111 protein-coding genes and 1 tRNA gene (2 of these 112 running past the window's edge) are annotated in these 109,152 nt (G+C 64.7%); 58 read left to right on the forward strand and 54 right to left on the reverse strand.

Annotation, left to right across the window (positions count from 1 at the left end):
- Both GGD66_RS04405 and GGD66_RS04410 read left to right on the forward strand, forming a co-directional pair.
- Window positions 1-175: the 3' end of a membrane protein gene (locus GGD66_RS04405; protein ID WP_026201946.1), read on the forward strand. 467 nt of this gene lie to the left of the window's left edge; 175 of the gene's 642 nt are visible here — the last part of the coding sequence; its start codon lies off the left edge, out of view; the stop codon is at window positions 173-175.
- Between the two features lie 269 nt (window positions 176-444).
- On the forward strand, window positions 445-1,635 hold the full coding sequence (locus tag GGD66_RS04410) for an acetylornithine transaminase (protein ID WP_183256962.1): 1,191 nt from the start codon (window positions 445-447) through the stop codon (window positions 1,633-1,635).
- Between the two features lie 166 nt (window positions 1,636-1,801).
- Here the strand turns inward: GGD66_RS04410 and GGD66_RS04415 are convergent, their stop codons facing one another.
- The 3 genes from GGD66_RS04415 to pcsA all read right to left on the reverse strand — a co-directional run bounded on the left by GGD66_RS04415 (window position 1,802) and on the right by pcsA (window position 4,349).
- On the reverse strand, window positions 1,802-2,776 hold the full coding sequence (locus GGD66_RS04415; RefSeq protein ID WP_018317978.1) for a quinone oxidoreductase: 975 nt from the start codon (window positions 2,774-2,776) through the stop codon (window positions 1,802-1,804).
- Window positions 2,777-2,850: 74 nt separating this feature from the next.
- Window positions 2,851-3,585, reverse strand: a complete 735-nt coding sequence (locus tag GGD66_RS04420) for a TerC family protein (RefSeq protein WP_018317977.1) — start codon at window positions 3,583-3,585, stop codon at window positions 2,851-2,853.
- Entirely contained in the window at window positions 3,582-4,349 is a 768-nt protein-coding gene (gene pcsA, locus GGD66_RS04425) for a phosphatidylcholine synthase (protein ID WP_026201945.1), read from the reverse strand. The genes GGD66_RS04420 and pcsA overlap by 4 nt, the downstream gene beginning before the upstream one ends.
- Before the next feature lie 86 nt (window positions 4,350-4,435).
- On the opposite strand from pcsA, the gene GGD66_RS04430 reads away from it, so the two are divergent.
- Window positions 4,436-5,620: a UbiH/UbiF family hydroxylase gene (locus GGD66_RS04430; protein WP_183256963.1), complete on the forward strand. Its 1,185-nt coding sequence runs from the start codon at window positions 4,436-4,438 to the stop codon at window positions 5,618-5,620.
- Window positions 5,621-5,857: 237 nt separating this feature from the next.
- Here the strand turns inward: GGD66_RS04430 and GGD66_RS04435 are convergent, their stop codons facing one another.
- Window positions 5,858-6,811: an AEC family transporter gene (locus GGD66_RS04435; protein WP_183256964.1), complete on the reverse strand. Its 954-nt coding sequence runs from the start codon at window positions 6,809-6,811 to the stop codon at window positions 5,858-5,860.
- Window positions 6,812-6,917: 106 nt separating this feature from the next.
- Here GGD66_RS04435 and hspQ point away from each other — a divergent pair, with 106 nt between their 5' ends.
- Complete coding sequence (gene hspQ, locus GGD66_RS04440; RefSeq protein ID WP_018317973.1) at window positions 6,918-7,250, forward strand: heat shock protein HspQ; 333 nt, start codon at window positions 6,918-6,920, stop codon at window positions 7,248-7,250.
- Window positions 7,251-7,324: 74 nt separating this feature from the next.
- Here the strand turns inward: hspQ and GGD66_RS04445 are convergent, their stop codons facing one another.
- Window positions 7,325-8,143 (reverse strand): invasion associated locus B family protein, encoded by an 819-nt coding sequence (locus tag GGD66_RS04445; protein ID WP_018317972.1) that lies wholly within the window; start codon window positions 8,141-8,143, stop codon window positions 7,325-7,327.
- A gap of 261 nt (window positions 8,144-8,404) precedes the next feature.
- Here GGD66_RS04445 and GGD66_RS04450 point away from each other — a divergent pair, with 261 nt between their 5' ends.
- The 3 genes from GGD66_RS04450 to GGD66_RS04460 all read left to right on the forward strand — a co-directional run bounded on the left by GGD66_RS04450 (window position 8,405) and on the right by GGD66_RS04460 (window position 13,065).
- On the forward strand, window positions 8,405-10,249 hold the full coding sequence (locus GGD66_RS04450; RefSeq protein WP_183257150.1) for an extracellular solute-binding protein: 1,845 nt from the start codon (window positions 8,405-8,407) through the stop codon (window positions 10,247-10,249).
- A 4-nt stretch (window positions 10,250-10,253) separates the two neighbouring features.
- Window positions 10,254-11,756, forward strand: coding sequence for a class I adenylate-forming enzyme family protein (locus GGD66_RS04455; protein ID WP_183256965.1), 1,503 nt, complete (start codon window positions 10,254-10,256; stop codon window positions 11,754-11,756).
- Between the two features lie 85 nt (window positions 11,757-11,841).
- Window positions 11,842-13,065, forward strand: coding sequence for a GGDEF domain-containing protein (locus GGD66_RS04460; RefSeq protein ID WP_179736666.1), 1,224 nt, complete (start codon window positions 11,842-11,844; stop codon window positions 13,063-13,065).
- Window positions 13,066-13,178: 113 nt separating this feature from the next.
- Here the strand turns inward: GGD66_RS04460 and mfd are convergent, their stop codons facing one another.
- Together mfd and GGD66_RS04470 are read right to left on the reverse strand one after the other, a co-directional pair.
- Entirely contained in the window at window positions 13,179-16,697 is a 3,519-nt protein-coding gene (gene mfd, locus GGD66_RS04465; protein ID WP_183256966.1) for a transcription-repair coupling factor, read from the reverse strand.
- Window positions 16,694-16,984 carry a succinate dehydrogenase assembly factor 2 gene (locus GGD66_RS04470; protein WP_092257992.1) on the reverse strand — a complete coding sequence of 97 codons (291 nt, stop codon included), beginning with the start codon at window positions 16,982-16,984 and terminating at the stop codon, window positions 16,694-16,696. The genes mfd and GGD66_RS04470 overlap by 4 nt, the downstream gene beginning before the upstream one ends.
- A 185-nt stretch (window positions 16,985-17,169) precedes the next feature.
- On the opposite strand from GGD66_RS04470, the gene recG reads away from it, so the two are divergent.
- Window positions 17,170-19,278 (forward strand): ATP-dependent DNA helicase RecG, encoded by a 2,109-nt coding sequence (gene recG, locus GGD66_RS04475; protein ID WP_183256967.1) that lies wholly within the window; start codon window positions 17,170-17,172, stop codon window positions 19,276-19,278.
- Window positions 19,279-19,390: 112 nt separating this feature from the next.
- On the opposite strand, the gene GGD66_RS04480 is transcribed toward recG, so the two are convergent.
- From GGD66_RS04480 to glmS, 3 genes are all read right to left on the reverse strand, one after another.
- The gene (locus GGD66_RS04480; protein ID WP_183256968.1) at window positions 19,391-20,248 is read right to left on the reverse strand and encodes an NAD(P)-dependent oxidoreductase; all 858 of its coding nucleotides are present in this window, start codon (window positions 20,246-20,248) and stop codon (window positions 19,391-19,393) included.
- Window positions 20,249-20,353: 105 nt separating this feature from the next.
- Complete coding sequence (locus GGD66_RS04485; RefSeq protein WP_018317964.1) at window positions 20,354-21,124, reverse strand: DUF502 domain-containing protein; 771 nt, start codon at window positions 21,122-21,124, stop codon at window positions 20,354-20,356.
- 84 nt (window positions 21,125-21,208) lie between these two features.
- The gene (gene glmS / locus GGD66_RS04490; RefSeq protein ID WP_183256969.1) at window positions 21,209-23,035 is read right to left on the reverse strand and encodes a glutamine--fructose-6-phosphate transaminase (isomerizing); all 1,827 of its coding nucleotides are present in this window, start codon (window positions 23,033-23,035) and stop codon (window positions 21,209-21,211) included.
- A 221-nt stretch (window positions 23,036-23,256) separates the two neighbouring features.
- Here glmS and GGD66_RS04495 point away from each other — a divergent pair, with 221 nt between their 5' ends.
- Window positions 23,257-23,475 (forward strand): hypothetical protein, encoded by a 219-nt coding sequence (locus tag GGD66_RS04495; protein WP_018317962.1) that lies wholly within the window; start codon window positions 23,257-23,259, stop codon window positions 23,473-23,475.
- Window positions 23,476-23,620: 145 nt separating this feature from the next.
- On the opposite strand, the gene glmU is transcribed toward GGD66_RS04495, so the two are convergent.
- Complete coding sequence (glmU, locus tag GGD66_RS04500) at window positions 23,621-24,976, reverse strand: bifunctional UDP-N-acetylglucosamine diphosphorylase/glucosamine-1-phosphate N-acetyltransferase GlmU (protein WP_183256970.1); 1,356 nt, start codon at window positions 24,974-24,976, stop codon at window positions 23,621-23,623.
- 175 nt (window positions 24,977-25,151) lie between these two features.
- Between glmU and GGD66_RS04505 the strand changes: the two genes are divergently transcribed.
- The 5 genes from GGD66_RS04505 to GGD66_RS04525 all read left to right on the forward strand — a co-directional run bounded on the left by GGD66_RS04505 (window position 25,152) and on the right by GGD66_RS04525 (window position 28,346).
- Window positions 25,152-26,537: a hypothetical protein gene (locus GGD66_RS04505; RefSeq protein ID WP_183256971.1), complete on the forward strand. Its 1,386-nt coding sequence runs from the start codon at window positions 25,152-25,154 to the stop codon at window positions 26,535-26,537.
- A 175-nt stretch (window positions 26,538-26,712) separates the two neighbouring features.
- Complete coding sequence (locus tag GGD66_RS04510; protein WP_018317959.1) at window positions 26,713-26,970, forward strand: hypothetical protein; 258 nt, start codon at window positions 26,713-26,715, stop codon at window positions 26,968-26,970.
- Window positions 26,971-27,201: 231 nt separating this feature from the next.
- On the forward strand, window positions 27,202-27,642 hold the full coding sequence (locus GGD66_RS04515) for an MgtC/SapB family protein (RefSeq protein WP_018317958.1): 441 nt from the start codon (window positions 27,202-27,204) through the stop codon (window positions 27,640-27,642).
- A gap of 74 nt (window positions 27,643-27,716) precedes the next feature.
- On the forward strand, window positions 27,717-27,872 hold the full coding sequence (locus GGD66_RS04520; RefSeq protein WP_183256972.1) for a hypothetical protein: 156 nt from the start codon (window positions 27,717-27,719) through the stop codon (window positions 27,870-27,872).
- A gap of 93 nt (window positions 27,873-27,965) precedes the next feature.
- Window positions 27,966-28,346 carry a hypothetical protein gene (locus GGD66_RS04525; protein ID WP_018317956.1) on the forward strand — a complete coding sequence of 127 codons (381 nt, stop codon included), beginning with the start codon at window positions 27,966-27,968 and terminating at the stop codon, window positions 28,344-28,346.
- Here GGD66_RS04525 and GGD66_RS04530 read toward each other — a convergent pair.
- Window positions 28,306-29,865: a beta-(1-6) glucans synthase gene (locus GGD66_RS04530; RefSeq protein WP_312014050.1), complete on the reverse strand. Its 1,560-nt coding sequence runs from the start codon at window positions 29,863-29,865 to the stop codon at window positions 28,306-28,308. The genes GGD66_RS04525 and GGD66_RS04530 overlap by 41 nt on opposite strands.
- A gap of 368 nt (window positions 29,866-30,233) precedes the next feature.
- Here GGD66_RS04530 and GGD66_RS04535 point away from each other — a divergent pair, with 368 nt between their 5' ends.
- The 4 genes from GGD66_RS04535 (at window position 30,234) to GGD66_RS04550 (ending at window position 34,330) form a co-directional block, all read left to right on the forward strand.
- Window positions 30,234-30,824, forward strand: coding sequence for a hypothetical protein (locus GGD66_RS04535; RefSeq protein ID WP_018317955.1), 591 nt, complete (start codon window positions 30,234-30,236; stop codon window positions 30,822-30,824).
- A gap of 234 nt (window positions 30,825-31,058) precedes the next feature.
- A complete protein-coding gene (locus tag GGD66_RS04540; RefSeq protein WP_183256973.1) occupies window positions 31,059-33,728 on the forward strand; it encodes a glycosyltransferase in 2,670 nt (889 codons plus the stop codon).
- Window positions 33,729-34,072: 344 nt separating this feature from the next.
- Window positions 34,073-34,148: transfer RNA gene (locus GGD66_RS04545), tRNA-Lys, on the forward strand.
- Between the two features lie 17 nt (window positions 34,149-34,165).
- On the forward strand, window positions 34,166-34,330 hold the full coding sequence (locus tag GGD66_RS04550; protein WP_183256974.1) for a hypothetical protein: 165 nt from the start codon (window positions 34,166-34,168) through the stop codon (window positions 34,328-34,330).
- Window positions 34,331-34,364: 34 nt separating this feature from the next.
- On the opposite strand, the gene GGD66_RS04555 is transcribed toward GGD66_RS04550, so the two are convergent.
- Both GGD66_RS04555 and GGD66_RS04560 read right to left on the reverse strand, forming a co-directional pair.
- Entirely contained in the window at window positions 34,365-34,649 is a 285-nt protein-coding gene (locus tag GGD66_RS04555; protein WP_183256975.1) for a hypothetical protein, read from the reverse strand.
- A 1,435-nt stretch (window positions 34,650-36,084) separates the two neighbouring features.
- On the reverse strand, window positions 36,085-36,324 hold the full coding sequence (locus GGD66_RS04560) for a hypothetical protein (RefSeq protein WP_129590934.1): 240 nt from the start codon (window positions 36,322-36,324) through the stop codon (window positions 36,085-36,087).
- A 381-nt stretch (window positions 36,325-36,705) separates the two neighbouring features.
- On the opposite strand from GGD66_RS04560, the gene GGD66_RS04565 reads away from it, so the two are divergent.
- Together GGD66_RS04565 and GGD66_RS04570 are read left to right on the forward strand one after the other, a co-directional pair.
- Complete coding sequence (locus GGD66_RS04565; protein ID WP_018317951.1) at window positions 36,706-36,900, forward strand: hypothetical protein; 195 nt, start codon at window positions 36,706-36,708, stop codon at window positions 36,898-36,900.
- A gap of 154 nt (window positions 36,901-37,054) precedes the next feature.
- Window positions 37,055-37,225, forward strand: coding sequence for a hypothetical protein (locus GGD66_RS04570; RefSeq protein WP_018317950.1), 171 nt, complete (start codon window positions 37,055-37,057; stop codon window positions 37,223-37,225).
- A gap of 52 nt (window positions 37,226-37,277) precedes the next feature.
- Here GGD66_RS04570 and GGD66_RS04575 read toward each other — a convergent pair whose 3' ends face one another.
- Window positions 37,278-37,490 (reverse strand): hypothetical protein, encoded by a 213-nt coding sequence (locus GGD66_RS04575; protein WP_092257967.1) that lies wholly within the window; start codon window positions 37,488-37,490, stop codon window positions 37,278-37,280.
- Between the two features lie 211 nt (window positions 37,491-37,701).
- Here GGD66_RS04575 and GGD66_RS04580 point away from each other — a divergent pair, with 211 nt between their 5' ends.
- Window positions 37,702-37,944: a hypothetical protein gene (locus GGD66_RS04580; RefSeq protein WP_026201940.1), complete on the forward strand. Its 243-nt coding sequence runs from the start codon at window positions 37,702-37,704 to the stop codon at window positions 37,942-37,944.
- A gap of 60 nt (window positions 37,945-38,004) precedes the next feature.
- Here GGD66_RS04580 and GGD66_RS04585 read toward each other — a convergent pair whose 3' ends face one another.
- On the reverse strand, window positions 38,005-38,673 hold the full coding sequence (locus tag GGD66_RS04585; protein WP_183256976.1) for a hypothetical protein: 669 nt from the start codon (window positions 38,671-38,673) through the stop codon (window positions 38,005-38,007).
- A gap of 1,159 nt (window positions 38,674-39,832) precedes the next feature.
- Window positions 39,833-43,162, reverse strand: a complete 3,330-nt coding sequence (locus GGD66_RS04590; RefSeq protein ID WP_246788762.1) for a DEAD/DEAH box helicase — start codon at window positions 43,160-43,162, stop codon at window positions 39,833-39,835.
- Window positions 43,163-43,723: 561 nt separating this feature from the next.
- On the opposite strand from GGD66_RS04590, the gene GGD66_RS04595 reads away from it, so the two are divergent.
- Window positions 43,724-43,963, forward strand: a complete 240-nt coding sequence (locus GGD66_RS04595; RefSeq protein ID WP_018317945.1) for a hypothetical protein — start codon at window positions 43,724-43,726, stop codon at window positions 43,961-43,963.
- Between the two features lie 165 nt (window positions 43,964-44,128).
- Window positions 44,129-44,413 (forward strand): hypothetical protein, encoded by a 285-nt coding sequence (locus GGD66_RS04600; protein WP_092257955.1) that lies wholly within the window; start codon window positions 44,129-44,131, stop codon window positions 44,411-44,413.
- Window positions 44,414-44,419: 6 nt separating this feature from the next.
- On the opposite strand, the gene GGD66_RS04605 is transcribed toward GGD66_RS04600, so the two are convergent.
- Together GGD66_RS04605 and GGD66_RS04610 are read right to left on the reverse strand one after the other, a co-directional pair.
- Window positions 44,420-44,812: an NUDIX hydrolase gene (locus GGD66_RS04605; protein ID WP_018317944.1), complete on the reverse strand. Its 393-nt coding sequence runs from the start codon at window positions 44,810-44,812 to the stop codon at window positions 44,420-44,422.
- Between the two features lie 134 nt (window positions 44,813-44,946).
- Entirely contained in the window at window positions 44,947-46,026 is a 1,080-nt protein-coding gene (locus GGD66_RS04610) for an AI-2E family transporter (RefSeq protein ID WP_018317943.1), read from the reverse strand.
- A 150-nt stretch (window positions 46,027-46,176) separates the two neighbouring features.
- Here GGD66_RS04610 and GGD66_RS04615 point away from each other — a divergent pair, with 150 nt between their 5' ends.
- From GGD66_RS04615 to GGD66_RS04625, 3 genes are all read left to right on the forward strand, one after another.
- Complete coding sequence (locus GGD66_RS04615) at window positions 46,177-46,389, forward strand: hypothetical protein (RefSeq protein WP_026201938.1); 213 nt, start codon at window positions 46,177-46,179, stop codon at window positions 46,387-46,389.
- Between the two features lie 132 nt (window positions 46,390-46,521).
- The gene (locus GGD66_RS04620; RefSeq protein ID WP_018317941.1) at window positions 46,522-46,749 is read left to right on the forward strand and encodes a hypothetical protein; all 228 of its coding nucleotides are present in this window, start codon (window positions 46,522-46,524) and stop codon (window positions 46,747-46,749) included.
- Window positions 46,750-46,886: 137 nt separating this feature from the next.
- The gene (locus GGD66_RS04625) at window positions 46,887-47,189 is read left to right on the forward strand and encodes a hypothetical protein (RefSeq protein WP_018317940.1); all 303 of its coding nucleotides are present in this window, start codon (window positions 46,887-46,889) and stop codon (window positions 47,187-47,189) included.
- 25 nt (window positions 47,190-47,214) lie between these two features.
- Here GGD66_RS04625 and GGD66_RS04630 read toward each other — a convergent pair whose 3' ends face one another.
- The 3 genes from GGD66_RS04630 to GGD66_RS04640 form a co-directional block, all read right to left on the reverse strand.
- Entirely contained in the window at window positions 47,215-47,649 is a 435-nt protein-coding gene (locus GGD66_RS04630) for a hypothetical protein (protein ID WP_018317939.1), read from the reverse strand.
- Window positions 47,650-47,811: 162 nt separating this feature from the next.
- Complete coding sequence (locus GGD66_RS04635; protein ID WP_026201937.1) at window positions 47,812-48,030, reverse strand: hypothetical protein; 219 nt, start codon at window positions 48,028-48,030, stop codon at window positions 47,812-47,814.
- A gap of 386 nt (window positions 48,031-48,416) precedes the next feature.
- Window positions 48,417-48,701, reverse strand: a complete 285-nt coding sequence (locus GGD66_RS04640; RefSeq protein ID WP_092258603.1) for a hypothetical protein — start codon at window positions 48,699-48,701, stop codon at window positions 48,417-48,419.
- Window positions 48,702-48,887: 186 nt separating this feature from the next.
- On the opposite strand from GGD66_RS04640, the gene GGD66_RS04645 reads away from it, so the two are divergent.
- The 3 genes from GGD66_RS04645 to GGD66_RS04655 all read left to right on the forward strand — a co-directional run bounded on the left by GGD66_RS04645 (window position 48,888) and on the right by GGD66_RS04655 (window position 50,488).
- A complete protein-coding gene (locus GGD66_RS04645; RefSeq protein WP_018317936.1) occupies window positions 48,888-49,475 on the forward strand; it encodes a formyltransferase family protein in 588 nt (195 codons plus the stop codon).
- A 172-nt stretch (window positions 49,476-49,647) separates the two neighbouring features.
- Complete coding sequence (locus GGD66_RS04650; protein WP_026201935.1) at window positions 49,648-49,998, forward strand: hypothetical protein; 351 nt, start codon at window positions 49,648-49,650, stop codon at window positions 49,996-49,998.
- On the forward strand, window positions 49,943-50,488 hold the full coding sequence (locus GGD66_RS04655) for a hypothetical protein (RefSeq protein ID WP_177237166.1): 546 nt from the start codon (window positions 49,943-49,945) through the stop codon (window positions 50,486-50,488). Before GGD66_RS04650 ends, GGD66_RS04655 begins: the two co-directional genes overlap by 56 nt.
- A 53-nt stretch (window positions 50,489-50,541) precedes the next feature.
- On the opposite strand, the gene GGD66_RS04660 is transcribed toward GGD66_RS04655, so the two are convergent.
- A complete protein-coding gene (locus GGD66_RS04660) occupies window positions 50,542-50,940 on the reverse strand; it encodes a RidA family protein (protein WP_183256977.1) in 399 nt (132 codons plus the stop codon).
- Window positions 50,941-51,092: 152 nt separating this feature from the next.
- On the opposite strand from GGD66_RS04660, the gene GGD66_RS04665 reads away from it, so the two are divergent.
- Entirely contained in the window at window positions 51,093-51,968 is an 876-nt protein-coding gene (locus GGD66_RS04665) for a DMT family transporter (RefSeq protein ID WP_183256978.1), read from the forward strand.
- Window positions 51,969-52,169: 201 nt separating this feature from the next.
- Window positions 52,170-53,603, forward strand: a complete 1,434-nt coding sequence (locus GGD66_RS04670; RefSeq protein ID WP_179736634.1) for a caspase family protein — start codon at window positions 52,170-52,172, stop codon at window positions 53,601-53,603.
- A gap of 94 nt (window positions 53,604-53,697) precedes the next feature.
- On the opposite strand, the gene GGD66_RS04675 is transcribed toward GGD66_RS04670, so the two are convergent.
- Both GGD66_RS04675 and cysK read right to left on the reverse strand, forming a co-directional pair.
- A complete protein-coding gene (locus GGD66_RS04675; protein ID WP_092257940.1) occupies window positions 53,698-53,940 on the reverse strand; it encodes a BrnA antitoxin family protein in 243 nt (80 codons plus the stop codon).
- Between the two features lie 3 nt (window positions 53,941-53,943).
- The gene (gene cysK / locus GGD66_RS04680) at window positions 53,944-54,921 is read right to left on the reverse strand and encodes a cysteine synthase A (protein ID WP_018317929.1); all 978 of its coding nucleotides are present in this window, start codon (window positions 54,919-54,921) and stop codon (window positions 53,944-53,946) included.
- A gap of 221 nt (window positions 54,922-55,142) precedes the next feature.
- Here cysK and GGD66_RS04685 point away from each other — a divergent pair, with 221 nt between their 5' ends.
- Window positions 55,143-55,361 carry a hypothetical protein gene (locus tag GGD66_RS04685; protein ID WP_018317928.1) on the forward strand — a complete coding sequence of 73 codons (219 nt, stop codon included), beginning with the start codon at window positions 55,143-55,145 and terminating at the stop codon, window positions 55,359-55,361.
- A 15-nt stretch (window positions 55,362-55,376) separates the two neighbouring features.
- Here GGD66_RS04685 and tgt read toward each other — a convergent pair whose 3' ends face one another.
- Window positions 55,377-56,522: a tRNA guanosine(34) transglycosylase Tgt gene (gene tgt / locus GGD66_RS04690; protein ID WP_183256979.1), complete on the reverse strand. Its 1,146-nt coding sequence runs from the start codon at window positions 56,520-56,522 to the stop codon at window positions 55,377-55,379.
- Window positions 56,523-56,713: 191 nt separating this feature from the next.
- On the opposite strand from tgt, the gene GGD66_RS04695 reads away from it, so the two are divergent.
- The 4 genes from GGD66_RS04695 to GGD66_RS04710 all read left to right on the forward strand — a co-directional run bounded on the left by GGD66_RS04695 (window position 56,714) and on the right by GGD66_RS04710 (window position 60,938).
- On the forward strand, window positions 56,714-57,922 hold the full coding sequence (locus GGD66_RS04695) for a patatin-like phospholipase family protein (protein WP_183256980.1): 1,209 nt from the start codon (window positions 56,714-56,716) through the stop codon (window positions 57,920-57,922).
- A gap of 136 nt (window positions 57,923-58,058) precedes the next feature.
- Entirely contained in the window at window positions 58,059-58,805 is a 747-nt protein-coding gene (locus GGD66_RS04700; RefSeq protein ID WP_183257153.1) for a TetR/AcrR family transcriptional regulator, read from the forward strand.
- Window positions 58,806-59,056: 251 nt separating this feature from the next.
- Entirely contained in the window at window positions 59,057-59,659 is a 603-nt protein-coding gene (locus GGD66_RS04705) for a PepSY domain-containing protein (RefSeq protein ID WP_183256981.1), read from the forward strand.
- A gap of 241 nt (window positions 59,660-59,900) precedes the next feature.
- Window positions 59,901-60,938, forward strand: coding sequence for an aspartate-semialdehyde dehydrogenase (locus GGD66_RS04710; RefSeq protein WP_183256982.1), 1,038 nt, complete (start codon window positions 59,901-59,903; stop codon window positions 60,936-60,938).
- Between the two features lie 119 nt (window positions 60,939-61,057).
- On the opposite strand, the gene queA is transcribed toward GGD66_RS04710, so the two are convergent.
- The 5 genes from queA to coaD all read right to left on the reverse strand — a co-directional run bounded on the left by queA (window position 61,058) and on the right by coaD (window position 64,287).
- Window positions 61,058-62,131 carry a tRNA preQ1(34) S-adenosylmethionine ribosyltransferase-isomerase QueA gene (gene queA / locus GGD66_RS04715; RefSeq protein WP_183256983.1) on the reverse strand — a complete coding sequence of 358 codons (1,074 nt, stop codon included), beginning with the start codon at window positions 62,129-62,131 and terminating at the stop codon, window positions 61,058-61,060.
- Window positions 62,132-62,297: 166 nt separating this feature from the next.
- Window positions 62,298-62,762: a peptidylprolyl isomerase gene (locus tag GGD66_RS04720; RefSeq protein WP_018317921.1), complete on the reverse strand. Its 465-nt coding sequence runs from the start codon at window positions 62,760-62,762 to the stop codon at window positions 62,298-62,300.
- Entirely contained in the window at window positions 62,759-63,181 is a 423-nt protein-coding gene (locus GGD66_RS04725) for a hypothetical protein (RefSeq protein WP_092257920.1), read from the reverse strand. The genes GGD66_RS04720 and GGD66_RS04725 overlap by 4 nt, the downstream gene beginning before the upstream one ends.
- A 9-nt stretch (window positions 63,182-63,190) precedes the next feature.
- Window positions 63,191-63,754 carry a peptidylprolyl isomerase gene (locus tag GGD66_RS04730; RefSeq protein ID WP_092257917.1) on the reverse strand — a complete coding sequence of 188 codons (564 nt, stop codon included), beginning with the start codon at window positions 63,752-63,754 and terminating at the stop codon, window positions 63,191-63,193.
- 35 nt (window positions 63,755-63,789) lie between these two features.
- Window positions 63,790-64,287: a pantetheine-phosphate adenylyltransferase gene (gene coaD / locus GGD66_RS04735; protein ID WP_018317918.1), complete on the reverse strand. Its 498-nt coding sequence runs from the start codon at window positions 64,285-64,287 to the stop codon at window positions 63,790-63,792.
- A gap of 261 nt (window positions 64,288-64,548) precedes the next feature.
- Between coaD and GGD66_RS04740 the strand changes: the two genes are divergently transcribed.
- The 3 genes from GGD66_RS04740 to GGD66_RS04750 all read left to right on the forward strand — a co-directional run bounded on the left by GGD66_RS04740 (window position 64,549) and on the right by GGD66_RS04750 (window position 67,910).
- The gene (locus tag GGD66_RS04740) at window positions 64,549-64,806 is read left to right on the forward strand and encodes a hypothetical protein (protein ID WP_092257914.1); all 258 of its coding nucleotides are present in this window, start codon (window positions 64,549-64,551) and stop codon (window positions 64,804-64,806) included.
- A 174-nt stretch (window positions 64,807-64,980) separates the two neighbouring features.
- Complete coding sequence (locus GGD66_RS04745; RefSeq protein ID WP_183257154.1) at window positions 64,981-66,834, forward strand: potassium transporter Kup; 1,854 nt, start codon at window positions 64,981-64,983, stop codon at window positions 66,832-66,834.
- A 110-nt stretch (window positions 66,835-66,944) separates the two neighbouring features.
- Window positions 66,945-67,910, forward strand: a complete 966-nt coding sequence (locus tag GGD66_RS04750) for a phosphotransferase family protein (RefSeq protein WP_183256984.1) — start codon at window positions 66,945-66,947, stop codon at window positions 67,908-67,910.
- A 9-nt stretch (window positions 67,911-67,919) separates the two neighbouring features.
- On the opposite strand, the gene gyrA is transcribed toward GGD66_RS04750, so the two are convergent.
- Together gyrA and GGD66_RS04760 are read right to left on the reverse strand one after the other, a co-directional pair.
- A complete protein-coding gene (gene gyrA, locus GGD66_RS04755; RefSeq protein ID WP_183256985.1) occupies window positions 67,920-70,658 on the reverse strand; it encodes a DNA gyrase subunit A in 2,739 nt (912 codons plus the stop codon).
- 356 nt (window positions 70,659-71,014) lie between these two features.
- Entirely contained in the window at window positions 71,015-71,512 is a 498-nt protein-coding gene (locus GGD66_RS04760) for a single-stranded DNA-binding protein (protein WP_018317913.1), read from the reverse strand.
- A 448-nt stretch (window positions 71,513-71,960) separates the two neighbouring features.
- On the opposite strand from GGD66_RS04760, the gene GGD66_RS04765 reads away from it, so the two are divergent.
- From GGD66_RS04765 to GGD66_RS04785, 5 genes are all read left to right on the forward strand, one after another.
- On the forward strand, window positions 71,961-72,710 hold the full coding sequence (locus GGD66_RS04765) for an outer membrane protein (RefSeq protein WP_018317912.1): 750 nt from the start codon (window positions 71,961-71,963) through the stop codon (window positions 72,708-72,710).
- A 235-nt stretch (window positions 72,711-72,945) separates the two neighbouring features.
- Window positions 72,946-73,620, forward strand: a complete 675-nt coding sequence (locus tag GGD66_RS04770) for an outer membrane protein (RefSeq protein WP_018317911.1) — start codon at window positions 72,946-72,948, stop codon at window positions 73,618-73,620.
- A gap of 222 nt (window positions 73,621-73,842) precedes the next feature.
- Window positions 73,843-74,589 (forward strand): outer membrane protein, encoded by a 747-nt coding sequence (locus GGD66_RS04775; RefSeq protein ID WP_026201934.1) that lies wholly within the window; start codon window positions 73,843-73,845, stop codon window positions 74,587-74,589.
- 286 nt (window positions 74,590-74,875) lie between these two features.
- The gene (gene uvrA, locus GGD66_RS04780; RefSeq protein ID WP_018317909.1) at window positions 74,876-77,851 is read left to right on the forward strand and encodes an excinuclease ABC subunit UvrA; all 2,976 of its coding nucleotides are present in this window, start codon (window positions 74,876-74,878) and stop codon (window positions 77,849-77,851) included.
- 80 nt (window positions 77,852-77,931) lie between these two features.
- Window positions 77,932-78,495 (forward strand): DinB family protein, encoded by a 564-nt coding sequence (locus tag GGD66_RS04785; RefSeq protein WP_183256986.1) that lies wholly within the window; start codon window positions 77,932-77,934, stop codon window positions 78,493-78,495.
- A 58-nt stretch (window positions 78,496-78,553) separates the two neighbouring features.
- Here GGD66_RS04785 and GGD66_RS04790 read toward each other — a convergent pair whose 3' ends face one another.
- Complete coding sequence (locus tag GGD66_RS04790; RefSeq protein ID WP_246788763.1) at window positions 78,554-79,090, reverse strand: RNA 2'-phosphotransferase; 537 nt, start codon at window positions 79,088-79,090, stop codon at window positions 78,554-78,556.
- Between the two features lie 65 nt (window positions 79,091-79,155).
- Between GGD66_RS04790 and GGD66_RS04795 the strand changes: the two genes are divergently transcribed.
- Window positions 79,156-79,794 (forward strand): HAD family hydrolase, encoded by a 639-nt coding sequence (locus tag GGD66_RS04795; RefSeq protein ID WP_183256987.1) that lies wholly within the window; start codon window positions 79,156-79,158, stop codon window positions 79,792-79,794.
- A 72-nt stretch (window positions 79,795-79,866) separates the two neighbouring features.
- Here GGD66_RS04795 and GGD66_RS04800 read toward each other — a convergent pair whose 3' ends face one another.
- From GGD66_RS04800 to GGD66_RS04825, 6 genes are all read right to left on the reverse strand, one after another.
- A complete protein-coding gene (locus GGD66_RS04800; RefSeq protein ID WP_183256988.1) occupies window positions 79,867-80,820 on the reverse strand; it encodes a cytochrome D1 domain-containing protein in 954 nt (317 codons plus the stop codon).
- A 2-nt stretch (window positions 80,821-80,822) separates the two neighbouring features.
- The gene (locus GGD66_RS04805) at window positions 80,823-81,404 is read right to left on the reverse strand and encodes an SRPBCC family protein (protein WP_183256989.1); all 582 of its coding nucleotides are present in this window, start codon (window positions 81,402-81,404) and stop codon (window positions 80,823-80,825) included.
- Between the two features lie 748 nt (window positions 81,405-82,152).
- The gene (locus tag GGD66_RS04810) at window positions 82,153-82,920 is read right to left on the reverse strand and encodes an AAA family ATPase (protein ID WP_183256990.1); all 768 of its coding nucleotides are present in this window, start codon (window positions 82,918-82,920) and stop codon (window positions 82,153-82,155) included.
- Between the two features lie 107 nt (window positions 82,921-83,027).
- On the reverse strand, window positions 83,028-83,888 hold the full coding sequence (locus GGD66_RS04815; RefSeq protein WP_183256991.1) for a PCC domain-containing protein: 861 nt from the start codon (window positions 83,886-83,888) through the stop codon (window positions 83,028-83,030).
- Between the two features lie 9 nt (window positions 83,889-83,897).
- A complete protein-coding gene (locus GGD66_RS04820) occupies window positions 83,898-85,505 on the reverse strand; it encodes an acyl-CoA synthetase (RefSeq protein WP_183256992.1) in 1,608 nt (535 codons plus the stop codon).
- Window positions 85,506-85,610: 105 nt separating this feature from the next.
- A complete protein-coding gene (locus tag GGD66_RS04825; RefSeq protein ID WP_183256993.1) occupies window positions 85,611-86,108 on the reverse strand; it encodes a hypothetical protein in 498 nt (165 codons plus the stop codon).
- A gap of 94 nt (window positions 86,109-86,202) precedes the next feature.
- On the opposite strand from GGD66_RS04825, the gene GGD66_RS04830 reads away from it, so the two are divergent.
- Together GGD66_RS04830 and GGD66_RS04835 are read left to right on the forward strand one after the other, a co-directional pair.
- Entirely contained in the window at window positions 86,203-86,562 is a 360-nt protein-coding gene (locus GGD66_RS04830; protein ID WP_183256994.1) for a hypothetical protein, read from the forward strand.
- An 85-nt stretch (window positions 86,563-86,647) separates the two neighbouring features.
- Window positions 86,648-86,923, forward strand: coding sequence for a GNAT family N-acetyltransferase (locus GGD66_RS04835; RefSeq protein WP_092257871.1), 276 nt, complete (start codon window positions 86,648-86,650; stop codon window positions 86,921-86,923).
- A 49-nt stretch (window positions 86,924-86,972) separates the two neighbouring features.
- On the opposite strand, the gene GGD66_RS04840 is transcribed toward GGD66_RS04835, so the two are convergent.
- Window positions 86,973-87,368, reverse strand: coding sequence for an SPW repeat protein (locus tag GGD66_RS04840; RefSeq protein ID WP_026201931.1), 396 nt, complete (start codon window positions 87,366-87,368; stop codon window positions 86,973-86,975).
- A 304-nt stretch (window positions 87,369-87,672) separates the two neighbouring features.
- Between GGD66_RS04840 and GGD66_RS04845 the strand changes: the two genes are divergently transcribed.
- Window positions 87,673-87,948 (forward strand): GNAT family N-acetyltransferase, encoded by a 276-nt coding sequence (locus GGD66_RS04845; RefSeq protein ID WP_092257868.1) that lies wholly within the window; start codon window positions 87,673-87,675, stop codon window positions 87,946-87,948.
- A gap of 66 nt (window positions 87,949-88,014) precedes the next feature.
- On the opposite strand, the gene GGD66_RS04850 is transcribed toward GGD66_RS04845, so the two are convergent.
- On the reverse strand, window positions 88,015-88,416 hold the full coding sequence (locus tag GGD66_RS04850; RefSeq protein WP_026201930.1) for a DUF3597 domain-containing protein: 402 nt from the start codon (window positions 88,414-88,416) through the stop codon (window positions 88,015-88,017).
- 335 nt (window positions 88,417-88,751) lie between these two features.
- On the opposite strand from GGD66_RS04850, the gene GGD66_RS04855 reads away from it, so the two are divergent.
- Entirely contained in the window at window positions 88,752-89,660 is a 909-nt protein-coding gene (locus GGD66_RS04855) for a DUF2189 domain-containing protein (RefSeq protein WP_183256995.1), read from the forward strand.
- A gap of 130 nt (window positions 89,661-89,790) precedes the next feature.
- Window positions 89,791-90,615, forward strand: a complete 825-nt coding sequence (locus GGD66_RS04860; RefSeq protein WP_018317895.1) for a lytic murein transglycosylase — start codon at window positions 89,791-89,793, stop codon at window positions 90,613-90,615.
- A 67-nt stretch (window positions 90,616-90,682) separates the two neighbouring features.
- Here the strand turns inward: GGD66_RS04860 and GGD66_RS04865 are convergent, their stop codons facing one another.
- Window positions 90,683-91,075, reverse strand: coding sequence for a hypothetical protein (locus GGD66_RS04865; protein ID WP_246788764.1), 393 nt, complete (start codon window positions 91,073-91,075; stop codon window positions 90,683-90,685).
- Between the two features lie 530 nt (window positions 91,076-91,605).
- On the opposite strand from GGD66_RS04865, the gene GGD66_RS04870 reads away from it, so the two are divergent.
- The 4 genes from GGD66_RS04870 (at window position 91,606) to GGD66_RS04885 (ending at window position 95,083) form a co-directional block, all read left to right on the forward strand.
- Window positions 91,606-91,758 carry a DUF1127 domain-containing protein gene (locus GGD66_RS04870; RefSeq protein ID WP_007590701.1) on the forward strand — a complete coding sequence of 51 codons (153 nt, stop codon included), beginning with the start codon at window positions 91,606-91,608 and terminating at the stop codon, window positions 91,756-91,758.
- Window positions 91,759-91,887: 129 nt separating this feature from the next.
- Window positions 91,888-93,315 carry a methylenetetrahydrofolate--tRNA-(uracil(54)-C(5))-methyltransferase (FADH(2)-oxidizing) TrmFO gene (gene trmFO / locus GGD66_RS04875; RefSeq protein ID WP_183256996.1) on the forward strand — a complete coding sequence of 476 codons (1,428 nt, stop codon included), beginning with the start codon at window positions 91,888-91,890 and terminating at the stop codon, window positions 93,313-93,315.
- Between the two features lie 7 nt (window positions 93,316-93,322).
- A complete protein-coding gene (locus tag GGD66_RS04880) occupies window positions 93,323-94,417 on the forward strand; it encodes a serine/threonine protein kinase (protein ID WP_183256997.1) in 1,095 nt (364 codons plus the stop codon).
- A 93-nt stretch (window positions 94,418-94,510) separates the two neighbouring features.
- On the forward strand, window positions 94,511-95,083 hold the full coding sequence (locus tag GGD66_RS04885; protein WP_183256998.1) for a CAP domain-containing protein: 573 nt from the start codon (window positions 94,511-94,513) through the stop codon (window positions 95,081-95,083).
- A 12-nt stretch (window positions 95,084-95,095) separates the two neighbouring features.
- Here GGD66_RS04885 and GGD66_RS04890 read toward each other — a convergent pair whose 3' ends face one another.
- On the reverse strand, window positions 95,096-95,569 hold the full coding sequence (locus tag GGD66_RS04890; protein ID WP_183256999.1) for a VOC family protein: 474 nt from the start codon (window positions 95,567-95,569) through the stop codon (window positions 95,096-95,098).
- A 120-nt stretch (window positions 95,570-95,689) separates the two neighbouring features.
- Here GGD66_RS04890 and GGD66_RS04895 point away from each other — a divergent pair, with 120 nt between their 5' ends.
- A complete protein-coding gene (locus GGD66_RS04895) occupies window positions 95,690-96,886 on the forward strand; it encodes an aminotransferase class V-fold PLP-dependent enzyme (RefSeq protein ID WP_246788765.1) in 1,197 nt (398 codons plus the stop codon).
- 49 nt (window positions 96,887-96,935) lie between these two features.
- On the opposite strand, the gene GGD66_RS04900 is transcribed toward GGD66_RS04895, so the two are convergent.
- Entirely contained in the window at window positions 96,936-97,397 is a 462-nt protein-coding gene (locus GGD66_RS04900; protein ID WP_026201926.1) for a cupin domain-containing protein, read from the reverse strand.
- Window positions 97,398-97,524: 127 nt separating this feature from the next.
- On the opposite strand from GGD66_RS04900, the gene GGD66_RS04905 reads away from it, so the two are divergent.
- Window positions 97,525-99,078, forward strand: coding sequence for a winged helix-turn-helix domain-containing protein (locus GGD66_RS04905; protein ID WP_183257158.1), 1,554 nt, complete (start codon window positions 97,525-97,527; stop codon window positions 99,076-99,078).
- A 30-nt stretch (window positions 99,079-99,108) separates the two neighbouring features.
- Here the strand turns inward: GGD66_RS04905 and GGD66_RS04910 are convergent, their stop codons facing one another.
- Genes GGD66_RS04910 through yajC form a run of 6 tightly spaced genes read right to left on the reverse strand, consistent with a single transcriptional unit; the run spans window position 99,109 to window position 104,770 of the window.
- Window positions 99,109-100,353, reverse strand: a complete 1,245-nt coding sequence (locus tag GGD66_RS04910; RefSeq protein WP_183257000.1) for a threonine ammonia-lyase — start codon at window positions 100,351-100,353, stop codon at window positions 99,109-99,111.
- Window positions 100,354-100,398: 45 nt separating this feature from the next.
- On the reverse strand, window positions 100,399-101,262 hold the full coding sequence (locus GGD66_RS04915; protein ID WP_183257001.1) for a phytoene/squalene synthase family protein: 864 nt from the start codon (window positions 101,260-101,262) through the stop codon (window positions 100,399-100,401).
- Window positions 101,263-101,269: 7 nt separating this feature from the next.
- Entirely contained in the window at window positions 101,270-101,653 is a 384-nt protein-coding gene (locus GGD66_RS04920) for an Mth938-like domain-containing protein (protein ID WP_018317885.1), read from the reverse strand.
- Window positions 101,654-101,713: 60 nt separating this feature from the next.
- Window positions 101,714-102,733 (reverse strand): protein translocase subunit SecF, encoded by a 1,020-nt coding sequence (gene secF / locus GGD66_RS04925; RefSeq protein WP_018317884.1) that lies wholly within the window; start codon window positions 102,731-102,733, stop codon window positions 101,714-101,716.
- Between the two features lie 10 nt (window positions 102,734-102,743).
- Window positions 102,744-104,348 carry a protein translocase subunit SecD gene (gene secD / locus GGD66_RS04930; RefSeq protein ID WP_018317883.1) on the reverse strand — a complete coding sequence of 535 codons (1,605 nt, stop codon included), beginning with the start codon at window positions 104,346-104,348 and terminating at the stop codon, window positions 102,744-102,746.
- 47 nt (window positions 104,349-104,395) lie between these two features.
- Window positions 104,396-104,770 carry a preprotein translocase subunit YajC gene (gene yajC, locus GGD66_RS04935; RefSeq protein ID WP_183257002.1) on the reverse strand — a complete coding sequence of 125 codons (375 nt, stop codon included), beginning with the start codon at window positions 104,768-104,770 and terminating at the stop codon, window positions 104,396-104,398.
- 182 nt (window positions 104,771-104,952) lie between these two features.
- Between yajC and GGD66_RS04940 the strand changes: the two genes are divergently transcribed.
- Entirely contained in the window at window positions 104,953-105,945 is a 993-nt protein-coding gene (locus tag GGD66_RS04940; RefSeq protein WP_183234353.1) for an ATP-binding protein, read from the forward strand.
- A 177-nt stretch (window positions 105,946-106,122) separates the two neighbouring features.
- On the opposite strand, the gene GGD66_RS04945 is transcribed toward GGD66_RS04940, so the two are convergent.
- Window positions 106,123-107,523: a LysM peptidoglycan-binding domain-containing M23 family metallopeptidase gene (locus GGD66_RS04945; protein ID WP_183257003.1), complete on the reverse strand. Its 1,401-nt coding sequence runs from the start codon at window positions 107,521-107,523 to the stop codon at window positions 106,123-106,125.
- A gap of 109 nt (window positions 107,524-107,632) precedes the next feature.
- On the reverse strand, window positions 107,633-108,283 hold the full coding sequence (locus GGD66_RS04950) for a protein-L-isoaspartate(D-aspartate) O-methyltransferase (RefSeq protein ID WP_183257004.1): 651 nt from the start codon (window positions 108,281-108,283) through the stop codon (window positions 107,633-107,635).
- A gap of 228 nt (window positions 108,284-108,511) precedes the next feature.
- On the opposite strand from GGD66_RS04950, the gene GGD66_RS04955 reads away from it, so the two are divergent.
- Entirely contained in the window at window positions 108,512-108,883 is a 372-nt protein-coding gene (locus GGD66_RS04955; protein ID WP_008547195.1) for a response regulator, read from the forward strand.
- A 3-nt stretch (window positions 108,884-108,886) separates the two neighbouring features.
- Here GGD66_RS04955 and surE read toward each other — a convergent pair whose 3' ends face one another.
- Window positions 108,887-109,152, reverse strand: the 3' end of a protein-coding gene (surE, locus tag GGD66_RS04960) for a 5'/3'-nucleotidase SurE (protein ID WP_018317879.1). It continues 502 nt past the right edge of the window; 266 of the gene's 768 nt are visible here — the last part of the coding sequence; its start codon lies off the right edge, out of view; it ends in the stop codon at window positions 108,887-108,889.

Genomic DNA, 109,152 nt, shown 5'->3' on the forward strand with positions numbered 1-109,152 from the left:
TGACGTCACGACCGGCCTCGTCTGGGTGTTCAAGGTGCTGACCGACCCCTTCCACAACATCGCTCTGTACTGGAATTCGCCGCTCAAGCTGCTGCGCGGTGAGCTGATCGACACCGCGATCGCGGACGCGGATTGGGGCGATGAAGAGGCCGTCGAGGCCGCGCACCCGACGTGACGATGCACGCTCGGCGAGCATCCTGCAAAAAGCCTGCTTGACAAGCCCTGCTATTCGGCTGTACGGACGCGCCCCATGATCAATTTCCGGACCCAACTGCGCACCGAAATGCTCCGTCGTCGCTCCCGCGACGATGAGAGGGTGCGCCATGTCCGACGACGCCGCTGAACCGCTGAATTCAGCTGAAGTTTTCGAGAAGGCCGCACCCGCAAGGTGCGGCCTTTCTGCTTTTTGCGCCCGTTTTCCACCCGCCTCCAGAGGAGTTCGACATGACCACGCATCCGTACGACGCGCTGATGGACATCACCGCACGGCCCAAGGCCGTGTTCGTCCGCGGCGCGGGCTCCTACCTCTGGGACGACGACCGCAAACGCTATCTCGATTTCGTGCAGGGCTGGGCCGTCAACTGCCTCGGCCACTCCCCGCCCGCGGTTGCCGACGCGCTTTCCGCACAGGCCAGTCGGCTGCTGACGCCGAGCCCGGCCTTCTACAACGAGCCGAGCCTCAAGCTGGCGCAAGCGCTGGTCGCGAACAGCGCCTTCGACCAGGTGTTCTTTGCCAATTCCGGCGCGGAAGCCAACGAGGGTGCGATCAAGCTCGCGCGCAAATATGGCAGCCTGCACAAAGGCGGCGCGTTCGAGATCATCAGCTTCGAAGGCGGCTTTCACGGCCGAACGCTGGCGACGATGTCGGCCTCGGGCAAGAAGGCGTTCGAGCCGCTGTTCGAGCCGAAAGTATCGGGCTTCAAGAAGGCGAAGCTGAACGACATCGCCTCGGTCGAGAAACTGATCAACGACAACACCGTCGCGGTGATGCTCGAGCCCATCCAGGGTGAATCAGGCGTCTGGCCGGCGACCGATGCGTTCCTTCAGCAGCTACGCGCGCTGACCGATGCGCACGGCCTGCTGCTCATTTTCGACGAGATCCAGACCGGCATGGGCCGGACCGGAAAACTCTTCCACTACGAGCACACCGGGATCGCGCCCGACATCATGACGCTCGGCAAGGGTATCGGCGGCGGCGTACCGCTCGCTGCCCTGCTCGCGACCGAACGCGCCTCGTGCTTCGAGCACGGCGACCAGGGCGGCACGTTCAACGGCAACCCGATCATGTGCGCGGCGGGGCTCGCCGTGCTCGAGGAGGTCAGCAAGCCGGATTTCCTGAAGCAGGTCGCCGAGACTGGCCTCTTGCTCGAGAGCGAGCTGCAGAAGGTCTCGGCCCGGCACGGCCTCGGCGGTGTGCGGGGACGCGGGCTGCTGCTCGCGCTCGACCTCAAGCTGCCGATCGCTCCCGGAATCGTCGCGCAGGCGTTCGAGGAAGGCGTGCTTCTCAACGCGCCGCAACTCGACACGCTGCGCTTCATGCCGGCGCTGAACGTCGCAAAGGCAGAGATCGCCGAGATGATCGATTGTCTCGATGGGATCTTGACCAAGGCCGGCGCGGCACGGCGCGTGGCGTAGCAACTGTCTCGTTCTCCTGGAGGCAGTGCCGTAGGGTGGGCAAAGCGAAGCGTGCCCACCACTCAGAAAGGGTGGGCACGGCGCTTCGCACCTTTGCCCACCCTACGAGAGCAGCATCCGCGGAGACAGTTCTGGATTTCTTCGCTTCGCCCGCAATGACGGGAACCTACGGCTTCAAAATCGAAGCGCCCGTGGTCTTGCGGCTTTCGAGATCGATATGCGCCTTCGCGGCATCCTTCAGCGCGTAGGCGTGGTTGATCGGCACGTGCAGCTTGCCGTTGATCACGGCGGCGAACAGCGTGTCGGCGCCTTCGAGCAGCTCCTTGCGCGTGCCGACGTAATCGTTGAGCTTCGGCCGCGTCGCAAACAGCGAGCCGTGATTGTTGAGCTCGGCGATCGCGAACGGCGGCACCGGCCCGGAGGCGTTGCCGAAGGAGACGAACATGCCGCGCGGCTTCAGGCACGACAGCGAGCCCGGGAAGGTCGCCTTGCCGACGCCGTCATAGACGACGTCGCAGCCCTCGTTGCGGCTGATCTGCTTGACGCGCGCGACGAAGTCTTCCTCGTTGTAGAGGATGACGTGATCGCAGCCATTGGCCTCGGCGAGCTCGGCCTTCTCGCGCGAGCCGACCGTGCCGATGACGTGGGCCCCGAGCGCCCTCGCCCATTGGCAGGCCAAAAGGCCGATGCCGCCGGCGGCGGCATGGACCAGCACGCGGTGATGCGGCTCGACCTTGAAGGTCTTGTGCAGGAGATACCACACCGTCAGGCCCTTGAGCATCAGCACGGCGCCCTGCTCGTGGGTGATGTGATCGGGCAGCTTGACCAGCTTCTCCCAGGGAATGTTGCGCTCGCCGGTATAGGCTCCGAGATTGTGGTAGTAGGCGACGCGATCGCCGGGATGGAAATGCGTCACGCCAGGCCCGACGGCTATGACCTCGCCCGAGGCCTCGTTGCCGGCAATGAAGGGCAGCCCCGGCGCCTTGTAGAGACCGGTTCGGTAATAGACGTCGATGAAGTTCAGGCCGACCGCATGCTGGCGGATGCGCACCTCGCCGGGGCCGGGCGCCGGGACATCGACGCTCTCATAGACCAGGGCTTCTGGGCCCCCGACCTTGTGCACACGGACCGCTTTGGTCATCACCTGACCTCCTCTTCTCAAAGGCCACCGAAAGACATCGCGCCCGCCTTGTCAACTCGATGTAGCTGGAACGCCTAAACCGACGGCGTGCTGGTCTTCCTGCGATTGCGCTTGGCCAGCACGTTGAAGAATTCAACGGCCGCCGAGAACGCAATTGCAAAATAGATGTAGCCCCGCGGAATATGGAATTGGAATCCGTCCGCGACCAGCGCGACGCCGATCAGCACGAGGAACGCCAGCGCCAGCATTTTCGTGGTCGGATGCTCCGCGACGAAGCGCGACACCGGGCCCGACGAAATGTACATGATCAGGCAGGCGATCACGACCGCCGCGATCATGATCTCGACGTCCTGGGCCATGCCGATCGCGGTGATGATCGAATCCAGCGAGAACACGATGTCGATGACGATGATCTGGATGATCACCCAGAAGAAGGCGCTGCCGCCGGATTTCTGATCGCCCTCGCCGTCATCGGCCTCGACCTCGGCGTGGATCTCGTGCGTCGCCTTCGCGATCAGGAACAGGCCGCCGCCGATCAGGATGAGGTCGCGCCAGGAGAAGTCCGAACCCTTGAATGAAAAGACCGGCGCGGTCAGGCCGATCAGCCAGACCAGGACGCTGAGCAGCATGATGCGGAAGACCAGCGCGAGAGCGAGCCCGATCTTGCGGGCGCGATCGGCCTGCTGCTGGGGGATGCGCGAGACGATCACCGACAGGAAGATGACGTTGTCGATGCCGAGCACGATCTCGAGCGCAGTCAGGGTGAGCAGCGCGGCCCAGGCTTCCGGGCTGGTCAACAGATGCATCATGCGAAGGATCTTACCAGTCGTATCAACGCATCGCTGAAGCTGATCCAGAGCGCGATCGCGCAGAGTGCGACGGTGACGCCGGCGCCGACGCGGAAATCCATCTCCAGCACGTAGAGGGCGAGCAGCGCCCAGATCGCGATCAGCGACATCGTCAGCCAGCGCAGCCGCACGACGCGGACCGGATGGAGCACGTGAAACGGCACGAAGGTCAGCACGACGAGCGCTGCCACCAGCAGCGTCGACCACAGCGGCGGCCAGTGCAGCAGGAACAGATAGAACGCCGCCGCATTCCACAGCGCCGGGAAGCCGCGGAAATGATTGTCGTCCGCCTTCATGCGCAGATCGGCGAAATATAGTGCGCTGGTGACGATGATGGCGACGCCGAGCAAGGGCGCCGCGACCGGCAGCAGCAGGCCGCTGGCGACGATCGCGTAGGCCGGCACGAAGACATAGGTGACGAAGTCGACCACGAGATCGAGCACGTCGCCCGACCAGTTCGGCTGCACGTTCTTGACGTCGAGCCGGCGCGCGATCGGCCCGTCGACCGCGTCGATGATCAGGGCGACGCCCAGCCATTGAAACATCGCCGCCCAGTGCTCGCGCACGGCCTCCAGCATCGCCAATAGCGCGATCGCCGCGCCGAACGCGGTGAAGATGTGCACCGAAAAGGCCGCGGCGCGGATCGCCGGTTTCGGCTTCAGGGAATCCTGCTGGGTATCCATGGCTTCTGCTATCAGAATGAGGCCGGTTTGCACATCCGCCATTGCGGCGCCCGGTCGCACGATCCGTCAGAAAATCAGGCGGAATCAGCGGGCTTGAATTTGCCGCCGGGCGTGTCATTTGTCGTTCCATGACAGACGCATCGACACTCCATGACGCCGCCGTGATCGGCGGTGGACCGGCCGGACTTGCCGCAGCGATCGCGCTGGCGCAGGCGGGTGCCCGGACCGCACTGGTGGCGCGGCGCATTCCCTATGCCGACAACCGCACCACCGCGCTGCTCGGCGCCTCCGTCGAACTGCTGGAGACGCTCGACGTCTGGTCCCGCTGCAAGGATAAGGCCGCCGCGCTGGAGGTCATGCGCCTCGTCGACGACACCGGCCGGCTGTTCCGCGCGCCGGAGGTCCGGTTCTCCTGTCACGAAATCGCGCTCGACGCCTTCGGCTACAACATCGACAACCGCTCGCTGATGCTGGCGCTGGAAGCGCGTGCGGCTGAGCTGCCCAATCTCGTCCGTTTCGACGACGAGGCTGAAAGCGTCGTCATCGAAGCCGACGACGTCGCGGTCCGCACGGCCTCCGCGCAATTTCTCTCGGCCCGCCTGGTGGTCGGCGCCGACGGCCGGCATTCGCTGTGCCGGGAAGCTGCCGGCATCGCGGTGACGCGGCGCGAGCTGACGCAGACGGCGCTGACCTTCAACGTTGGTCACACGCGGCCGCATCGCAATGTCTCGACCGAGTTCCACACGCCGCATGGCCCTTGCGTGTTCGTGCCCCTGCCCGGCGACCGCTCCAGCATCGTCTGGGTCTCGGCGCCTGCGGAGGCCGAACGGCTCCGCGGCCTCAGCGATGCCGAGCTGTCGGCCGCGATCGAGAAGCAGTCGCATTCCATCCTCGGGCGCATGACCGTCGAGCCCGGGCGCAACCTGTTCCCCCTCGCGATCGAACGTCCAAAATCCTTCGGCCGCGACCGCATTGCGCTGGTCGGCGAAGCAGCCCATGTGGTTCCGCCGATCGGTGCCCAGGGCCTCAATCTCGGCCTGCGCGATGCCGCCGACATTGCCAGGCTCGCGGGCGAGGTCATCGCAGGCGGCCAGGATCCCGGCTCGGCCGACCTGCTCAAGCGCTACGACCGCGCGCGGCGTCCGGACGTTTTGAGCCGCACCTTTGCGATCGACATCGCCAACCGCTCGCTGCTCAACGACTTCCTGCCGCTTCAGCCGGTCCGCGCCGTCGGCATGCACCTGCTCGGCGCCATCGGCCCGCTCCGGCGATTTGCGATGCGCGAAGGCCTGACGCCGACCTGGCGAAGGTAGTTTCTCAGGCGCGATAGCGCGCGATGAATTGGATTAAGTTCGATCGAGCCGCGGGCTCGGTGCAACCTCTCCCGCTTGCGGGGGAGGTCGGCGCGAAGCGCCGGGTGGGGGCTCTCTCCTTTTAGGGATTTTCTCTGCAGACTTCAGACAATCCTAATCTGGAGATACCCCCTCCCCAACCCTCCCCCGCAAGCGAGAGAGGGGGCGCACCGTTCGTACCGCGAGCAGTTCTGGCTCTCACGGAAACACCAGCCGTCCGCTCTGAAGCAGCCACATCACGCTGGTCAGCGTGACCACGGATGCAAAGGTCCCGAGCAGCACCGCGACGGAGGCGGATTCGATCCAGGCATCGTTCTGCCGGGCGATCACGAACACGTTCAGCGCCGGCGGCAGCGAGGCCATCAGCACGGCGGTCGCAGCCCAGGGCTGCGCGAACGGACCGAACGCCAGCATCAGGCCGAACGCCGCCAGCGGATGGATCAGGAGCTTGACCGCGATCACGCCCGGCACTTCCCACGGCACCCGGTCGAACGGACGCAGCGCCACGGTCACGCCGAGCACGAACAGAGCGGTCGGCGCGGCGGCGTTCTGGAGGAAGGTGATGGTGCGGTCGAGCGCGACCGGCATCTCGATATGCAGCGCCGCTACCGCGGCACCGAAGCAGGCCGACATGATCAGCGGGTTGAGCACGATCTGCTTCAGCACGACGCCGAAGGCATGCACGATCGAGGGATGGTCGCGGTCGGAGAGCTCGATCAGGAGCGGCACGATCGTGAACAGGAAGATGCTGTCGCAGCAGAAGATCAGCGCGGTCGGCGCCGCAGCCTTGGTCCCGAGCACAGCGAGCGCCAGGCCAGGACCCATATAGCCGATATTGCCGTAGCCGCCGGAGAGACCTGCGAGCGTCGCCTCGCGCAATGTCAGCCGTCCCAGAACCTTGCCGACCACCAGCGCCAGGGTGAATGCCGCAACCGTCGACAGCGTGGTCGCGACCAGGAACGGCGGGTTGTTCAATTCCGCAAACGGCGTCTTCGACATGATCGCAAACAGCAGCGCCGGCAGCGACACGTAGAGCAGGAAGAAGTTCATCCAGGCGAGGCCCGATTCCGGCAGAGACTTGGCCTTGCCGCAGGAAAAACCGACGAAGATCAAACCGAAATAAGGTAGCGCCAGATTGAGGATATCGACCATCGGTGAAGTATTTTCTGAAGACTTGGGGGCTATCTGCCCCTGAAGTGAACGTTAATTCCAGATGAGGCCACTAGCATCGGCCACAATCCTGGTCTATCGACGGGGAATGATTAAAGCGCGGACCGCCAAATTCCAGATCGGACAGGTCGTACGCCACCGGATCTTCTCGTTCCGGGGCGTGATCTTCGACATCGATCCGGAATTCAACAACACCGAGGAGTGGTGGCTGTCGATCCCCGAGGAGGTGCGGCCCCACAAGGACCAGCCGTTCTACCACCTGCTCGCGGAGAACGCGGAATCCGAATACGTCGCCTACGTGTCCGAGCAGAACCTGTTGCCGGACGAATCCGGCGAGCCGATCCGGCACTCGCAGGTGGCCGAGATCTTCATCAAGAACAAGGATGGCGGCTACCGCCCGCGCAATCCCTCGCTGAACTGAATTTCACTGGCAGACGGCTAGCAAAAAAGGCGCTCGTGAGAGCGCCTTTTTCATGTCCAGGACCCTGGTCCCGATTACTTCTGGCCGGCCGGAGCGGCCCCTGGGGCAGCACCGCTCTGCTCGAGCTTCTTGCGCTGCTCATCAGCCTTCTTCTGAAGCTCTTCCTGGAGCTTCTTCTGATTTTCCTCGAACACCTTCGGATCGGTCGGCGGACCGTCATAGGCCTTCTGGAATTCGCCGGCGAGCGGCAACGGCAGGGTCAGCGGCGCGCCGTTGGCATTGATCGCCTGGACAACGAGATTCTGGCCCTTCTTCATGCTGTTGATGAGCTCGGGCGTCGCCTCGTAATCGGACATGCAGCCGTTCTGGAAGCAGATCACATAGGGCTGCTGCAGCGGCGCGTTGCTGTCGACGATGATGCGGGTGCCGTGCACGAGCTGCATCCCGAGCGGCAGCGTCACGCGCAGGATCTTCTTGGGCTCGCCTTCCGGCTCGATGATGACGGCGGCGATGACCGGCTGGCCCGATTCGATGCGGCCGTCCTTGCCGGTGAAGCAGACCTGCTTGGCGTTGGCGTCCTGGCCCTTCAGGCAGAACTTGGTCCAGGGGGCGTAGATCAGCTGGATCTGCTGATCCGCCGGCTGAGCCGCGCCCTGCTGCGCCGGAGCGCCTGCAGCGGGGGCCTGCTGGGCGGGGGCCTGAGCGGCCGGTGCCGGAGCCTTCGGGGCGGCCTTGGGAGGCGCTTTCGGGGCCGGAGTCGCCTTGGGCGCACCGGGGGCCGGCGCCGGGGTCTGGGCCTCGGCGGCAAACGGAACGGCCAACGCCGTCGCCGTCAACAGGGCGAGAAGTCGCCCACGCGGCCGGACGGACGCGGCCAAGTAACGGAAATTCATTGCGGAAAACCCTTTCTGAACGGGAAGCGCCCGAACCGCTCCGAAGCGCCGAACCAAGCCGCCTTGGGCGCGGCTCTCTTCCCGTCAATTGAGGCAGATAAGTGACGGGCTCGGCGCTCTTGCGCGATTGCCCGCCTTCTTAACGTGGCCGACGAAAAGATCAATGCCGACAACCGTCTTTGGCCACATCCGCGGCTGCACCCGGTGAAATTCCCTGTGATAGGATTCGAGGCTAGCCGGTCCTCGAATCAACGTGTGCCGATGTTCAAGTTCCAGCGCCTTTTCGAGGGCCCCGGTCTCCGCCTTTGCGTCCTTGGCTCTATGCTCGCGGTCGGGCTGTCCGCTGGCGGCGCGCGGGCCGAGGAAGCCCACGCCATCGCCATGCACGGCAAGCCGGCCATGCCGGCCGATTTCACCCACATGCCCTATGCCAATCCCGATGCCCCCAAAGGCGGCCGCTTGACCTGGGGTGTTCTCGGAACCTTCGACAGCCTCAATCCCTTCATCGTGAGGGGATTGGCCGTGCAGCAGATGCGGAGCTACGTGGTCGAGAGCCTGCTCGCGCGCGGCAATGACGAACCGTTCACGCTCTATGGCCTGCTCGCCAGGAGCGTCGAAACCGACGACGAGCGAAGCTTCATCACGTTCCACCTCGATCCGCGCGCCCGTTTCTCCGACGGCAAGCAGGTCACGGCCGAAGACGTGCTGTTCTCCTGGCAGCTGCTGCGCGATCATGGCCGTCCCAACCATCGGCAGTACTACGCCAAAGTCGCCAAGGCCGAGGCGACCGATTCCCTCACCGTCCGCTTCGACCTCGCAGGCGCCAACGACCGCGAGCTGCCGCTGATCCTCGGCCTGATGCCGATCCTGTCGAAGCAAGCGGTCGACGTCGCGACCTTCGAGGAGACGACGCTGACGAGCCCGATTGGCTCCGGACCCTATCGCGTCACGGCCGTGAAGCCCGGCGCCAGCGTGACGCTGACGCGCAATCCCGACTATTGGGGCCGCGACCTTGCCGTCAACCGCGGGCTCTACAATTTCGACGAGATCCGGCTCGACTATTTTCGCGAGGCCAACGGCCAGTTCGAAGCCTTCAAGCGCGGCCTCTATGATTTCCGCGTCGAGCACGAGCCGCTGCGCTGGCATGACGGCTACGATTTTCCGGCCGCCAAAAGCGGCGAAATGATCCGCGACACCGTCAAGCCGGGTCTGCCGCAACCTTCCGAATTCCTGGTGTTCAACACCCGCCGTCCGATCTTCGCCGACATCCGCGTGCGCCAGGCGCTGACGCTTCTGTTCGATTTCGAGCTGGTCAACCGCAACTACTTTTTCGGACTTTATTCGCGCGTGGCCGGCTATTTCGCCGGCTCGGACCTGTCGGCCTATGGCCGGCCTGCAGACGCGCGCGAGCGCGAGCTGCTCAAACCCTTCGCCGCGCAAATTCGGCCCGACATCATGGACGGCAGCTACCGTCTGCCGGTGACCGACGGATCGGGACGCGATCGCACCACGCTGCGCGCGGCGCTGAAGCTGCTGTCGGACGCCGGCTACGAGCTCGACGGCACGGTGCTGCGCAACCGCGCGACCAAGGCGCCCTTCACCTTCGAGATCCTGGTCACGACCCGCGATCAGGAGCGTATCGCGCTCGCGTTCCAGCGCGACCTCAAGCGCGCCGGCATCGAGCCGAGCGTGCGAACCGTCGATCCCGTGCAGTTCGACCAGCGCCGGCTCGCTTACGAATTCGACATGATCCAGAACCGCTGGGACCAGTCGCTGTCGCCCGGCAACGAGCAATATTTCTATTGGGGCAGCGCTGCCGCGGACAATCCGGGGACGCGCAACTACATGGGCGCCAGGGATGGCGCGGTCGATGCCATGATCGCCGCCCTGCTCGAGGCCCGTGAACATACGGATTTCGTCTCGTCGGTGCGGGCGCTCGACCGCGCCCTGATCGCGGGCTTCTACACAATCCCCCTGTTTAACGTATCCGAGCAATGGATCGCGCGCTGGAATCGGATAGAACGGTTCAAGGCCACCTCACTCTCAGGCTATCTGCCGGAGACCTGGTGGTCGAAGGGGCAGCCGCAAGCTCATCAAGCAAAGTGACGCCGTGAACCAGCCAGCAATATCGCCGACGCTCGACACGTTGTTTCAGCGCACGCTGATGCGGCAGCCGCACGCTCCCGCCCTGCTCGACCCGCTCAACAAGGCCCGCGTGACCGGGCATCAGCCGCGGCGGATGACCTACGCCGAGGCAGACACGGCCATCGAGGCGCTGTCGGCCTATTTCGTCGAATCGGGCCTGCCGGCCAATTCCGTCATCGCCATCCAGCTGCCCAATACGGTCGAGTTCGTGCTGACGGTGCTCGCCGCCCATCGCGCCGGCCTCGTCGTCGCCGTGCTGCCGCTGCTCTGGCGGCACGCGGAACTCACCGCCGCGCTCAACCGCACCGCGGCGCGCGCCATCGTCACCATGAGCACGGTCGACGGCGTCAGCTATGCCGATCTGGCGATGCATGCGGCCGCCGAAGCCTTCTCGATCCGTCACGTCTGCGGCTTCGGCACCGATCTGCCCGAAGGCATGGCTTCGCTCGACGACGTGTTGGCCCGCCCGCCGGGCACCACGCGCGCCGTGATCCAGGACGGCCGCAAGGCGGCGATGATCTCCTTCGACGTCACCGCAGAAGGCTTTCGCCCGGTACCGCGACCGCATTTCAGCGTGATCGCCGGTGGCCTTGCGATGTCGCTGGAAGCCGACATCCGGCAGGGCGCGACCGTGATGGCGGCATTCACACCGATGTCGTTCGCAGGGCTCGCCTCCTCGCTTGCTGTGTGGCTGCTCTCCGGCGGCGCGCTGGCGCTGCATCATCCGTTCGAGAATGATGTGCTGGAGCAGCAGATCAACGAGCACGAATGCGAGGTGCTGATCGCGCCGGCGCAGCTTGCCTTGCGGCTCGGCGATGCCGATCTGGCGGCGCGGATGCCGACCTTGCGCAACGTCGTCGGCCTGTGGCGCGCGCCCGAGCAGGTGGCGGCGAGCGATGCCTGGATCGCGCCACATGCCCCGCTGACCGACGTCTACCTGTTCGGCGAGGCCGGGCTGTTCGGCGCCCGCCGCGGCGAGGACGGCATGCCGGTTGCGGTGATGCCCGGGCCGCATGGCGCTCCGCGTGAGCAATCCGGCTCGTCCATTGCCGGCGAGATCCTGCTGACGCCGAAGGGGACGCTCGGCCTGCGCGGCGCGATGGTGCCGATCGCGGCCTATGCCCCGCCGCAGCCCGTCGGCGACACGCTGATCGCGCAGCCGCCGCGAGACTATGTCGACACCGGCTATGCCGCCCGGCTCGACCGTCCGAGCGGCGCAATCTGCATCACCGCGCCCCCCTCCGGTATCATGGCCGTCGGCGGCTACCGCTTCCTCTCCAACGACCTCCAGGAATGGGCACGCCGGCTCGGCCAGGGCGCCCTGCTCACCGCGCTGCCCGATCGGCTGTCCGGCCACCGGCTGGCCGGACGCGCCCAGGACAATACCCGGGCCCGCGAGGCGCTCAGCGAGCTCGGGCTTAACCCCCTGATGGTCGAAGCTTTTCGCGACCGTTCCGGCCCGGTCTAGCCGCAGTTTCGCCTGGTGCGTTGACGCTGCATTAAGGCGGCCAAACTAGATTGCGGGGCATCTGTCGCGTGATCAGAGTTTGCGAATGTCCCAGGCGGGCCCGATCCTGTTTGTGTCCAATGCCGAGCGGCCGCCCTTCATTGCGGCGCTGGACGAGGCCCGGCTCTTTCCCGTCGTCGACACCGACTGGGCCAGCGCAGCGCGGGCGGTCGAGCAGGTCCAGCCGGCCGCGGTTCTCGCCCAGATGTCCGGCGGTCACGAGCCGCATATTGCGCCGCTCGCCAAGAAGATCGCCGACCAGCCGCTTTACCTTCCCTTCGTGGCCCTCGATGCGATGGGCATGCTGCCTCACAACGCCCTGCCGTTCTCCTCGCGCGGCGGCAATTCCGACCGCCTGATCGCCCGGCTTCGCGCCGCTTTGCGCGTGCGCACCCTGCACGCCACGGTGCTGCGCCGGCTGCCGGAAGTGAAGGTCGCGCTGCCGGAGGGCGATCCGGCCCGCGATGCCACCGTGCTCCTGATCGGCCGCGGCTCGGCCTATCCCGCGCTCTCTGTCGCACTCGGCGAACGCGCCGGCGTGGTCGGCGCGCTCTCGATCGAGGCCGCCGCGAAACACCTCAACACCCGCGACCTCGACGGCGTCGTGCTCGCCGAAGGTTTTACCGCGCGCGTCACCGACGCCTTTCTCACGGTGCTCGCCGAGGACACCCGCTTCCGCAGCCTGCCCGTCGTCGTCACCGCGCACCAGCTGACGCAGACTTACGACCTGCCCAATCTCGAGCTGATCCCGGGCGAGCCGGCGAAGGTCGCGGCCAATGCACTGCCGCTGATCCGCCAGCATGCGATGGAAGCACAATTGAGCCGCACGCTGCGCTCGATCGATGCCGGCGGCTGGCTCGATCCGCGCAGCGGCCTGCTGACGGTCGAAGCCTTCGCCCGCGATTTCGCCAAGGCGGTCGAGCAGACGCTGGCCCGCGGCGGCGGTCTCTCCGTCGCACGCTTCGCCTTCGACCCCGGCAATTCCCGCGCCCAGCTCGATGCCGCCCGCATCCTCAGCCGTCTGATGCGGCAGATGGATTTCGGCGCTGCGCAGAAGGACGGCTCGGTCATCGTCGTGTTCGCGGAAACCGACTTCCGCACCGCCCACATGATCGCCCGCCGCCTCTCGGCGGTGATGCGGCACACCTCCAACGGCAAGCACGAGATGCGCAGCGAGCCCGTCGTCAGCGTGGATTCGCTGTCGCCGTCGGATACGGCAAGGTCGTTGCTGGGGCGGCTGTCCGCGGATGCGTCGCGGGCGGCGTCGTAATTACAACCTCGCTGCCGTAGGGTGGGCAAAGCGAAGCGTGCCCACGATATCCCTCGTCTTTGAAAGATGGTGGGCACGCTTCGCTTTGCCCACCCCACGATATCTCGCCTGGCCTACGCCGCCTTCTTGCTCTCCGCGAGCTGCGCCAGCTGCCGCATGATCTCCGTCGTCCCCACGAGACGCTCTTCCGGCGTCTCCCAGTCCTGCAGGAACACCACCTTCATGTCGGGCCGCACCTTGGCGGCCTGGCCGTAGCTGCGGATGAACGACACCAGGCGGTCGGGATAGGCGAAGGAATTGTCGCGGAAGGCGATGACGGCACCCTTCGGGCCGGCGTCGATCTTGCCGACATTGGCGCGGCGGCAGAACGCCTTGATCGCGGCGACCTTGAAGAGGTAGCGCACCTCGTCCGGCAGCACGCCGAAGCGATCGCGCATCTCCGCGCCAAAATTCTCGATCTCCTCCTCGGTGTCGAGATCGGCCAGACGCCGGTACAGCGACAGCCGCACCGCGAGATCGCCGACGTAATCCTCCGGAATGAGCACGGGCATGCCGATGGTGATCGACGGCGACCAGCGGTCGGCGGCGGGCTCAGAGACGCCGGCCTTGAGGTTGACGATCGCCTCCTCCAGCATCGACTGATAGAGCTCGAAGCCGACCTCCTTGATGTGGCCCGACTGCTCCTCGCCGAGCAGATTGCCGGCGCCGCGAATGTCGAGGTCGTGCGAGGCAAGCTGGAAGCCGGCCCCCAGCGTCTCCAGCGATTGCAGCACCGTGAGCCGGCGCTCGGCCTGCGCCGTGATCTTCTGCTGCGCCGGCAGTGTGAACAGCGCATAGGCGCGCAGCTTGGAACGGCCGACGCGGCCGCGCAGCTGATAGAGCTGGGCAAGGCCGAACATGTCGGCGCGATGCACGATCAGCGTGTTGGCGTTGGGAATGTCGAGGCCGGACTCGACGATCGTGGTGGACAGCAGGATGTCGAACTTGCCGTCGTAGAACGCGGTCATGATGTCCTCGATCACCGCGGGCGGCATCTGGCCGTGCGCGACCGCGACCTTCATCTCCGGCACGTTCTTGTCGAGGAAGTCCTTGACCTCGGCGAGGTCGTCGATGCGCGGCACCACGTAGAACGCCTGCCCGCCGCGATAGCGCTCACGCAGCAGCGCCTCGCGGATCATCAGCGGATCATGCGGGGCGACGAAGGTGCGCACCGCGAGGCGATCGACCGGGGGCGAGGCAATGATCGAGAGCTCGCGAACGCCGGTCAGCGCCAGTTGCAGCGTGCGCGGGATCGGCGTCGCCGACAGCGTCAGCACGTGCACCTCGGAGCGCAGCGCCTTCAGCCGCTCCTTGTGAGTGACGCCAAAATGCTGCTCCTCGTCGACGATGACGAGGCCGAGGTCGCGGAACTTGATGGCCTTGCCGAGCAACGCGTGGGTGCCGACGACAATGTCGACCGAACCGTCGGCGATGCCCTTCTTGACCAGATTGAGCTCCTTGGTCGCGACCAGGCGCGAGGCCTGCGCCACGTTGACCGGAAAGCCCTTGAAGCGCTCGGTGAAGGTCTTTGCGTGCTGGCGCGCCAGCAGTGTGGTCGGCACCACGACGGCGACCTGCTTGCCTTCGAGGGCCACGGCAAAGGCCGCGCGCAACGCCACCTCGGTCTTGCCGAAGCCGACGTCGCCGCAGATCAGCCGGTCCATGGGACGGCCAAGTTCGAGATCCTTCAGCGTGGATTCGATCGCGCCTAGCTGGTCCTCGGTCTCGTCATAGGGGAAGCGCGCGCAAAACTCGTCATAGAGGCCCTGCTGCACCGGCAGCTTGGGCGCTTCGTGCAGATGGCGCGCGGCGGCGATCTTGATCAGCTCGCCCGCGATCTCGCGGATGCGGTTCTTGAGCTTGGCCTTGCGGGTCTGCCAGCCACCGCCACCGAGGCGATCGAGCTCGACCGTGGTCTGGTCCGAGCCGTAGCGTGACAATAGCTCGATGTTCTCGACCGGCAGGAACAGTTTTGTTTCGGCGGCATAATGCAGCTCGAGACAGTCATGCGGCGCACCCGCGACATCGAGGGTCTGGAGGCCGATGAAACGGCCGATGCCGTGATCGACGTGGACGACGATGTCGCCCGCGGCAAGGCTCGTCACCTCCGAGATGAAATTGTCGAGCTTGCGGCTGGCCTTGCGCGGCCGCACCAGGCGATCGCCAAGGATGTCCTGCTCGCTGATGAGCGCGATCTCGTCGGTCTCGAAGCCGCTTTCGAGGCCGAGCACGGCGAGCATGGTCTCGTTGCGCGGGGTCGCCTGCACCGTTCGCCAGGAGTTGACGCTGGTGGTGTGGGCCAACTTGTGGTCGCGCAACATCGAATTCATGCGGTCGCGCGAGCCTTCGCTCCAGAGCGCGATCACGACCTTCTTGCGCTGGGCGTGCAGCGCCATGACATGGCTGACCACGGATTCGAACACGTTGACCGTCGTGTCGTTGCGCTCCGGCGCGAAATCGCGGCCCTTGCGGGCACCGGCGTCGACGACACTGGTCCCGTCAGCCGGAACCGAGAACTGCGTCAGCCGCAGCAGCGGCATGTCGCTCTCGCGCTGGGTCCATTCCTCGCCGGTCAGATAAAGCCGGTCTGGCGGCAGCGGCTTGTAAATGGCGCCGCCGCCAGGATGCTCCATGGCGTCGCGGCGGGCCTCGTAATAGTCCTGGATCTGCTTGAAGCGCTCGCGGACGGCGTCCTCGGCCTGCGGCTCGATCGCGATGGGCGCGCCTTGCAGATAGTCGAACAGCGTGTCCATCCGATCCTGGAACAGCGGCAGCCAGTGCTCCATGCCGGGATGGCGGCGGCCCTCGCTGACTGCCTCATACAGCGCATCGTCGCGTTCGGGCGCGCCGAACTCGGCGACATAGCCCATGCGGAATCGGCGGATGGTGTCGGTGACGAGCTGGAATTCCGAGATCGGCACCAGGTCGAGCGAGCGCATGTCGAGCAGCGTGCGCTGGGTCTCGGCGTCGAAGGAGCGGATCGATTCCAGGCTGTCGCCGAAGAAGTCGAAGCGGACAGGCTGATCGAGGCCGGCCGGAAACAGATCGAGGATGCCGCCGCGCACGGCGTATTCACCGGGCTCGCGCACGGTCGAGGAGCGGTTGTAACCGTTGTGCTCGAGCCAGGCGACGATAGTGTCCATCGGCACCACGTTGCCGGGAGCAACCGACAGTGCCTGCGCCGCGACGAGCTCGCGCGCGGGCACGCGCTGCACCACCGCGTTCACCGTGGTCAGCACGATCAGCGGCTTGTCGCTGCCGGTGAGCGAGGCCAGCCGTGCCAGCGTGGTCAGGCGTTGTGCCAAGATGCCGCCATGCGGCGAGACGCGATCATAGGGCTGGCAGTCCCAGGCCGGGAAAGTCAGCACCGGCAGATCGGGCGCGAAGAATTGCAGCGCGCGTTCGAGCTGCTGCATGCGCGGGCCGTCCCGGCAGACCACGGCAAGGCTGACGGCCGGCTTCTTCGGCCGCGCCGCGATGGCGCGGGCGAGATCGGAGACGACAAGGCCTTCGGCGCCTTCCGCGACATTGGCGAGCGTCAGCACACGGCCGGGCGCAAGCAGCTCGGCCGGAGATTTCATTGCCTGCTTCATGCGTCGCGGTCCGCGATCGGATAGGCCTTGATGCGGGCAAACAGCGCGCCGGTGACATCGGCCGGCAGCACCTTGTCACCGGTGATGGCAGCATAGAGATCGGGATCGTTGACCTCGAGCAGCGTCTCGAGCTCATCGAGCTCGGCGTCGGACAGATTGCCGATCTCGGCATCCGCGAAGCGGCCGAGGATCAGGTCCATCTCGCGCGTGCCGCGGTGCCAGCAGCGGAACAAAAGCCGCTTGCGGCGGTCGTCCAGCCCGCTGCTCGATCGTGTCGTTCCCGTCATGTCTCAAATCCAGTCAAACGCAGAAAGCCCGGACGTGCCGGGCGGGGCTGATATAGCCATTCGGGGTGGCCGTGTCAGCCCTCGATTTGGCAAGCCTGCCGCCCGGGTTGCGGCCGCGAAAAAAGCCGTGGATGCCCGGCATAAAGCCGGGCATGACGGGCCGAAACGATCCTAGATTCGCATCCATGCGCCCCAGCCTGCTCAATCCACTGTTTGCCCCCGTGACCAGCCTGCCCGGCGTCGGTCCGAAGCAGGACAAGCTGCTGCAGTATTTGCTCAGCCGCAATGAGACGCCGCGGCTGGTCGATCTGCTCCTGCACCTACCCAGCCAGGTGATCGACCGCCGGGCGCGGCCAAAAATCCGCGACGCGGCGGTCGGAACCATGGTGACGCTGGAGGTCACCGTCGACCGTCACCGCCCGCCTCCGCCGCGCAACGCGCGCGCGCCCTATCTCGTCTATGCCAGCGACGACACCGGCGACGTCGTGCTGACCTTCTTCCGCGCCAAGCCCGGCTATGTCGAAAAACTGCTGCCAATGGGGGAGAAGCGCTACGTCTCCGGCACGCTGCAGATGTATGAAGGCATCCCGCAGATCGTGCACCCCGACCGCGTGCTGGACGAGGAGGCGATCACAAAGCTTTCCGGCATCGATCCGGTCTATCCGCTGACGGAGGGCCTGGCGCTCGGCTCGCTCCGCCGCGCGATCGCGCAGGCGCTGCAGAAGCTGCCTTCGTTGCCGGAATGGATCAGCCCGGAGGTGACGCGCCGCTGCAGTTTCCCGCCGATCTCTGAAGCGCTCAACCGCGTGCATCAGCCGGTCGAGCTGACGGACATCCTGCCCGACCAGCCGTTCTGGTCGCGCCTTGCCTTTGACGAGCTCCTGGCCGGCCAGCTCGCGCTCGCCCTGATCCGCGCGCAACTCCGCCGCCCGGCCGGCGTCCGCAACGCCGGTGACGGTCACCTGCGCAACAAGATCATCGACGCCCTGCCCTATGCGCTGACGCCCTCTCAGCGCAGCGCAGCGGCCGCGATCGCGGAGGACCTGCAACAGCCGGTGCGCATGCTGCGTCTGTTGCAGGGCGACGTCGGCTCCGGCAAGACCGTGGTCGCGCTTCTCGCGGCCGCAGCCGTCGCCGAAGTGGGAAAGCAGGCGGCGCTGATGGCCCCGACCGAAATTCTGGCGCGGCAGCACATCAAGACCATCGCGCCGCTCGCCGAGCGCGCGGGCATGCGGGTCGCGATCCTCACCGGCCGTGAAAAGGGCAAGGAGCGGCGCGAGCTGCTGGCGCAGCTCGAAGCCGGCGAGATCGACCTCGTCGTCGGCACCCACGCCCTGATCCAGGACGACGTGATCTTCCACGATCTCGCCCTCGCCATCGTCGACGAGCAGCACCGCTTCGGCGTGCGCGAACGCCTCGCGCTCACGTCCAAGGGCGAAGCGGTCGACGTGCTGGTGCTGAGCGCGACGCCGATCCCGCGCACGCTGGTGCTGACCTATTTCGGCGACATGGACATTTCCGAGCTGCGCGAAAAGCCGGCCGGCCGCCAGCCGATCGAAACCCGCACCATATCGATCAGCCGCCTCGCCGAAGTCACTGACAGCATCGGCCGCGCGCTGCAGGCCGGCAAGCTGGTTTACTGGATTTGCCCGCTGGTCGAGGAGTCCGAGGCCGAAGGCACCGAGCATCTCACCAACGCGACCAAACGTTTCGAGAGCCTGCAGAAGCGGTTCGGCGACCGCGTCGGCCTCGTCCACGGCCAGATGAAGGGCACCGAGAAGGACCGCGTGATGGGCCAGTTTGCCGCCCACGAGATCGGCTTGCTGGTCGCGACCACCGTGGTCGAGGTCGGCGTCGACGTGCCGGCGGCGACCATCATGGTGATCGAGAATGCCGAGCGTTTTGGCCTTGCCCAGCTGCACCAGCTGCGCGGCCGCATCGGGCGCGGCTCGGAGGCCTCGACCTGCCTGCTGCTCTACTCCGAGCCGCTCGGCGAGATGTCGAAGGCACGCCTGAAGGTGATCCGCGAGACCACCGACGGTTTTCGCATCGCCGAGGAAGACCTCAAGCTGCGCGGCGAAGGCGACGTGCTGGGCGTGCGCCAGAGCGGCCTGCCCGGCTACCGCATCGCGCGCTCGGAGGTCCACGGCCAGCTCATCACCCAGGCCAGAGACGAGGCGCTGCGCATCCTCAAGGACGATCCAAAGCTGAAGGGCGAGCGCGGCGAAGCTCTGCGCTGCCTCTTGTATCTGTATGAGCGCGACGAGGCGATCCCGCTGATTGGGGCGGGTTGAGGTTCAGGCGCGACGTCTCCTCCTCGTCATTGCGAGCGCAGCGAAGCAATGACGCATGGACACTCAGACCCGCGCACTTCGACCAAACTGCCGGAGCGATGGTGCGGGGCCACTAGGCCTTCTTCCGCGCGATCCCCGCGGCAAACGCCTTCATCAGCGCCGCATCCGCCGCCTCGCCGCTTGCATCCTTTGCAAGATGCTCGAACCATCTGGCAAAGCCTTCATAAATCTGGCTCGCCGGATGATCCGGGCCGAGGAAACCGGAAATCTCACGCATCTCGGCGACCCAGCGATAGGCCTTGGGGATCATGTCAGACAGGGCGACGTCGAGCCGCGCCAGGATCGCCGGCTGGCTCAGCGCCAGTTCGTTCCGCAACGCGTCCGCAGCGCCCGCTTTCGTCGCCGCGACCACCATGGCCGAGCCGATGCCGGCGAGGCCCTTGACGATGCCGGCGTAGGACATCTTTAGAGCCGACGCCGCGCCGACCGGGCCCTCGACGATTCGCACATCGAGGCCAAAATCCTTCAGCACCGCGACGTCCTTCGCGTGCTCGCCGCACACATAAAAGGCCGGGCTCTTGCCGCCCGGCTGCGGCGGAAAACCGATGATGCCGCCATCGACGAACGGCGCCTGCGCCGAGCCGATGATCTCCTCAATTCTCTGCACGGTATCGACGTTGACGGCGTTGCAATCGACCACGATTGGCTTCTTGTCGCGCCTGACGATCAGCGCGGCCAGCCGTTCAGCCAGCGCGACGGCTTCGCCCGGCGGCACGATCGAAAGGATGATGTCGGCGCCCGCAATTTGATTGTCATCGGCACCGACCATGCCGGCTTCCGCCGCGCGTTTCCGCGTCGCCTCGCTCCGCCCGTCCAAAGACGTCAGCACGCGCGCGCCATGCTCGACGAGGCGGCGGGCGACGGCGCCGCCCATGGCGCCGGGTGCGAGAATCGCAATGGTCTTGGACATCATGTACTCCAGATCGAATTCCGAGCGAGGCGCTCAGGCGAACCGGAGACTATCAGAGGATGCGAACGCGCGCGTGACCGACGGCCATCCCGCAGCGGAATGGCCCTACTCCACCTTCGCAGGCTCGGGCTGAAGCGCGGACGCGTTGGCGATGCGCGCGGCATTCGCCATGCCCGCGAGTGCTGCAGCCTTTTTCGGATCGGGTGCCGAGCCCGGCTGCACCACGCCTGCCGACATGATCAGCGTCGCCGCGTCCTCGGCGGTGAGGTCGACCTCGATGATCTTGCTCTTCGGGACATAGAAGAAGAAGCCGGTGGTCGGGTTCGGCGAGCACGGCAGGAACACCGAGACGTGCTCCTCCTGCCCCGGCAGGTTGCGCGCGATGTCCTCGTTCGGCGATTGCGAGATCAGTACGATCGACCACATGCCCGGCGAGGGAAACTCGACCAGTCCGACCTTGCGGAAGCTCGAGCCCTTGCCCGAGAACAGCGTCTCGAACACTTGTTTCAGGCCGCGATAGATGGCGCGCACCGCCGGGATCCGGCCGAGGAACGTTTCGCCGACATCGACCAGTGTCCGGCCGATCAGATTGGCTGCGAGGAAACCGACCAGCGTCAGCGTGAAAAATGCGACAACCAGTCCCCAGCCGGGAACGACATACGGCAGATAGGTTTCCGGCCGATAGGCCAGCGGCACGAACGGCCGCACCACGCCGTCGACCCAGGTGACGAACCACCAGACCAGATACAGGGTGATGGCGATCGGCCCCGTCACCACGAGGCCAGTCAGAAAATAGTTGCGGAAGCGGCCCATCAGGCCGGTATGCGGTTCCGGGAGTGGATCAAGAGGCGCAGGCGCGTCGTCGCGGGGGGTCATTCGGGTTCCAGGTCGGTCGCAGCACACAAGCTAGGGTCTTCTAGCAGGTTTTGGAAGACCGCGACCGCCTGATATCCCTTCCGCCTATTCCACGGTCACCGATTTCGCGAGATTGCGAGGCTGGTCGACGTCGGTCCCCATGACGACAGCCGTATGATAGGCGAGCAGCTGGACGGGAACGGCATAGACCATCGGAGTGAAGGCCGCCGCCATGTCGGGCATGACGATGGTGACGAGGGACTCGACGGTCGCCTCTTCCGCACCCTTCGCGTCCGTCATCAGGATGATGTTGCCGCCGCGGGCGGCGACCTCCTGCATGTTTGACACCGTCTTTTCGAACACCCGGTCGTGCGGCGCGATGACGACGACAGGCATGGTCTCGTCGATCAGCGCGATCGGCCCGTGCTTGAGTTCGCCGGCGGCATAGCCTTCGGCGTGGATGTAGGAGATCTCCTTCAGCTTCAGCGCGCCTTCGAGCGCGAGCGGGAAGCTGGTGCCCCGGCCGAGATAGAGCACATCGCGGGACTTGGCGATCCGGTGCGCGAGCTTCTCGATCTGCAGCTCGGTGGTGAGCGCATCCGCCATCAGGCGCGGGACCTCGACGAGGCCATGGACCAGCTTGGTCTCGTCCTCATCGGACAATTCGCCTCTGGCCTTGCCGGCCGCGATCGCAAGGTTTGCCAGCACCATGAGCTGGCAGGTAAAGGCCTTGGTCGAGGCGACGCCGATCTCGGGGCCCGCGAGCGTCTGCAGCACGGTCTCGCTCTCGCGCGCGATCGTCGAGGTCGGAACGTTGACGACGGCGACCGTGTGCACGCCCTCGGCCTTGGCATAGCGCAGTGCCGCAAGCGTGTCGGCGGTCTCGCCCGACTGAGAGATGAAGATGGCGAGATCGCCCTTGCGCAAGGGCGCCTCGCGGTAGCGGAATTCGGAGGCGACATCGACCTCGACCGGCACGCGCGCAAAGCGCTCGAACCAGTATTTTGCGACGTAGCCGGCATAGCTCGCAGTGCCGCACGCCGTAATGTTGATGCGCTGGATGTTCTTGAAGTTGAACGGCAGCTTGACCGGCAGCGCGACACGTTCGGTCGCCATGTCGACGTATCGCGCCAGCGTATGGCCGACCACTTCCGGCTGCTCGTGGATCTCCTTCGCCATGAAGTGGCGATAGTTCGCCTTGTCGACCAGCGAGGTCGAGGCGGCATGCTTGATCTTGTCGCGCTGGACGGCATTGCCGTCCTTGTCGAAAATCGACGCGCTCTTGCGGGTCAGCACCACCCAGTCGCCGTCCTCGAGATAGCTGATCGTGTCGGTGAACGGGCCGAGCGCGATGGCATCCGAGCCGAGATACATCTCGCCGTCGCCATAGCCGATCGCCAGCGGTGGCCCGTTGCGGGCGCCGATCATCAGGTCGCCGTCGCCGGCGAAGATGAAACCGAGCGCGAAGGCGCCGCGGAGCCGCCCCAGTGCCAGCTTGACGGCTTCGACTGGCTTGTTGCCGCGCGTGAGCAAATCGTCGACCAGATGCAGCACGATCTCGGTGTCGGTCTCGGTGTGGAACACCGTGCCCTTTTTCTCGAGCTCCTCGCGCAGCTCGCGGAAATTCTCGATGATGCCGTTGTGGACCACGGCGACGCGATCGGTCGCGTGCGGATGGGCGTTGTTGACGGTGGGCTTGCCGTGGGTGGCCCAGCGGGTGTGGCCGATGCCGGTGGTGCCCAGGAGCGGCTCGGCTTCCAGCCGCTTCTCCAGGTTCTTCAGCTTGCCCTCGGCGCGCCGGCGCTCGAGGTGCTTGCCTTCGAGCGTGGCGACGCCCGCCGAGTCATAGCCGCGATATTCAAGACGTTTGAGCGAATCCACCAGCTGCTCTGCAACCGGCTCGCGCCCGAGAATGCCGACAATCCCGCACATGCGGATCACTATCCCCCAAATCGTCGAAAAATCGCCTAAACGACGCGCTCGGTTTTTAGCGAAAATCCCAGGGAACCATATACTCAATATTTATTGCGGATTGAGACAGCATGGACCGCAACCTGAGCTTCGCCTGCGTCGAATTGGCCGGCCTTAGACCGCGCACGTTAACTTGTTGTCAATATGTTTGACCAACGATTCCGGTGCAGGAGAGCAAAGCCATGAAAGGCTCGTCCGACCGCAAAGGTCTGTCATCGATGTACTTGCGCGCCAGCGAAACCACGGGCACGCACCTGGCGCATTGGCCGCCGCCCCAGCGCGGCAAGGAAAGCAAGCCGGTCTTCCTGAAGCACGCTCAAGGCGAGCCGGCCAAACGCGCCAAGCCGCGCGGTTGGCGCCTGACCCGCGCGATCTTCTCCGAATTCGCCGACGACGAGTAAGGCCACGTAAGAAGCCCCTCATGGTGAGAAGCGCGTCTCGAACCATGAAGGCCCGCATCTCGCCCGCGGCCGTCCTTCGAGACGCCCGCTTCCAGCGGGCCCTCAGGATGAGGGCGGAGTGCGCTGCGACACGACAGAATAGTGCCTATTTCTCCGGTTTCTTCCCGCCCGTCTTCAGTTCGCGATAGCGCGCCGCGCCGCCTTCCCGGATGGTCTGCTGGTTGCGCTCCAGCGCCATGGCGTCGTCGGGCACGTCGCGGGTGATGACCGAGCCGGAGCCGATATAGGCGCCATTGCCGATTTTCACAGGGGCAACCAGCGAGGAATTGGTGCCGACGAAGGCGCCCTGCCCGATGATCGTCTTGTGCTTCTTGAAGCCGTCGTAGTTGCAGGTGATGGTGCCGGCGCCGATGTTGGAATTGGCGCCGACGGTGGCGTCACCGATATAGGAAAGATGATTGACCTTGACGCCGGCCTCCAGCGTCGCCGCCTTGGTCTCCACGAAATTGCCGATGCGCGCGCCGTCGCCGAGCGAGGTGCCGGGCCTCAAGCGCGCATAGGGGCCGATCGAAACGTTCTTGCCCAGCGTCGTCTGCACGATATGCGAGAAGGAATGGATCACGGTGCCGTCAGCGATCGACACGCCGGGGCCGATCACCACGAAGGGCTCGATCGTCACGTCCTTGCCGAACACTGTGTCGGCGGCGAGATAAACCGTCTCCGGCGCGATCAGCCTGACGCCGGCTTCCATCGCCGCTTTACGCAAGCGCGCCTGCATCACGCCTTCTGCTTCCGCAAGCTGTGCCTTGGTGTTGATGCCGCGCACCTGGTCCTCGCTGGTCTCGATCACCACAGACTCCCATCCCTGTTCGCGGACGATGCCGACGGCGTCGGTCAGATAATATTCGCCCTTGGAATTCGCATTGCCGATTTTGTCCAGGATCGCGAGCGCCCGGCGACCGTCGATCGCCATCACGCCGGCATTGCACAGATCGATCTTGCGCTCCTCAGCGCTCGCATCGGCCTGCTCGCGGATCGCGACCAGGCGTTCGCCCTCGACGATGAAGCGGCCATAGCCGGTGGGATCGACGGCACGAAAGCCGAGCGCGGCAATCGCGGCGCCCCTGGCGAGCGGCGCACGCAGCCGCGCAAAGGTTTCGGCCGAAATCAGCGGCGTATCGCCAAAGGCGATCAGGAGATCATCGACGCCGCGCGCGATCGCCTCGCGCGCCGCCAGCACAGCATGCGCGGTGCCGAGCCGCTCGGCTTGCACGAAGGTGAGCGCGTCGGGCCTGATGCGCTTTGCCTCGTCCGCGACGGCCTGGTGGTCGGGACCAATCACGACCGCGAGCGAGGTGCCGTTTCCCTTGGGTGCGGCGGCGAGCACGTGGGCGAGCAAGGTCTGGTGGGCTACCGGATGCAGCACTTTCGGCAGGCTCGATCGCATGCGGGTGCCTTCGCCGGCGGCGAGCACGATCGTGAGGCTGGAACGGGCGGTCATCGAAATCCTGTCAGATAAGGCCGAATCAATTGGCGCGACGGGCGGGCAGCCGTCCTCAAAAGCTATTTGCCTTGCTACCCCCGCAAACGCCCGGAATTCAAGTGCGACACGCTTTTCCTGTTAATGTTCCCTGATTGATTCGGGGAAGCCGGACAGGGCTGGGCACTTAACTTTCATGGCAAAGGATTCCGACCCACTGGCGGATGCCTTCGGCACCAAGGAGACCGGCGGGCTGTTCTCCGGACTTGTAGCCGAGGAAAGCGCGTTCGACCGCCGCATGATGTGGCGGCTGGGCTCTTGGGGTGTTGCGGCGGTAGGTGCCGTCGTCATCGCGGTGATGGCCAACCAGGCCCAGCTCGGATGGCGGCGCGACCAGGTCGCGTCCGCCGATCTCGCGCGCCAGGCGGAGCGGCTCCAGGCGCTGGCCAAGGAGAGCCAGAACGAGGCCCGCCGGCTCGCGGCCGCCATCGAGACACTGAACACAGATCGCGACCGGCTCTATTCGCGCGTCACTGTGGTCGAGCAAGGGCTCGATTCCGTCACCGGCGCCATCGCCAAGCAGCCCACCACCCCGCCGCAGGCCGGCAAGCCGCAGGATGCCGCGCCCACGGCCCCCAGCGTCGCGCCCGTCGCCTCGACCCCCGCCTCCGCCGGCGACAAGCCGCGGACCGAGGCCGCCAAGGACACGCCCAAGGATACCCCGAAGGAAACGGTCAAGGATACGCTCAAGGAAGTTTCAAAGGAGCCGTCGAGCCTGCCACCGCAGACTGCCGCCGCCGCCTCGCTCGTGCAGCAGCCGCTGGCAACGACTTCGGCGCTGCCGACCATACCGCTGGTGCCGTCCAAGTCGATCATGGCGCCGCCCGATCCGGCGGCGTCGAAATTGATTCAGCCCGAGTCAAACGAGAAGGCCGCTGAAAAGAAAATCGAGCCGGCGCCCGCCCCGACCGAGGTCGTCGCGACAGCCGCGAAGGCACCTGAGGCAACCGAGAACGAATCCCCCGCCATCGCGGTCCAGCAGACGCGTTTTGCGATCGACCTCGGCGGCGCAAATTCGATTGACGGTCTGCGCGCGCTCTGGCGCGGCCTGAGCAAATCCAATCCGGAGATTGCAGCGCTGCGACCGATCATCATGATCAAGGAAGGCAACACCGGCCTCGGCATGCAGCTCCGCCTGGGTGCCGGCCCGCTGGTCAACGCCGCCGCCGCCGCAAAATTCTGCGCGAGCCTCGCCGAGAACGATCGTCACTGCGAGACCACCGTCTTCGACGGCCAGCGCCTGTCGATGCGCGGCGGTTCGGAGAAGGGACAAGAGAAGTCCCAGGACAGAGTTCAAGAGAAGAACTCCGAGAAGAGCCAGGACGCGGTCCCGCAAGCCGAAACCGCGCCCGCGCCGAGCGCAAAGCCCGAGAAGCCGCAACGCCGCCGCAGCTACTCCTCCAAGCGCTCGTCGAAGCGCGAGGAGCCCGCGCCCCCGCCTGCGGCACAGCCGGCTCCGGTGAAGCCGGAGACTGCGTCTGCGTCCGCGGGATCGACGCTGTCGTCGTTCTTCAGGCGATAAACTTTGCACCTGAACGCGCGGTGAACGCCGGCGTGCTTTTCCACGCGCCGATGAACCTAAATTTCGGTCCGAGAAGAGAAACCACCTGCCGATTGCCAAGTTGTCCCGGTCGTGAACCGGAGCGGCCGACATGTGAAATCGTTCGCGCCCGTCTCCATGACCAAGGGAGAAACACGTGAAGACACTGATCATCGCAACGGCCGCGCTTCTGGCGGCAGCTCCGGCGCTTGCGCAAACGACGAAATCGCCGGGCGCGTCGAGCAACGCGCCGGGTCAGCAAATGCACAACACCAAGAAGCCTTCGACGGGACCCGGCGCGTCCGAATACGCCCCTGGTCACCAGACCAATACCACCGCAGGACCGGGCCACTCGGAAAGCGCGCCGGGACAGAAGATGCAGAACACCACGGGCTCGAACACCAGCAAGAAGTGATGGTGCGCGGTCGCGTTCAGCTCTGACAGATGGCGCCGACCGGACTGGTCGGCGCCATCGCCTTGTCGAACGGCGGCTCTCCGCCTGATCGTCGATGATCGCTCGGAGTTGCGCGAGCATGCGAACCATCGGACGCTCGGATCTCAGCGGCTCTTTCTCACCAAGCGGGCGTTTAGTCCCGATCTGCCGGGCGCACGCCAAGCGTCCGTCTCCCGAAACGCACGAGCATCGATGAACGAACTGGATGATGTGCTGAGGCTTCTCGTCGCGGCGGGAACAGGGCTGCTGATCGGCATCGACCGCGACATGAACGACAAGCCGGTCGGAATGCGCACCCTGGCGTTGGTCGCTCTCGGCTCCGCGCTGGTCTCGATCTCCGTGATCGAGTTCCAGAATCTGCGCGACCACCCGGACGCGATCTCCCGGGTCATTCAGGGCGTCGTTGCCGGTGTGCTGACCGGCGTCGGCTTCATCGGCGCCGGCGTCATCCTGCACGACGCCAAGGCGAAGACCGTGCACGGCCTCACGACCGCGGCGACTGTCTGGATTGCGGCGGGCCTTGGAATTGCCTGCGCGCTCGGAGCCTGGCTGCTGGTCGCCGCAGCGATCGCCGTCACGTTGCTCGTGCTGTTCGTTCTCGGCTGGGTCGAGCGCCGGCTCGGATTGAAGTAGCGCACATACCAAATGATACGGAAGAGGTCCGCGTAAGACGGCAGTATCCGCGACGGATTTGATTCGGAGCGGAGATGACGGACGGGAAGTTTCTGCAGGAGCAACTCGCGTTGATCCGCGAGCTGGCCGAACAGGCGGACCCCTACATCAGGAAACGCCTGCTCGCATTGGCTGAGAAATACGAGCGACGGCTCGCGGACCAGAAACGGGCGACGCAAGGCGGGCTTTGACGACTCCCCTCGCGCACGCATTGGGCGAGCCGGATCAACAGAAACATCGCCTGCCCTGTTGCCTGCCCGCGCCATCACAACCATATTGCCGCCATGACAAAAAAGCCCTTCCGCCTCTCGCCCTACCAGGTGCAGTTCCTGATCGTCGTCGGTTTCGCGTCCGTCGGCTATGCGCTCTATCTGCGCTACCTCGCGATCGAGCTGTCGCAGGTCGCTCTCGCCTGCGACGCCGGGCTGCAGACGATGATCTGCAAGGCGCGGTCGGTCTCGACGGTGCTGTTCAAGAATTCGGTGTTCGGCATCGTCGCGCTGGTGGTTGCGACGCTGAACCTGATGCGGCCGTCGATCGTGCTCCTCACCGTCGGCATCATCGCCGCCGGCCTCGGCATCGTGCTCTACAATGTCGTGCTGTCGGGCCTGGCGATCGGCCTGTTCATTCTTGGATTTGCTCGGCCCGCGCCCGCCACAGCGTAAGCGCGAACAACAGATAGATCGTGCAGGTCCACAGCGACTGCCAATTGTCGCGGCCTTCGTTGAAGAGCACGAAGACTGCCGACAGCGCCAGCACGCCCGCGAACACCGATTCCGCGATCGGACGCTGGCCGATCTGCGGCCGGTTCAGCATCAAAAGCGCGAACGGCACCACCGCCATCGTCAGCGCGGCGTAGGGGAAATCCTTGTAGCGCGGGTCGAACACGAAGCCGAGCGCGGTCGCCGCCGCGATCACCGCGGTCACCGCCAGCGTCAGGCCGAGCACGGCGGTGAGCTTCGACCATTTCCGCCCCTCGCGCGGACCGAGCAGGTCGAGGAAGGTCGGAAGGCTGCGGCCGATCACCATCGCCTGAGCACAGAAGATCGGCGACAGGATGCCGGCCGCGAGCAGCGCGCCCCAGAGCAGCCAGCCGCCGATGCCGTAGCTCTCATAATAAAGCTTGTCGGCGCCGATCCCGAGCAGGCTGCCCGCCGTCGTCGCCGAGATGGCGACGCCGAGCCAGGCCGAGAAGCGCGGCGTCCACGGCCGCCGGCGCAGCGTGATGAGCGCGACCGCGAACACCAGCACGGACAGGCCCATGCCCGCGCCCATGTACCATTTCCAGTACGGGAAATTGCTGATCGGCTCGCCCGGCGGATATTTCAGGCTGCGGCGCACCGAATCGTACAGGCCCCAATAGCCGCCGACGGTGCCCTCGAGCTTGCGCTTCCACGGCTGGTCGTAGGACTCGATCAGGTTGACGCGAAACTTCTGCGCCTTCGCCAAGCTGAGGATTTCCGAGACCACCCGCGCCTGGTTGGTGCGTGAGGGCAGCGCGCCGTCGCGCATGCGCCCTTCGCTCGGCCAGCCGGTCTCGCCGATCAGGATTTCCTTGCCCGGAAACGCCACCGCCATGCGCTCGCGGATCGCCTCGACATGGGCGGCGGCGAATTTCGCCTTCACCGGCATATCCTCCCAATAAGGCAGGATGTGAATGGTGACGAAGTCGACCGCGTCATAGACCTCGCGGTTCTTCAGCCAGAATTCCCAGACGTCGGCATAGGTGACGGACACGCTGACCTGCGTCTTCACCAGGCGGATGATCGAGACGAGGTCCGCCGTCGTCATCTCACCGCGCAGCAGCACCTCGTTGCCGACGATGACCGCGGTGATGATGGCTGGGAATTCCTTGGTGAGGCGAATGGCGAGGGCGGCCTGCTCAAAATTCTTGCTGCGGTTGCTGGAGAGCCAGATGCCTTGCAGCACTTTCAGCCCGCCGACCTTGGCGGCGATCGCCGGCACCTGGTCGAGCCCATTCTCCATCGAATAGGTGCGGACGCAGTCGGTGATTTCCTTGAGCTGGCGCAGATCCTGCTCGATCTGCTCGGCGTCGATATGGGTCCACGCGTTCAGCGGCGTCTGCTCGCCGCGGAACGGCGCGTAGGAGACGCATTGGACCTTCTCGGCGGGATCGATCGGGGCGCGTGCAAGCGTGATCGGCGTCGCCAACCACCACCACACGGCAGCAATCGCACCCAGTGAAACGAGCAGAAGCGCCAGTGGCGTACGAAGAGAAATCGGTTCCGTCCTCCGCGAAGGGTCCGTCGATTACCTGCTTGCACGCCGTCTGCCAAGGGGGTGCCCAAAGCGAGTGTCCAAGCGGGGGTCCAAATGCCGATCCACACTCAAGGATCCGCGCCTGCCCCAAAGGAATTGGGCTGCGGCCCTTCGACCGGGGCCTAGCATCGTGACTTTGCTGGACAAAATTCCAAATACAGGTCATGGACTCGGAAAGACTTTTCCGCCGCATTGGAGACCCATTTGGACGCCATCACCGGCGCGTCCGCGGGATCCTGACGCGGACGGCCAGCGGATACATTGGGGAATTCATGCGGCAACGGGTGTTCGAGTCACGAAATGCGGTCCTGCGGCAGTTCGCCGCCACCTTGGCCGTCTCCTGCCTTCTCGTTCTCGCCGGTCTCGGTGGCGCTTCCGCCCAGAGCGGCACGCCCGCACCGGACCAGGGCAAGGCTGCCGCCCAGCCCGCCGACGCCGCCAAGGATGCGGCCCAGAACCAGCGCCGCACCGACGAATTCGCCGAAGCGGCCCAGGTCATCAACGGCCCGGCCGGCAATCCCGAATGCGTCTGGCTCGGCCGCCGCGTGGTGCGCCTGATGTGGCGGGATGACCTCGATACCGCGTTCCGCCATCTCGACCTCTACGACCGTTTCGGCTGCCCCGGCGGTCACATCCAGGCCGCCTTCCGCTGCCTGACCCGGTTCGGCGGCCAGATCGATCCCAAGGTCGCCGAGACCCTGGACAGCCGCGTGCACGCCTGCTGGATCAACCCGGCGGCCCAGCCGCAGCAGGCGGCGGCCGCAGCGGCACAGCCGGCCGCTCCCGCTGCCAACAATGCGCAGCCGCAGCCGACCGCCAGCCCATCGCCCGCGGCAAGCCCGACGCCGGCGCCCCAGAAATAGCCCAAGGTCTTAAATAGACTTGGCCGTTTCAGCTGTCGTTCAGGAACGATCGGCCATAGACGCGGTTGGCACTGCCGCGCGTCGTTCGAAAAAGGCCATGCCCTCATAAGGACATGAGGCCATGACAGTTGTGAAACCGTGCGGCGGAGATATGCTCCCTTTGCCGCGGACTTGGTCGGATCTCGGGGTCGGATCCGCTTCCCTGCCCCCTCAGCCCCTTCAGGTTTAGCCGCGATGCGCGTTGTCGCCGCCGTTCTGTTGCTCGTCTCCGCGCTTCACGCTGGGCTGTGGGGAGTCTTGCGCGACAAGGAACCCGCGCCCGATTTCAAGGGCCTGTTGCCGAGCGTCTCCTACGCGCCGTTCGAAGGCTCGGCTCACCCCGATATCGACAACATCCCGACGGTCGAGAAAATCCGCGCAGACCTGAAGACGCTGTCGACCATGACGCGCGCGATCCGCCTCTACTCGTCCACCGGCGGCGTGGAACTGGTGCCGCCGATCGCGGCCGAGTTCGGCCTCAAGGTCACCGTCGGCGCCTGGATCGACAAGGACAAGGATCGCAACGAGCGCGAGATCAAGGCCGCCATCGAGCTCGCCCGCAAGAACAGCAACGTCGTCGGCGTCGTCGTCGGCAACGAGGTGATCTACCGCGGCGAGCAGAAGGTCGAAGACCTCATCGACATGATCAAGAAGGTGAAGGGCTCGGTCCGCGTGCCCGTCACCACCGGCGAGATCTGGAACATCTGGCGCGACAATCCCGACCTCGGCTCCAGCGTCGATTTCATCGCCGCCCACGTGCTGCCCTACTGGGAAAACTTCCGCTCGGACCAGGCGGTCGACCAGGCCGTCGACCGCTACAATCTCTTGCGCAACCTGTTCCCCGGCAAGCGCATCGTGATCGCCGAGTTCGGCTGGCCGAGCCAGGGCTACAATCTGCGCAACGCCGATCCGGGCTCATTCCAACAGGCTCTGATCCTGCGCAACTTCGTCAGCCGCGCCGAAGCCATCGGCATGGAATACAACATCGTCGAGGCCATCGATCAGCCCTGGAAATTCTTCGAAGGCGGCGTCGGTCCGTATTGGGGCATCCTCAACGCCAGCCGTGAGCCGAAATTCGCCTGGACCGGTCCGGTCGAGAATCCCGACTATTGGAAGCTGATGGGCATCGCGCTCCTGGTCGGCATCCTGCTGTCGCTGCCGATCCTGCGGATCGAAAAGCCGACCGCGAAGCAGGCCTTCCTGCTGTCGGCGACGGCCAACGGCGTCGGCGCCTGGGCCGCGACCGTGTTCGCGTTCTGGAACAGCCATTACTTCATCTTCGGCTCCGCCTTCGCGCTGACGCTCGGCATGATCCTGCTCGTTCCGCTCGTTCTCATCGCGATGGCGCGCATCGACGAGATCGCAGCGGTCGCCTTCGGCCGGTCGCCGCAGCGGCTGCTCAGCAAGGGCAAGCCGGTCGAGAACGTTCCCGAGCATTACTGCCCAAAAGTCTCGATCCACATCCCCGCTTATTTCGAGCCGGTCGAGATGCTCAAGCAGACGCTGGATGCGCTGTCGCGGCTGAACTATCCGAACTACGAATGCGTGGTCATCATCAACAACACGCCGGATCCCGCGTTCTGGCAACCGATCCAGGACCATTGCCGCGCGCTCGGCGAACGCTTCAAGTTCATCAACGCCGAGAAGGTGCAGGGCTTCAAGGCCGGCGCTCTTCGGATTGCGATGGACCGCACCGCCGCCGATGCCGAGATCATCGGCATCCTCGACGCCGACTATGCCGTCGATCCCGACTGGCTGAAGGACCTCGTGCCTGCCTTCGCCGATGCGCGTGTCGGCCTCGTGCAGGCTCCGCAGGAGCATCGCGACGGCGATCTGTCGATCATGCACTACATCATGAACGGCGAATATGCCGGCTTCTTCGACATCGGCATGGTCCAGCGCAACGAGGCCAACGCCATCATCGTGCACGGCACGATGTGCCTGATCCGCCGCGCGGCGATGGACATGGCCGGCGGCTGGTCGTCCGATACGATCTGCGAGGATTCGGATCTCGGCCTTGCGATCCAGGAGCTCGGCTGGACAACCCACTACACCAACCACCGCTACGGCCAGGGCCTCCTGCCCGACACCTACGAGGCCTTCAAGAAGCAGCGTCACCGCTGGGCCTATGGCGGCCTCCAGATCGTGAAGAAGCACTGGCGCTACTTCCTGCCCGGCAAGAGCCGGCTGACGCCCGACCAGAAGCGCGAATATGGCCTGGGCTGGCTGAACTGGCTCGGCGCCGAAAGTCTCGGCGTGGTCGTGGCGCTGCTCAACCTCGTCTGGGTGCCGATCGTCGCCTTCGCCGACATCGCCATTCCCGACAAGATCCTGACGCTGCCGATCATCGGCGCCTTCATCGTCTCGCTGGCGCACTTCCTGTCGATGTACCGCGCCCGCGTCGCGATCAAGCCCGGCCAGATGCTCGGCGCCATGATCGCCGCGATGAGCGTGCAGTGGACGGTGTCGCGCGCAGTGGCGCAGGGCCTCATCACCGAGCACATCGCCTTCGCCCGCACCTCCAAGGGCGGCCTGTCCAGGATGTCGATCGAGTTCCAGGCGTTCTGGGAGGCCGTGATCGGCACCCTGCTCGTGATCGGCGCCGGCGTGCTGATCGCCTCCAACAGCTACCGCCAGATCACCGAGATCTACATCTTCGCCGGCGTGCTGGTGCTGCAGAGCCTGCCGTTCCTGGCGGCCGTCGCCATCGCCATCCTCGAGCTGAGCCGCATCAACTCGTTCCAGTTCTGGCGCGACAGCGCGATCCGCACCGCCGAGCTGATCGGCCTGCGCCCGGTCGCGTTGCCGGCTCCCGGCACGCCGCAGCCCGTGCCGAACGAGGTGCGGCGGGAGGCGAAGGGATAGACCCTCATGGTGAGGAGCCCGCCAAAGCGGGCGTCTCGAACCATGCAGGCCGAGCCGGTCCGGCGACCCCTGACAGTTCGGCGTGGATGACGGCCCGCCAATCGGGTTGAGCTTTCCGCCTTAAGCGGCGGAAACCGCGAGCAAATCCCCGCCCCTGCCGCGACTTTCAGCAACCACCCACGCTATTGACCTCAGCGCCCCATCCCCCTACACAGCGCGGGCCGAAAGCATGATCCGGAAACAGCCGGTTTTCCCCGCGACGCCAGCCTAAGCGTAGCGGCAAGACATGCTTCTCGAATGTCCGATCACGATGGCGATCTCTGACGTGCCATCAGCGGCCATGGGAGCGCGTAGCTCAGCCGGTAGAGCACGTGACTTTTAATCACGGGGTCCTGGGTTCGAGCCCCAGCGCGCTCACCAAAAGCCGGATCAATAGCTTGGCCAACAAGACCAGCCGAACCGAAAAACTCTGCACGGGCCCCGTGTCGGCGAATCGATTGCGCGTGAACATGAAGAACATTCCTGCGGAGTTTGAGGACATACTCGCGACGGAACTGGTTGCGCGTTATCTCGATCGCGTGGGCGCAATCATCACGGGGTAGATCGTCATAGTGATCTTTGCACACCTACGGGGCGCTAGCTCGGGCGCATTCCGAAGCCTAAGTAATTGATAATCGACTCCGGCTTGCGGCGCGCTTCGATAGCGGCATGCCCGGCTCTGCTCGACGCCACACGCCCACGCACGCGGACGTTCGGCAAGATGCGCGAGATGGCTTGCAGGGCGTTGTGTTCTACCGCCACTGCGGCCATCACGTAGCGTTGAGCGCCGATCGCTGGCCTGATGTTGTCCGCCTGTCTGATATCGAGCCGCGCTTTGTCTACGCTGCCTGTGGCAACCGCTGAGCCGATGAGGCCCGGCAAGGCCGATGGCCCGCCTATCGCGGATGACGCGCAATCCCCGGCAAAGGATCGCTTCGCGTTGTCCAGGCTCCGCGATCATCCCACCACTGATCTGGTTAAGATTGTTCATTCTCTTGCAGGGGAAAATTTGCCTGTGTGCGCCTTGATGTGGCTCGCCGTCAGGAGGCCATGGAGGCGTATAGCGATGGGACAAACGACCCGAATTTTGAAGCGGGCAAATGTCCTGCCCGATCTCCTGAAAATGCTTCAGGAACTCGAGGAGCTCAGAGAAAGGGTTCGGCTCGCCGAGGCCGCGCGCGTGTTGCACTAGGCCTACGCGAAAAGTCCCCATCCCCTTTCGGGGGCGCTTTGGCGCGTCAGTCCCGCAAGCCCGAGGACGCGGTCTCCGAGCGAAGTGTCGTTCCATCTCGACATGCGCTGACGTCTAGCGACAGCGGGTTCTAAAAATCGCACTTTTCTGTCGCTGGTCCGTACTTGCCGCTGTAGAAGCGCACCCGACCGAGGACTTTTGACCTGCCAATTGAGCTTGAGCAGAGCCCGAGAAGCTCCTCCCGCTGCGACCTCGTCGCGCGCGAACTTCGGAAGGTAGCGCGGCGTAAGGCTAAAAACGCAATCGACGTCTCCGGAATGAGGAATGTACAATTCGGTGACGGCCGGTCGCGATTTCGACGTCGACATGGTTCGCACTCGAGTTCATGCGCAATAGAGCTCTGGTAGCTCGTCGCCGCAAACGAGTGCCAGATTCCGATAAACCCCAGTAGTCGCCCCGAGATGAACTCCCCGCAGCATGCGCCTATTGTGCCCTACCCCTCCAGGCATTTTGGCGATGGTTTGCGTAGCGAAAGACAGCCCGCCCGTTCTGATCTGCTCCAAGTGCGGACGGCCGATGACGTTTTTGGCCACGCTTCCCGCCATCCTCAATCTGCCTGCAGTCCATGCTTTCCAGTGCCGCCCTTGTCTGCGCGTCGACACCATTCCGCTGGCATAGCACTCGCGCGTAAGTCGGTTTGAGCTCTTGCAAACCCATCACTCGTGCGATCAGCGCCGCTGCGATCCGCGATCGACTATCGGAGCGATCCTCAAAAGCCCGCGAAGTGACCGACCAACTTGCCTGCGATGGGTTTCGCAAGTGCTCAACGCGCTAATCTGAATCTCACGAAGCTCAAGCCGTGCAACGCGAAGATCGGATCCCCGCCCCTAGAAGGCTGGAACGGCACCATCTCTGCCAAGTTATCCCGCTACCGGAGGTAACTGGAGGAGGTAGACATGCCGGTATTCATACTCTGGGCTGTCCCCACGGTGCTCGTCATCGGCGGCGTCGGCTACTATTTTCTTCGCGTAGTTCACTAGTTGAGTTTTTCGGCCACGCTCGAATGCTGATGACGGTTGCCAAAATCTAGCCGGCATTGGCATTGCCGGTAGCCCGGCGTCGACGTCATTGCCCGACGCTGGGCGGCCGCGCCAGGCGCCTCTTTGGCCGATCGGATTTTGCCGACGATGATTTGAGTTTAGCGGTCCGGTGGATTGGTGCGGCCGGTTTGCGATCGGCGCTACGCATCTTTTGCATTTGCTCGGCCGCGATCACGCGGGAGCGCAAATTCTCTAACTCGGAAAGCCCGGAAGCAAGCTCGTCGAAACGCTGTTTCAGCACAGCGGTGTGATCACCAGTGCCCATTGTACGCCCCCTGGGCCACTCGAAGACCGACCGAGACAACCGGGAAACTATGCAATTGGAAATGCGGTGGCGAGGGGACTGTTCCCATTGAAAGTGCCGCGCATCGTCGCAGCGCGTGCGCCGCAAAATGGCTCAAGGCCTCCATATCGCGAACGCGGAGAAGATCAACTTCCCGGGATACGATCGATCGGTCGGGCTATCGCCAGTGACGGCCCCGGCGGTGGGGGGCTTCTGGGGTGGGGAGGCCGGGGCCGCTGGAGGTGCTTGGACCTTTGGGAAGGCCAAGCCACCGCAGACTAGGAAAAAGCGGCAATCACTTCTGTTCGCTTTCGTACATTGCCTGTACCATTTCATTTGCGGGGAACGGAGAGCAATTGCCCAATGAAGGACTATCTGGCCCAGATCGAGAAACTTCGGAAAGATGCTGCCGAATGCGCCCTGATCCGCGATTTGGCAACCGATCCAGGCAAGCGCGAAGTGTTCGACCGTCTTGCAAGCCACCTCACGGTCCTGGCTGATCAAGTTGAAATGGCCATGCTTGAGCGGAAGACCGCGACTGCTCCGACTCGGCCCTAGAAAGGCGCGCCGCTTATTGAAAGACGCGCCTGCGGGAGGCTGCGCCTGCCGATGCTGCGAGATTTTCTGAGCTTGCCGCTCGCCCAGCCCACCCCAAAAACCCGCTGACAACCCGCCGGAAACGTGTAGGATTCACCAAAACCGGAGGAACGGCATGTTTGAAATCAACGGTTTCGACACGGCGGGCGTCGTCAGTCTCAAGCGGCTGTCACTCGCCGCCGCCCTCAAGAAAGCCAAAGAGCTTACAGAGGACGGGTGCTGGGACGTTCAGGTCGTTGATCCCGCCGGCCGGGTCTACACCTCGTTCGAGGAGCAGGCCGCCTAGCCGCCCCGCCCTTCCGGGCCATTCGAACCATCATCAGCGCCCGTTTCCGCGGCTATCCGCCTCGGCCGACGTTTGACGAGGCGTTGTTCAGCCAGCGCAGCGTTGCATCGTCGCTCCAGCCAGGGACGGCAAAGCGCGCCGCCGGAATTGCATTCGCGCGGGGCCGGTCCACCGCAGGATGGCGTGCGCGAGGGTGATGCACCGGCGCGGCATTCGCGGAGGCGCACAGCGCCAGCAACAGACCCATGGCAAGAAGAGCGCGCATCGCATCAACTCCAATCGAGCTATCGCCCGCTGTCATCTCATGCGCCGATCGGCTCACCACAACCGATTGCGGCTTCACAAGCAGGAGAGAAGCGCGGGCACCTGCGCTGGTGCAGGCAGCTCGCGACTGCCGCGCACCATGCCATTGCCAGTCAACTCGTTTGGGAGCAGGCTCTCTCGAGGCGCTCAAGACGCCGCACAGGGAGCGAACCATGAAGGAACACGGCCTGGATGGCCGCCACCGTGACAAGGATGGCGCGATCAGCAAGAAGCACGGCAACACGCTGGTCGGCACGTTGCGCAAGATTTACGGAAGAGGTTTTGCGGCCGGCTATCCCGATACGACTGAGCTCAGCGAGGTCCTGCTGCAGCTGAACGAGACGTCGCTGAGCCAGTTGCGTCGCGATCACGACACCGGGCATCTGCAGCACAAGATCGACCACGTCGCGAAGTGACGGACTGTCAGACCTGACGGTCAATCCGGGCGACCTCGGTCAATCCCGAAGTTGCAGTCGTCAGCTTTCCGGAGCCGCCGTCGTAGCCGGCACAGTCAGCGGCGCGCCTCCGACCGAAACGGGACCGAGGGGCTTTGCTTCGCGAACCATCCGCTTGCGCATCGCGGCGGATAGTCCGTAGCGCGCATGCGCTCTTCGGATGGACGAGGTGACGTCCGACGCCATCGCATTTTGCAGCGTATCGATCTTCGCGATCAGCGTGGACAGCTGCGACGATATCTTCTTCACGTCGACCCGTTCGTCCGTGATGCTCTGTCGCAGCGACAGCAGCACCATTGAATCCTGCTGCAGCAAAACCGAGTTCTGGTCCGTTGCCTGATTGGTCTGTTGCAGCAACGCGGTGTGTTGCTGCTGGGCCGACTGAATGTCCTTCAAGGCCGCGACGACCGGATCAGGCTTTGGCACGGATGCTTCCAGGCGCGGAAGCAGTTCAGCCAGGCTGCCGACATTCAGCGACCGAAAATCGGACGGCGAGGTGTAGATGGCCGCCGCGCCGTTGATGGCCAAGGCACACACCGACAGGGCCAGGACCGATTTCCGGCTGGACTGCTTGATCGGAACCGGGCCTTCCTGGACCGCGGGTTCCTGCTCCGCTGCGGCGGCTGCAAGTGCTACTGCGTCGAGTTCTTGGGCGAAGCTTTGCATTTCGAAGGTCGTGGTCATTTGCATTGACCCCAGTGAGCGAGCAACAGGAAACCGCCCCTGGACCGCCCTCGCGACGACCCCTTGTACGCAGCACCCTTACACAACTGCCTAAAATTGTGAGCATTTTGGATTAATTCCACGTTAGCGGCCGACTACGCCGCCCCCGGCCGATTACGGGGAACGTGCGAAGACCAGAGGCGCTACGCTGACAGCTGCCGTAGGGTGGGCAAAGGCGTTCTCTGCGCCTTTGCCCACCCTACGGCAGCCGTTCCTAGGTCAGCATCTGACCAAAGACCTTTCCGAATTTGGCAGAATGCCCCTGTTTTGCCCGACGGAGCAAACGAGCCTTGCCGCCGGATTCAAAACACCTTGTGCCAGCCGCACTTAGCTACTGTGCATGGGGTTGTTTTCGCATTTTGATGCGCTCTCCCCCTCGTCCAGCACTTCGGACGGCTCCTCCATCCGCTCGCAGATTACAAACCTGGTCCTATCGGGCTCGTACCGCGTTTGCGCGACACAGTCGTTCGCCGCTCGACCTGGGCCTTGGCATCCAGCACCTTGTCTCCAGCTCGTGCGGCTCGCTGGTCTGAAAGGCTCGAGCCTCTCCCTGCGAGAGCATCCGAGCCAACGCCGGTGTTTCCCTGAGCCTGTGTTGCAGGCCGCAATCTGTTTTGGGAGGACGCCGAACCAGTGGCCTTTTGATCCTCATTGCTCGTGCCGCTCCCAATCGCGCCGATCGGCAGGCCATTTTGAGCGTGACCAACCCCGGCATTTCTCGCAGCCTGAGTTGCCGCCCGCGACCTCGCGGGCGTGGCGGGCTGAACGTTCGGATTGGTCGGTTGGCTGTTGGTGCCTAGATCTCCGCCGGCGGCGGTGTCCTTCGTCCCCATCCCCGCGGGTGCGGAAGGACCTGCATTGCCCGCTCCCGTCCCCATTCCAGAAGGCGCCGATCCGCCAGCGCTACCCGGTCCCGTTCCCATGCCCGCTCCTGCCGACCCGGCATTTGCGCCGCCTGCTTGCACCAGGGCCAACAGACACGAGCTTGCGACAATCGCGACAATGATCGGAGGAATGGCATGTGACATCGGACAATCTCCTTCGCCACGCCCCGATTAACTATAATGGTGGAACAAGGACTCCGCTACGAATTCGCAGTTGTTCGCGCTGACGAACGCGCGAGCCCTCACCCCTCGTCCAGCAGCTCGAACAGCTCCTCCACCCGCTCGAACGGCGCGTCCTGCATCTTGGCGTGATGGACCACGCGGTCGCCGTCGCGTTGCAGCGATCTTCCCTTCGACTTCCGCAGGCGTCCGGGCAGGAACGTTGCGGCCGCAGCTTCAGGGCCGACGTCGAGGCGGATGATGCCTCTGCGCTTGCATTCCAGCCTGAGCCTGGCTGCGGCGAAGAAGTCGCGCGCGACCTTCGGCAGCGGGCCGAAGCGGCGGGCGGTTTCCTCCTCGAGGTCTTCGAGGTCGTCCTCATCTGTGCATCTTGCGGCGCGCGCATAGAGCTCGAGCCGCACCGGCTCGGACTGCACATAGGTCTCGGGCAGCATGTCCGCGACCGGCAGGTTCAGGTCCGGCACCCACACCGCCTGCCCCTCGTCGAGCTTCTCCGAGGCCATCTTGAGGAGGTGGCTGTAGAGCACCGGTCCGAACACCTGGACGTGGCCGGATTGCTGCTCCGAGAACAGATCGCCTGCGCCTCGCAGATCGAGGTCGCGTTCGCTGATGGCAAAGCCCGCGCCGGGCCGGCTGAACTCTTCGAGCACAGCCAGCCGCTTCTCGGATTGTCCGGACTGCGTCTCGGTCAACAGATGGGCGAAGGCGCGGATGCCGCCGCGGCCGACGCGCCCGCGCAGCTGATGCAGCTGGGCGAGGCCGAACTTTTCAGGCCAGCACACCACGATGGTGTTGGCGCGGGGAATGTCGAGGCCGCTCTCGACGATGTTGGTCGCGAGCAGGACGTCGGCCCTGCCCTCAACGAAACTCATCATGCGGTCGTCGATCTCGTCGGCCGCCAACCTGCCGTGCAGGCAGACAATGCTTAAGTCCGGCGCCACCGCCTGCACACGCGCCAGCATGGGATCGAGATCCTGGATGCGCGGACAGATCAGGAAACTCTGGCCGTGGCGGCGCTGCTCGCGCAGCAGCGCGGAGGCGATCGCCGCATCCGACAGCGGCGCGATCCTGGTCGCGACCGGCAGCCGGTGCACCGGGGGCGAAGCGATCACGCTGAGATCGCGGAAGCCGGCCAGGCCCGCGGCAAGCGTGCGCGGGATCGGCGTCGCGCTCATCATCAGCACATGGACGTTCTTGGCGAGGCCGGACAGCTTGGCCTTCTCGGCCGCACCAAAATGCTGCTCCTCGTCAATGATGACCAGGCCGAGATCGTCAAACTTGACGTCCTTGCCACCGAGCGCCTGCGTGCCGATCACGACCTTGATCCGGCCGCTGCGCAGTCCCTCCTTGGTCTCGCGCAGCTCCGCGCCCGAGGTTGCCCGCGACAGGTTTCCGACCTCGATGCCGAACGGCGCAAATCGCTTCTGGAACGTTGCGACATGCTGCCGAGCCAGCACCGTCGTCGGCACTGCGATCGCCACCTGCTTGCCGGACAGCACGACGGCGGCCGCCGCACGCAGCGCCACCTCGGTCTTGCCAAATCCGACGTCGCCGCAGATCACCCGGTCCATCGGGTGGCCGGAGGCAAGATCGTCCAGCACGTCGGCGATCGCCTTGGCCTGGTCGGTCGTCGTGAAGTAAGGAAAACGCGCGACGAACTTCTCATAGGCCGATCCCGGCGGAACCAGCTTTTCGCCGCGCCGCTTGCGGCGCTGGCTGATGTGCTTGGCCAGCGCCTTGCCGGCGACCTGGATTTCGCGCTCGGCCTCACCGCGGCGCGCCCACCAGGTGCTGCCGTCCGCCTTGTCGAGCGAGAGCTTGCCGAGCTCGGCCGCGTAAGGCCACATCAGGGCCAGATCGGGCGGCGGCACCAGCACCGCATTGTCGCCGGCGAATTTCAGGCGGATCATCTCCCGCATTGCGCCGCCGCCGGTGTTCACGGTCTGCAGGCCGTCGAGCACGCCAAGGCCGCGCTGGAGATGGACGACCACCGTGCCCTGCTCGGGCACGTCGGCATGGTCGAAGGCCGCGCTCCAGGCGCGCGCCATCGGCTGCGGATGATGCGCCCGGCTGCCGAGCACGTCGGACGCCGTCACGACGACGAGAGGCTTCTTCCCCGGCATCACGAAGCCTGCATCGAGATCGGCCAGCAGCGCCGCCTCGCCGCTCCGCCCGCGCGCCGCGTCGTCCCAATCTTCGCAGCGCTGCGCCTTGAGGCCGCTCATCCGCTCCATCACGCGCAGGTCGTCTTCATGCGCTGCGGCGAGGATCAGTCGCGATCCGGCCCGGCGCGTCTCCTCGACGAAGGCACGCAGCGCTTTCCTGGAGGAAGTCAGTTTCGAAAACTCCGGGACCGTCTGGAAGGACGACGCGCGCGGCAACACCTTCATGCCCCGGGAGAGCTGCTTCCAGTCGCGCCGTCCGAGATATTCGCGCTCACGCTCCGCACGCGGCGCGGCCTCCTCGATCGTGTCGAACCAGCCGTCGGCATGCACCGGCACGCCCGCATCGGCGATCCATTTGGCGCGTCCGCAATAGTCGAACAGGCTCGCGCGCTTGCCGCGTTTGCCGGCAAGGCCAAGCCGCTCCGACATGGGATCGACGACAAGCTCCCTGGTCTCGAAGATGATCCTGTGCTCGTTCGGATCGAACGCCACGATCCGCCTGATCGCGCGATCCGAATGCTCGATCCGGAACGGCCCCAGCGCGCCGGCCGGAAATATCTCGAAGGTCTGGCCGTGGAACAGCGCCCCGCCCGGATAATCCGGCTCGTCGTCGAGATCGTATCCGAGCGCTTCGAGGTGCGCCTCGAGGTCCTGTTCGGAGAACGTGCCGCCCACCTTCAGGCTCACGCTCAGGCGCGACAGGCTCGCCGGCGGCGGCAGGCGCTCCATCACGGCTTCGGCGGTCGAGACGAGAAAGAGTGGCTTCTTGGATTTTGCGAGGCGTCTCAGGACGGAGGCTCTGCGCCCTGCGAGCTCGTGCGACGGCTCGAGCTGATCGAACGGCAGAGTGTTCAATCGCGGAAATACCAGGACCTCACAGGAGGGGTCGAGCGCGTGAATGACACTGCCGAGCCGCTCCGCCCTGTTCTCGTTCTCGGCGAGAAAGACGATGCCGCTGCGTCCGGACTGCGTCCATTGGGCAAGCAGATGGAGCGCCAGCACGCCGAGCGGCGACGAGGACGAGATCGCAGCGCGCTGCGCCGCTTTGCTCTTCCTTGGCGACGTCTTGGTTGGCAGCGCCTTGCGTGGCGACGTCTTGCTCGGTGACGTCTTGTGCGGTGACGCCTTCTTCGGCGGCGACTTGGCCACCCGCGCCTTTTTGGTAAGCCTCACTTGAATCCGTTTCTGGTCGTAAGCCGTCGTCAACTGAACGCCAGCCGCCCTCATTCCGATTCGGCGACTTCTCGCCTTGCATATGGGATTTGCCCGGTGAACGCACGCCTGGTGGCAACGTTCGGCGCGGCGCCGCGATCCCGACAATTTGGCTGTTGATCGAGCTCGGGCCGGAACTAGCGCGGCGCGAGATCTGCGTCTGTCGATGCGACGCTTGGCGCGATTGTAAACATTCTGCGCCCGGAGAGAAACGAAAAACCCCAGCGCTTGGAGCCACGCTGGGGCGTTTCGAGCAAAATGAACTGGTCAAGCAATGACGTCTTCATAGCGGCGATTTCACCGCGCGCTTGTGAACTGGTTCACATACGCCAAACAAACGACCTCGGTGAACCGAGGTCGCCAACCTTTGTGGGGAAGGTTTACTCCCGGCCTGGGGGTTTTGGGGCTTGGGGATGGGCCGGGAGCCAGGATTCGACGTTTGCCGTGCCAAGTCGTTCCAAAGTCGCCGGCGGAGGTTCGCCCGCGCGGCAAATCACGCCGGAACGGAGTACCGCATTTCCCGGTTTGAGCGCGCACCCGTCGCGCGCTAGGATGCCTCATTTTACGGAGGCTCATTTGAAACCAGTCATTTTCATCGCCGCCATTGCACTGCTTGCGACGGCTCCCGCACGCTCTCAGCCGCTGGTCGATCCCAACAAGGTTGCTCCCGAATTCCGCGAGGCGGCCGAGAAGCGCCGGGCCGAGCAGTTGCGCCAGCGCGAATGCGCGCTGAAGGCGGATCTCGAGAAAGTGCTGCCGAGGGACCGCACCGCCTTTCTCAACCAATGCCTGGACACGATGGCGGCCAAGCAATAGCGACTGCCCGGCTGTTCCAACCGACCTCTTCCACCGCCGGCCACGGCCGGCCGATGACGCTTGCCCGCGCGGTCTGCGAGCATTCCGCCACCAAGGCATTCAAGCTTTCTTCAGACATTTGGGATCAGCTGACGATCCATTTCCCAAAGTCGTTGTTGTGCGCGCATGAGTTCAGTCCAGATTCAGTGCACGCGGTGCAAGAACGTGTTTCGCGATCGCGCCGGGCGGTTGCAGGACGGCTATTCCAGGCAATGTCCGAGCTGCGAAGTGGTGCTGTTCTTCGCCGAGGATTCCCAACATCCCTTCGTCAAGCGCGCGATGCGCGATGCGCGCAAGGTCCGCAAGGAGATGCGCGAGGCCGAGGCAGCGAAGCTTGCTGCGCCCGAACCGCAGGGAGCGCAGTCGAGGAGGTTCGCCGGACGAACGCGATCAGCGGGACGCGAGGACTAGCCTAGCTCACCGTCGCCTCTGCTTCCTCGGAAACAGGCGGTCGCGGATATAGCGCGAGGTCGGCGTCAGACGGATGCCGCGCGGCTTCTGCCAGGCGGCACGGTCGATCTCCTTCTTGTCGCCGATCGCCAGCCTGCCTTTGGCGGTCTTGGCAATGAAGATCGCGTCGCTCATCTTGCGACCGGAACGCTTGTTCCTCGCCGTCACTTCCTTCCAGAGGCTGATCCTGCCAAGCTTCAGCTTGGGCAGCTCTTCCCTGATCTCACGCCGCAGGCAGTCCTTGTCGGACTCGCGCGCGCGCTTGCGACCGCCCGGGAACATCCACAGGCCGTCCGACCGGCGTCTGACCAACAAGACCTTGCCGCGCCGGGCGGCAACCAGTTTGGAAGACTTCGCCATTGCTGCCGTCATTGAAACCAGAATCGTCCCGATCGTAACTTGTCTAGTCGAACAGACAAGTTCCCGGATCACAGGCCGCGATCCCTCGGGTCCTGGCGCGACACGGCGGAAGGATCGCGCCGTTCGAGGCGAGATCAGCCCTCGGACGCCCCCGCCCGATCCTCCGTCCTGATCCAGGCCATCATCATCTCCCAGGCCACCGACAGGATGATCGGCCCGATAAACAGGCCGACGATGCCATGGGCCAGCGTGCCGCCGATGACGCCGACGAAGATCACGATGGTCGGCGTGGTCAGGCCGCGTCCCATCACGAGCGGCTTCAACATGGTGTCGAGGAAGCCGACGACGACGAGAAACACGGTGAGCAGCAGCGCCGTGGTGACGTCCTTGGCGGTCCAGATCCAGATGATGACAGGCAGCAGCACGAGGAAGGCGCCGATCTGCACGATCGAGAGCAGCAGCACGATGAAGGCGAGAAGGCCGGCGCTCGGCACCGCCGCGAGCTTGAAACCGATGCCGGCGAGCAGCGCCTGCACGATCGCGACGCCGATCACGCCCTGCGCCACGGCGCGGATGGTCGCACCCGCGAGCGACAGGAAATGCTCGGTCTGCTCGGGCACGATGCGAAACAGGAAACCGCGGCTGGCCGCGACCAGCCGCGGCCCATGTGGAAACAAGAAGCCCGCCACGAACACCGACACCAGGAACTGGAGCGTGCCGACGCCGGCATCGCCGGCGAGCGAAAGCAGCGGTCCCGCCAGCGGCTGCAGATACGGCGCCACCTCGCGTACCACCGCGCGGACGTTGGTGTAGGCCTGGTCCCAGAGTTCGTAGAGCAAGGGGCCGACCAGCGGCCACGATTTGAGCTGTTCGGGCGCGGCCTGAAGCGCCAGATCGCCGGTGCCGAGCTGATGCGCCAGCTCACGCACGCCGTCCACCGCGCTGATGCCGAGCCAGGTCGCCGGGCCGATGACGATGCCGAGCGTGATCAGGGTCAGGATCACTGCTGCCGTCTTGGGCCGGCCGCCGAGGATTTTTGCGACCCAGCTGAAGGCCGGATAGAACGCGACCGCGAGCACGCCGCTCCAGGCCAGGATCGGCACGAACGGGCGGATGATCAGGAAGGTCCAGATGATCAGCAGGGCGAGCAGGCCGAGCCGGATCACGAGCTGGATGACATCCTCTCCCGTCAGGAGCTGACGGAGACTTTTCACGGGCACTGCTTTCCTTGCGGCATGAACGCAACTTCCGGTGCTTGCGAGGTCTAGCCGTTATTGCCAGCAACGCATCCGCCGTCAAGGCGACTGGAACTGCCGGGGCCCACGATTAGGAACACATCGGGGCCATCCCGCATTCGAAAGACGATGACAGACCCTCCCGGAGAATCCGATGCACGCGCGGGAATGCACCGCGGTATCCGCTATTCCCTGAGGCCGAACGCCGCGCCGGGCTATTGGCAATATGCCTATGCGATCGGCGGCAGGGTCCGCTCCGGACGGGTGCAAGGCAGGCTGCGGCAGCTCGCAATCAGGCGAGTGCAGATGCGCATCGACCGGGACATGCGAAACGGCAGCTGATCCGGCTGCGCAGCCCGCGACGGCGGCCGGGCTTGGCTAACGCCCGTTAACCGGATTTCCCTGCCCCGGTTTACGCCGTTGCAAACGCCCGTGACTACCTTGGGTCGAGGTCAACAAAAAGCATTCCATCAAATGGCCAACAGTATCTGGACGATCGAAGAATTCTCCTGTGCAGGTTGCGGCATGAATTACACCGCGACCAGGGAAGAGCACAGCGAAGCCCACACCGGCAGCTTCAAATGCAGCATCTGTAGCGGCGTGGTGCATGCCTGGTCCGGCAAGCATCATTTCTTCGGCTGGCAAGCCGTGAAGACACGGCCGCCCGTGTTCGGCAAGCGCTGGGCCGACGTCGAGTGGTAGGCTGTCCAACCTCTGATTGCGCCGTGCCACTCATCCTGGACGGACCGGAGGATCGGCCGAATTGCACCGGTACCGTTTGGACTCCGTTCACCGATCGTCGCTAGATCAGGACGGATCCTTCGCGCCGAACAGCAGACATGGCCGACCTCAACGCCGTCCTTACCAGGCTCAACGACCGCCTGCTCCGTCTCGAGGGCGAGCTGTTCGTGCTGCGCTCATTGGCGCGCGCGACGCTGACGGCGGGCGACGACCATGCGGCGCGCATGCGCAAGCTTGTCGAAGCCGCAAAGATCGCGCTCGACGACGAGGCCAAGCGCCCTCTCGACAAGCCGACACGCAAATATGTCGATGCAGCCACCGCGCTGGTGGAGGAATTGCTGGTCGAGCCGACCCCGGCTCGGCCGCTATTCACGGTGATCGACGGCGGCCGGCGCGACTGAGCGCCCGCCTCAGGACGGCGATCGATTACCGCCCGTACATGCCGGGCGCACGTGCGCGGTTCGGATAGCACTGTCCGCTCGAATAGTTGTAATCGTAGCCGTCCGGGCAGAGTCCGCCGCGTCGTCCGCCGTAGGCTTCGGGACGCCCGTAAGCGCCGGGCCCGTGCGCCCCGTTCGGATAGCAGCTGCCGTTCGAGTAATTGTAGTCGTAGCCGTGCGGACAGAGGCCGCCGCCGCGTCGTCGTCCGTAGTATTCGCCTGGCCCTGGATCCCGGGTATAGACACCCGGCGAATGATAGTCGTTGGGATAGCAGCGGCCGTTCGAGTGGTTGTAATCATAGCCGTGCGGACATTGTCCGCCCGGACCACCCCTGAACTGAACTTGCTGCACCATGGGCTCCGGCGATGCCGCAGGCACGGTTGCGAATGCAAGCAGGCCGGCCAGCGCAAGCTCGATCATGACGTCTCCTCCAAATCACGGGGACAAGCCTAGCAGGATTCGTGTCCCACGAAACAACCCGGGGATTGAGACATGGCCGGCCTGAACCATGCATGAACCGGTTTTCGGCCTGCGACGATGCGTCGTCCCCACTCCGCGCGGGAGCCCGCCTCGCTGCCCCCGCTAGACCGGGTTGGAATTTTCCGCCTTGAGCCGGCCAAGGCCGGCCTCGATGATCGCGATCTCCTCGTCGATCTGGCCGATCGGCAGGCTGAAATCATAGCCGGACCTGCTCTTCAGATCGACCGCGAGCCGCTGTCTGTGCATCATCAGCTGATCGAGCCCGCGCCGGTTCTTCAGCCGCACATAGCTGTCGACAATCTGCTCAATTGCGCTCGGCATGAAATCTGTCCCGGCGAAAAAGGCCCGCGCGGCGCACAAAGGCCGGCGGGACATTTTCGGTGTCGCGGTACGCAATACAAATCCGCGACGGATTCGTCGATACGCCAGGCTGGTTGAGATCGTGTTACCATTCGATGATTTCGTGATGCGTGGCACGAAAAGGCCGCTGGCGATTATGCCAGCGGCCAAAGCCGGGTTCGAAAACGGATGCGGGTTGAAATGTCGCCAGCCCCGGTAGGCGCAGGTCTAGCAGCCGGCCGCAAATACCTCTGTTAAAAACGAAACACAGGAACCGGTTTTATCGCCCGCATGCAGGCCCGCCGTGGCCGCACAGCAATGCCAAAGCATGCCCGGGAAAAGTGCGCAGCGGCTCTCCGGATCACGCTTTAGTCCGTGACGCAGAAATAGGTGCGCGGATATCTGCGATAGGCGCCGTAGCGATAGTACGGCCGGTAAGCATAGCCGCGATAGAGCGCCGGCGGCTCCTCACCGTAATAGGCACCGTGATAGAAATTGGTGACCGGCCCTCCGGCGCAACGATAGGCGTCCCAAGTCGGCCCCACGAACGGCGCGACACCCGTCTCCGGCGGCACAGCAGGGTACGGCCCGCCGGCATGGGCCGGAGGGGCTACGATCAGCATCCCGAAAAGGAAAAGCCAGGCGCCTCGCATGCACTCGCTCCCGAGCCGTGCAATGCAGCTATGGAGCACCGGAACGGTCGCCTGCGCAATCGCGAAATCCGTCGCGCCCCGCCGGCACATTGTTGATAACCGGCGCAAACGCCGCGCGGGGGGTGACAGGGCGTCCGGACGTGTTATCGGGAGGATGACGCAGTTGCGAGACCGGATCGGACACCCATGCGCATTACCCTCGTTGGCTCCCGCCATTTCGGCGTGACCACCCTGAACATGCTCCGGGAGCATGGCGTCTCGGTCGTCCGGGTCGTCGTCGCCGATGCCGAGGATCGGCTGGCCGCGTCCGCCAAGGCGGCCGGCATCGAGGTCGCGGTCCAAGCCAATCCGAAGCTGGTGGTGGCCTCCGAGATTGCCCCCGATACCGACCTGATCATCACGGCGCACAGCCACGCCCGGATCGGCAGGGACGCGCTCGCCGCCGCCAAGTTCGGCGGGATCGGCTACCACCCCTCGCTGCTGCCACGCCATCGCGGCAAGGCCGCCGTGGAATGGACCATCAAGGAAGGCGATCCGATTGCCGGCGGCACGATCTATCATCTCGCCGACCGCATGGACGCTGGCGCCATCGCCGCCCAGGATTGGTGCTTCGTCAAGAAGGGCGAGACCGCCCGCGAGCTCTGGGAGCGCGCGCTCGCTCCGCTCGGCCTCAAATTGCTCGCCGACGTGATCGATTATGCCAAGGTCCACAAGGCGCTGCCGTCGAAGACTCAGGACGAGCAGTTCGCGACCTCTGCACCGAGTCTCTCCTGACGTTTACCCTTAACGTGAAGGGGCCTTGATTCCGCTTCGAAAATTGGAGCCGGGACCGCAAATAAACCATTGTTTCCACAGGAACAATTTTCGATTTGGCATTGCAACAAATTTCCGTCACATTTCGTCCGAATAAGCGTCAGCATATCAGACAAATTCAAGGACGGAATTCATGCGTTTTGGTCGCATCGCGGCGTTCTGTGCCGCTGCAGTTTTGACCGGCACCCTCGCCGCTCCCGCCCTCGCCCAGAGCCCCTATGACGGCAACTGGCAGGTCATCATCGTCACCAAGAGCGGCACCTGCGAGCCCACCGCAAGCTCCATGCTGACGGTTGCCGACGGCCGGATCACCGCGCCCGGCGCTAACGTTTCCGGCACCATCGGCAGCGGGGGACTTGTGAAAGTTTCGATCAATGGTGCATATGCCAACGGTCAACTCAGCGGCAACGCCGGATCGGGGAAGTGGAATGGAGCATCTGCAGGCATACCGTGCAGCGGGCGGTGGGAAGCATCGCGCCAATAAACCAATTGAGGCTCGCGCCCGGAACCGGCGGCTGCTGATTGCGGCCGCCGTTTTGTTTGCGGCAGGGATCGCCAACACCGAAAGCATGGCCCAGTCGGGCCCCTTCGCCCCGCTGGCGGGTACCTGGAGCGGCGGCGGCGTCGTCACCCTGGACGACGGCTCGACCGAGCGGATCCGCTGCCGGGCCAGATACGCCCCGATCGGACCGACCATGGAGATGTCGCTGACCTGCGCCAGCGACGCCTACAAGTTCAACCTCGGAGCCAACGTCAAGGCTGAAGGCGGCGCGATCGCCGGCAGCTGGTCAGAGGCCAGCCGCAACATCTCTGGCTCGCTTCAGGGCCGCGGTGCCGGCGGAAACTACGAGCTGGTCGCCTCGGCCGCCGGTTTCAATGCCAACCTCTCGCTGAAGACGTCCGGCAACAAGCAGAACGTCTCGATCCGCGCGGATAGCCAATTCCGCGGCGCCAACATCTCGCTGTCGAAGTAAGACCGTAAAGCGACCCGGCAGTCGATCCGGCGAGCGCGCCGGGTCGACTTTTTTTATGCGCCGGGCACGAACGCCGTGACCTCGATCTCGACCTTGGCCCGCTCGTCCACGAGGCCACCGATATAGAGCAGCGTCGAAGGCGGGAAATTGCGTCCGAGCGTTTCCTTCCAGGCGGCGCCGATGCCGGCACCGGCTGCTTCATATTCGCTGCGGCTGGTCAGGTACCAGGTCAGGCGGACGATGTGCTCGGGGCCGGCGCCGGCCTCGGCCAGAAGCTTGATGATCCGCTTCAGCGCGGCTCCGACCTGCGCGGCCATGTCGGGCGTGTAATTGCCGGCCTCGTCGCCGCCGGTCTGGCCGGCCAAAACCACCCAGCGGCCAGGGCCTTCCGCCACAATGCCGTGAGAGAAGCCGCGCGGTTTTTTCCATTCGGCCGGCTGCAAGATCTGCATGAGCGGATTTCTCCCATTTTCTGTCGTTGTTCGTTGATGCCTTAGCACGTCGCCCTGCATCGCTGCATCCGCAGATTTGGCCGTTGCAAACGGTGGCGATGTCGTCGATACCGGCCGTCCTTTCACATTCCATCCACCAGCACCCTGCCCCAATGAGCGCGACACCGTCCAAAACGATGGCTGCATTGTGGATGGCCGGCTGGCTGTCGCTGATGCTGGTCATGGCGGTTGCCGGGCGCGAGACCACGCGGGAGCTCAACGTCTTCCAGATCATGGAAGTGCGTTCGGTGATCGGTCTCACGCTGCTCCTGCCGCTCATCTACCGCGCCGGCGGCTTCAAGGCGGTCGCGACCAAACGCCTGCCGCAGCACCTTGCACGCAATGGGGTCCATTATTTCGCGCAGCTCGGCTGGTTCTACGCACTGACGCTGATCGGAATCGGGCAGGTGGTGGCGATCGAGTTCACCATGCCGATCTGGACTGCGGTGCTGGCCGCAACGTTCCTGTCTGAACGCATGACGATCTGGAAGATCGCCGCCGTCGTGCTCGGCATCGTCGGCGTCGTCATGATCGTGCGACCCGCCACCAGCGAGATCAATCCGGGCCAACTGATCGCGCTCGGGGCTGCAATCGGCTTCAGCGTCTCGATGATCCTGGCGAAATCGCTGACTCGGACCGAGAGCGCCTTGTCGATCCTGTTCTGGATGATCATCGTGCAGATGGTCGTGGGCCTGGTGCCGACATTCGCCGTCTGGACCTGGCCGTCAGCCTACCTTTGGGGATGGCTCTTCGTCATCGGTGTCTGCGGCACTTTCTCGCATTATTGCCTTGCCAGCGCGCTCCGACATGCCGATGCGACAATCGTGGTTCCCATGGACTTCCTCCGGGTTCCACTGACTGCGACGGCCGGCTGGCTGCTGTATTCCGAGCGGCTCGACGCCTGGACCGTGCTCGGCGCTGTGCTGATCCTCTGTGGCAATCTGCTGAATTTGAAGCCGGCCTCAGCGGTTCCCGCCCGCGCGCCGTGAACCTCGCGCTGCCTCGCGCGACAAAACAAAGTGGCCGTGTGATTTGGATCACGTTGGGAATCATTTCCATCGTGCACATTCGGCCACACAGCAGCGGGTTGCACGCAACGGACCGCCGTTTCGGTGGCGCGAAGTCGGGCACTTCGTGTAGGTTTGTTGCCAATTCGTTGCTGCCTGCAATTCGATTCTGGGGATTTCAGAATGCGCTATCTCACCCTCCTCGCTTCGCTCATGTGCGTGGCACTGTCGGTCAGTGCCGCGAAGGCGGACCGTCGTGTCGCCTTCGTCGTCGGCAACGGCTCCTACAAGAACGTCGCACAATTGCCGAACCCGCCGATCGATGCCAAGGCGATGGCGGCGACGCTGCGCAATGTCGGCTTCGAGGTGATCGAAGGCTCCAATCTCAGCCGCGACCAGATGACGGAGAAGCTGCTCGACTTCGGGCGCAAGGCGCAGGGCTCCGACATCGCGCTGTTCTATTATGCCGGCCACGGCATCGCCGTCAGCGGCACCAATTACCTGCTGCCGGTCGACGCCGACATCAAGTCGGAGATGGACGTCAAGCTGGGCGCCGCCATCAACATCGATCTGACGCTCGAGCAGACCATGGGCGATGCCAAGGTCAAGCTCGTCTTCCTCGATGCCTGCCGCGACAATCCGTTCGCCGCCAAGATCAAGTCGAACTCCGCGACGCGCAGCGTCAACGTGCAGAGCGGTCTTGCCGAGATGAAATCCGGCGAAGGCACCCTCATCGCGTTCGCCACCGGTCCCGGCCAGACCGCGCTCGACGGTCAGGAGGGCAACAACAGCCCGTTCACCCGTGCGCTGATCGACAACATCACCAAGCCCGGCATCGAGATCCAGCAGGCGATGACGTCGGTGCGCGCCCAGGTCAATGAAGAGACCCGCAAGGGTCAGCTGCCCTGGGGCCACACCAACTTGACCGGCTCGGTCTATCTCAACCAGGCTCCGACAACCCAGGTCGCCAACGCGGCGCCGACCGCTTCTGGCATCGTGCCGGCGGCGAGCGGCAGCTCGGACGGCGTCGAGCTCGAATATTGGCGCTCGGTGAAAGAGTCCAACAAGCCGGAAGAGCTCAACGCCTATCTCTCCGCCTATCCGAACGGTCAGTTCAAGGCGCTGGCGCTGGCACGCCTCGCGGCCATCAAGAGCGGCCCGTCGACCGCGACGCGCACCCTCAACGCCGGCGTCGATCCGGCGACCTTTACCGACGAGGCCACCCAGCTCACCGAGGATCAGATCGGCCTCGACAAGACCCAGCGCCGCGACGTGCAGCGTCGCCTCACCGGGCTCGGCTTCGACACCAAGCAGACCGGCGTGTTCAGTGATGAGACCCGGACCGTGCTCAAGCGCTGGCAGGCCGCGCGCGGCTATCCCTCATCGGGTTACCTCAACAAGCACCAGCACAAGGCCCTGATCTCGGAGGTCCAGGCCGCCCCGCCGACGGCGAGCGACACCAGCCAGAAGGCGGCCCGCCGTGCTGCCGCGCCCGCAGGCAGCAGCGCACCGGCACCGGCACCGGCTCCCCAGCGCAGCAATCCCGGCGATGCCGCCGGCGCGGCGTTCGTGGGCGGCGTCGTCGGTGGCATGATGGGCGGCATGTTCCGCCGCTGAGATATGTAAGATTGAAAACACAAAAGCCCGGCTCGCGCCGGGCTTTTTCTTTGGTGCGACGGTGTCGCAGCATGCTCCGTCATTGTGAGGTTGGCTACTTCCCCGCGGCCTTGCGCAACGCCTCGTTGATGCGGTCCTGCCAACCCGGTCCGCCCTCCTGGAAAAACTCCAGCACGTCCTGATCGATGCGCAGCGTCACCTGCTCCCTGATTCCCGGCGCCACGTTCGGCTTCGGCGGCGCCGCGGCGACCTTGGCTGTCACCTTCTTGAATGCCGCCTCGGCCTCGGTCCTGGCATCTCCGAGTGTGCGCGGCCGCCTCGGGGGTTGATCCGCCATGTCCTAGATTCCCTCAAACAGCGCTGTCGAAAGATACCGCTCCGAGAAGGACGGCACGATCGCCAGGATGGTCTTTCCCGCCGCTTCCGGCCGCTTGCCGATCTGGATCGCCGCAGCGATCGCCGCGCCCGAGGAGATGCCGCCTGGAATGCCCTCATGCCGCGCCAGCGCGCGCGAGGTCTCGATCGCCGTCGTCGAGTTGATCTTCACGATCTCGTCGATCACGGCGCGGTCGAGGATGTCGGGAACGAAGCCGGCGCCGATGCCCTGGATCTTGTGCGGCGTATGCTGTCCGCCTGACAGCACCGGGCTTTCCTCCGGCTCGACCGCGACGACGCGAAGTGAGGCCTTGCGCGGCTTGAGCACCTGGCCGACGCCGGTGATCGTGCCGCCGGTGCCAACCCCGGCCACGAAGAAATCGATATTGCCGCCGGTGTCGTTCCAGATCTCCTCTGCGGTGGTGCGGCGGTGCACCTCGGGATTGGCGAGGTTCTTGAACTGCTGCGGCATCACCGAGTTCGGCGTCGTCTTCAACAGCTCCTCGGCGGCGGCGATCGCGCCTTTCATGCCCTGCGCCGCCGGCGTCAGCACCAGCTCGGCACCGAGAAAAGCCAGCATCTTGCGCCGCTCGATCGACATCGATTCCGGCATCACCAGCTTGAGGCGGTAGCCGCGTGAAGCCGCCACGAAGGCGAGCGCGATGCCGGTATTGCCGGAGGTCGGCTCGATCAGCACGGTGTCGGGCTTGACGATGCCCGCTTTCTCCATCGCGATGATCATGGCCGCGCCGATGCGGTCCTTCACGCTCGCGGCCGGATTGAAATATTCAAGTTTTGCCAAAATCGTGGCATTCACATCGTGCATGCCGGGCAGCCGGCGCAAGCGCACGGTCGGCGTATTGCCGAAGGCGTCGACGATCGAGTCATAGATCCGGCCCCGGCCGGGTTGGTGCGCTGCACCCGTGGTGGACGATGCGTCCATGATGAACTCCCTGTGACGACACTTGCGCTTCTTACGCAGCTCATGCGCAGTTACGGATAGCCTGCGACGACACGCAAGCGACAATGCGGCACATGTTAAATACGCTGCATCGCAAAATCGCGTGAGCTTCAATTAGCAGAAAACCAACGCATTTGTGTTGCGACCTCGTCAACTGATTCTGCTTATGTTAGACTTAGGTCTCAAAGCAGGGAGGTCACACGATGTCAGCAGTTGCTGAAGTGATGCCGACCGTAGCGCTAAGGCGTGATCCGCGTTGCAGCGAGTTGCCGACCTGTCCCGTGTGCGCCGACTCCATGGTCGCCGCCGAAGCATCTGCGTATGTGTCGGACCATTTCATCAGCTATCTCTGGACCTGCGACAATTGCGGCTATGGCTTTGTCACCAAGCACGCCGTCAAGCAGCGGATCGTGTGCAACTGAGCTTGGACCGTTGATCTAGCGCGGGGCGATATCGCCCCTCGCCCAGTCCGCGCGCGTACGCTGATAGAACTCATCGAATTTTCCATGTGCGATCGCGTCCCGGATGCCCTGCATCAGGAACTGGTAGTAAGCGATATTGATTTCAGACAGCAGCATCGCCCCCAGCGTCTCGCCCGCCTTGACGAGATGATGCAGATAGGCGCGCGCGCAGTTGCGCGCCGACGGCCATGAGCTCTCCTCATCCAGCGGACGCGGATCGTCGGCGTGGCGGGCATTGCGCAAATTCACCTGGCCGAAGCGGGTGAAGGCGACGCCGTGCCGGCCATTGCGCGTCGGCATCACGCAATCGAACATGTCGATGCCGCGCTTGACGGCTTCGAGGATGTCGTCGGGCGTGCCGACGCCCATCAGATAGCGCGGGCGCTCTTTCGGCAGCAATGGTGCGGTCTCGTCGATCATCGCCAGCATCACCGCCTGCGGCTCGCCGACGGCAAGGCCGCCGATCGCATAGCCGTGGAAACCGGTCGCCACGAGACCCTGCGCGCTCTCGTGGCGAAGCTGCGGGATGTCGCCGCCCTGCACGATGCCGAACAGCATGTAGCCGTCGGGCGCGCTCTCGAAGGCGCGCTTGCTTCGCTCGGCCCAGCGCAGCGACAATTGCATCGCACGCTCGATGTCGGCGCGCTCGGCGGGCAGCCGCACGCACTCGTCCATCTGCATGGCGATATCGGAGCCGAGCAAGCGCTGCACCTCGATCGAACGCTCCGGCGACAGTTCGACCTTGGCACCGTCGATATGCGAGCGGAAGGTGACGGCGTTCTCGGTGACCTTCCGCAGGTCCGACAGCGACATCACCTGGAAGCCGCCGGAATCCGTCAGCATCGGCCCGTTCCAGCCGGTGAACTGCTGCAAGCCGCCAAGGGCTGCGATCCGCTCGGCGCTCGGACGCAGCATCAGGTGATAGGTATTGCCGAGCACGATGTCGGCGCCGGCATCGCGCACCTCGCGCCAGTGCATGCCCTTCATGGCGCCGGCGGTGCCGACCGGCATGAAGGCGGGCGTGCGCACCACGCCATGAGGCGTGGTCAGGCGCCCGGTCCGCGCGGCACCATCAGTGCCGAGCAATTCAAAGTGATTGGGAAGATCATGGTCCGGATTCATGGCCGTGCTTATTGCGTGTCGGAGGAAGCCGATCAACCCGCCCAACCCACACAGTGGCCGGTCAATGCCTCGGACTGGGACATAATCGACGCGAAAAGTCGTACCGCCACCCTTGTTAAACAAAACGATACAGTGTAGTTTTATCCTGGGGGCTGGACGAGATGCCGCGGCGAATTTGCCGGCGGCGGTAAATGCGTGATCGCCAGCCACCGACAATGCCCTTCGCTTCCTGCTCGACTGACGTCGCCGGCCGCTCGCATGACTGGATCAGGCAGACAGGCGGCCGCCTGGCCGGATTTCTGGTCCTGGCGTGCAGCCTGGTGCTCGGCGCCTGCACCTCGCTGCCCCGGACACCTTATACGGCCGCAGAAGCCAGCACATCGCGCGTGCTCGATATCGATGGCCTCAGGCGCTACGCCGACGAGCCCATCACGAAATTCAGCTTCGAGAAGGACACCAGCACCGCGACGAAGTCCTATCTGGCGCTCTCCGGCGGCGGCGCCGATGGCGCCTACGGCGTCGGCGTGCTCAACGGCTGGACCGCGGCCAGAACCCGGCCCACCTTCTCCGTCGTCTCGGGCGTGAGCACCGGCGGCCTGATCGCACCGTTTGCATTTCTGGGCTCGCAATACGACGACACGCTGAAGGAGGTCTATACCAGCGGCATCGCCGAGACCCTGTTGAACGATCCCAGCATCATGCGCGTGCTGTTCGGATCCGGCCTGTTCGGCAACACGAGGCTGCGCGAGCTCGTCGCCCGCTATGTCGGGCCGGAGGTCATGGCGCAAGTCGCGCGCGAGAATGCCAAGGGCCGAAAGCTGTTGGTGGTGACGACCGATCTCGACACCCAGCGCACCGCGATCTGGGACATGGGCAAGATCGCCGCGGTCGGCACGCCCGAGGCGCTCAAACTTTTTCGCGACGTGATGGCGGCCTCCGCCAGCATCCCCCTTGTGTTTCCGCCGATCATGATCGACGCCGAGGGTCAGGGCCGCAAGTTTCAGGAGATGCATGTCGACGGCGGCGTGACCGCGCCGGTGCTGACGCTGCCGGAAGCCCTGCTTTTCCAGGGCAACCGCCTGCCCGGCAACGCGAAGATGGACATCTACATCCTCGTCAACAAGAAGATCGAACGCAATTTCGAGCTGGTCTCCAACGGCACCATCGATGTCGCCTCGCGCAGCCTGTCGGCGATTACCCAGTCGCAGACGCGCTCGATCATCTTCTCGACCTATGATTTCGCCAAGCGCAACCGTCTCGGCTTCCACCTCTCCTACATCGCGCGCGAGTATCCGGCGCCGCCTTCGGAAGGGTTCGACACCGCCTATATGCGGGCGCTCTACCAATACGGATATGACAAGGCCGCTGCCGGTCAGGCCTGGAGCTCGACGGTGCCATGAGCTTCCGGAGACGGAACGAGGCCCTGCCGAAACCGTTGACGATACGGCCAATTCGGCCAGATTCGCGATGACGCCTCCCCTCCTGCGCGATATAGAGCGAATGACGACTGTCAGAAACGCGCAGGAATCATTGGGCATGGGATTGACTGCGACCAGGACGAGACCAGCAGCGCCGCGGCGCGAGGTGCCGAAATCCCGCGGCGGCCGGCCGACGAAGACCGCCGCCATCGAGCGCGACCAGCGGCTGATCGAGGTCGCCACCCGCCTGTTCCTGGACCGCGGCTTCGACGCCACCTCGCTCGACGCGGTCGCGGAAGCGGCCCGGGTCAGCAAGCCCACCGTCTATTCCCGCTACGGCGACAAGCGCGGCCTGTTTGCCGCCGTGCTGAGGCGCGAGATTGCGCGCTGGCTTGCGCCATTGTCGGCCGCCGCCGAGACGCAGCTCTCCAGCGCCTCCGACATCTCGGTCGAGCAGCGCCTGGTCGAGATCGGGCGCGAGATGCTGACATTCACCTGCGGACCCGACGCCGTCGCCTTCAGCCGCATGATGACGTCGCAGGCCATCAACTTCCCCGACGTTGCCAAGCTCGGCAAGGAGGAAGGCTGGATGAAAGCCGTCGCCACCACGGCGCGCTTCTTCGACCGTCTGGTGGCGCAACGCGCGCTCGACGTCGAGGACACCAACATCGCGGCAGAAGTGTTCCTTGACGTCGTCGTCGGTCACACCCACCGCATGGCGACCTTCGGAACGGCCCTCGAGATGAAGGCCGCCGAAAAGCGCATGCGCGCGGCCATCAAGCTGTTCCTGGCCGGCGCGCTGGGGCCTGCCGACCGCGCCCAGGACACCAAGGGCAGCACGCAGCGCCGCCGCCCCTCCCGCTGACAATTCCGTGAGCGCGCGATCTATCCCCACGGGGGTGAGGCCGGCGGCATTGACCAAAATAAAACGATACGGTATGGTTTAGTTATAAGGCGATACGGACCGCTTTTTCACCAGCCCCAAAGAGGTCCGTATCGCTTCGATCGCCGCGGCGGGTACAGCCCGTCACGACGCTCCGCGGCCGACCGATGCCCAAGGTCGGCCGCGTCTTCTTTCGGATGATCAGGCCCGCTCGCCGGCCAGAGGTTTCGAGCATGAAGACAACTGAACGACATATCTCGCGATTGCTTGCGATCGCCTTCTCCGCGCTCCTCATCGCCGCGCCTGCGCGGGCGATCGTGACCGCGGGTACGCTGACCGCCCTTCACAGCGACACAGATGGTGATGCCGAGGCCGACCGCCAAGCCGTCAGCCGCGAGATCGAGCGCTTCCGTAGCTCGTCGATCTCGATCAGCCAGGCCAGGTCGATCGCCGAAGCCCGCCACGCCGGCGCCACCACGGCGGATGTGAGTTTCGACGGGGCCGCCCGCGTGCCGGTGTATCGGGTGAAGACCCTGCACAACGACCGGATCTGGCGCCACACCATCAATGCATCGACCGGCGAGCTCGTCGGCGGCGAAGCCGCCCTCCCCCTCACTGAGCTCGACCACGAGGACCGGGACAACCTCGCAGCGCTCGGTGCGATCAGGCACCGCCTCGCCGATGCCGTCCGCGTCGCCGAACGCGCCGCCTCGGGCAAGGCGATCAGCGGCGGCTTGGTGCGCGAACGCGGCCGGCTCAACTTTTCGATCGTCGTCGTCAGCGGCGACGACCTCAAGGAGGTCACCCTCGAGCCGCCGGGCGCCAGGGCGAAATAGCGGGAGTTCGGCCCCGGCATCGACCGGGGTGAAAAGCCATTGACGGGCGCAAGACTCTCGCCCATAAGTCGCCGCCATGTTCACGACCACCAAACGCACGACCAAAACCACCACGGCCTCAGGGGCCCGGGGAGGCGTGCGCGCGTAGTCGTCGACTAAAACGCATCAGCTCTACGGCAAGCCCCGCCCTCGTTGGTCCGGGGCTTTTTTGTTGCCTAAATCTCAGCTCAACCGAAATGCAATGGAGGACAAAGTGAGTAACGATCCCGTCGTCGCGATTGTCGGCGTCACCGGTGCAGTGGGCGCCGAATTCATCGCCACCATGGACAAGCGCGGCTTTCGCGTCGGCAAGCTCAAGGCGCTGGCCAGTGCCCGCTCGGCCGGCAAGACAGTGTCGTTCCGCGGCCAGCCGGTCGTGATCGAGGAGCTGACCGAGCGCTCCTTCGAAGGGGTCGATATCGCCCTGTTCTCCGCTGGCGGCAGCATCTCCAAGAAGTTTGCGCCGATCGCGGTGAAGTCCGGCGCGGTCGTGGTCGACAACTCCTCCGCCTTCCGCATGGATCCGAACGTGCCGCTGGTGATCCCCGAGATCAACGCGAACCGCATCCGCGACCACAAGGGCATCATCGCCAATCCGAACTGCGCGGCAATCACCGCGCTGGTGCCGCTGTGGCCGATCCATCAGACGAACCGCATCAAGCGCGTCATCATCTCGACCTACCAGGCCGCTTCCGGCGCCGGCGCGGCCGCGATGGAGGAGCTGGTCGAATCCACCCGCGCCAATCTCAACGGGCAGGTCTATACGCCGAAGGTGATGCCGCACCCCTACGCCTTCAACCTCTTCAACCACAACACCGCCGTCGACCCTGACACCGGCTACAACGACGAAGAGACCAAGGTCATCAAGGAGACCCGCAAGATCTTCGAGGACGAGAGGATCGCGATCGGCGTCACCTGCGTGCGCGTGCCGGTGCTGCGCGCGCATTGCGAGGCCATCACCTTCGAATGCGAGAAGGAGATCACCGAGGACAAGGTCCGCGCCATCATGGCCCGGGCGCCCGGCGTGAAGGTGGTCGACGACCGCGTCAAGAACTACTTCCCGATGCCGATCGACGCCTCGGGCCAGGACGACGTCCTGGTCGGCCGCATCCGCAAGGACCTCAGCGATCCCTCCGGGCATTCGATCTCGATGTTCGTGGCAGCCGATCAGCTTCTCAAGGGCGCTGCGCTGAATGCGGTTCAGATCGCGGAGCTGTTGCCGCAGCGGGTGATGGCGTAGTCGATGTCCTAGCAACTGGTATCGTAGGGTGGGCAAAGGCGCGCAAGCGCCGTGCCCACCACTCTTACCCCCAATTCAAGAAAGACGTGGGCACGCTTCGCTTTGCCCACCCTACGGCACTACGGCATTGCCCGAAACAACAAGCACGCATCGCCATACGAATAAAACCGATACCCGCTCGCGATGGCATGCGCATAGGCCTGCTTCATCGTCTCCAGCCCCGAAAACGCCGACACCAGCATGAACAGCGTCGATTTCGGCAAATGGAAATTGGTCATCAGGATATCGACCGCGCGAAAGCGGTAGCCGGGGGTGATGAAGATCGAGGTCTCGGCCGCGAACGGCTGGATGGTGCCGTCTTCGCCCGCGGCGCTCTCGAGCAAGCGCAATGACGTGGTGCCGACGGCTATGATACGGCCGCCGTTCTTTCGTGCCGCGTTGAGCTGCTCTGCCGTCTCGGCGGAGATCGTGCCCCACTCCGCATGCATCTTGTGGCCTTCGGTGTCGTCCACCTTCACCGGCAAAAACGTCCCTGCCCCGACATGCAGCGTGACCTGGTTGATGCCGACGCCGCGCGCGCGCAGCGCCTGCTCCAGCGCCGGGGTGAAGTGCAGGCCCGCGGTGGGCGCTGCGACCGCGCCTTCGTTCACGGCGAACATGGTCTGGTAGTCGGCAAGATCCTGATCGTCGGGCGTGCGCTTGGAGGCGATGTAGGGCGGCAGCGGCGGACTGCCGAGATCGGCGATGGCCTGATCCAGCGCCGGGCCGTGGAACGAGAACGACAACGTGACCTCGCCTTCGAGGCCCTTGACCTCAACCTCGGCATCGAGATGGCCGAGCAGGCAGACCTTGCCTTCATTGCCGAAGCGGATGCGATCGCCGGCGACAAGCTTCTTCGCGGGCTTCACCAGCGCCTGCCAGCGCGAGCCGTCGAGCCGCTTGATCAGCGTCGCCTCGATCCTCGGCTCGGTCTCGCGGCCGATGCGGCGGCCCTTCAATTGCGCCGCGATCACCTTGGTGTCGTTGACGACGAGCTGGTCGCCCGGCTTCAGCCATTGTGCGAGATCGGCGATGGTCTGGTCGCGCAGCGCGCCGTTCTCCACGACCAGCATCTTCGCGGAGTCGCGCGGGCTCGCCGGACGCAACGCAATGCGCTCGGCGGGCAGGTCGAAATCGAACAGGTCGGTGCGCATGTCGGGCTCAGCGCCGTGCAGTCACTCCTCATCCTGAGGAGCGCGGAACGCGCGTCTCGAAGGATGAAGGCCCGGCTGCATCAGCTCGGCCTTCATGATTCGCTCGGCGATGCAAAGCATCGTCCGTAGACGGCGCTTCGCGCCTCCTCACCATGAGGGGAAATGCTTACTCAGCGTCAGCCGCCATCCGCGCCTTGACGATCTTGTCGGGGTTCTGCACCGGCTCGCCGCGCTTGATCTTGTCGACGTTCTCCATGCCCTCGGTGACCTTGCCCCACACCGTGTACTGGTTGTCGAGGAAGCGGGCGTCGTCGAAGCAGATGAAGAACTGGCTGTCGCCGGAATCCGGGTTGGCGGCGCGCGCCATCGAGGTGGTGCCGCGCACATGCGGCTCCTTGTTGAACTCGGCCTTCAGCTTCTTGCCCGAGCCGCCGGTGCCGGTGCCCTGCGGGCAGCCGGTCTGCGCCATGAAGCCGTCGATCACGCGGTGGAACACGATTCCGTCGTAGAAGCCCTCCCGGACCAGCTCCTTGATGCGCGCGACATGGCCGGGCGCGAGGTCGGGCCGCATCTCGATGGTGACCGGGCCCTGGGTGGTCTCGAGGATCAGGGTGTTTTCGGTGGCGCTCATGCTCGTCTCTCTTGCGTTGGGGGTGAAGTCTTGTCAGGCGTTTTGCGGCTGCGGAACTGGATCGCGAATGGACGTCCCGCGGCGGCACCGGCCATTGCCTCGGTAAATGGCATCGGCGTGCAGCGTTGCAACGCCTCCATCACCGCGATCCGGTATTGCAGCCGGTCATTGTCGGAGGCCTCCGCGGATTCATAGGAGATCCTCGGATGGCCCAGAATGTCGCCGGACCGGTTAAAGCTCACGACGACGGTGATGTCGAGTGGCCTGGCCTTGGCGGCCGGCGGCGGTTTCCAGCAGGTGCGCAGGTGCCGGAAGATATCCTGGATGGTATTGACCTGCCTATCCTCGGCGGCCGCACTGGACACGCCGAGCAACAGCACCGCAGCAACCAGCAGGAGCCTGTCGCCACAGCGTGCCATCGCCTTCTCCTATTTGATGTCGGAGGCGACCTGCACCTTCACCATCTTGTCGGGATCGGTCACGGCGCCGCCGGGGGAGCCGGGAGGAGCCTTCTTCAGCTTGTCGACGACGTCCATGCCCTGCACGACCTCGCCGATCACGGTGTACTGGTTATCGAGGCTGCCGCCGTCGGCGAACATGATGAAGAACTGCGAGTTGGCACTGTCGACGCTGTCGCCGCGCCGGGCCATGCCGACGATGCCGCGGGCGAAATGCACCTTGGAAAATTCCTGCTTCAGGTTCGGATATTTCGATCCGCCGGTACCGTTGAAGTTCTGCCCGTCGCCGGTCTGCGCCATGAAGCCGTCCATGACACGATGGAACGGCACGTTGTTGTAATAGCCCTCGCGCGCGAGCTGCTTGATGCGCTCGGCATGCTGGGGCGCGATATCGGTGCGCAGCTTGATGACGATGCGGCCCTTGGTGGTATCGATGACGATGGCGTTGGCCTTGTCGAGATTGGCCGGCAATTGCTGCGCCACCGCCGGTACCGCGAACAGAAGCGCGGCAAGAACTGCGAGAATTCGGATCATGACAACTCCGGATCAGAGAGAAAGGAAGCGCGCCGTTATGCGGCGAATTTTGCCTTGAGCTGGGCCGCAACCTGCGGCGGGACGAAGGCCGAGACGTCCCCGCCCATGCCGGCGATCTGGCGCACCAAAGTGGCGGTGATCGGGCGAACCATGGGAGAGGCCGGCAGGAAGACCGTATGCACCTCCGGCGCCATCGCCTCGTTCATGCCGGCGAGCTGCATCTCGTAGTCGAGATCGCTGCCGTCACGCAGGCCCCGAATCATGATCGTCGCACCGTGCTTGCGCGCCGCCGTGACCGACAAATCATCAAACGTCACAGCTTCGAGCACGCAGCCGGCCTTGGCGGCCAGCGGCCCGCAGACGTCATGGAGCATCTGCAGCCGCTCCTCGGTCGAGAACAGCGGCTTCTTGCCGGGGTGGACCCCGATCGCAACCACGAGCCGGTCGCACAGGGAGACGCTGTGCCGGACCACGTCCAGATGGCCGTTGGTGATGGGGTCGAAGGAACCGGGATAGAAGGCAATGCGCGGCATAGTCCCCTCCTACCGCGCCCGGCCCGGCCCGGCAAGCCGGGCCGGTTCCCCAGCCATTTTCCGGCGAAATATCCCGCCGGCCCTGTCGGCGATGGCCGGTTTGTTTCGTCCTGAGTGCGACCACGAAACAAAGCGGCGCGGATACGAAACCATTTCCCGTGCCGACGAAGACGTCCGGAAACTGGCCATGGTTACTAATCCGGCCAACGAATGACGGGCCGCACACTGGGCGTAGGCGGCCGCATCACAGGGGACTGTCAAATGATCAAGACTCTTTCAGCGATCGCTCTGTCTGCGTGTGTCGCCGCCGCCCTGACCCTCCTGCCCGGCTTTGCCCCGAGCGTCGAGGCCAGCGTGCCGCAGCCGCTGGCCAAGAGCGACCGGCTCGATATCCGCGCCATCGGCAAGGACTGCTCGCAGCAGGCCTGGCCGAATTTCGAGGCCTCCTGCCTGCGCAAGGCCGGCACCAAGGCGAATGTCCGCGAGGCTCGCCTCGTGACCGCCAACCGCACCCCGTAGGCCTGTCAGCTTCACGTCACATAATCCCGATGGAGTTTTGCGACGTCTCGTCGCAGACTGCGTTGCTCGCGCCCGCCGGAATGGCCCGTCGGGCGCGATCCTATCGGGGGGTTGCCATTGTCCAGTACGCCCGCTGTTGTTTCCGGCCACCATCCTGATCCGCTACCGCTTGCCATGACCATGGGCGCCCTCGGGGTGGTCTATGGCGATATCGGTACCAGCCCGCTCTATGCCCTGAAGGAAGCCGCCAAGGCGGCTGCCCATGGCGGCACACTCAGTCACGATGCTGTCCTGGGGATTGCCTCGCTGATCCTCTGGGCCCTGCTGCTGATCATCTCCCTGAAATATGCGCTGTTGATCCTGCGCGCGGACAATCGCGGCGAAGGCGGCATCGTCGCGCTGCTGGCGCTGCTGCATGCCCGCCACGCCCAGCCAGGCACATGGCGCGCCCATCTCCTGGTGGTCGGGCTCGTCGGCGCTGCGCTGCTCTATGGCGACGGCGCGATCACGCCGGCCATCTCGGTGCTCTCAGCCATCGAGGGCCTCAAGGTCGACGCCCCCTCGCTTGCGCCGGCCGTGGTGCCCGTGACCGTCGCCATCCTGATCGGCCTGTTCATGATGCAGAAGCAGGGCACCGGCTTCATCGGCCGCATCTTCGGGCCTGTGATGTTGGCCTGGTTCGTCGTGCTCGCGGCGCTCGGCATCCACGGCATCGTCAAGGCGCCGGCGGTGCTGGTGGCGCTCAGCCCGCTCTATGCCTTCGACTTCCTGATCCACCAGGATTTCCACATCTCGTTCGGAATTCTCGGCGCGGCCTTTCTCGCGGTGACCGGCGGCGAGGCCATGTATGCCGACATGGGACATTTCGGCCGCCTGCCGATCCGCCTCGCCTGGTTCGCCATCTGCCTGCCCGCGCTGGTGCTGAATTATTTCGGCCAGGCTGCTCTCCTGATCACCGATCCCACGATGATCGAAAATCCGTTCTTCCAGCTCTGCCCCGACTCCCTGCACTATCTGCTGGTCGCATTCTCGACGGTCGCGACCGTGATCGCCTCGCAGGCGATTATCTCCGGCGTGTTCTCGCTGACCCAGCAGTCGATCCAGCTCGGCTTCCTGCCGCGCATGCTGATCCGTCACACCACGAGCCACGCGATCGGCCAGATCTACGTGCCGCTGGTGAACTGGCTGCTTGCAGCTGCGACGCTCGGGGCAGTCCTGAGCTTCGGCACGTCGGACGCGCTTGCCGGCGCCTACGGCATCGCGGTGTCGCTGCTGATGGCGATCACGACGCTGCTCGCCGCGCTGGTCGCGATCCAGTGGGGCTATTCGCCCTGGCTCGTTGTGGCCGTGAACGGCGCCTTCTTCGTCATCGACGTGATCTTCTTCTCGGCCAACTCGATCAAGCTGTTCGAGGGCGGCTGGTTTCCGCTGCTGCTCGCCGGCCTCGTCGCCTTCCTGATGCTGACCTGGCGCGCCGGCGTGAAGCTGGTCGAGGCCGCGAGGGGCCGGCTCCGGCAGCCCGAGGAAGATCTGATCGAGACCGCCGTGAACAAGTGCAGCGCAAGGCTGCCCGGCACCGCTGTGTTCCTGGCCTCTGCACCGCGCGGCGTGCCGCTCGCGCTCACCCAGTTCGTCAGGCACAACCGCGTGCTGCACGAACGCGTGCTGCTGGTCACCGTGCTGATCGAGGAGCTTCCGCACATCGCGGACGAGGAACGCGCCGAGGTGATCGAGATCATTCCCGGCATCACCCGCGTGATCCTGCATTACGGCTTCATGCAGAACCCGACGATCTATGAAGGCCTGAATCTCGTCTGCCGCCAGAGCAAGCTGCCCGGCATCGACCTCTCCGACATCACCTATTATGTCGGCCGCGAGACCATCATTCCCAGCGAGGACATTCCGGGCATGTGGGTCTGGCGCGAAGGCGTGTTCGCCTTCCTCCAGCGCAACGCCGAACGCTCGGCCGCGTTCTTCGGCGTGCCGACCAAGCAGGTGGTGGAGTTCGGCACGGAGCTGGAGATTTAGGGCATGGCGCGTAGCCCGGATGGAGCGCAGCGCAATCCGGGACTTTTGAACCTTGCGAGAACCCGGATTTCGCTTCGCTCCATCCAGGATACAAGCCTGACCTTGAAGCCATGACAACCAGTGACGCTCCTTCCTTGAAGCTGAAGCCACGCCTGCCGGTCTCGGCCGATCAGGTGCAAGCGATCATCCGCCGGATATACCCGCAGGCATCGCTGCTCGGCATCACAGAGCTACATGGCGGGGAGATCAGCACCGTGCTCGAGATCGCGCTGGCGCATGCGCGCCCCTGCATCCTCAAGGTCTATCCGGAATCGCTGCAATGGAAGATGGCCAAGGAGGTTTACGTCCTGGGGCTCCTCCGAGACCTCGGCACGTCCATTCCCAAAATCCTGCTTGCCGACGACACGCGAACGGCGATCGAGCTGAACTATCTGCTCATGACCCGGCTCGACGGCACGGTACTCGGCCGACGCGAGGCAACGCTGTCGGAGACCGAGCTGTTTGCGATCTACGCCGAGATGGGCGCGACGCTACGCCGGATCAATGACGTCACCCTCGACAGCTTTGGCTATATCGGCCCCAACGGCGTCTGGACGGCGCATCCGAGCAACCAGGCCTACATGTCGGCGCAGTTCGACCGAAAGCTCAGGGAGTTTCTCACACGCGGCGGCGATCCAGCTTTAGCCGCGCGTCTTCGCGACAGCGTCACGGCACGACAGCAACTGTTCGAGGCAGCAATCACCCCTCGACTGTGCCACTACGATTTCCATGCTGGCAATGTGCTGGTGACGTCGCAGGGCGCACCACGCCTGACGGGCATCGTCGACTTCGAGAACGCGACATCGGGCGATCCGTTGATGGATATCGCGAAGGCGCTGTACTATTTCACGCCGAAGGATGCGCCAAAGCGCGACGGATTGCTCGCCGGCTGTGGTCAGATGGGGCGCCCCGACTGGCAGGAGACGCTCGGTCTCTATCGGCTGTACTGCACGCTGGAGCTCTGGTGCTGGATGGCACAGATCGGCAAGCGAGAGGCGCTTGCCGACCTCACGAGCGAGCTTGCGAACGGCGTGTAGAACGGGGCATCACGCCCCGTTCCCGTTCTCGCCATTCCCGCTCTCGGCCTCTTCCGTGATGTGCTCGACCGAGACGACATGCTCGTCCTCGGCGGTGTCGAACACGATCACGCCTTGCGTCGAGCGGCCGGCGATGCGGATGCCTTCGACCGGGCAGCGGATCAGCTGGCCCTTGTCGGTGACCAGCATGATCTGGTCGGCATCTTCCACCGGGAAGGACGCGACCAGATTGCCGTTGCGGTTGTTGACGCTCATGGCGACGATGCCTTTGCCGCCGCGGCCCGTGGTGCGGTACTCGTAGGACAATGTCCGCTTGCCATAACCGTTGACGGAGACGGTGAGCACGACCTGCTCCTGCGCCGACATCTCGGCGTAACGCTCCTGCGCGAGCTGGAAGCTGCCGGAGGTCTCCTCGGCCTCGGCGTCCACGGCGGCATCTTCGGCCGCAGCTTCGCCGGCGACGGCGCGGCGCATCTTCAGGTAGGCCGAGCGCTCGTCCGAGGTGGTCTCGACGTGGCGCAGGATCGCCAGCGAGATCACCTTGTCGCCTTCGCCGAGCGCGATTCCGCGCACGCCCATCGAGGTGCGCCCGGTGAACACGCGCACATCGGGGACCGGGAAGCGGATACACTGGCCGCCGGCGGCGGTCAGCAGCACGTCGTCGCGCTCGGTGCAGATCTGCACGTCGACGATCGACTCGCCGTCGTCCAGCTTCATGGCGATGATGCCGGAGCGGCGGACGTCGACGAAGTCTGACAGCTTGTTGCGGCGGACATTGCCGCCTGTCGTGGCGAACATCACGTCGAGCTCGCCCCAGGTGGATTCGTCCTCCGGCAGCGGCATGATGGTGGTGATGCGCTCGCCCTGCTCCAGCGGCAGGATGTTGATCAGCGCCTTGCCGCGCGCGTTCGGCGCGGCCATCGGCAGACGCCAGACCTTCTCCTTGTAGACCTGGCCGCGCGAGGAGAAGAACAGGACCGGCGTGTGCGTGGAGGCCACGAACAGGCGGCTGACGAAATCCTCGTCACGGGTCTGCATGCCGGCGCGGCCCTTGCCGCCGCGGCGCTGCGCCCGGTAGGCCGACAGCGGCACACGCTTGACGTAGCCGGCGTGGGACACCGTGACGACCATGTCCTCGCGCTGGATCAGGTCCTCGTCCTCGACCTCGCCTTCCTGCTCGATGATGACGGTGCGCCGCGGGGTGGCGAACTCGGCCTTCACCTCGGCAAGCTCGGTCTTGATGATGCCCAGCACGCGCTCGCGCGAGCGCAGGATGTCGAGATAATCGGCAATCTCGCCGGCAAGCTTGTCGAGCTCGTCGCGGATTTCGTCGCGGCCGAGTGCGGTGAGGCGCTGAAGGCGCAGGTCGAGAATGGCCCTCGCCTGCTCCATCGACAGCCGGATCGTGCCGTCCGCGCTGATGCGGTGACGGGGATCGTCGATCAGGGTCAGCATGTCCTCGACGTCCCGGGCCGGCCAGTCGCGCGACATCAGCGTGTCGCGCGCGGTGGTCGGGTCCGGCGAGGTCCGGATCACGCGGATCATCTCGTCGATATTAGCCACCGCGATTGCCAGACCGACCAGGATATGGGCGCGGTCGCGCGCCTTGGCGAGCAGGTACTTGGTGCGCCGCGTGACGACCCGCTCACGGAAGTCGACGAAGATCGCGAGCAGGTCCTTCAGATGCATGATCCGAGGACGGCCGCTGTCGAGCGCCACCATGTTGACGCCGAAGCTGGTCTGCAGCGGCGTGAAACGGTACAGCTGGTTCAGCACCACATCCGGCACGGCGTCGCGCTTCAATTCGATGACGACGCGGTAGCCTTCGCGATCCGATTCATCGCGCAGGTCGCCGATGCCCTCGATCTTCTTTTCCTTCACCAGCTCGGCGATGCGCTCGACCATCGTCGCCTTGTTCACCTGGTAGGGAATCTCGGTGATGATGAGCGCCTCACGCTCCTTGCGGATGGTCTCGATCGCGACCTTGCCGCGCATGACGATCGAGCCGCGGCCGAGGTGATAGGCGGAGCGGATGCCCTGCCGTCCGAGAATGACGCCGCCGGTCGGGAAATCCGGTCCGGGCACGATGTTGATGAGCTCGTCGATGGTGAGCGCGGGGTTGTCGATCAGCGCGACGCAGGCGTCGATGACCTCGCCTAGATTGTGCGGCGGGATATTGGTCGCCATGCCGACCGCGATGCCGCCGGCGCCGTTGACGAGAAGGTTCGGGAACTTGGCCGGCAAGACCGACGGCTCGGTCTCGTTGTTGTCGTAGTTCGGCTGGAAATCGACAGTGTCCTTGTCGATGTCGGCCAGCAGAGCCAGCGCGGCCTTGGTCAGGCGCGCTTCGGTGTAACGATAGGCAGCCGGGGGATCGCCGTCGACCGAGCCGAAATTGCCCTGGCCGTCGATCAGCGGCACGCGCATCGAGAAGTCCTGCGCCATGCGGACCATGGCGTCATAAATCGACTGGTCGCCGTGCGGGTGATACTTACCGATGACGTCACCGACCACGCGGGCGGATTTGACGTACTTCTTGTCGGGCGTGTGCCCCTGCTCGTTCATCGAGAACAGGATGCGGCGGTGCACCGGCTTCAGACCGTCCCGGGCATCAGGCAGCGCCCGCGCCACGATCACGCTCATGGCGTAGTCGAGATAGGACTTCTTCATCTCCTCGAAGATGGAGACGGGGCGAATATCCGAGGGTTGCCCCGGCTGGTCGCCGGGCTTGTCGTCGTCGTCAGCCAAGGGGAAATCCGGTGAGGTTTTATCTGGGAATCATATAGCGCATCGAGCCCCTGATAACCACCCTTGCAGGCTTCAGGGAAGCGCTTTTTCCGCTTATTTTTCCAATAACTTACGGCCTTAATGGGGGCGTCTCGGGGGGACCCGGAACAGGCCCTCCGAAATCGCCTCTGGGACCTCGTCAATCGCGCGGCCAGCGCGCCCAGTCGAGGTGTTTGCCCCGGCGCAATCCGAGTTCAACCCAAACATGAAGCGGGCCCGGAAATCCCGAGCCCTTTCTGCCGATTAGTAAGGTTTGCTGACACGAAATGGGAAGCGCCGCTCAGCCGGCCAGCGCCCCCTCATCGTCCGGTCCGTGCTCAGAACGGGATATCGTCGTCCATGTCGCTGTTGCGGCCACCGCCCCCGGCGGCCACGGGACGGCGCGGCGCGCTGCTGACCGGACCAGAGGAGCCGAAATCGCCGCCCGGCTCGTCGCCGAAGCTGCCGCCTCCTCCGCCGCCGCCGCGGCCATCGAGCATCGTGAGCGTCGAATTGAAGCCCTGGAGCACGACCTCGGTCGAGTACTTCTCGACGCCGCTCTGGTCGGTCCATTTGCGGGTCTGGAGCGCGCCCTCGATGTAAACCTTCGCGCCCTTCTTCAGGTATTGCTCGGCGACCTTGCAGAGCCCTTCATTGAAGATCACGACGCGATGCCACTCGGTCTTTTCCTTGCGCTCGCCGCTGTTCTTGTCGCGCCAGGTCTCGGAGGTGGCGATGCTCAGATTCGCGATCGGCCGCCCGTCCTGGGTGCGGCGGATTTCAGGATCCTTGCCGAGATTTCCAACCAGAATGACCTTGTTGACGCTTCCCGCCATCGCCGCTCTCCACTCCGAATGCCACTGAATTTCCTAAGGCCGAGCGCGCTGCCCGCGTTCCTCTGCGCCCTGTTAAGGCGACCCTATACGCTTGCAGGGGCTGATCAGCCCATCACCCCCGAGGTTATCCCCACATATAGCACCGACCGGCGATCTGTTCCAGATTTGTTCCTCCAGAAATCGCCGCCAAATGTGGAGACGCGATGGCATCCAGATGGCGCTGCGATGGCAATCGGGATGGAACCAAATCGGGTTCCCGTGAACGGCAAAAACTACTTAACATTCATTAAGTTAGAGGTAGGTCGATTACATCCAACTGTTGCACTCCGGGCACGGACTCTGCCGCAGAATCGAGCTATCGTCGTGCCTGGAATTGATGCAATGGGCCTCGCGCCTGATCGTCCGCCTTGGGGAACTCAGAGAGGCGGACACGACTGGGGAGATTACAGTGAAGAAGATTTTGTTTGGCTTCGCCGGCGCGGTTGCGCTGACCCTCTCGGCTCCGGCCGGTGCTGCGGATCTCGCAGCGCGTCCCTATACAAAGGCGCCGGTCGCGCCCCCCGCTCCGATCTATACCTGGACCGGCTTCTACCTCGGTGTGCAGGGCGGCGGTGCCTGGGGCCGCAGCGACGAAACCTTCTTTGGCGGTCCGAATACGGCGCTCTTTGCGGGAAGTCAGAACTACGACACCACCGGCGGCTTTGTCGGTGGCGTGGTCGGCTACAACTGGCAGGCGGCCAACTGGGTGTTCGGCATCGAGGGCGACTATCATTGGGCTGACATCAACGGTCGTTCGGCCGAGATCAATGCCGGCCTCGGCGACACCTATTTCACGAGAATCCGCGGCTTCGGCGACATCAAGGGCCGTCTCGGCTACTCGACCGGCCCCGCTCTCTTCTTCGTCAGCGGCGGCGCTGCGGTCGGCGACATTCAGCATCGCTACGATGGCGTCCCCGGAAACGTCTTCATCCAGAACAACACCCGCTGGGGTTGGACCGTCGGCGCCGGCGCGGAATACATGTTCGCTCCGAACTGGTCGGCCAAGGTCGAATACAACTATATCGACTTCGGCAAGAGCACGATTCAGTACAGCCCCGTCGTGACCAACCGGTCCGAGTGGACCGATACCGTCCACACGGTCAAGGCAGGCGTGAACTATCACTTCAACTGGGGTGCGCAGGGCGTCGCGCGGTACTGATATCCCTCTGACATCATTGACGTCTAAGGCCGGCCTCGCGCCGGCCTTTTTCGTTTGGCGCGACGTGAAACGGAAGCAATAAGTCAGTAACCATCACCTTTTCGACTGCTGTGGCTTTTCGGAGACACAACTTGCGGCTTTAGTGGTGTAAGCACGGCATTAGTTGGGCCGTTGAGTCCGCTGCCCTTCCGGTCAGGAAGGCAACAACAGAAACTGGGACTGGGATTAGTTGAAAATGAAGAAGGTTTTGTTGGCTTCGGCCTGTTTGTTCGCTCTCGCTGCGCCCGCTTCGGCGGCCGACCTCGCAGCCCGCCCCTACACCAAGGCTCCGATCGCTCCGGCGGCTGCCGTCTACAACTGGACCGGCTTCTATCTCGGTATCGTCGGTGGCGGCGCCTGGGAAAACGCTTCCGGCGACCCGAAGATGAAGGGTGGCTTCGTCGGCGGCACCGCCGGCTACAACTGGCAGGCCGGCAACGTCGTGTTCGGCATCGAGGCCGATGGTTCCTGGGCTGACGTCAGCGCCTCGGCGACTGCTCTCGGCATCACCGTGTCGTCCAAGACCGACGCGCTCGGCACCGTCCGCGGCCGCATCGGCTGGGCCGTCAACAACGTGCTGTTCTACGGCACCGGTGGTTACGCCTGGATCGACAACAAGGTCAGCGTCAGCGCGCTCGGCGTGACCGTCTCCGACAGCAAGTTCCACTCGGGCTGGACCGTCGGCGCCGGCGTCGAGGCGTTCTTCGCTCCGCAGTGGTCGGTCAAGGGCGAGTACCTCTATCGCAGCCTCGGCGGCGAGACCTACTTCTCCGGTCTCGGCGCTCCGGTCACCACCGGCACGCTCAACTTCCACACCGTGCAGGTCGGCGTGAACTATCACTTCGGCGCCCCCGTGGTCGCCAAGTACTAAGCTACACTTCAACGCCTCGCGTTGCGAAAGGCCGGCCTCGCGCCGGCCTTTTTGTTTTTTGCGCGCCAACCGGCCCGCTCGCGTTTTCGCAGAGATGTGGCCCCCGGGTGACACAACCTTTGGCTTTAATGGTGTAAAGCAATGACATTAGTCGGGTCATAGGTCCGCTGGCTCTTCCGCTTTTCGGAAGGTCAGAAAGAGAAACGGAACTGGGGAATGGATATGAAGAAGCTTTTGCTGGCTTCGGCCAGCTTGTTCGCACTTAGCGCGTTGGCACCCGCCTCGGCGGCCGATTTGGCGGCCCGCCCCTACACCAAGGCTCCGGTCGCGCCGATCGCGATGTACAATTGGAGCGGTTTCTACATCGGTATCAACGGCGGCGGCGCCTCGAGCCGCAACTGCTGGGACGTCAACAATATCTTCGGCATTGCCGGTCCGGACACGGCTGAAGGCTGTCACAATGCGACCGGCGGCGTCGTCGGCGGCCAGGTCGGCTATCGCTGGCAGTCGGCCAACTGGGTGTTCGGCCTCGAAGCTCAGGGCGACTGGGCCAACCTGAAGGGCTCGAATACGAGCTTGGTGCTTGGCCCGCTGGTCAACCAGACCAAGATCGACGCAATTGGCCTGTTCACCGGCCAGGTCGGCTATGCCTGGAACAACGTGCTCTGGTACGTGAAGGGTGGCGCGGCCGTCACGCACGCCAAATATAACGGTCTGCTGGGTGGCGTCGTCCTCGACAGCGCGAGCGAGACCCGCTGGGGTGGCGCGGTCGGCACCGGCATCGAATTCGGCTTCGCACCGAACTGGTCTGTTGCGATCGAATACGACCACCTGTTCATGGGCAAGCGCAACAACTCGTTCACGATCCTCGGCGTCAACGACCGCATCGACCGGATCAAGCAGGACGTCGACATGGGCACAGTCCGCCTCAACTACACCTTCGGCGGCCCCGTGGTCGCCCGGTATTGATCTGAAGTCCTGATCGCTACCGACGTCCCATCGTCACGAAAGGCCGGCCTTGCGCCGGCCTTTTTGTTTTCGCGGCACCTTGCCGCGCAGTTCCGAAAAGCTCCTGCTGCCAGATGCCGCCAGCGCGCCAACATTCCGTTGACGATTCGCAAGTCCCACTGGAAATCCGTCTCCGTTCTTCCTACGTTCGCTGACAACCCCATCGGCGCCGATCCCGGTTCCGGGCGAGCGCGCCTTTTTTATTGGCGCGGTCGCGCACCCATGGGATTCCTTGAGGGCAACTCGGATGGATGAAGTGATCAAGGCGAAGCGCCAACAACAGAACGCGGGCTCCAGCCTGCGCGCAATTACGATCCGTGGCGCGCGCGAGCACAACCTCAAGAACATCGACGTCGAGATTCCCCGCGACAAGCTGGTGGTGTTCACCGGCCTCTCCGGCTCCGGCAAATCCTCGCTCGCCTTCGACACCATCTACGCCGAGGGCCAGCGCCGCTACGTCGAATCGCTGTCGGCCTATGCGCGCCAGTTCCTCGAGATGATGCAGAAGCCTGACGTCGACCAGATCGACGGCCTGTCGCCGGCGATCTCGATCGAGCAGAAGACGACGTCGAAGAACCCGCGCTCCACCGTCGGCACCGTGACCGAGATCTATGACTACATGCGCCTGCTCTGGGCGCGCGTCGGCGTGCCCTATTCGCCGGCGACCGGCCTGCCGATCGAGAGCCAGACCGTCTCGCAGATGGTCGACCGCGTGCTGGCGCTGCCCGAGGGCACCCGCCTCTATCTGCTCGCGCCCGTCGTGCGCGGCCGCAAGGGCGAGTACCGCAAGGAGCTCGCCGAATGGCTCAAGAAGGGCTTTCAGCGCGTCAAGATCGACGGCACTTTCCATGAGCTCGCCGAAGCGCCTGTTCTCGACAAGAAATTCCCGCACGACATCGACGTCGTGGTCGACCGCATCGTGGTGCGCGCCGACATCGGCCAGCGCCTCGCAGAGAGCTTTGAGACCGCGCTGAAGCTCGCCGAAGGCCTTGCCGTCGTCGAGTTCGCCGACGCACCCGCGGCCGCGCCCGCGGAAGAGAAAAAGAAGACGGCGAAGATCCACGACAAGAGCGGCCCCGAGCGCATCCTGTTCTCGGAAAAGTTCGCCTGCCCGGTCTCCGGCTTCACCATTCCCGAGGTCGAGCCGCGCCTGTTCTCATTCAACAATCCCTACGGCGCGTGTCCGGCCTGCGGCGGCCTCGGCGTCGAGCAGCATGTCGACGAAGACCTCGTCATCCCCGACAAGGAGCTCGCGATCGGCAAGGGCGCGATCGCGCCCTGGGCCAAGTCGTCGTCGCCCTATTACGTGCAGACGCTGACCGCGCTCGGCAAGCACTACAAGTTCACGCTGACCACCAAGTGGAAGGACCTGGCCAAGAAGACGCAGAACGCCATCCTCCACGGCTCCGGCGAGGACGAGATCAAGTTCTCCTACGAGGACGGGGTGCGCTCCTACGACACCAAGAAGCCGTTCGAAGGCGTCATCACCAACATCAACCGCCGCTATCGCGAGACCGAGAGCGAGTGGGCGCGCGAGGAGCTGGCGAAGTATTTCCACGACGTGCCCTGCGAGGGCTGCAAGGGCTTTCGGCTCAAGCCCGAGGCGCTCTGCGTCAAGATCGGCGGCAAGCATATCGGCGAGATTTCCGAGCTGTCCGTGAAGGGCGCCGGTGCATGGTTCGAGACCGTGCCTGACGCGCTGAACGCGCAGCAGAACGAGATCGCCGGCCGCATCCTGAAGGAAATCCGCGAGCGCCTGACCTTCCTGCTCGACGTCGGCCTCAACTACCTCACGCTGTCGCGCTCCTCCGGCACGCTGTCCGGCGGCGAAAGTCAGCGCATCCGCCTGGCCTCGCAGATCGGCTCGGGCCTGACGGGCGTGCTCTACGTGCTGGACGAGCCCTCGATCGGCCTGCACCAGCGCGACAACGCCCGCCTGCTCGACACCCTCAAGCGGCTGCGCGACCTCGGCAACACCGTGATCGTGGTCGAGCATGACGAGGACGCCATTCTGCTCGCCGACCACGTCCTCGACATCGGCCCCGGCGCCGGCATGCATGGCGGCAACATCATTGCCGAAGGCACGCCCGCCGAGATCATGCGCAACCCGAAATCGCTGACCGGCAAGTACCTGACCGGCGAGCTCGAGGTCGAGGTGCCGGAGCGGCGCCCGCCGAACCACCGCCGCACCATCAAGGTGGTCAACGCGCGCGGCAACAATCTCAAGAACGTCACCGCCGAAATTCCGCTCGGCCTGTTCACCGCCGTCACCGGCGTGTCCGGCGGCGGAAAGTCGACGCTGCTGATCGACACGCTCTACAAGTCCATCGCCCGCAAGCTGAACAATGCCAGCGAGGGCGCCGCCCCGCACGATCGCATCGAGGGCCTCGAGCACATCGACAAGATCATCGATATCGACCAGTCGCCGATCGGCCGCACGCCGCGCTCGAACCCTGCAACCTACACCGGCGCCTTCACGCCGATCCGCGAATGGTTCGCCGGCCTGCCCGAGTCCAAGGCGCGCGGCTACGAGCCCGGCCGCTTCTCCTTCAACGTCAAGGGCGGCCGCTGCGAGGCCTGCCAGGGCGACGGCGTCATCAAGATCGAGATGCACTTCCTCCCCGACGTCTACGTCACCTGCGACGTCTGCAAGGGCAAGCGCTACAACCGCGAGACGCTCGAAGTCCTGTTCAAGGGCAAGTCTATCGCCGACGTGCTCGACATGACCGTCGAGGAAGCCGCCGAGTTCTTCAAGGCGGTGCCGCGCGTGCGCGAGACTTTTCAAACCTTGCACCGCGTCGGTCTCGATTACATTCACGTGGGCCAACAGGCGACAACACTCTCGGGCGGTGAAGCGCAACGCGTCAAATTGGCAAAAGAGCTGTCCAAGCGCGCCACCGGCCGCACGCTCTACATCCTGGACGAGCCCACCACCGGCCTGCACTTCCACGACGTCAAGAAGCTCCTGGAAGTGCTGCACGAGCTGGTCGCACAGGGCAACACGGTCGTCGTCATCGAGCACAATCTCGAAGTCATCAAGACCGCCGACTGGGTCATCGACCTCGGCCCCGAAGGCGGCGACGGCGGCGGCGAGATCGTCGCCTGGGGCCCGCCGGAAGACATCGCGAAGGCGCCGCGGAGCTACACCGGCAAATTCCTGGAGCCGGTGCTGAAGAAGGCACGCAAGCCGAAGCGAAGGAGCACGAGCGAGGCGGCGGAGTAGCAGCTTTGCATTGAAGCCGCAGCGCTGTAGGGCGGATTAGCGTAGCGTAATCCGCCACTATCCGATCGGGACGAACCAACATGTCCGCTGGCCTTGTGCAGACCTATCGCGCCTTCGCCCACAACAATGCCTGGGCCAACCATCGGCTGCTCTCGGCTTGCGCCGCGCTGTCCCAGGTTGAATTCGAAGCCCACCGCACCGGCTTCTTTCCGAGCCTGCAACGCACCCTGAACCACATCCATGTCATCGATCTCTTCTATATCGATGCGCTGGAGGGTGGCTGGCTCGGACCGGCGGCCTGGAAAAACGAGGTGCCCTACCCTTCCCTTGCCGCGCTGAAGCCCGCTCAAGCCGCGCTCGACAAGCGGCTGATCGCCATCTGCGATACGCTGACGCCCGCACGACTCGATGACATCGTGAAGATCAATCGCGACACGCAGGTGCAAACCGAGCGCCGCGACCGGCTCCTGATGCATCTCTTCCAGCATCAGATCCATCATCGCGGTCAGGCGCACGCCATGCTGTCCGAGACAGCCGTCACCCCGCCTCAGCTCGACGAGTTCTTTGCCGAGGGAGAAGCCCCGCTCCGGGCCGCCGAGTTCGCTGCGTTGGGCTGGACCGAGGCGACCGTGTGGAAGTCTTAAAGGATGATCCGGAAAAGTGTGCAGCGGCTTTCCGAAAAGATCATGCTTAAACAACAACCTAAGTCAAAAATTCCGGCGGCACATGGTCGGTCAGCCATACGCCATTGTCGGCACGGAAAAACTTGAATCCCTTTGCCTGCATGCCGCTCGCATCGACCTTGAAGATGTGCGGCTTGCCGTGGCGCTGACCGACGCGCTGCGCTGTCGCTTCGTCGGAAGACAGATGAACTTGCTGACGCGCCTGCGGCTTCAGGCCCTCAGTGCGGATTGCGTCGGCGAATCGTGTCGCCGTCCCGTGATACAGGATCGACGGGGGCTCCTGCGGCGGCAGGCCAAGCTCCACCGAGACCGAGTGTCCCTGCGCGGCGCGAATGCTGAGCCCGTCGGCCGAGAGCGAGAAGCGCTTCTTGTCGCTGCCGGCGACAACGCCTAGCAGATCTGCGTGCTTGAACCTGGTCCCTGCCGCGTTGGCCTTTTCGACCAGCTCGTCAATGTTGGCCCAGCCCTCCGGGCGGAGCGTCAAGCCGATTTCATCAGGCTTGTGCCGCAGCACGAAGCTTAGAAATTTGCTGAGTTGAATTGGATCGACCGACATCTTGTGCATTCCTGTTGATCTCTTGTACATCCGGCCACGAAGCCCGACCAGACCTTCCGGCACCGATGCCCTACTCCCTCGCCATCTTCGATCTCGACGGCACTCTCGCCGACAGCTTTCCGTGGTTCCTGCGCACCGTCAACGACATCGCCGACCGCTTCGGCTTTTGCCGCGTGCGGGATGAGGAAATCGAGGAGCTGCGGCATGCCTCGACGCGGGAGATCCTCTCCCGACTCGAGGTGCCGCTTTGGAAGCTACCGGCAATCGCGCGGCATGCGCGGCGGCTGAAGGGAGAGGCAGCTGGCGAGATATCGCTGTTTGCGGGCGTCGAGGCGATGCTGCGGACGCTGGCGGACAACGGCGTGCAGCTGGCGCTGGTGACGTCCGACAGCGAGGACAATGCGCGCGAAAAACTCGGCGAGACCGCCGCGCTGTTTTCGCATTTCGACTGCTCGGCCTCGCTGTTCGGCAAGCCCGCGAAATTCCGCCGCGTCATCCGGCGCGCCGGCGTGGAGGCGGGCCAGGTCATCGCGATCGGCGACGAGGTGCGCGACATCGAGGCGGCGCGCAGCGTCGGGATTGCCTGCGGCGCGGTGTGCTGGGGCTATGCGGCACCGGCGGCGCTACGGGCGCTGGGGCCGGATCATGTGTTCGAGCGGATGGACGAGATTGCGGACGCGGTGTGTAATCGTAGGGCGGATTAGCGCAGCGTAATCCGCCGATCGATCGCCGATGCAAGATGGCGGATTACGCTGCGCTAATCCGCCCTACACACCCTACTCCGTCTTGCGCAGGAACGCTCCGAACGCCCTTGGGCCATCGCCGGTCTTGATCTCGCCGATCACTTTCAGCTCGGCTGCGTCGATGATATGAAGCGTATTGCTCTCCCAGCACGCGACGATGATGCGCTTGCCGTCGGCGGTGGCGTTGATGCCCTCAGGATAGTCGCCGACATTGATGCGCTTGATCGGCTTCAGGCTCGCCAGATCGAACACGCTGACAGTGCCGCCATATTGATCGGTGACGAAGCCGCGGCCTAGCGTCAGCGCCACCGCATAGGGGCGCATGCCGACCGGCACGCGGCCGATCTCGCGCCCTTCTGCAATGTCGATCACGGAGACGTCGTCGGAGCCGACATTGGCGGTGTAGGCGTACTTGCCGTCGGCATCGATGGTAACGCCGAACGGACGGGTGCCGACCTTGATCGTCAGCTTGCGCTGGCGCGTCGCGGTGTCAACGACGGAGGCGCTGTCGTCATCGCGGTCCGCCGAGAGCAGCAGCTTGCCGTCGGGCGTCACCGCAAGCCCCGACGGCGAGGCCCCGACCGCGATGCTGGCGGTGACGCTGCGCGAGGCGGCATCAATCACCCGCACCGCCGCCGCGTACCAGTCCGCGACATAGACGGACTTGCCATCGGGCGCGACCGCAATGCCGAGCGGCCCGCCGCCGACCTCGATCCGCCCCGTCACCTGCCGCGTTGCGGCGTCCACCACCGTCACCGCCTTGGCATCCGGGCTCGTGACATAGGCGAAGCGCCCGTCGGCGCTGACCGCAACGCCCGCCGGCTTGCCGCCGATCGGGATGGTCGCGACGCTGCGCGAAGTGGCGAGATCCACGACCATCAGATCGTCGCTGAGCTGGTTGGTGACGAACGCCTCCTCGGCAGCGGCGCTGCCGAGGCTGGCATGACAAAGGCTGGCGGCAAGCGCCGCCAGAACCAGCATCCGCACGGTCAGCTACCGCTCTCGATCTTCTTCTTCAGAGCTTCGAGGCCGGTCTTGTAGAGCCCGCTCACGGCCTTCATCGCGGCCTCGTCGCTCAACTCCGGCGGCGGATCGTTGTTGGGAAAGCCGCGGTAGAACGCCCCGGCCCATTCCAGCTTCGACTTGCCGTCGGAAGCCGGCGACACCGTCAACGTCGAGGAATAATTGGTCACCGGCAGCACCTTCACGTCCACCTTGGTGATCCGGTACGAATAGCTCATCATGTCGGGCTCGTATTTGTAGAGCTCCTCATCGATAGTCGCCCCGCCCGTCAGCGTCAGCTGGCGCGTCGCGCCGACCTCGTTGCCCTTCTCGCCGGTGGTCTTGGTGACGGGCGGAAGCCAGCCCATGTCCTGGAAGTTGCGGATCGCGGCCCAGACCTTGTCCTGCGGCGCGTTGATCTCGATGGATTCCCGCACCTTCTGCCGGGTCGGCCCATGCGCCCAGGCCGCCGGTGAAAAAGCCGGGCCCAAAGTCGCCGTCAAGCCTGCCGCCCCAACCACAGCCAGCGCCGCAGCCATGGCCGTGCGCCGTCCAATCGTCACCCTCATCTCGTTTCCTCATACGTCCAGTTGATCGTGCGCGACTTGGAATGCGCGCTGCGGTCATCCTAGCGCATTTTGGGGCCGAGGGGAGACCGGTTCGTGGCGCCGTTGCGGCGGCGTCCGGCACGACCCACAAGCTGTTGCGCGACCCGGCGGGCAAAACACCCATGGGAGGGTCAACGCCACCGAACGGAAATATTTCTCTTTATCCGAAGTTCGGATTATCGTATAGAAGGGCATCCCAACCCGGCCGAGGGGCGCATCGCGATCGTCACGACACGCGGGATGGGACGTGGTGGACGCGGGCTGCGTCGGCGCGAAGGTGGCTTGCAGGGCGGGTCACACCGTGAGCAAGGACTAACGCGCACACGACCGGTGCAGCCTGCGTACGGCAAAATCGTGTGGTCCTGGCGCCCGGGGTCTGTGCGCCAAGTGTTGCGGTGATGTTGCGGCCCGACCGGGCGCGCGCATCAGCTATCCGCAAGGCGACGGGGGCAATAGTGCATCGCTCCCCGGGGAGATCACGACATAAGCCGTAAAACCACTGCGCAGGGAAGGCCGGATGTTTGGCTTCACCTGTATGCCGCTGTGCAGCTTGTTAAGCACACGCTTTCGCACAGTGGACCGCGGGTGCCAGCCGGCACCCGGCCTTCCCTGCGCCCTCGGCATTTTTGAGGGCGGCAACTGAAGCAAAACTCGGGCACGATGTGCCGCGAGAACGGGAAACCGCGCGAAGGAGCACCGGATGGTACATTCATTCCTCCAGCGTCGCCTCGACGAACCCGTGCGGATCCGAACAAAACTCGCGCATCAGCCGGTAGTGATCCGTCGCCTCGACCGTCACCGGCTCCAGCCCGTATTTCCCGAGCCGCAGCAGCCGCGCATTCGGGTAAGCCATCAGCATCGGCGAATGCGTTGCCATGATGACCTGGCAGATCCGGGAATCCTCCATACGCCGCAGCAGCTTCAAGAACTCGATCTGTCGCGCCGGCGAAAGCGCCGATTCCGGCTCGTCGAAGATGAAGATGCCCTGGCGCTGACAGCGCTCCTCGAAAAAGCGCAGGAAGCCTTCGCCGTGGGAGTGCGACAGGAAATCGGGACCGACCTGGCCGGCGTCACGCGCGGCTTTGTCCAGATACCGCGCGACCGAGAAAAAGCTCTCGGCACGAAAGAACCAGCCATTGCTGATCTTCGGCAGCCAGCTCGCGCGTAGCGCCTTGCCGAGCTGGCCGCCCATCTTCTCGCGCGCCTCTGAATGATCGACCGGCATGTAGCCCTTGCCGCCCCCGGCATCGTCGTAGCCGGCGAGCGATGCGATGCCTTCGAGGATCGTCGACTTCCCGGTGCCGTTCTCTCCAACAACGATCGTGATGGCGGCGTCGAAGCTGAGCTCGAAATCATCCAGGAAGATGGGCAGGCAAAACGGATAAGCCTCGCGATCGTGAACTTTCGACGGGTCGAGCCAGACCCGCTTCAGATACGGCGCCGGCAGGTTGATCGTGCGATGACCTCGCCGGCTCATAGCTGCCTCTCCGTCCATTCCGCCACCGGCATTCCAAGCCGGAACGTAACGGGAACAATGATGCCGCGCAAGTGGCAGGGGCTCCCGGCGCGAGCCCCGTTCGCAGCCTAGTCCAGCGCCTCCAGCACCAGCTCCATCGTCATCAGCACGGGGTTGTCGCCGCGGACCAGGCGCCCCTCCGCCAAGCCGCCGGTGTAGTCGACCAGCGCGGCGTCGAGCGCAGCTTCGAGCGCGCCAGAGGGCCCGAGCGCTATCAGCCCGGCCGTTACCGCAAGCTCAGTCGCGAAAGGCTCGGTCACCCTGCCATGGCTGAAGCGAGCGCCGATGGTCGAGCCGACGCCGCCATGGATCTTCGCGCCCGCGATGCCGTGCGCACGGCAGAACTCTTCGAGCGCGCCGGCAAAATCCTGATTAGGGCGCAGCCGGAGCGCGAAGGCGCGGCTCGTGGTGCGCGCGCCGGTGCTCGCAGCCGCCACCGGCCCGAACAGCTTGAAGTTGGTCTCGGGATCGGGCTCGGCGGTGAACATCGCGCCGTCAATGCCGAAGGCGTCGACTTCGAACGGTTCGGCGACAACAGTCTCGTCTGGCAGCATGTGGCCGCCGCTGGCCTTGCCATCCGCCTCCGTCCACAGCCCATGGCAGTGAAAGAACGGCGCTCCGTCGCGCGTGCCGAGCGTCATGGAGCCGAGCTTCGTGCGCGTCACGCCGCCGGGCCGGTACGTGTCGCTATAGAACGCCGCATTCTCGCCAGTCTTCGACAGCGCCGGCATGACATAGGCGAAAGGCTTGAGCGCGCCCTGCCTGAAGTTCAGCACGCCGCTCGTAAAACCTTCGGCCGCAAAGCCGCGCCGCGCGGCTTCCAGCAGCGGCAGACCTGCCTGAAGCGTGAAGGAGAAGGCGCGCCCCCTCGCCTCCACCCATTGAATGCGTTCCGCGATGGGCGCGCCCGGCTGCTTGATATTCCGCATCACCTGCGCTCAGCCCGCCTTCGTCTTGTCGAGATCGAGCAGCCCGCGCGCCTCGAGCTCATCACGCACCATGCGCTTCGGCACCTTGCCATAGCCGGATTTCGGCAAGGCCTCCCAGAAGAAGAACCGCTTCGGCATCTTGTAGCGCGGCACCTTCGGCGAGAGGAACGCCGCCATTTCGGCTTCGCTCACCGCCTTCGCACCTTCGCGCGCCACGCAGACGGCGACGCCGACCTCGCCCCAGGTCGGATCGGGCACGCCGAGCACGGCGACCTCGCCGACCGCGGGATGCGTCAAGATTTTCTCCTCGATCTCGCGCGGATAGATGTTGGAGCCGCCGGAGATGTACATGTCGGAGGCGCGGCCCGTGATGTAGACGAACCCCTCCTCGTCCATGTGGCCGAGGTCGCCGGTGCGGAACCAGCCGTTGCGGAACGCCTTCGCATTGGCTTCGGGATTGTCGTAATAGCCTGCGAGCACCGCCGGCCCGATCACGCAGATCTCGCCGCTCTGGTTGGCTGCGAGCTCGCGGCCTTCATCATCCTGGATCGAGACCTGCATGCCGGTGCGCTCAAAGCCGCAGGTGCCGATCTTCGCGTGCGGGCCGTCCTCGGGATCGTGCAGCGCTGCCGGCAGCACAGTGATGTTGCCGGTGACCTCGCCAAGGCCGAAATACTGCACGATGACCTTGCCGAGCTTCTTCAGCGCGGTCTTCTGATCCTCGCGATACATCGGCGCGCCCGCATAGATCACGTGCCGCAGCGAGGAATGATCGTATTTGTCGACGGCAGGGTGCTCGACCATCATCTTCAGGATCGTCGGCACGGTGAAGAGATTGGCGACCCGATGGGTCTCGATCAGACGGAACGCCTCGTTGATGTCGAATTTCTCGGTCGGCAACAAGACGGTGCAGACGCCGCGCGCGGTCTGCACCAGCTGATGCACGCCGGCGCCATGCGACAGCGGCGCCACCACCAGCGAGGCGTCATTCTCGGTGACGCCGGGCGTCAGATCGGCGAGATGGTTGGTGATCACAAAGCCCATCTGTCCGTGGGTCAGCACCGCGGCCTTGGAGCGGCCGGTGGTGCCCGAGGTGAAGAAGAACCAGCAGGGATCGTCGTGTTCGACATCGACATTCGCGACATTGGCGCCGGCCTGCGAGGCAATGGCATCAGCAACCGAGCGCTCGCCGAACGCGCCCTTGCCGTCGACGCTCCAGGTGAACTCGAGCGCACCGCCCTTCACCGCCGCCGCATGCTCGGGAAAATCGACATGGCACAGAAACGCCTTGGCGCCGGAGGCTTCTGCGAGATAGGTGACCTCATCCGGCATCAGGCGGAAATTGGTGGGCACCCAGACCGCACCGAGCCGGAACGCGGCGAACATCGAGAAGAACATCTCGTCGCCATTCTTGGAATGGACCAGGATACGGTCGCCCTTGGCAATGCCACGCGCGGCGAGCGCTGCGGCCAACGCCGAGACCTGCGCATCGATCTGCCGCCAGCTCCAGGATTTGTCACCCCAGACGAAACCGGGACGCGCGCCATGCCGCCGGGCATTCTGGGTCAGCATGTAAGCGAGATTCATGACGCGGCGCGACATGCGCAGGGGCTGCATGGGGATTCCTCTTCGAGGGCGGGCGGCGCGCTGGCCGCCGGCTCATTGCAGCCCATTTATCGCCATCGCCCGCGCCCCTGCAAGGCCGCCGGATGCACGGCTCCCCTACGGTTGCTTGAACGCAAACGGTGTTGCCGTAATCGCCTTCTGCTTGACGCAGGTCTGCGGGCCAAAGCCGCCGCAGAAGCTGCCATGAAGATCGAAGCGGACGGTGCGCGCAGCGCCGCGCTTCATCGGCGGGGCCATGATCTTGTAGCGGAGGACATAGCCGTCAAACACCGGGCGAATGTTGCCGTCCGGCAGCGTCACCAGGATGTTGATGACGCAGCCGCCAGTTCCGCAATAGGTCGTCTCGCGATCGCCGCATTTGGTGTCCTGGAAATCGACGATGTAGTCGTCGCGGCCGTCACCGGTCAGGTCGATCTTGCGCACCGTATCGGGCGCGAAGGTCACCTCGCCACCGTCCTGGCTAGTGCATTCCTCATTGGCGTAGCGCACTGCCTTCTGCACGCCGGGCGGATAGTCGGAGGGATCGAACGGCTTTGCATCCTCCGCGCGCGCGGCGGAGGCGAACAGAGCGAGCAGAAGCATCAAATAGCGCATGCGCGTTTGTCGCCGGCGCGGCCGCAATCGTTCAGAAAATTTTAAACATGATCGGCGCACCCTTCCTCAGTTCTCGCGTACAGAGTGTCGCATCATGGTCAAAGCGCCCGCCTTCCTCCTGTTGTCGCTGGCGCTCGCCGGATGTGCCGTGGCGCCACAGGCGCATCTGGCCTCCGATCCCGCGTTCAAGCCTGCACGTTATGCCTGGGATGGCGCCGGCGAGGATCCCAATCGGCAGCGGGCAGCAGCACAGCCAGCGCGGACCTCGGCCCGATCCGAGCGGAACGGCTCGCAAGCCGGACTTCAGCCCCATTCGAAGGAGTGGTGGCAAGCGCAGGACGGCAGCAAGGCCGAGCAGGATGCCAGGGTCAACCGCTCCCTTGTCATCTGCCAGGGATGCCTGCGTCCGCCGCAGCAGCCCGAAGATTCCAGGCTCGCCAAAGCGGCCGATTGAACCGAACGACCTCAGCTACTGAAACCAGGCGACCTGACCGCGCGTTACCGCTTCGCGCGAGGATCGCAATTGGAGGTGCGACGACATGAGCGACGTCATCGACAACAAGGACCATCACTGCTTCGAGCTTGAGGTCGAGGGCCATGTTGCGACCGAGCATTACAAGCTCGACGGCGGCGTCATCACGTTCGAGCACACCGACGTACCAAAGGAGCTCGGCGGCAAGGGCGTCGGCTCGAAGCTGGTGCAAGGCGCGCTCGACCAGGTCCGCGCCGCCGGATTGAAGCTGATCCCGCAATGCCCGTTCGTGAAGGCATGGATCGAAAAACATCCGGATTATGCGGACCTCGTGGCGAGGTGAGAGCACAGGCCCGCCGCCCGTAGCCAGCGGGCCTGCCGACAGCTACGGCCTATCGTCCGTGCTTGAGCATGTCCTGATCATTCAGATCCCAGTCCTGCCACAGCTGAAGGATGCCCAACAGCACCACCGCCGCGCCGAGGCTCGTGTGGTAGATGCGGAGAAAGCCGTCAGCGGAATAGCCGAGGGCGTAAGGCGAGGCGATGAGCCACAGTCCGACGAGGATCGTCGTCACCTCCTGCCAACGCTGCAAGGCGACATATTCGAGCTGGCTGATGCCAAATACGACCAGGCCGATTGCGACCGCATTCAGGATCGCCGTCGGGTGCCCGGCAATCGCCGGATCCTGGACGGGAAACCACGGCGAAGCCACGATGAGCGCGCCGAGCAGCATCCCGCACCAGTCTTCCCATGTCCGATGAGTATTCAAGAAACCAAAGTCCGACATCGTAACCTCCTCCAAAGAGGCATACGTCTGCGGCTGGCAATCATGACACTCCGAATGTCTAGCGACCCTGCCGGCCGCATTCGGGCGTATGTCCTTGAGAGGACGTGGGAGCCGCCGTGGAACTTGCAAGAGTGGCGCCGGTAATTATTGGAGCCGGCGTGGTGTTCACTCATACTGCGCTGCAGCTAAAGGCATGCGCGTTTGCAGATATCTGCCGTGCGGCAAGCTCCCATGGCCGCGCCTTGCCAAGAACGGGGACGGGCTCCTAGATCAACGCCTCAGACCCACGTCGGAAGGATCTTGCATGGTGGCATCGGTACGGGACAACAAGGACAGGAGGCGCTTCGAACTCGATGTCGGCAACGAGGTCGCCTTCGCCAATTACCGGCTGACCTCGACGGCCGTCATCATCACCCACACCGAGACGCCCCGCGCGCTGCGCGGCCGCGGCATCGCCTCCGAGCTGATCAAGGGCGCGCTGGACTTGATCCGGCGCGACGGCCGCAAGGTGATCGCCGGCTGCGGTTTCGTGGTCGACTATCTCGACAGGCATCCGGAGAATGCGGATCTGGTCGGCTGAAAGCAAAAAGGGCCCGCGCGATCGCGAGCCCCTGCGGCACGACCGGCATTCGGTCAGTGCTTGCGGTCAGTGCTTGATCTCAGGCGGCAGCTTGCCGCCATTGGCGGCGAGCTTGGACATCACCTGCTTGTGCAGCCAGACGTTCATGCTGGCCGAGTCGTTCATGTCGCCGCTGTAGCCGAGCTCCTTGGCGAGATCCTTGCGCGCAGCGAGGCTGGAATCGATGTCGAGCGCCTTCATCAGGTCGACGATCGAGGTGCGCCATTCCAGCTTCTCGCCCTTGTGCGCGGCCACCGCCTTGTCGACGATCGCCGCCACATCGACCGCCGCCATGGGCGCGGAAGCCGGCGCCGACGCTCCAGGCGCGGCCCCTGCGGGCGCACTACCCGGCGCCGCGCCACCGGCGGGCGCGGCGGAAGCCGGCTGGCCGCCGAAGATCGCGCTCATGATTTTCCCGAAAATGCTCATGTCTGCTCCCCGAAAAGGATCCGTTGGAAGGGCCTTGAGTGGCACTTATAGACCAAGTTACTGCGTGGCGCCCGCGAAGTTCTGCGAACCACTACGCAGCATCAGCTTATCTGCGGCGAAATGACGGCCGAATGACATCGTCGAGGTTGCGATGCGGCATCGAATTTCACCCAAGCGTGAGGACAGGACTCGGAAATGGGCGTACGCTTCCAGCTCAGCTCGCGATGTCGTCCGGAATTCGCGTCTGGTCGGAATTGCGGGACTTCAGAGAATGGCGGCCGCTTGCGCCGTTTGCCGGCGCCGAATTCGGCCGCTCGGCAAGGGAGCTAGCGACCATGGCTACACTCTACCAGGGCAATGTCCCCACGATGGCCCAGCCCACTGATGCGGCTGGACCGGTGATCCGAACCATCCAGCTGTCTGATCTGCACGATGCGCTCAGGCGCGGCTGGGAAGATTTCAAGGCGGTGCCGAGCCACGCCATCCTCCTCTGCGTGATCTACCCGGTGCTCGGCCTCGTGCTCGCCCGTGTGGTGATGGGCTATTCGGTGCTGCCACTGCTGTTTCCGCTCGCCGCCGGCTTCGCGCTGATCGGCCCCTTCGCAGCGCTCGGTCTCTACGAGCTTTCCAGCCGGCGCGAACGCTACGAGGAAGCAAGCGCCTGGGATGCGATGGAGGTGCTGCGTTCGCCCTCGTTCGGAGCGATGCTCGGCCTCGGCACGTTGCTGCTCGCGCTGTTCGTGACCTGGGTTGCGACCGCGCAGGCGATCTATGTCGCAGCGTTCGGCTATGAGGGCGTCACCGGAATCTCGGACTTCATGACGCGCGTGCTGACGACGCAGCAGGGCTGGTGGCTGATCGTGGTCGGCTGCGGCGTCGGTTTCCTGTTCGCGCTCGCCGCGCTCTGCATCAGCGTCGTGTCGTTCCCCTTGATGCTGGATCGCCACGCCGGCGCGTTCGAGGCGATGAGCACCTCGCTGCGCGTGGTCGCGAGGAACCCGGTGCCGATGGCGGCCTGGGGCGTGATCGTGGCGGTTCTGCTCGCGCTCGGCACCATCCCGGCGTTCCTCGGCCTTGCCGTGGTGATCCCCCTGCTCGGCCATGCCACCTGGCATCTCTACCGCAAGGTGATCGTCTCGGAGCCCGGTGCACGTCCGGTGCCGCCCCCGCCGCATCGTCCGCGCAAGCCGGCTGCCGACTTCCCCGCCAACCTCTTCCCCTGGCGTAACAGGACGGACGCCTGACGATATCGTGACATGCGATCCTGCCCTGGTTCGGGCAGGATCGCGGTCTGTCGCACGCCTTGCTTTGGCCGCGGTTCCGATCGAGATTGAGCGCCCCGGTCAGATCGCTTCACGGAATTCGTTACCTCGAATGACCTCGACGATTTCTCGTCTCGCTCTCGCAGCCTTCGCCCTCTCCGCGTCAATCCTGTCCGCCCAGCCAGCGTTCGCCGCGGTTGCCTGCGGCTCGGGCAATTTCGATGCATGGCTTGCGGACTTCAAGACCGACGCTGCGGCCAAGGGGATCTCACAGCAGGCCATCGCATCTGGTCTCGCCGGCGTGACGCTGGATCAGAGCGTGCTCAACCGCGACCGCTCGCAAAAGGTCTTCGCCCAGACCTTCGAGGAATTTTCCGGCCGCATGGTGCCGCCGCGCCTGGAACGCGGCTCCAACAGGATGAAGCAGTACGGCTCGGTGCTGTCGCGCATCGAACAGACCTATGGCGTCCCCGGCGAGGTTCTGGTCGCGATCTGGGGCCTAGAGACCGATTTCGGCGTCAACACCGGCAAGTTCGCCACGATCCGGTCGCTGGCAACACTGGCCTATGACTGCCGGCGCGCCGAGCAGTTTCGCGCCGAGCTGCTCGACGCACTGCGCATCGTCCAGCGCGGCGATCTCGTGCCAGCCGAGATGAAGGGCGCCTGGGCCGGCGAGCTCGGCCAGACCCAGTTCATGCCGTCGTCCTGGATGAAATACGCCGTCGATTTCGACGGCAACGGCAAGCGCGACCTCCTGCACAACGCGCCCGACGTGCTCGCCTCCACCGCCAATTATCTTGCCGGCTATGGCTGGCAGAAGGGCAAGGATTGGCAGCCGGGCAGTCCGAATTTCGCGGTGCTGCAGCAGTGGAACAAGAGCGAGGTCTATTCCAAGACCGTCGCCTATTTCGCCACCCAGCTGGCGCGCGCCCCTTAAAGACCCATCAACAAACGCGTAGGGCCGATCGTCTGACCGGCCCTCTCTCGTGCGTTTGCCTACCCGTTTACTTGGCCATGGTGGCGTGCATCGCCTTGTTCAGATGCGCACCGCACGCACCCATTTTGCCGTTGAGCAGCGAATCCTGCGCAGCCGCGATCTCCTTCTGCGCGACGAACTTGCTGTCGCCGTCGGCCATGTTCTCGATCGCAGTCTCGGTCTTCTCCAGGTTGGCTGAGCTGCAACCGCCCGTGGCATGCTTGGCGGCCTCGGACGGCGCGACGGCGAACGCGACGGCGGCAATTGCAATAACCCCGAGTAACTTCGTCATGATGTTACTTCCTTCTGTTGTTCTTGAGACAGGACCCGCGACATTGCCGGCCTCTGCAACATGACTTTCCCCCGGACGCGGCAACTTGCCGCAATAAATTCCCCGCGAGAATTGCGTGATGTTGCGCATCACGCAGAGCCGCATGCGAAATTTCTGATTTTCATTACATCCCGGTAATCATCGTCACACGCTCGGCGTGTGTGCGCTGCGCCACCGTGGGTGCGAAAGGGCCGTTCCGACGCATCCTGCCGCGAAAAAGCCCGTGGACCCCATTCGCGCCTATTGTCCATCCCAAAAATAATGAATCTATATTCAAAATAACGATTTTTGTCTCATGCGAATCGCGCATGCCCTACTTGGGTGTAGAAGCTGACGACCCGTCTTGCTGGTGACAGGCACGCAACTTATCTCGGCTATGATCGAGATCAGTCGACAGCCCTTAAATCCGTGATTTCACGGAAGTTTGTCGCCAGATTCGGTCCATACAGTTCAAGCCTTGGGCGGGACTGGCGAGAGGTTAAGCCTCCCTTACTCGCGGTATGCGTTACTCGCTTAGCTGCATCGCAACATCGGAACTTTCGCAGTGCACCACTCTCACCTATATTCATTTCAACGATGCAGCCCGGGCAAGGGTTGAATCGAACTACAGGAGACTACCAATGCTGCTCTCGCTCATCCGCATGATCCAGGCCTTCCGGGACTATCAGCGCAATGTTGCCGAGCTGTCCCAGCTCAGCGATCGCGAACTGGCCGATATCGGCCTCGATCGCTCGGACATCCCGCGCGTTGCCGCCGGTCAGTATCAGGGCTGATATCGTTTCAGCCCTTCCACCGGAACGGACCGATAGCGCCCGCCTCGTGCGGGCGTTGTCGTATCTAGCGGCAGAAAACTCGATCTCGGCGATTCCACTCCACGCCGAAAAGCGCTACCTGTCCGCCCCATGACAGGACCTCAATCCAACATCGTGCACGTGATCGGCGCCGGCCTTGCCGGCTCTGAAGCCGCCTGGCAGGTGGCCAAGGCCGGCGTGCCCGTGGTGCTGCACGAGATGCGGCCGACCCGCATGACCGAAGCGCACCGCACCGACGGGCTCGCCGAGCTCGTCTGCTCCAATTCGTTCCGCTCGGACGACGCCGCCAACAACGCCGTCGGCCTGCTGCATGCCGAAATGCGCCGGCTCGATTCGCTGATCATGCGCGCAGCCGACGCCAACCAGGTGCCCGCCGGCGGCGCGCTCGCCGTCGACCGCGACGGCTTCTCCGCGGCCGTCACCAAGGCGCTGAACGACCATCCCCTGATTCAGATCGCCCGTGGCGAGGTTGCAGGCCTGCCGCCGGCCGACTGGAGCAACGTCATCGTTGCCACCGGCCCCCTCACCTCCGCACCGCTCGCCCATGCCATCCGCGAGTTGACCGACGAGAACGCGCTCGCTTTCTTCGACGCAATCGCGCCGATCGTGCACCGCGAATCCATCGACATGTCGGTGGCCTGGTTTCAGTCGCGCTACGACAAGGTCGGCCCCGGCGGCACCGGCGCGGACTACATCAACTGCCCGATGACCAAGGAGCAGTATGACGGCTTCGTCGCCGCGCTCATCGCTGGCGAAAAGACCGAGTTCAAGGAGTGGGAGACCAACACGCCCTATTTCGACGGCTGCCTGCCGATCGAAGTGATGGCGGAGCGCGGCCCCGAGACCTTGCGCCACGGCCCGATGAAACCGGTCGGTCTCACCAATCCGCACGATCCCACGACGAAAGCTTACGCGATCGTGCAGCTGCGCCAGGACAACAAGCTCGGCACGCTCTACAACATCGTCGGATTCCAGACGAAACTGAAATACGGCGAGCAGCAGCGCATCTTCCGCACTATTCCCGGGCTGGAGAAGGCGGAGTTCGCCCGCCTCGGCGGCCTGCATCGCAACACCTTCCTGAACTCGCCAAAGCTTCTCGACAGTCAGCTGCGCCTGCGCGCACAGCCGCGTCTGCGCTTTGCCGGCCAGATGACGGGTTGCGAGGGCTATGTGGAATCGGCCAGCGTCGGCCTGATCGCCGGTCTCTATGCAGCCGCGGACGCGCGCGGCGAGACGCTTGTCAGCCCGCCCGGCACGACCGCGCTCGGATCGCTGCTCGGCCACATCACCGGCGGCCATATCGAGACCATCGAGCCCGGCACACGCTCGTTCCAGCCGATGAACATCAATTTCGGTCTATTCCCACCGCTTGCGACCGCGCCGACAAAAAAGCCCGACGGCACGCGCCTGCGCGGCAACGAAAAGACGGTGGCCAAGAAGCAGGCGATGAGCGCACTGGCACTCGCCGATCTCGATCGCTGGATCGCCGATCATTTGCGCATTTCCGCAGCCGCGTGAGTTTGCAATGAGCCTCCCCAAAGACGACGCCGCGACGCTCTCGGCGCGCTGGACCGAGGGCGTGCTGCTCAAGCGCGACGTGTTCTCGACCGTCGAGCGCGGGCGCTTCCGTACCGACATCGGCGAAGTCGACGCCGTGCTGCGCCGGCTCGACGAGGTGCCGTGGTGGTCATTCCTGCTGGCGCGCCATCTGTTCGCCCGCGAGAAACACGCCCTGGCGCTGGCCAAAGGCCTCAACGTTGGTCCGGAGCTGCTGTGGGCCGGACGCCGCGCGCTGGTGCGCGGCTTCGTCGACGGCGTCGCTTTGCATCTGGCCAAGCCCCATGGCGACCTCGCCTATTTCCGTTCGGCCAAGGCGGCCCTGCGCCGGCTGCGCCGCGCCGGTATCTGCCACAACGATCTTGCCAAGGAACAGAACTGGCTGGTCGGCCGCGACGGCCTCGCCTATGTCACCGACTTCCAGCTCGCCGCCTGCTTTGCGCGGCGCGGCCGGCTCTATCGCATCCTCGCCTATGAAGACCTCCGGCATCTGCTCAAGCACAAGCGCTCCTACGCACCTGAGGCGCTGACGCCGCGCGAGCGAAAGATCCTTGCGAAGAAGTCATTCGCCGCCAGCCTGTGGCTTGTCACCGGCAAGAAAGTCTATCGCGCGATCACGCGCGGCCTGTTCAACTTCACCGACCGCGAGGGCGGCGGCCGCAGGCTGGTCAATGATGCGCCGGTGCTGACCGAGCTGATCCGCAAGAACCCGGCCGTGCGCGACACCGCCATCGTGGCTTTCGCGGACCGCCGCTCCGGCGTCGGGCTCTATGCCTTTGTCGAAGCCGATCAGGCCACGCTCGAGGGCCAGTTGCGGAACGAGCTTGCGGCCGCCAAGGGGCCGAAACCACCTGAGCACATCCAGGTCGTTCACGCACTGCCGCGCGACGCCGGCGGCAAGCCGCGCACCGAGATCCTGCAACTGGTTGCGATGAACCAGCTCGATTTGATCGAACCGATGATGAAGAACGACCAGGACCGCGCTTTCCTCAAGGACATCCTGGAACAGCGAAAAAACCTGCGCGACCGCTTCAATTTCGAGGCGAACCTGCCAGCGAACTGACGGGCAGTCTCGCCTTGAAGCGTCCACATTGGCGATAGAGAAGCGGTCGGACAAGTCAGGCTCGGCGGGGTCATGGGCACTCGGGGGACGATGATGCATCGCGTGGTTGGCGGCCTGATTGCCGGCCTTCTGCTGCTGGCGGCCGCGCCCGCAATGGCCGAGACCCCGGCCGAGCTGATCTCCGGCTTCCGCCTCAAGCACGGTGAGGTTCGCGTCGTCCGCGATTCCACCCTCGACCGCATCGCCATGGACCAGGCCCGCGCGATGGCGGCGAAGGACGACCTCAGTCACGACGCGCTCGGCCCCTTCAATCGCCGTGTCGCGCCCGCCGGCGCCGGCCGCGCCGCCGAGAACATCGCCTACGGCTACGACAATTTCGAGAAGACGCTGGGACAGTGGATCGACTCGTCCGGGCACCGCAAGAACCTGTTGCTGCACAACGCCTCCCGCGTCGGCATCGCCAGCGCCAGGAATGCCAGCGGCAAGCGCACCTATTGGGCCATGGTGATCGCGGGCGATTACGAGCCGAAGGGCAAGGGCAAGAAGAAGGACAAGGAGCCCCTCGTCGCCGTGAAGCGCGAGGTTGCCGTGAAACGCGAGGCCGCACCTGCGAGCAAGCCCAAGCCCAGCAGCTGTCACATCAAGCTGCTCAGCCTCTGTATCTGAGGCAAGCCAACGTCAGCCGCGTCGTGCCGCCTCGATCGCAGCGACGTCGATTTTCCTCATCCCCATCATCGCATCGAAGGCACGCTTGGCTTCAGCGCCGCCGGCCGCCAGCGCCTCGGTCAGCACGCGCGGGGTGATCTGCCAGGAGACGTCCCATCTGTCCTTGCACCAGCCGCACGCACTCTCCTGTCCGCCATTGCCGACGATGGCGTTCCAATAGCGGTCCGTCTCCTCCTGGTCATCGGTTGCGATCTGGAACGAGAAAGATTCGTTGTGCGTGAAAATCGGACCACCGTTGAGGCCGAGACAGGCAACGCCGGCGACGGTGAATTCGACGGTGAGCACATCCCCCGCCTTTCCGGACGGGTAATCGCTGGGCGCGCGGTGGACGGCGCTCACGGCGCTGTCGGGAAACGTCTCGGCATAGAAGCGGGCAGCCGCCTCGGCATCCCTGTCGTACCAGAGGCAAATCGTGTTCTTCGCCATCGTGCGTCCTTTCAATTCCCCACCGAATTTTGCTTTCAATCAGCATAGGCATCGGGATCCGGATGCTCCAGTTTGCCCGATCTTGCTCGTTGCGTCATTGTGTCTAGCTGAGGGAACCCGATGGCAGAGGCTTCTGACTTGATCGACATCGCCCGAATTCGCGCCGACACACCCGCCGCCTCCCGGCTCGCATATCTCCACAACGCAGGCGCTGGCCTGATGCCGGCGCCGGTCATAGCGGCGATGAAGGGGCACATCGATCTGGAGACCGAGATTGGGGGCTACGCTGCCGCCGATCGCGAGGCCGACCGGCTCAACGCGGTCTACGGCTCGGTGGCGCGTCTCTTGAATGCCGCGCCCGATGAGATCGCGCTGGTGGAGAATGCGACGGTCGCCTGGCAGATGGCGTTCTATTCGCTTCCGTTTCGCAAGGGCGACCGAATCCTGACCGCCGAAGCGGAATACGCCGCCAACTATGTCGCCTTTCTCCAGGTCGCCAAACGAACCGGCGCGGTCATCGACGTGGTGCCCAGCGATGCGAGCGGCGAGCTCGACGTAAACGCGCTCGAACGGATGATCGATGAGCGCGTAAAGCTCATCGCGATCACCTGGGTCCCGACCAATGGCGGGCTGGTCAATCCGGCGGCAGCTGTCGGCAAGATCGCGCGGGCGCACGGCATTCCCTATCTGCTCGACGCCTGCCAGGCGGTCGGCCAGATGACGGTGGACGTCGAGGCCATCGGCTGCGACATGCTGTCGGCCACGGGGCGAAAGTTCCTGCGCGGCCCGCGCGGCACCGGCTTCCTTTACGTCCGCCAGGCGCTGCTGCAACGACTAGAGCCGCCGATGATCGATCACTTCGCGGCGCCCTGGGTCTCGCGCGATGAATATCGGCTTCGCGACGATGCACGCCGCTTCGAGACCTGGGAGAACAATTACGCGGCCCGGCTGGGCCTCGGGGCCGCCGTCGATTACGTCCTCGAGATCGGCATCGCTCCGATCGAACAACGCTGCCGCATGCTTGCCGGCCGTCTTCGCGGCGGCCTTGCCGCCCTTCCCGGCATCACCATTCGCGACCTCGGACGCGCGCCGGGTGCCATCGTCAGCTTCACGCTGGACGGGCACGAGGCGGACGCCGTTGTCGCCAGCGCCGCTACGGCAGGCATCACCATCGGCGCTTCAGATCCGTCGAGCACGCGTATCGATGCCGAACTTCGCGCCTTGCCGCATGTCGTGCGGGCATCGCCGCATTACTACAACACGGAAGCCGAGATCGATCGGCTGATCGCTCACCTGGCGGATCTGGCGGCACGGTAGCGCGGCCGGGCCGACCTTGAAATCGATCCAGCCTCGCGCCGTCTGGGCTTCAAGCTCTTGTCGTCAGCGCCGAGAGCTGGTCGGTATCGAAGCGGGCGCGTAGCTCGCTGATGGCCTTCGCATCCGGGGGACCACTTGCCGTCAGCTTCGCCAGCTCCTCGAAGTAATGCTCGTGTCCCGGCGGGGATACGGTCATGAGCACGCGCGCGGGCTTCTCGCTCGCGTTGGTGATGTTGTGGGGAACACCGGGAGGAATGAAGAGGAAGGTCCCTGGGGTTGCCCGGACAATCTCATCCCCGACGAACCATTCACACTCGCCGTCGAGCATGTAGAAGGTCTCTTCCTGAACACGATGAACGTGCCGGCCGGTGGCGAATCCTGCCGGAATTGTCCAGTCGAACATGCTCGTATGCCCAGTGTCCTCGCCCGTCACCAGGAAGGCCATTGGTTGGCCGCGCAGCGTGACCCCCTCGGTCTCGCCGGGCCTGCGGATGACGTGTTTCGCGGTCATGTACACCTCCATCGCTTGTTGCAGCGTTCCTCACGGCTCGCGCGATGGTGGTCCAGTCCAGCCGGAAAGTCGCAAAGCCGTTCGGAAAACGTTGCAAAAAACCTGCGAAATGTGGCCTTCTTCGATGATGGCCACGATCCTTGAATTTGGTCCCTTTCGCCTCGATGGCGATGCGGGGATCCTGTTCCACGGTGCTGAGCCGACCGCTCTCGGCCAGCGCGCAGTATTGCTCCTGGCGCTCCTCGTCCGGCAGGCTGGTGTGCCGGTTTCAAAGGATGCCTTGATCGAGGCGGCCTGGCCCGCCCAGGCCGTCGAGGACAGCAACCTGACCGTCCAGATCGCGGCGGTGCGGCGCACGCTGGCGGACATCTCCGGCGAGGCGCGTTGGATCGAAACGCTGCCGCGCCGCGGCTATCGCTATGTCGGCGCGACCGTGACGAAGTCCGATCCGGGTCCCGCACGAGCAACACCGCAAGCGCCATTGCTGTCATTGCCCGACAGGCCGTCGATCGCAGTGTTGCCTTTCACGAACTTGAGCGGCGATGCGGCGCAGGACTATTTTGCCGACGGGATGGTCGACGACATCATCACCGGCCTCTCGCGCATCAACTGGCTGTTCGTGATCGCGCGGAATTCTACATTCGCCTACAAGGGCCGCGCGGTGGACGTGAAGCAGGTCGGCCGCGAACTTGGCGTACGCTACGTGCTGGAAGGCAGTGTCCGCAAGACCGGCACGCTGGTCCGCATCACCGGCCAGTTGATCGATGCGTCGACTGGCATGCACGTCTGGGCCGAGCGATTTGACCGCCGGTCCGAAGACGTCTTCGCCCTCCAGGACGACATCGCATCGTTGACCGTCGGTGCGATCGCGCCCAGCCTGCGGCGCGCCGAGATCAATAGGGTCAGGCGCAAGCGGCCGGACAGCCTGGATGCCTATGATCTCGTCCTGCGCGCCCAGCCGGACGTCGATTCCGGCATGCCGGCCCAGGTCACCCAGGCGCTCGTGCTGCTCGAACGTGCGATCGCGCTCGAGCCTGCGTACGCGCTTGCGCACGGCAATGCAGCGATGTGCCATCACTGCCTGTTTCTTCGAGCCGGTTTGCAGGAGGCCAATCGCGAGGCCTCGATCCGCCACGCGCGCTCGGCCATCGCTCACGGCCAGGATGATGCGCTTGCTCTCACGCTCGCGGGCTTTTCGATCGGTATGGACGGGCACGATCGCTCCGCAGCGTTCATCGCGTTCGAGGCCGCGCTCGCCATCAGCCCATCATCGGCGCTGACCTACATCCTCGGCAGCGTCATGCTCGGCTGGGGCGGAGATGCCGACCGCGCTATCGAATGGAGCGAACAAGGCCTGCGGCTCAGTCCGTTCGATTCCTGGGCTTTCGCCGCGTTCGACGCCCAGGCTCTTGGGCACTTCCATCGCGGCCGATATGAGGAAGCGTGTCGCGCCGCTTACCGCTCGGTTCAGGCCAATCCTCGCCACAGCATCACCCATGTGCAATTGGCCGCGGCGCTGGCAAAGCTTGGACGATTGCAGGAGGCGAAGGCGGCGGCCACGCGGGTGCTGGAGCTGCACCCGACGTTCCGCTATGGCCGTCAATTTCAGGGCGTCAACTGCGCGCCAGCGCTCGCTTCCTCTCTCGGCGATGCCCTCCGCATCGCAGGCCTTCCGGAGTAGCGCCCAGCCGGCTTGGCGTCTCAACGTGCCCTACGTGCAGCGCGCGCTCAGTCCGGATGCACTGAGCTTCGCCATCACCTCGTCGAGATGGGCGCTGTCGCGGGTCTCGATGACGAGTTGCAGGAGCGTGGCCTTGGCCGGCAGGTCGGAGAAGGTCCGCTGGTGCGAAACCTCGATGATGTTGGCGCCGGCTTCGGCCAGGAGGGCCGCGACGGCGGCCAATTGCCCGGGTCTGTCAGGAATGTCGAGCGAGAGCTGGGTCAACCGCCCCTCGCGCGCCAGCTCGCGGGTGAGGACGGATGCGATCAGTCGCGTATCGATATTGCCGCCGCTCAGGACGAGGCCGACCTTCTGGCCGGCAAAGCGGGTCGGATCGGACATCAGCGCGGCAAGGCCGGCGGCGCCGGCGCCCTCGACGACCGTCTTCTCGATCGAGATCAGGGTCGCAACGGCGCGCTCGAGCTCGGCTTCGTTGACGAGCGCGATGTCGTCGACGAGGCGGCGGACGATTTCGGTGGTGATCTTGCCGGGCGATTTCACCGCGATGCCCTCGGCCAGCGTGTCGCCCCGCGCCGGCAGATTGCCGGCATGGATGGCGTTGTACATCGAGGGATAGAGCCAGGCCTCCACGCCGAGGATTCGCAGCGACGGCTTGATCGATTTCGCCGCGATGCCGATGCCGCTGATCAGGCCGCCGCCGCCGATCGGCACGACCAGCGTGTCGAGCTCCGGCACGGCCCTCATCATCTCCAGCCCGACCGTGCCCTGCCCCGCGATCACCAGCGGATCGTCGTAGGGGTGGACGAAGATCATGCCTCTGGCTTCGCCGTGGCTGCGCGCGAACGCGGCCGCCTCCTCCAGCGTCGCGCCCGTGACGACCACCTCCGCGCCGTGATGCCTGGTGTTCTCGACCTTCACCATGGGCGTGCCGACCGGCATGACGATGGTGGCGGGAATGCCGAGCCGTTTGGCGTGATAGGCCACGCCCTGCGCGTGGTTGCCAGCCGACATCGCGATCACGCCCCGCGCGCGCTCCTCCGGCGTCAGCGCGGTGAGGCGGTTGAGCGCACCTCGCTCCTTGAACGAGGAGGTGAACTGGAGGTTCTCGAATTTGAGCCAGATCTCGCAGCCGCAGATGCTGCTCAGCGTGCGGCTGTAGCTGCAGGGCGTCTCGACGACGGCGCCCCTGATCGTCTCGGCGGCAGCTTGAATGTCGTCAGGAGCGACCGGAAAGCCGCTGAGGTAGGACGATGTGGTTTGGGACAACTCAGCCATGGGACAGCATAGAGCATCCGGCGGCTCGAGGCGATAAGCCAGCCGCTATTTGGTAAATTCCCGGGAACGTGAAGCCCGCCACAATGTCCAGAGCGTACGCAGCCGCGACGTCGGCTGCGGCGCAAACGGATTGCGGCCGGGCTGCGACAGGCGCTTGAGATCGGCGCTGACCTGGCTCAGCGGCAGAAACGCCGGACGCGCCTGCACCGGCACGTCCGCCAGCAGCGACAAGGCCGTGGTCAAATGCTGCTGCGCCTCGCCTGCAAGCTGCTCCAGTACGGCGCGGAGGCTCGCCGTCTCCTTGCCAGCGAACACGTCCTCCATCTGGCAGCCATGGCTCGCCAGCACCTGTTGCGGCAGGAATAGCTGCCGGCGCGACGCATCGCGCGGCAGGTTCGCGATGATTTGCACGATGCCCTGCGCCAATCCCGCATGACGGGCGAGATGTTCGACCGCCCCGGACGGCGGCCCCAGGACCTGCGCCGCCAGACCAAATAAGGCCGACGAGGTCGCGGCCAGATAGCCCTCCAGCGCCGCCATGGTCGGCATCGGATCGTTGTAGAGGTCGAACTGGTGCTCGTCGATGAGCAGCGACAGCGGCTCGACCGGCAAGTCGAACTCGCGGATCGCACGCAGCAGCTCCGCCGCCACGGGATTGCCCTCGGCACTGCCGTGCACCAGGCCGGAAAACAGATCGGTCCACCATTGAAAGCGGATTTCGCCGGGCAAGGGCTGGCTCACCTGGTCGCGGACGCGGACGATCTCGACATTGAAGGCATAGAGCGCCAGCAGCGCGCGGCGCTCGGCGGCGGGCGCGAACAGCGTTGCGGCATAGCGCGGAAAGTCATGGCTGCGCACGAGATCGGCGCAGAAAGTGACCGAATCGGGCGGCGGCGCGGCGCTGCTCATGTGCTGTTCATGGCACCGCGATCAGCGCAGCGGCAACCCGCCGCCGTTCGCCGATCATGATGTTGTAGGTGCGCACGGCGGGACCGGTCTGCATCGTGTCCAGCACCACCCTCACCGCCTTGAGCGCCTGCCGCAGCGCCGGCGGCGGCAGCCAGACCCCGGTTCCGGTGCCGATCAGCAGGGTGTCGATGCTGTTGGCGGCCGTGAAGACCCGGTCCAGCGAATAGCGGTCGATCCTCGCGGGATCCGTCACGTCCCAGGCCCAGATCGCGTCGGGCAGGCACAGCAGCGAGCCCCGATGCGACATGCCGGCGAAGGCGAAGCCGCCCTTGCCATAGGCCTCGATCGGCGCCGAGCGCGGGAAATGCGGTGCGTTGGGATCGCCGGCCATGAGCTTCGTCCGAATGGGCTTACTGCCCTCGCAAACGCCTGCGAGGGCATGCGGTTCGGATCATGCCTTGCTTTTCTTCGCCGGCGTAGCCGTATCGGGCGCATCCTCGCGATGCTCGCCAACACCGAGATAGATCAGGATCGGCGCCGCGATGAAGATCGAGGTATAGGTGCCGACCAGCACCACGCCGAACATCATCACCGCGGTGAAGCTGTGGATGGCGTGACCGCCGAACAGGAGCAGCGCCAGCAGCGCCAACGTCACCGTGAAGTGGGTGATGATCGAGCGCGACAGCGTCGAGTTGATGGACTCGTTGAGCAGCTGCGGCATCGGCATCTTCTTGTAGCGACGCAGCATTTCGCGGATGCGGTCGTAGATGACGACGGTGTCGTTGAGCGAATAGCCCAGAATGGTCAAGAGCGCGGCGATGCTGGTCAGGTCGAAATCGACCTGGCTGATCGACATGAAGCCGATCGTGAGCACGATGTCGTGCACGTTGGCGATCATGGCGCCAAGCGCGAACTGCCATTCGAACCGGAACCAGAGATAGATCAGGATCGAGATGATCGCGAGCATCAGGCCGAGCATGCCGTAGGCGAGCAGCTCGCCGGCGACGCGCGGGCCAAGCACCTCGGTACGCTGAATGTCGACGCTGTCGCCGAGCGCGCCACGAAGCTTTTGCAGCGCAGCCTGCTGGGCGGCGTCGCCGCCCGGCTGTTCCGCAACGCGGATCAGGACGTTCTCAGGGCCGCCGAACTCCTGCAACTGGACTTCGCCCAGTCCCAGCGCGTCGAGCTTGGTGCGCATCGCCGCGATGTCAGCGGTGCCGGACTTTGCCTTGACCTCGAGCAGCGTGCCGCCCTTGAAGTCGATGCCCAGATTTAGCCCATGGGTGAAGAACAGCGTAATCGCTACGATCGACAGCACCGCCGAAATCGGGAAGCTGATCCGGCGGAAACGCGTGAAGTCGAAATGCGTGTTGTCCGGGACGATCCGCAACGACGGCAACAGGCCGAGGGCTGCGACCACAGTGAGAATGGCGATGAGGACGCCGAGCCCGATGAGAACGGTGTGAGTCACGATCAGGCTCCTAGATCGGCACGCTCTGCGGCCGCTTCCACCGCACCCACCAGGCCACGATCAGCCGGGTCATGGTGAAGGCGGTGAACACCGTGGTGATGATGCCGATACCGAGCGTCACGGCGAAGCCGCGCACCGGGCCGGTGCCGATGTAGAACAGCACCGCGGCGGCAATGAAGGTGGTGATGTTGGAATCGAGGATGGTCGCGAGCGCCCGCTTGAAGCCGGCGTCGATCGCCGAGATCGCGTTGCGGCCGCCGCGCAGCTCCTCACGGATGCGCTCGTAGATCAGCACGTTGGAGTCCACGGCGATACCGACGGTGAGCACGATGCCGGCGATGCCGGGCAGCGTCAGCGTTGCGTTGAGCAGCGACAACAGGCCGAAGATCATGGCGACGTTGATGGCCACGGCGATGTTGGCGAACACCCCGAACAGCCGGTAGGTCAGCAGCATGAAGATGATGACGAGGATCGAGCCGACATAGGCCGCGAGCTCGCCCTTCTCGATCGAGTCCTGGCCGAGGCCCGGACCGACGGTGCGCTCCTCGACCACCGTCAGCGGCGCCGGCAGCGCGCCGGCGCGCAGCAGGATCGCCAGATCGTTGGCCGACTGCACGGTGAAGCTGCCGGAGATCTGGCCCTGGCCGCCGGTGATGGGCTCGCGGATCACGGGCGCCGAGATCACCTTGTTGTCCAGAACGATCGCGAACGGCAGCCCAACGTTCTCCTGCGTGGCCTGCGAGAACTTGCGCGCACCCGAGGTGTTGAACTTGAAGCTGACGACCGGCTCGCCCGTGCGCTGGTCGAAGCTCGCCTGAGCGTCGGTCAAATCGCCACCGGCGACCAGCACCTGCTTCTTGACCACATAGGGCGTGGGCGGCGGCGAGGCGCTCATCAGCAGTTCGGATTCCGGCGGCAATCTGCCCGCTTGCGCCTGATCCGGCGGCACGGAGGTATCGACCATCCGGAATTCCATCTTCGCGGTCCTGCCCAGCAGTTCCTTCAGGCGGGTCGGGTCCTGAAGGCCGGGGACCTGCACCAGGATGCGGTCATTGCCCTGGCGCTGGATCACGGGCTCGACGGTGCCGAGCTCGTTGACGCGGCGTTCGACGATCTGGATCGACTGCTCGATGGTCTTGCGCAGGCGATCGAGGATCGCAGCCTGCGGGACGCTCAGGCGGATCACCCCGCCGCCGGCATCGGTCACCTCGAGGTCGCGCTGACCGCTGGATCCCATCAGGCCGCCCAGCGGCTGAGACAGTTCGCGCAGCTTGGCGAGCGCAGCCTGAGCGTCAGTTTCCTTGGTGATGCGAACCTCGACCGCGTCGTTGCGCACGGTGACGCCGCCGGTGAAACCGATCTTGGCATCGCGCAGCGTGCGGCGAACGTCGTCGCGGATCTGGTCGAGCCGTTCCTTCTTCACGTAGTTGGAATCGACCTCGAGCAGCAGGTAGGAGCCGCCCTGGAGGTCGAGGCCGAGCACGAGCCGGCGCTGCGCCCAGGCCGGCCAGGTCTTGACCTGCGACTCGGGGAAGAAGTTCGGGACCGCGCAGAGGCACACGATCAGCGCCGTCAGGATGATCCCGAGCGCCTTCCACCGCGTGAAATACAACATCGACTGGACCTGTCAGATCAGGAGACTTGAGATGCTCGCGGACGCGCTCACTTCGAGGCGGCGTCGTCCTTGGCGGCTTCCTTGCTTTCCTTGGATTCCTTCGCCGGCTCGCCCTTGGCGCGCACGCCCGAGATCATCTGGCGCATCTGCCGCACGCGTACGCCGTCGGAAATCTCGAATTCGATCTGGTCGTCGTCGACGACCTTGGTGACCTTGCCGACAAGGCCGCCCGAGGTCACCACGGTGTCGCCGCGGCGGATATTCTTCACGAGGTCGGCGTGGTCACGGACCTTCTTCTGCTGCGGACGCAGAATCAGGAAGTACATGATCACGAAGATCAGGGCGAACGGCAGCAGCGACATCAACATGCTGTTGGTGTCGCCGGCGCCCGCGGCCTGGGCATACGCAGGGGTAATCAGCATTCGGACGATCCTCGTGAGAACGGGGGAAAGCCGGTCAGGCCCTCAAAGGCGACCGGTTCGGTCAAATTCGCGCGGACTATAGCGGCCATTGCCCCAATTGCAACGCTGCCAGACTGCCCTTTTGACCCACCTTGCGGCGCGCCGTCAGGCCCGATAAGGCTGCGTTCTCAGGAACTTCGGACATGCCCAAAAACCTTAGCAAAAGCCCGGCCGGCAAAGGCCCCCGCACCCCTGCCCGCAAGCCCGCCCCCGTCGCGGCAAAACGCCCCAAGGGGGCCGTCAAGGCAGCCCTCGAGGCGGCCCCAGACCTCTCCCAGGAGCGCATGGTCCGCGCGCTGGAGACCATTGCGGCGCACCTGTCCGCCCAGGGCAAGCCGGCCCTCGAACGCGAGTCGTTCAAGCAGGCCGATGCCTATGTCTGGCACCCCGACGGCCGCCTCGCGGCGGTACCGCGGGTCAGCCGCGTCGAGCTGTTCCTGCTCAAGGGCGTCGACCGGATGCGCGATATCCTGATGGAGAACACCGAGCGCTTCGCCAACGGCCTGCCCGCCAATAACGCGCTGCTCTGGGGCGCACGCGGCATGGGCAAGTCGTCGCTGGTCAAGGCGGCGCATGCCAGCATCAACGCTGAGCGCAAGCCGGCGGACAGGCTGAAGCTGATCGAGATCCATCGCGAAGACATCGAGACGCTGCCGATGCTGATGGAGAAGCTCCGGGACGCCAGCTTCCACTTCATCGTGTTCATCGACGACCTCTCCTTCGACGGCAACGACGCGTCCTACAAATCGCTGAAGGCCGTGCTCGAAGGCGGTATCGAGGGCCGGCCCGAGAACGTCATCCTCTACGCCACCTCCAACCGCCGCCATCTGCTGGCGCGCGACATGATCGAGAACGAGCGCTCGACCGCGATCAATCCCGGCGAAGCGGTCGAAGAGAAGGTCTCGCTGTCGGATCGCTTCGGCCTGTGGCTCGGCTTCCACCGCTGCAGCCAGGACGAATACCTCGCCATGGTGCGCGGCTATTGCAGCCATTTCGGCATCGAGGTCGACGATGAGGCGCTGGAGCGCGAGGCGCTGGAATGGTCGACCACCCGCGGCTCCCGCTCGGGCCGCGTCGCCTGGCAGTTCGTGCAGGAGCTGGCGGGCCGGCTGGGCGTGAAGCTGACGGCGAAGTAAGGCTGGCTTTCACCCCACTCACAACTGTCATTCCCTGTCTTGTGCGCAATTGCGCACTGGAGCGGGGAATCCAGTACGCCGCAGCCTATCGGCTCAACCACAACTATCTCTGGAATACTGGATCGCCCGCTTTCGCGGGCGATGACACCGTTCGTGTGGTGAGGGGCTGGCGGCGCCTCACGCCCCGTTCAGGAACTGAAGCGGGTCAACCGGGCTCGATCCCTTGCGGATCTCGAAGTGGAGCTGCGGCGACGCCACCTCCCCGGATTGACCCGACTTGGCAATGACCTGACCGCGCTTGATGGTATCGCCGCGCTTCACCATCAGCTCACTCGCATGGGCATATGCGGTGACGTAGCCGTTGGAGTGCCGAACCAGGACCAGATTGCCGTAACCCTTCAGCTCGTTGCCGGAATAGGCGACGACGCCGTCTTCCGCCGCCTTCACCGGCGTTCCCTCGGGCACCGCGAGATTGATGCCGTCGTTGGACTTGCCATTGGTCTTGGCGCCGTAGCTCGTGACCACCTTGCCGCGCACCGGCCAGCGGAAAGTCGGCAGCGCGCTGGTGGTCTCCGCAGCTTTCGCCGGGGTCTCGGCGGGCTTCTCTTCGACGTTGGTCGTGGCCTGGGCCAGGCGAGCGCTCTGCACCGGCGCGGCGACAGCCGCCACCTTGGTGGCGGGCGCGGGAGCGGCAGCAACCGGCTGGAGCGTGCCGACAACCGGAGCAGCCCCGACAGGAGCCGCCGCAATCGGCGCCGCGAGGGCAGCGGTCTTGGCACCGGGCACGGTCAACCTGGTGCCGAGCTTGAGCTTGGCCGACGGATCGAGGCCGTTGGCACGGGCGAGCTCGGCCGACGTGATATGGTTCTTGCGGGCGATGCTGGCGAGCGTGTCGCCGTGGTTGACGAAGTGGGTGCTCGGCGGCGCCGCAATGGCCGCAACCGGCTTGGCTGCAGGCGCCATCGCGGGAGCCGCAGCGACGGGAGCCAACGCGGGCGCGGGTGCAGCGGCCGTGGCCGGATGCGGGATGATCAGCTGCTGGCCGGGCGAGAGCGAACGCGGCCCCTTGTAGCCGTTGGCGGCAAGGATCGCCTGCGGCGTGACACGATAACGCTTGGCGAGCACGTCGAGCGTGTCGCTGGTGCCGACGATGATCTTGGTGCCTCCGGCCGGCTGAGCCGCGGCAACGGAACGCGGCGGCACGGTGGCCGTGGTCTCAAGATGCGGCTGCGTCGGGGGCGCGTAGGAGCTGACGCCGCGCCCGCCTCCGGACACGCCACCACCACCCGTGACGGGATAGGATTGCGGTGGGGACACCGCCGGCGGCGGCAAGGGCTGAGACTGATAATAGCCGGGCTGCGTCTGCGGCCGCGAATATTGCGGCAGCTCGCGCTGCTGCGGCGGCGGGGCCTGCTGCACCGAACCGGTCTGGTCAGAGGAGAAGGGGTTGGAGAAGTTCGACTGGGACAGCCGCGACGACATGTCGGCGCTGCATCCTGCGAAACTGAAGGAGATCAGCGCCAGCACCGCGACCTGCGGTACGCGGCGCGAGTAAAGCAACTCGGCGACGACGGACATGGTTACTCACTCGTACGCAACAGAACTGGTGTTTTAAGTAAACACGCGCCGAGTAAATAACGGCTTAACCCTCCCAATAAGATGTTGGCGGCGCAGCCGATCCGGAAATCTACAGCTCCCGCGCCACCCCGGGCAGTGCCGGCACGAAGCGGACCTCGACGAGTTCCTTGCGCTCGATCCCGGCTTCGGTGCGGGTCAGGCGGATCAGCGTCTGCACGCCCTGATGCGGGCCGACCGGCGCGATCAGGATGCCGCCGACCTCGAGCCGCTCGACCAAATTGTCCGGAAGCTGCTCGACCGCGGCGGTGACGATGATGCGGTCGAACGGGCCTATATTGGGCGGCAGATTGAGACCGTCGCCGAGCATCACCTCGACATTGTGACAGTCGAGCTTTTCGAGCCTGGCGCGTGCCGTATCGGCAAGCTTGCGGTAGCGCTCGACTGTCAGGACCTGGCCGGCGAGCCGCGACAGCACGGCAGCCTGATAGCCGGAACCTGCCCCGATCTCGAGCACGCGATGCCGCTTCTGGAGCTGGAGCTGCTCGGTCATGTAGGCCACGACGAAGGGCTGGCTGATGGTCTGCCCGCAGGCGATCGGCAGCGCGCTGTCACGATAGGCGCCGTCGCGATCGGCCTCGTCGACGAAAAGCTCGCGCGGCACCTCCTCCATGGTTCGCAGCACCGCCTGATCGCTGATGCCCCGACGCCTCAGCGTGAGCTGAAACATCATCTTTTCCGGCGGATGCTGATGGGAGGTCATTGCCTGCTTGTGCTGCCTTGCCGGGGCCAGTGGACGTTAAACCCGGGCGCAAGAATCGTGTTCCTGCTCAGGAACCCATGATAACCTTCGCCTGGAGCATTTGACCACAAATTGGCTTGCCACGGGCGAGCCGCGATGACCATTTTCAGGTATCCGTTCGTCGAAACGCGCATTGCGTCAATTCGTGTTATCTGCGAACGTTTTTGGCAATGGGCAAGGGACTCAACTATGACCGCGACAGGGCTTTCCGGCCGCTCTGTATTTCTCGTCGAGGACGAGGTGATGATCAGGATGATGGTCGCGGACATGCTCGAAGAGCTCGGCTACAAGGTCGCAGCTGAGGCTGGCGACATCACCGAGGCCATGCGGCTCGCCCAGGCGACCGAGTTCGACATCGCCATTCTCGACGTCAACGTCAACGGCAAGGTGATCTCGCCAGTCGCCGATGTGATCAAGGCGAAAGGCTGCCCGTTCATCTTCGCCACCGGTTACGGCTCCTCCGGCCTGCCCGAGCAGTACCGCGACCGGCCGGCGCTTCAAAAGCCGTTCCAGCTCGACGCACTCGGCAAGACCATCGAAGCCGCACTTCGCGGCGGCTAGCCGCTATTTCAGCGTCGCGCTGAGCTCTTCCGAAAACGCTTCGTTGGTACGGTCGAGCCTGAGCGGCGTGACCGAGACGTAGCGCTCGCGAAGCGCCGCCAGATCGGTGCCGTCCGCCGGCGTGTCCATCATCGCGGCGCGCTCGAAGCCGATCCAGAAATAGGGATTGCCGCGGCCGTCCTGGCGCTCGTCGATCCTGAGGAAACCGAGATTGCGCTTGCCCTGGCGCGTGACGCGGATGCCCAGCACATCCTCGGGCGCGCAGGACG

The organism is Bradyrhizobium sp. CIR48, from assembly GCF_014198315.1.
Taxonomy (GTDB): Bacteria; Pseudomonadota; Alphaproteobacteria; order Rhizobiales; family Xanthobacteraceae; genus Bradyrhizobium.

Excerpts from the sequence above, each read along its gene's own strand:
- pcsA (WP_026201945.1), bottom strand. The coding sequence starts at position 4,349 with ATGGCGGATGTGCAAACCGGCCTCATTCTGATAGCAGAAGCCATGGAT.
- GGD66_RS04675 (WP_092257940.1), bottom strand. The coding sequence starts at position 53,940 with ATGGCGGATCAACCCCCGAGGCGGCCGCGCACACTCGGAGATGCCAGG.
- hspQ (WP_018317973.1), top strand. The coding sequence starts at position 6,918 with ATGATTAAAGCGCGGACCGCCAAATTCCAGATCGGACAGGTCGTACGC.
- GGD66_RS04645 (WP_018317936.1), top strand. The coding sequence starts at position 48,888 with ATGCGCATTACCCTCGTTGGCTCCCGCCATTTCGGCGTGACCACCCTG.
- GGD66_RS04445 (WP_018317972.1), bottom strand. The coding sequence starts at position 8,143 with ATGAATTTCCGTTACTTGGCCGCGTCCGTCCGGCCGCGTGGGCGACTT.
- GGD66_RS04565 (WP_018317951.1), top strand. The coding sequence starts at position 36,706 with ATGAAGGACTATCTGGCCCAGATCGAGAAACTTCGGAAAGATGCTGCC.
- GGD66_RS04655 (WP_177237166.1), top strand. The coding sequence starts at position 49,943 with ATGGAGCATCTGCAGGCATACCGTGCAGCGGGCGGTGGGAAGCATCGC.
- GGD66_RS04700 (WP_183257153.1), top strand. The coding sequence starts at position 58,059 with ATGGGATTGACTGCGACCAGGACGAGACCAGCAGCGCCGCGGCGCGAG.
- mfd (WP_183256966.1), bottom strand. The coding sequence starts at position 16,697 with ATGAAGCAGGCAATGAAATCTCCGGCCGAGCTGCTTGCGCCCGGCCGT.
- GGD66_RS04860 (WP_018317895.1), top strand. The coding sequence starts at position 89,791 with ATGACCTCGACGATTTCTCGTCTCGCTCTCGCAGCCTTCGCCCTCTCC.
- GGD66_RS04420 (WP_018317977.1), bottom strand. The coding sequence starts at position 3,585 with ATGATGCATCTGTTGACCAGCCCGGAAGCCTGGGCCGCGCTGCTCACC.
- GGD66_RS04575 (WP_092257967.1), bottom strand. The coding sequence starts at position 37,490 with ATGCGCGCTCTTCTTGCCATGGGTCTGTTGCTGGCGCTGTGCGCCTCC.
- GGD66_RS04750 (WP_183256984.1), top strand. The coding sequence starts at position 66,945 with ATGACAACCAGTGACGCTCCTTCCTTGAAGCTGAAGCCACGCCTGCCG.
- GGD66_RS04470 (WP_092257992.1), bottom strand. The coding sequence starts at position 16,984 with ATGACGGGAACGACACGATCGAGCAGCGGGCTGGACGACCGCCGCAAG.
- GGD66_RS04485 (WP_018317964.1), bottom strand. The coding sequence starts at position 21,124 with ATGACCCCCCGCGACGACGCGCCTGCGCCTCTTGATCCACTCCCGGAA.
- glmS (WP_183256969.1), bottom strand. The coding sequence starts at position 23,035 with ATGTGCGGGATTGTCGGCATTCTCGGGCGCGAGCCGGTTGCAGAGCAG.
- GGD66_RS04775 (WP_026201934.1), top strand. The coding sequence starts at position 73,843 with ATGAAGAAGCTTTTGCTGGCTTCGGCCAGCTTGTTCGCACTTAGCGCG.
- GGD66_RS04790 (WP_246788763.1), bottom strand. The coding sequence starts at position 79,090 with ATGTCGGTCGATCCAATTCAACTCAGCAAATTTCTAAGCTTCGTGCTG.
- glmU (WP_183256970.1), bottom strand. The coding sequence starts at position 24,976 with ATGACCGCCCGTTCCAGCCTCACGATCGTGCTCGCCGCCGGCGAAGGC.
- GGD66_RS04580 (WP_026201940.1), top strand. The coding sequence starts at position 37,702 with ATGAAGGAACACGGCCTGGATGGCCGCCACCGTGACAAGGATGGCGCG.
- trmFO (WP_183256996.1), top strand. The coding sequence starts at position 91,888 with ATGACAGGACCTCAATCCAACATCGTGCACGTGATCGGCGCCGGCCTT.
- GGD66_RS04430 (WP_183256963.1), top strand. The coding sequence starts at position 4,436 with ATGACAGACGCATCGACACTCCATGACGCCGCCGTGATCGGCGGTGGA.
- GGD66_RS04850 (WP_026201930.1), bottom strand. The coding sequence starts at position 88,416 with ATGAGCATTTTCGGGAAAATCATGAGCGCGATCTTCGGCGGCCAGCCG.
- GGD66_RS04855 (WP_183256995.1), top strand. The coding sequence starts at position 88,752 with ATGGCTACACTCTACCAGGGCAATGTCCCCACGATGGCCCAGCCCACT.
- GGD66_RS04535 (WP_018317955.1), top strand. The coding sequence starts at position 30,234 with ATGCGGCAACGGGTGTTCGAGTCACGAAATGCGGTCCTGCGGCAGTTC.
- GGD66_RS04840 (WP_026201931.1), bottom strand. The coding sequence starts at position 87,368 with ATGTCGGACTTTGGTTTCTTGAATACTCATCGGACATGGGAAGACTGG.
- recG (WP_183256967.1), top strand. The coding sequence starts at position 17,170 with ATGCGCCCCAGCCTGCTCAATCCACTGTTTGCCCCCGTGACCAGCCTG.
- yajC (WP_183257002.1), bottom strand. The coding sequence starts at position 104,770 with ATGCTGATTACCCCTGCGTATGCCCAGGCCGCGGGCGCCGGCGACACC.
- GGD66_RS04900 (WP_026201926.1), bottom strand. The coding sequence starts at position 97,397 with ATGACCGCGAAACACGTCATCCGCAGGCCCGGCGAGACCGAGGGGGTC.
- GGD66_RS04785 (WP_183256986.1), top strand. The coding sequence starts at position 77,932 with ATGTCCGCTGGCCTTGTGCAGACCTATCGCGCCTTCGCCCACAACAAT.
- GGD66_RS04635 (WP_026201937.1), bottom strand. The coding sequence starts at position 48,030 with ATGCCGAGCGCAATTGAGCAGATTGTCGACAGCTATGTGCGGCTGAAG.
- GGD66_RS04915 (WP_183257001.1), bottom strand. The coding sequence starts at position 101,262 with ATGAGCAGCGCCGCGCCGCCGCCCGATTCGGTCACTTTCTGCGCCGAT.
- GGD66_RS04670 (WP_179736634.1), top strand. The coding sequence starts at position 52,170 with ATGCGCTATCTCACCCTCCTCGCTTCGCTCATGTGCGTGGCACTGTCG.
- queA (WP_183256983.1), bottom strand. The coding sequence starts at position 62,131 with ATGCGCACCGACCTGTTCGATTTCGACCTGCCCGCCGAGCGCATTGCG.
- GGD66_RS04650 (WP_026201935.1), top strand. The coding sequence starts at position 49,648 with ATGCGTTTTGGTCGCATCGCGGCGTTCTGTGCCGCTGCAGTTTTGACC.
- GGD66_RS04520 (WP_183256972.1), top strand. The coding sequence starts at position 27,717 with ATGACGGACGGGAAGTTTCTGCAGGAGCAACTCGCGTTGATCCGCGAG.
- GGD66_RS04835 (WP_092257871.1), top strand. The coding sequence starts at position 86,648 with ATGAGCGACGTCATCGACAACAAGGACCATCACTGCTTCGAGCTTGAG.
- GGD66_RS04890 (WP_183256999.1), bottom strand. The coding sequence starts at position 95,569 with ATGGCGAAGAACACGATTTGCCTCTGGTACGACAGGGATGCCGAGGCG.
- GGD66_RS04600 (WP_092257955.1), top strand. The coding sequence starts at position 44,129 with ATGAGTTCAGTCCAGATTCAGTGCACGCGGTGCAAGAACGTGTTTCGC.
- GGD66_RS04460 (WP_179736666.1), top strand. The coding sequence starts at position 11,842 with ATGTCCCAGGCGGGCCCGATCCTGTTTGTGTCCAATGCCGAGCGGCCG.
- GGD66_RS04760 (WP_018317913.1), bottom strand. The coding sequence starts at position 71,512 with ATGGCGGGAAGCGTCAACAAGGTCATTCTGGTTGGAAATCTCGGCAAG.
- GGD66_RS04740 (WP_092257914.1), top strand. The coding sequence starts at position 64,549 with ATGATCAAGACTCTTTCAGCGATCGCTCTGTCTGCGTGTGTCGCCGCC.
- GGD66_RS04590 (WP_246788762.1), bottom strand. The coding sequence starts at position 43,162 with ATGAGGGCGGCTGGCGTTCAGTTGACGACGGCTTACGACCAGAAACGG.
- GGD66_RS04820 (WP_183256992.1), bottom strand. The coding sequence starts at position 85,505 with ATGCAGCCCCTGCGCATGTCGCGCCGCGTCATGAATCTCGCTTACATG.
- GGD66_RS04585 (WP_183256976.1), bottom strand. The coding sequence starts at position 38,673 with ATGCAAATGACCACGACCTTCGAAATGCAAAGCTTCGCCCAAGAACTC.
- uvrA (WP_018317909.1), top strand. The coding sequence starts at position 74,876 with ATGGATGAAGTGATCAAGGCGAAGCGCCAACAACAGAACGCGGGCTCC.
- GGD66_RS04895 (WP_246788765.1), top strand. The coding sequence starts at position 95,690 with ATGGCAGAGGCTTCTGACTTGATCGACATCGCCCGAATTCGCGCCGAC.
- GGD66_RS04880 (WP_183256997.1), top strand. The coding sequence starts at position 93,323 with ATGAGCCTCCCCAAAGACGACGCCGCGACGCTCTCGGCGCGCTGGACC.
- GGD66_RS04605 (WP_018317944.1), bottom strand. The coding sequence starts at position 44,812 with ATGGCGAAGTCTTCCAAACTGGTTGCCGCCCGGCGCGGCAAGGTCTTG.
- secD (WP_018317883.1), bottom strand. The coding sequence starts at position 104,348 with ATGTTGTATTTCACGCGGTGGAAGGCGCTCGGGATCATCCTGACGGCG.
- GGD66_RS04720 (WP_018317921.1), bottom strand. The coding sequence starts at position 62,762 with ATGAGCGCCACCGAAAACACCCTGATCCTCGAGACCACCCAGGGCCCG.
- GGD66_RS04435 (WP_183256964.1), bottom strand. The coding sequence starts at position 6,811 with ATGGTCGATATCCTCAATCTGGCGCTACCTTATTTCGGTTTGATCTTC.
- GGD66_RS04725 (WP_092257920.1), bottom strand. The coding sequence starts at position 63,181 with ATGGCACGCTGTGGCGACAGGCTCCTGCTGGTTGCTGCGGTGCTGTTG.
- GGD66_RS04885 (WP_183256998.1), top strand. The coding sequence starts at position 94,511 with ATGCATCGCGTGGTTGGCGGCCTGATTGCCGGCCTTCTGCTGCTGGCG.
- tgt (WP_183256979.1), bottom strand. The coding sequence starts at position 56,522 with ATGAATCCGGACCATGATCTTCCCAATCACTTTGAATTGCTCGGCACT.
- GGD66_RS04795 (WP_183256987.1), top strand. The coding sequence starts at position 79,156 with ATGCCCTACTCCCTCGCCATCTTCGATCTCGACGGCACTCTCGCCGAC.
- GGD66_RS04955 (WP_008547195.1), top strand. The coding sequence starts at position 108,512 with ATGACCGCGACAGGGCTTTCCGGCCGCTCTGTATTTCTCGTCGAGGAC.
- GGD66_RS04450 (WP_183257150.1), top strand. The coding sequence starts at position 8,405 with ATGTTCAAGTTCCAGCGCCTTTTCGAGGGCCCCGGTCTCCGCCTTTGC.
- GGD66_RS04560 (WP_129590934.1), bottom strand. The coding sequence starts at position 36,324 with ATGGGCACTGGTGATCACACCGCTGTGCTGAAACAGCGTTTCGACGAG.
- GGD66_RS04515 (WP_018317958.1), top strand. The coding sequence starts at position 27,202 with ATGAACGAACTGGATGATGTGCTGAGGCTTCTCGTCGCGGCGGGAACA.
- GGD66_RS04620 (WP_018317941.1), top strand. The coding sequence starts at position 46,522 with ATGGCCAACAGTATCTGGACGATCGAAGAATTCTCCTGTGCAGGTTGC.
- GGD66_RS04710 (WP_183256982.1), top strand. The coding sequence starts at position 59,901 with ATGGAGGACAAAGTGAGTAACGATCCCGTCGTCGCGATTGTCGGCGTC.
- GGD66_RS04745 (WP_183257154.1), top strand. The coding sequence starts at position 64,981 with ATGACCATGGGCGCCCTCGGGGTGGTCTATGGCGATATCGGTACCAGC.
- GGD66_RS04920 (WP_018317885.1), bottom strand. The coding sequence starts at position 101,653 with ATGGCCGGCGATCCCAACGCACCGCATTTCCCGCGCTCGGCGCCGATC.
- coaD (WP_018317918.1), bottom strand. The coding sequence starts at position 64,287 with ATGCCGCGCATTGCCTTCTATCCCGGTTCCTTCGACCCCATCACCAAC.
- GGD66_RS04415 (WP_018317978.1), bottom strand. The coding sequence starts at position 2,776 with ATGACCAAAGCGGTCCGTGTGCACAAGGTCGGGGGCCCAGAAGCCCTG.
- GGD66_RS04410 (WP_183256962.1), top strand. The coding sequence starts at position 445 with ATGACCACGCATCCGTACGACGCGCTGATGGACATCACCGCACGGCCC.
- GGD66_RS04665 (WP_183256978.1), top strand. The coding sequence starts at position 51,093 with ATGAGCGCGACACCGTCCAAAACGATGGCTGCATTGTGGATGGCCGGC.
- GGD66_RS04615 (WP_026201938.1), top strand. The coding sequence starts at position 46,177 with ATGACAGACCCTCCCGGAGAATCCGATGCACGCGCGGGAATGCACCGC.
- GGD66_RS04525 (WP_018317956.1), top strand. The coding sequence starts at position 27,966 with ATGACAAAAAAGCCCTTCCGCCTCTCGCCCTACCAGGTGCAGTTCCTG.
- GGD66_RS04505 (WP_183256971.1), top strand. The coding sequence starts at position 25,152 with ATGGCAAAGGATTCCGACCCACTGGCGGATGCCTTCGGCACCAAGGAG.
- GGD66_RS04815 (WP_183256991.1), bottom strand. The coding sequence starts at position 83,888 with ATGCGGAATATCAAGCAGCCGGGCGCGCCCATCGCGGAACGCATTCAA.
- GGD66_RS04570 (WP_018317950.1), top strand. The coding sequence starts at position 37,055 with ATGTTTGAAATCAACGGTTTCGACACGGCGGGCGTCGTCAGTCTCAAG.
- GGD66_RS04730 (WP_092257917.1), bottom strand. The coding sequence starts at position 63,754 with ATGATCCGAATTCTCGCAGTTCTTGCCGCGCTTCTGTTCGCGGTACCG.
- GGD66_RS04695 (WP_183256980.1), top strand. The coding sequence starts at position 56,714 with ATGCGTGATCGCCAGCCACCGACAATGCCCTTCGCTTCCTGCTCGACT.
- GGD66_RS04630 (WP_018317939.1), bottom strand. The coding sequence starts at position 47,649 with ATGATCGAGCTTGCGCTGGCCGGCCTGCTTGCATTCGCAACCGTGCCT.
- GGD66_RS04825 (WP_183256993.1), bottom strand. The coding sequence starts at position 86,108 with ATGCGCTATTTGATGCTTCTGCTCGCTCTGTTCGCCTCCGCCGCGCGC.
- GGD66_RS04480 (WP_183256968.1), bottom strand. The coding sequence starts at position 20,248 with ATGTCCAAGACCATTGCGATTCTCGCACCCGGCGCCATGGGCGGCGCC.
- GGD66_RS04905 (WP_183257158.1), top strand. The coding sequence starts at position 97,525 with ATGGCCACGATCCTTGAATTTGGTCCCTTTCGCCTCGATGGCGATGCG.
- GGD66_RS04865 (WP_246788764.1), bottom strand. The coding sequence starts at position 91,075 with ATGCGCAACATCACGCAATTCTCGCGGGGAATTTATTGCGGCAAGTTG.
- GGD66_RS04540 (WP_183256973.1), top strand. The coding sequence starts at position 31,059 with ATGCGCGTTGTCGCCGCCGTTCTGTTGCTCGTCTCCGCGCTTCACGCT.
- GGD66_RS04870 (WP_007590701.1), top strand. The coding sequence starts at position 91,606 with ATGCTGCTCTCGCTCATCCGCATGATCCAGGCCTTCCGGGACTATCAG.
- GGD66_RS04705 (WP_183256981.1), top strand. The coding sequence starts at position 59,057 with ATGAAGACAACTGAACGACATATCTCGCGATTGCTTGCGATCGCCTTC.
- GGD66_RS04495 (WP_018317962.1), top strand. The coding sequence starts at position 23,257 with ATGAAAGGCTCGTCCGACCGCAAAGGTCTGTCATCGATGTACTTGCGC.
- GGD66_RS04810 (WP_183256990.1), bottom strand. The coding sequence starts at position 82,920 with ATGAGCCGGCGAGGTCATCGCACGATCAACCTGCCGGCGCCGTATCTG.
- GGD66_RS04940 (WP_183234353.1), top strand. The coding sequence starts at position 104,953 with ATGCCCAAAAACCTTAGCAAAAGCCCGGCCGGCAAAGGCCCCCGCACC.
- GGD66_RS04830 (WP_183256994.1), top strand. The coding sequence starts at position 86,203 with ATGGTCAAAGCGCCCGCCTTCCTCCTGTTGTCGCTGGCGCTCGCCGGA.
- GGD66_RS04770 (WP_018317911.1), top strand. The coding sequence starts at position 72,946 with ATGAAGAAGGTTTTGTTGGCTTCGGCCTGTTTGTTCGCTCTCGCTGCG.
- GGD66_RS04910 (WP_183257000.1), bottom strand. The coding sequence starts at position 100,353 with ATGGCTGAGTTGTCCCAAACCACATCGTCCTACCTCAGCGGCTTTCCG.
- GGD66_RS04805 (WP_183256989.1), bottom strand. The coding sequence starts at position 81,404 with ATGAGGGTGACGATTGGACGGCGCACGGCCATGGCTGCGGCGCTGGCT.
- cysK (WP_018317929.1), bottom strand. The coding sequence starts at position 54,921 with ATGGACGCATCGTCCACCACGGGTGCAGCGCACCAACCCGGCCGGGGC.
- GGD66_RS04945 (WP_183257003.1), bottom strand. The coding sequence starts at position 107,523 with ATGTCCGTCGTCGCCGAGTTGCTTTACTCGCGCCGCGTACCGCAGGTC.
- GGD66_RS04625 (WP_018317940.1), top strand. The coding sequence starts at position 46,887 with ATGGCCGACCTCAACGCCGTCCTTACCAGGCTCAACGACCGCCTGCTC.
- GGD66_RS04660 (WP_183256977.1), bottom strand. The coding sequence starts at position 50,940 with ATGCAGATCTTGCAGCCGGCCGAATGGAAAAAACCGCGCGGCTTCTCT.
- GGD66_RS04845 (WP_092257868.1), top strand. The coding sequence starts at position 87,673 with ATGGTGGCATCGGTACGGGACAACAAGGACAGGAGGCGCTTCGAACTC.
- GGD66_RS04685 (WP_018317928.1), top strand. The coding sequence starts at position 55,143 with ATGTCAGCAGTTGCTGAAGTGATGCCGACCGTAGCGCTAAGGCGTGAT.
- GGD66_RS04640 (WP_092258603.1), bottom strand. The coding sequence starts at position 48,701 with ATGCGAGGCGCCTGGCTTTTCCTTTTCGGGATGCTGATCGTAGCCCCT.
- GGD66_RS04950 (WP_183257004.1), bottom strand. The coding sequence starts at position 108,283 with ATGACCTCCCATCAGCATCCGCCGGAAAAGATGATGTTTCAGCTCACG.